Origin of the sequence: Nocardia sp. CC227C (genome assembly GCF_030767025.1) — a bacterium.
In the GTDB taxonomy this organism is placed as follows: domain Bacteria; phylum Actinomycetota; class Actinomycetes; order Mycobacteriales; family Mycobacteriaceae; genus Nocardia.
Map to the genome: position 1 here is coordinate 1 of NZ_JASITE010000025.1, position 92,450 is coordinate 92,450.

The window sequence follows — 92,450 nt, forward strand, 5'->3', positions numbered from 1 at the left end:
TGTACGTCCTCGCCGCCGACCAGCGGCCGCTCGGCCTCGGCGCGCGCGGCCTCGGAGATCTTGGCGAGCTTGGCCTCGTCCGGCTTGCCCTCGGCGTCGACCAAGCCGATCTCGTCGCCGCCCATATCTTTGCGGCCGCCCGCGAGCAGGTACGGCGCCTTGGCGTAGCCGTGGTCGCGCAGCGACATGATCAGCAGCTTGGGGGAGAGAGGCTTGCCGGTGTTCCAGGCCGGGCACTGTGACTGGCAGCGACCGCATTCGGTACAGGTGGTGACGTCGAGGATGCCCTTCCAGCTGAGGTCCTCGAACTTGCCGACGCCGAAGGTGTCGTTGTCGGGATCGGCGGTCTCCATATCGATGGCCAAGCCGGCGGACATCATGGGCTTGGCCGCGCCCAGGGCGACGTCGCCGTCGTCCTCACGCTTGAAGTAGATGTTCGGGAAGGCGGCGAACCGGTGCCAGGCCACGCCCCACGTCAGGTTGCGGCCGACCAGCAGCAGGAAGAGGCTGCCGGACATCAGCTTCACGAACGCGAACATGGAGATCATGACCGGGCTGGCGGGCAGCAGTTCGGCGACCCGCATGGTGAAGAAGTCGGTGGCCGGGTTCGCGTGTCCGTAGGTCGCGATCTTGCCCGCCTTGACGAAGACCATGCCCAGACCCTCGAGCAGGACGATGGCCTCGATGGTGTACGCCGGGCCGAACTTCGAACCGCTGAAGCGCGACAGCCGCTCCGGCATGCGCGGGTGGTTCAGCTGGCGAATGACGATCAGCGTGATGATGCCGACGACGGTGCCGATGCCGAGGATCTCGTCCCACAGGTGGTAGATCGCCCAGTTGCCGAAGATCGGCCAGTGGAATTCGGGGTTGAACGTTTGTCCGTACGCCTCGAAGAAGAGGATGAAACCGCCGAGGAAGCCGATCATCACCAGCCAGTGCGCCCAGCCGACGGTGCGGAATTTGTTCATCCGCGTGTGGGCCAGGAACTCGATGAGCATCTGTTTGAAGCGCGGGAAGAACGGCCGCCAGCGATCGGGTGCGGGCTGGCCGACCATGACGGTGCGTGCGATTCTCGCCACACCGCCGACGAACGACGCCCAACACAAAAGACTGAGCGTCGCTCCGATCGCGCCCAGCGTCACTGTCAGGGCATTCATGTCGCGACCTTTCTTCGGGCTACGAGCCTGCGCGGGGTTGGCCTGCTCCAACTCCGGTGTGCACGTATCTTAACGAACAGTAAGTTACCCGCCGGTAACTTATCCGTCCAGAGCTTTCCCGCACTGTAAATCGCGACAAATCCGGAGCCCAACCAAGGGTCGGCTAACTTGCACAGCTCACAAGCGCCGCCGGGAAACGAATGTCGCATATCACCACCTGTTGGACTAAGCTCACGCTGTCCGTTGTGCTGTGCGCATCTTCACACTGCTCGGGGAGGTTCTCGCTGACATTCGCGCCCCACGCGCGAACGTGTCACGAGGGAAGCGTGAGCTCTCGCGGTGACGATGCGGCAGCGGAGACCTGATGATCGATTGGATAACCGAATGAAGTTTCGCGGCACCATTGCGGCGGCTGCCCTGGCGATCGGCGCACTGACCGCCGGTTCCACCGTCGCGCATGCCGAAGAGGCGCCCGCGCCCCAGGATGTGAGCTACTCCGTCAAGCTCGTCGACAAGACCATTGTCGCCACGCTGAAGAACGGCACGTTCGAGCTCACCGAGGTCGCGGTCGAGGGTGGGGAACCCGAAGACAAGCAAACGGTGGTGAACGTCAAGGACACCCAGGGCGCCACCCTGATCGCCTTCCCGCTCGCCTTCGATGTCGCCGGGTCCGAGGTCGAGGTGAAGTCGAAGCTCGAGAACGAGGACTCGGTGCTCGAGGTCGTTCCGGAGGCCCCGGCCGACTTCCAGCCCGGCACCCAGCCGCTCGCCGTGCAGCCCATCGCGTCGCCGATGGAGGATCAGCGCGCGATGAACAGCTTCTCGAGCCAGTTCGGCATGGCCACCGCCATCGGCGGCTTCGTCGGCACTGCCATCGGGGCCATCATCGGCTGCATCGTGACCATCCCGGCCATGTGCGTTCCCGGCCTGGTCGCGGGCGCGGGCATCGGCGGCATTCTCGGCACCATCGCGGTGGGCGGGCCGACCCTGATCGCTGCGGGCCTGGAGCTCATCCAGACCCTGCAGGCGCCCCCGGGCACCACCAAGTGGGCCAACTGACCTACGACACACCGTGATGCGTACGGCCCCGCCTCCACAAGGAGGCGGGGCCGTACGCGTATCACACCTGCCGTGCGGTCGAACGCCCAGAACAGACGAAACCCCTCATGATCTGCGGAGGTCGCAAACCATGAGGGGTACTCCCCGTGGTCGGGTTGAGGCTACGCGCCCCAGTTGCAGGAACCCGCGGCGTTGCCCGCCGAAATGGTGCACATGGACTGAATGAGCTTGAGCAGCATTCCGGCGACACCGGTATCGCCTGCGATGAAGAGCATGAGGTACCTCGAAAGTTCGTGTGTGCAAATGGCTCTGACGCGTGCAGCGCCAGCAATTCGGTACCTTACCTAGAATTCGTGTTTTCGCCTAGTTCGCATCGAGACCGATGCGGCCGCTGTAACTCCGTGTGCCCCGTTCGCGGCCGAAGCGGCCGAAGCTGCGTTCGACCATGTCGAAGCCACCGTCCTCGCGCACCAGCAGCACCGTGCTGCTCCGGGTGCCGTGCAGGGTGTGGGCGATGAAACGGGCGGAGGCGGTGCGTTCCATGCGGCGGCTCAGACCGGTGTCGGGGAGTTCGGTGTCGAGGGCGCGGGTGCGGTCGGCCAGCACCCGGAGATACCCCTCGATATCTCCGGGTGCGGACTCGACCACCGCGCGCAGTGCCCGCACACCGTCGCGGACCTTGGGCCAGGCGGGTTGGTCGGTGCCGGTGCGGATGTGGTGGGAATCGGGTCCGGTCGAACCCACCACCGCGCCATTGGAGATGCCGTGGAAGCCGGGGGCGAGTTCCCGGGGCGCGGACGCGCTGCGGTTGCTGTGCCACCACAGTGTCTCCAGATCCGAAACCACCAGGTTGTAGCCGTTGTAGTCGTCCGGCTCGGCGGCCAGCGTGCGCACCGTCTTCTCCGGATCGGTCGCGCCGCGCAGGAAATCGAGCAGCAGCGCGCCGCGGGAACGGGCATCGGCGCGATTCTCACCGGGCCGCCGCACATTCGTCACCGTCGCGAACCGCCGTGTCCCCGGGGCCACGCCGAGCCAGGTGCCGGGGATCGCACCCCCGGCGCCGAGGTCGCGGCCCGCCAGCAGTTCCGGGTCCTCCGGCCACCACCGCAGCGCTTCGGTTGCCCGCGTGTAGAACTCGTCCCGATTCGCGGCCACGATCAACCGGTACTCCGGATGCGCCCGCCACCCGACCAATACCAAACACATAACCCCAGCATGCCGCACGACGACTGGCCGGGCATACCGCCCGACCGGGCAGATGCGCCCCGGGGCACCGCCTCTGCGCTGCCACCGGTCGGCAGCGGCATCGCCCTCGCCAGGTACGCGAAAGGCCGGTAGCGCAAGAGCTACCGGCCTTTTCGAGGGTGTGGAGATCAGGTGCGGACGCGCAGCCCCGGGTTGTCGGAGAGGACGACACTCACCGGCTGGGCGAACAGCTGCGGGGTGTTGCCGGTCAGCAGGCCGATCAGGTTGGGGATCTCGCAGATCGGGTAGTCGGCGACCGAGGAGGCCGAGGAGATGCCAAGGGCCAGGGTGCCGGTGACGATCGGACCGCCGGAATCACCCGGGAGGGCGCAGATATTGGCGGAGAAGCTCTGCGTGAGCTGTCGGTCGCCGACCTGCACCACCTGGTCGATCGCGTTCACCACGCCGCAGCTGAAGCCGGTGCGCGATCCGGACTTGCAGACCGGGGCGCCGACGACCGGAATCGCCACGCCCGTGACGGCGATCGGGTTGTTGCCCGGAACCCGCACCAGGTTGTTGTCGAAACGATCCCGCACCCGATCGTCGACGGACAGGATCGAGTAGTCCTGGTTGCCCAGCACCGACTTCTGGAAGGTGCCCAGCTTCGCGCCCGGGTTGTCGCCCGGCAGCAGCTCGTACGCGCCGGGCGAGTTCGCGCCGCCGGTGGCCGGGATGTTCGGGTTGCAGTGGCCCGCGGTGATGTTCACGGTCCGGCCCGCGCTGTCGGTGCCGTTGAAGCCCAGCGAGCAGCGCAGCGACATGCGGCCCGCCACCGAGGCGTAGCCGTCACCGGCGGCCAGCGGTCCGCCCGTGGCGTCGGCGATCTCCCCGGCCGTGCGCACATCGGCCTCTTCACCCGACACCGGCGGCGCGGGCATCACGATGACGCGCGCCGGATCCACGAAGCTCGGCAGCGGCAGGTCGGAGGTGTCCGCCCGCACCGCGATGCTGTTGTTCACGGTGTCGATGGCCACGCCGCGCACCAGCTTCGACACCGCCTCCGGCTGCTCGTCCAGCCAGCGCTGGAAGGCGTTCTTCTCGCCGCGCAGCACGGATTCGCTCTTGGCCACGTCGCGCACCTCGAAGCCCGCGTCGGTGGCGGCCTGGCGGGCGGCGTCGAAGTTCTCGCCCTGCGCCAGCGCGACGACGCCCTGCCCGACCTCGTTGAGCCAGGCGCCGCCGAACACCTGCGGGAACTGCCGCTGCGCGGTGGTGGCGAACGCCGCCACCTGCTGGGCCAGTTCGGCGCGATCCAGGTACTCCTGCGGAGAGATCCTCAGGTCACGCTGGACGGCGTTGATCAGTTCCTGCGGCAGGTTCGCCGCCGGTTCCGCATGGGCACTCGCCGCCAGGGGCCCGGCTGTCAGCAGCGCGGTGGCCGCGATCGCTGCAGTACGGACGAGGGCGCGCGGTCGGCCCGCGGCAGGCGAAAAACGCATACGTGGCAGGAGCATGAGCCGACTATATGGTGTCGAGCCCGTTATGCCTACTTATCTCGGGGTGACGTTTCGGTATTCCGCAGGCTAACGAGCGGCGTGTCGGCTTCAAGATCACAGCGTGTCGCATTCACCCGACGTGCGAGCGGGTGCGCACCTGGATGCCACTGCCCAGTCCGCCGCCGGAATTGGCGTCGATATCGGCCAGAATGGAGCGGATCGGAATGCCCAGGGTGGCTGTTCCACCGTACTGCGCCAGCGCCGTGTTGGCCTCGTTGCAGTTCGGCGCGTCGGCGGCATTCGAACCACTGGTGATACCCAGGGCCAGCGTGCCGGAGACGATGGCGCCACCGGAGTCACCGCCCAGCGTGCACGCGCTGCTGGCGAAGCCACGAATGATCTTGGAGTCGCCCTCGGCGGTGTAGAGCTGCGTCTCCACCCGGTCGGCCACCACGAAACCGCAAGTGAACGTGGAGGATTGGCCCGACTTGCAGACCGGCGCGCCGACGATCGGATCCGCCACTCCGGTGATGGTGAGCGTGGTGCCGTTCGAGCCGCGCACCGACGGCTGGTCCATGCCGTTGCGCACGGCCGCGTCGTTCAGCTTGATGACCGAGTAGTCGAGCGAGCTGCGCCCGCCCAGCTGCGAACTCACGAAGGTGCCGACCTGCGGGCTGGCCGCCAGATCCCGCACGTTCGGCAGGTACACATCGGCCTGCTGATCGGCCTTGCCGAAATTCGGATTGCAGTGTCCGGCAGTGATGTTGAGGGCATTGCCGCCCGCGTCGGTGGCGTTGAAGCCGAAGGAGCACACGTCCACGCTCTGCAGCGAGGTGTCGCCCAGCGAGGTCGGGGCGCTGATATAGGTGTCGCCGCCCATGGGACGACGCTCCACCGGACCGCCGCTGCCCGGGGAGAGAATCACTTTGATATTCGCGATGAGCGTCGGCAGATTCAGCAGGTGGCCGACCGGGGTATTGGCGACCGACAGCACCAGCTGGCTGTTGAGGAAGTCGATGGCCACCGAATTGATGGCCGAGGACAGATCCATGGGCAGTTCGGCGATCCACGAATTCAGCTGGCCCATGGCGAATTCCAGATTGTCCGCGCTGACCGGGGCCAACCGGGTCTGATACCCGGCATCGGCCGCGGTCTTGGCGGCGTCGACCGAGGTGACCGCCACGACGGGTTTGCCGTCCTGGCCGAGCCACGCGCCCGCGTATTCCTTCGGCCGCTCGGTCCGGAAATCCCGTGCGTAGTCCCGCAATTCCTGGGCGCGCGCCGAGCGATCCAGATACTCGGCCGGTGTCATACCGAGGTCACGCTGAATGGCCTGCGCCAGTTCCGGGGGCAACTGGTCGGCCGTGATCCGCGGCGATACCGCCTCATCGGCGAGCGCGGGTGCCGCAGCGAACAGGGGGCCGACTAGAACGGTCGAGGTGAAAGCGATGGTGGCTGCTCGAACCGCGGCGCGACGCGCCAAGAACTTGCGCATGGAGTCCCTTCATAGTGCACCAGCAGACCGCGAAGCCCCATGGTGAGGGTTACACCGGTCAGCGCATCACTTTATGCCATAGCGCACAGAAGGTCGCCACTTGTATCAGTTCTCGTCCCGCAGCCAGGGATCGTTGAAAATGGGCGGCGGCGGGATCTCCAGTGTGGGCAGCTCCGGCGGTCGGTAGATATACGGCGGCACCCGGGTGGTGGTCGACGGGCGTGTCGTGGTGGAACTCGGCGGCGGCTCGGTGGTGGTGGGCGGCGGTTCCGGCGTCGGGGGCGGAGGCGGCTCGGGTTCCGTTGTCGGCGTGGGCGCTTCGACGGCGGGCGGTGGGGCGGGGAGCGGGGACTCCTCGGCCGGTGTCGGTTCCGGCGGCACCGCGCCGGCGGTGGCGAAGGGTTCCGACCGCACCTCGCCGCGCGGTGGGCCCGGCTTCTCCTCGTCCGGACGCAACATCGCGGCGACACCCAGGCCACCCAGGAGCAAACCGACCAGGGCAGCCGCCACGGCGATCAGCAGCGGTCCGCGATTGCGGGCGGGCGGCTCCGGGGCCTGCTCCTCGGACTCCGCGTCCACGGCCGGCTCGGTGGTGGTGGACGCGGGAATGGCGACCGAGTACGCCTGCGCGGGCGGGTCCGGCACCGGAATGGTGGGCAGCACCTCGGTGACGTCGGAGTAGTTCTCGGTGACCGTGGGATCGGGCGGGGTGACACCCGCCGGGGTGGAGAGGACGGCGGCGAGGGCGGCTCGCGCGGCCTGGTAGGCGAAGGATTTACCGGTGTCGGAGTCGGGCGTGGGTAGGTCGCGCTCGCTGACCAACACCACCGATTTCAAGCCCAGATAGTCCAGCGCTTCGCGGACGGCGCGGACGTTCTCCTCCGGCCAGGCGGTCGGGTGGGTGGCGTAGAACTCCGCGGGACCCTCGAGATATTCGGCGGTCAGGTTGATCAGGCAGAACGCGGCGGTGGCCCACAGATCCTCGGCGCGATACGCCTCACCGTCGTCGACCGGGATGCCCGCCGGGTCGCCGACGGCCGCGGCGAATCCGCCGATGGAGTGCGTATGGCCTTCCGGCTGCTCTCCGCCCAGTTCGGCGTCACCGTCGTCGGACATGTGCAAGCGCGACTCGCGGACGATGTAGTGCACCGGGAGGGTGGCATCGTCCCCGGTCACGATCGCGGCGACGCATTCGTCGTCCGCGATCCGCAGGCCCACCCCAGTGGCCATCCTCGTTACCTCACTCGGTGCGTGCGGGTCTGGCGTCCGCGCCCCGAGGCTCACACGAGTAGGGATCCGTGGCCCATGGCGCGGAGCATTGACAATAACTCCGATCGCGACCCGGCACCGATTCGACGTCGTATCCGCGCCACATGGTGCTCCACCGTCTTGGCCGAGATGTAGAGGCGAGCACCGATCTCGCGGTAGGTGAGACCGAGCAGGACCAGTTCGGCCACCTCGCGTTCCCGCTCGCTGAGCACGGCGTTCGGCACCGGGTCGGGGCGCGGGGCCGGAGCGGCGGGCACCGGGCGGAAGGGCTGTTCCGGCGGCCGGGACTGCACCCGGACGGTCCGGGCCAATTTCAGCAGGGCCGTCGCGGTGGCGGAGTCGTCGGCCGTCAGCGCCGCCTCACTGGCGAGCCGGGCGGCGTCCCAACTGAGACCCAGGCCCGCGAGCCGCCGCACCGCGGCCTCCACGGGGACGCGCTCCACCTGGCCGCGCAACACCAGCACCCAGGTGCGGCCCGCGTCGGCCAGGGCTGCGGCCTGGGGGTCGCCCGCCTCCGCGGCCGCCTTCAGCCGGTGCGCGTGCGGCAGCAGCCGGTCGGGGCGCTCATGCGCGATGGCGGCCTGGATGGCGTACCAGTGAAAGGAGTTCGCCCAGGCGGGCGGGTCGCCGAGGCGGCGCAGCAGCCGCCGGGCGTCGTCGACCAGCGCGGCCACCCGGCTCTCGTCCCGCAACCGGATTCCGGCCAGCCACAGTTCGCCGATCGGCAGCAGGGTCAACAGGTCCGCGCCCACCTCGTCGAACAGCGGTGCGGCGGACTGCCAGGCCAGGGTGAGCGCGCTGTGGTCGCCGCCGCGCCGCGCCAGGCCCACGATCACCGCGTGGGCCAGCAGCCGGTCCCGGGGGTCGAGCGCGGCGATATCGAGCTGGTCGACCGCCTCGGCCGCCGCCCGCTCGTCCCCGCCCAGCATTGCCACCCACGCCGCCAGCACCCGCCGCTGTGGATCGGTCGTGCCGCCGCGCAGCGCATCGGCCGCCCGCCGGGGCTCCCCGATGCTCAGGCACAGCAGGGTGGCGATGGACACCGCCGAACAGGGCAGGAACCGATCCCCGCCCGCCTCGGAGGGCGCGAGACCGGAGTGCGCCGCGTGGATGAGCGCCGACGCCGCGGCCATCGCCGCCGCACGCCGTGCGTCGGCGTGCACCTGCGGGAAACCCAGGGCCGCGGTCTCCGATCCGGCGAGGTCCGCGGGTTCGGTGCGGGCATACCCGGATGCCCCGGGCGGCCGAACCGGTGCCGCGGGCGCGCCGCCTGCCGAGGAGCCCCGCGGTGACCCGCCGCCGGTGGCATCCGGCCACCCGGCAACCGTGGGCGGTGTGCTGGGCTGTGCGGTCGTGAACGGTCCGACGGTCCGTGTGGTCTCGGCGGCTGCGGCAGCCCGCCCGGGTGCCGCGGTGGTTCCGGCGTCGAGGAACGATCGTGTCACGGTGCTGCCCGGCGGTGCCTCGGCGGGCCCGGCCCGCTCCGGCGTCGCGGGGGCGCGGTCGTTGGTTGCGGACACGGAGCCCGTGCTCGATACCGGGCGTGCGGTCATCGCGTCGCCGCCGCTCGTGGAGTGTGTGCGCACGGACCCCGCGCCGGACACGGTGCCAGCGGAGGTGGCGCCAGCGGACAGTGACCCGCCATCGGAGTGCCGTCGTGTCGAATCGTCGTGGAGATGCGCTGCTGCCCGGTCGGATTCGGTGGCAGGCGAGCGCCGGGCTGCGTGGCGGTCCGCCGCCGTCGCATCCCCGGGCGACACCGAACTCTCGGGGAGGGCCGCCGCCGGGGATGCTCCGGCCTCTGGATCGCCGTGGGAATCGCGTGCCGGTCGCGTCGCGACCCGCGAGGCGGGCGGGCCGGGTTCGACCGATTTCGCCAGGGCCGTGGCGATGGTCGCGGCGCGGGCGGTGGCCGCGGTGGGGGGCCAGCGGTCGGCGGAGGCGGAGAGGGCGCGGGCCACGGCCGGGTCGCCCGCGAGGTAGAGCACCGTCGCGCCGACGGCCCAGTCCGCGCCGATGCGGTGCGGGCCGAGCCAGGTGTAGAGCTGGGCGGCGCGGGAGATGAGGCCGCGGCGGCTCCAGACCCCCGCGCAGATGCGCACGGCGGCGGCCAGTTCCGCGGGCGCGATACCGTCACGGGCCAGCGCGGGTTCGGCCAGCCGCAGGGCGGTGTCGTGGTCGCCGGCGCGGGCGGCGGCATCGGCCCAGCGCACGGCGATGGTGTCCGGATCGGCTCCGGCCGCCGCGACGGCCGCGTAGTAGCGCGTCGCCTCGTCGCCCGCCTTATCGGCCGCGGCGCAGAGGAATTCGGCGAGCCGCGGATCGCGCACCCCGGATTCGGCCAGCAGCAGCGCGGTGTGGTCGCGCAGCAGCCCGGCGTCCAGGCGGGCCCGGAGCAGGCCGCGCTGCACCCCCAGGAAGCGGCGGTCGCCGACCAGCGTGCGCAGCGGGGTCACGGCGGGAGCCAGCAGCAGATCCGCGTCGGTGATGAGGGCGCTGGCGCGGGCGCGGTCCACGAGATCCTGTGCGGTCCCGAGCTTCACCTCCAGCACCTCGGCGAGTTCGCTGGCGTCCAGGCCCGCGCCGATGGCCGCCACCACCAGGGTGTCGAGCAGTTCCGGATCGGTGTCGTCGAGCCGGGCGCGCGCCCACGCCGTGACGGCGCCGTCCACCGCGCCCATGCCGGCGTCCAGGCGGGTCGCGCAGGCGGCGGTCAGGGCCGCCACCACGCCGCCGTGGATGCCACCGGTCTGGCGGTGGATGTGCTGGGCGATGCCGCGCGGCACCATCATGCCGAGTTCCCTTGCGAAAGGCGCGATCTCGGCCACCGTGAGGGCGCGCAGGTCGACGACGCGGCCGCGCCGCGACACCAGATCGGTGAGTGCGCGCAGGCGGGCGTCGTGCGGACGTGGGCGGGTGGCGATGACCACCGTGCGATGCCCCGATTCCGCTGCGGCGCACAGGGATTCGAAAGCCGAATCGGACAGCGTGTGCGCATCGTCCACGACGAGGGCGGTGCGGACGGTCCGGACCGATCCGGGATGGGTTGCGGCGGCGGGCGACCCGCCGCCCCGGCCGTCGTTCGGATTGTCCGACGGGATGGTGCCCCGCGTCCGCAGCCGATTGCGGATCGCCGCCAGCAGCATGGACTTCCCGGTGCCCGAGCGGCCCCGGATCAGGTACAGCAGGGGAATGGATTCCTCGGAATCCAGTTCCCGGAACAGATCTCGCGTGCAGGGCAGCGAGTCGAGCGCTATGGGTACGTTTCCGGCCACGACAATCAACCCCTAGCCGCCCGTGTTGGGGAGGATTTGCTTCGGCGCGTCCAGCACCGAGCCGACGGTGTCGTCCACCCCATCGATGACCTCCGGCAGGATGGGGACGGAGGGCGCCTGCGGCGGCTGTGGCGCGGGCTGCGGCTGTGTGGTCGGCTGTGGCGCGGGTTGCGGTGCGGGCTCGGGCTGCGGCTGCGGCGCGGGCGCGCCGGGCTCCGGCGCGGGGGACTGCGCGGGCGCGGTGCCGGGCGCGGGCGACGGGGCACCGGCCGCGGGCGACGGGGTTCCCGCCGTGGCGACCTGCTGCGCGGTGGCGGGCGCACCGGGCGTATGCGGTTGCCCCGGTACTCCGGGCGCGTTCGTGAGGGCGGGCGCTTCCGGGCTGCCCGGAGCACCCTCGAGCCGGCCCGCCTCGGATACGGCGGGGTCCGCCGCCACACTCGTCGACGGCTGTCCGGGTGTGGAGGTGGAGGACGGGCCGGACTGCATACCGGTGCCGATCGCGAGCGTGCCGGTGGCGAGTGCGGCGACCGCCAGGGTGGCGACGCCGATCACCGCCAAGCGCTTCCGATTGCGTGGAGCCGGGTCCGGTTCGGTCTCCGGCAGCGTGGGCGTCGCCGCCGCGGCACCGACGGACGCACCGCCGCGGCCCCGCGCGGACGGGTGCTCGTCGTCGAGCGGCGGCTCGGTGTGCGCCATATCCGCGTCGACCGGCGGCTGCGCGCCGTGCGGGTGGTGCTCGTCGTACGCATCGCGCCCCGGATCCGCTCCGGTCGCCGGGGTCGTGCCACCCGCACCGCGCGCACCGGGTGGCGGCGCGTCGCCCGCGCGCACCGGATTCGAGTCGAAGGCGATGGCGGTGGTATCGCCGTCGCCGCCCGGTCGGATGGCGCGGTGCACCGGCGCGGTGGGCGCGGTGAGGACCGGGTGGGGTTCGGTCGCGGTGGTGTCGGCGAGCAGGTCGGCGGCCAGCAGGGCCGCCCCGTGGGCGCTGATGTGCGCCGGGTCGGCCGCCGCGGCCACCGGGATGCCGAATTCGGTGGAGATCAGTTCGGTGACGAGCGGAATGGCCGCACCACCGCCGGTGAGCAGGACGCCGTCCAGTTCGGTGACCCGCACTCCGGCGCGCCGCACCGCCTCGCGCAGCAGGTCCATCGATCCGAGCAGGGGGCCGCGCAGCAGTTCTTCCAGCTCGTCGCGCACCAGCCGCACGTCCATGCCGAACGCGGGCAGCCGGACCGGCACCACCGCCGCCGTCTTTTTGGAAAGCTCTTCCTTCGCAATTCTGCAGCGGCCGCGCAGCGCCGCCAATTCTTGTTCGACGATCGGGTCGAACGGATCGAAATCGTTTTCCCCCACCGCATTAGCCAGAACGTAACGCATGGCCAGCAGATCGAATTCCGTACCCGCCACCATGGTCGAGTGCACCGGTTCTCCGAGTAGACCCGACAGCGGACCGGTACGCACCACCGAAATGGTCAAACCGGTTGCGCCGAGATCATATACGGCCATCGCGCCGTCGTGCTCGGTTCCGTGCACCTCGCGCAGCCACCGCATGGCCGCCGTCGGCTCCGGCACCAATGCCACGCCGTCCAGTCCGGTGGCGTCGAGCGCGGACCGCTGCACCTCCACGGTGTGCTGCGTCCACCAGGCCGGATAGCAGGCGACCGTGGCCGCCGTGGAGCCGGTGTCGGCCACCGCGCGCTGCACCGCGCCAGCGACGAGATCAGCCGCGCGAACAGCGGTTCCGTCCCCGATGCGGATGGCCACGGGATCCCCGACTCGGGCCAGAATGCTCTCCGTGACCTCCGCCGCCGAGCCGAGCAGACTTGGACGGGCGTGTAGTTCGCGTTGTCCCCCCGAAGTCGTCACGGCGACTGTGTGCAGCGACCCGACCGTAATGCCGAGCGCCTGACCCTGACTCATTCGAGAACCCCTGTTCTACAAACACACCCTGCCCGGTGTGCCGTTTCGAAAGTCGATCAGTCCGATATGTACTAAGGCTTGGGTTGTGGCCCGGGGGCCACATGTGAGCTGTCGGTTGCTGGGGGTTCGTCGTTACCGCTTGCGGGGTGGGTACGGGGAAATTCCCCTAATCCCCACCCCGCCCCCAATGGTTCGGGGTCCGGCAACAGGGGAGTTCACCCCGTTCCGGAGTAACGCGTGAGCTTCCTAGCGTGAAAGGCAATTCGACAACCGCGGGCCGCAGGGGTCCGCCGAAGGAGGCGATTTGCCATGAGTCCCAATGCGATTCTCGAGTTCATCCTCAGCCTGCTGCGGGACAGCGAGGCTGCCGCCGCCTACTGCGCCAATCCCGGACAGGCGCTGGTGGACGCCGGGTTGGCGGCGGTGACGCCGGAGGATATCGCCGCGGTCGCCCCCATGGTCGCGGAATCGGCGCTGGTGGCGGGTGGTTCGGCACTGTCGGCCATTGTCGCCGCGGGCGGATTGGAGACCGCGGCGGCCGGTGCGGTCAACGGAGTGGTGAACGGCGGGGCGTCGATCGGCGCGGCGGCGGCGGGGACGACCGGAGTCGCGGCCGCCGCCACCGCCGCCACCGCGGCCGAGGTGAATCTCGGCGGCCAGGCCGAAACCGGCATCGACCTGGGCCTGGATGCCGGTCTGGGTGCGGCGGCCGATCTCGCCGCCGATCTCTCCACCGCCGTGGGCGGCGGTGCGGACCTGAGTGCCGGACTCCAGGGCGCGGTCGACGCCGCCACCCAGGTGGGCGCGGCGGTCGACGCCGGACTCGGCGGACTCGTGAACGCGGGCGGCCAGCTGGGCGCGGGCCTCGACGGCGCCCTCGGCGCGGCCACCGATCTCGGCGGCCAGCTCGGCGCGGGCCTGGAGACCGGACTGAACGGCGCGATCGACGCGGCCGCCGGACTGGGTACGCAGGTGAGCACCGATCTCGGCGCGGGTCTCTCCGCCGGTCTGGGTGGCGCCGTGGCCGCCGGCGCCGAGGTCGGAGCCGATCTGGGCGCGGGCCTCGACGCGGCGCTCGACGGCGTCGTGGATGCCGGTACCCAGGTCGGCGGTGGTCTGGAGACCGGGCTCGCCACGGGTGTCGACGGCGTTCTCGATGCCGGTGCCGAGGTGGGCGGTGGTCTGGAAGCCGGGCTGGCCACCGGTGTCGGCGGTGTCGTGGACGCCGGGACGCAACTGGGCGGCGGCCTCGAGTCCGGGCTGTCGGGTGCGGTGGATACCGGCGCCCAAGTGGGCGCGGATCTCGGTGGCGCGTTGGACGGCGCGGTGACCGCCGGATCTGGCCTCGCCGCCGGTGTGGGCGGTGCCGTCGACGGCGCGCTGGACGCCGGAGCTGAACTGGGTGGTGGGCTGGAGACCGGTTTGTCGACCGGCATCGGCGGTGCCGTCGATGCGGGCACGCAGCTGGGCGCGGGCGTCGAAGGCGCGGTGGACGGCGCGGTGGGTGCCGGTGCGGAACTCGGTAGCGGGTTGGAGACCGGGCTGTCGACCGGTGTCGGCGGTGCGGTGGATGCGGGTGCGCAGCTGGGTGGCGGCCTCGAGTCCGGGTTGTCGGGTGCGGTGGATGCCGGGACGCAGGCGGGTGCGGATCTCGGTGGCGCGGTGGGCGGTGCCGTCGACGCCGGAGCCGGTCTCGGCGCCGGTGCGGGCGCTGCCGTCGACGGCGCGGTGGGCGCCGGTGCGGAGCTCGGCAGCGGATTGGAGGCCGGGCTGTCGACCGGTGTCGGCGGTGCCGTGGATGCGGGTGCGGAGCTCGGCAGTGGGCTGGAGGCCGGGCTGTCGACCGGTGTCGGCGGTGCGGTGGATGCCGGTGCGCAGGCGGGTGCGGAACTCGGTGGGACGGTCGGCGGGGCCGTGGACACCGGGGCGCAGGTCGGTGGTGGTGTCGACGCCGCGCTGGGGGCGGAGTCGGGACTGGATGCCGGTGTGAGCTCGAATCCCTGGGCGGGACTGGATGTTTCACAGGCGTTCGGAGCCGGGGTGCAAGGCGGCGGTGCGGGCGACCTCACCGGCGGCACCGAGACCTCGCTGTTCGGGGACGCGGGCCTCGGCGGTGGGGCCGAGGTGGGCGGCGTCGCCGGTGGCGGCATCGTCGACGACATCATGCACTCGTGATTCGGAGGTAAGGCTGTGACGGGAACCGTGGTGGCTCGGCCGCTGCTGTCGATACTGGGTGACACCATCGCGGTCGCGCGTGCGGCCGAACGGGGCGACCTGGTAGGGCGATTGGAGACTGTCGCCCAGCGGATCCGCGATCCGCGACGGCGCATCGTGGTGGCCGGGTTGGGCAATCAGGGCAAGAGCCAGTTCGTGAACGCGCTGCTCAACCTGAATGTCTGTGCGGTGGGCGACGATACGACCACCACCGCCACGGTAACCCTGGCCCACGGCCGGGAGTCCCGCGCCGCCGCCGTGCTGGCCGGGCCCGGTGGTGGGGAAGCCGAATCCACCCGTGTCCCCGTGCCTTTCGAGAATCTGGGCGCGATCGAACCTGCCGTGCGGGCGCGACCGGTGCTGCGGGTGGAGGTGGAAGCCGCCAATCCGCTGCTCGCCGACGGCATCGTGGTCGTGGACACCCCCGGCCTCGGTGCGCACGGAAATCCCGGCGCGGCAGGCGTTTACGCCACCATCCCGGGCGCCGACGCGGTGTTGCTGCTCAGCGACGCCTCCACCGAGCTCACCGTGCCGGAGGTGGAATTCCTGCGGCAGGTGCGGGAACTGAGCCCCGCCGTGGCGGTACTGCTCACCAAGATCGACCTGTATCCGCACTGGAGGCAGGTCCACGACGCGAATCAGCGGCACCTCGAGACTGCGGGACTCGAGGTGCCGCTGATTCCCGTCTCCGCCGTCCTGCGCACCCACGCCATGCGGCTGCGCGACGAACAGCTGGGCCGCGAATCCGGTTTCGGGCAGGTGTTCCAGTTCCTGCGCGACCAGGTCGTGGCCCGGGATCAGGCCGCCACCCGCCAGGCGGTCGGCGTCGACATCGGTTCGGCGGCCGAACATCTGGCGCTGACGCTGAGCAGCGAACTGGTGGCGCTGCGCGATCCCGAACGCGGAGCCGCCGCCATCGTGGAACTGCGTTCGGCCAAGGCGGCCGCCGAGCGGCTGCGCCGAAACACCGCCGCGTGGCAGCAGACCCTCGCCGACGGCATCACCGATCTGGCCGGGGACATCGACCACGATCTGCGCAACCGGCTGCGCGACATCGCGCGCGAGGGCGAGGAGTGGATCGACGCCAATGATCCCGGGCGGCACTGGGACACCATCGAAGAGTGGCTGACCGGCACCGTGGGCACGGCGGTCGGTGACAATCTGCTGTGGACGCGCACCCGCGCCATCCGGCTGGCCGAACGGATCGCCGGACACTTCGCCGAACTCGGCGCGGTGGACCTGCCGGAGCTGGCGAACAGCCTGGACCCCGACGGTTCCCGCGTCGGCTCCTGCACCCTCGCCGATCTGGAACCCGATCTCGGCCTCACGCACAAACTGCTGGTGGGGGTGCGCGGCTCCTACGGCGGCGTGGTGATGGTCGGGCTGGCGGGCACCCTGGCCGGGATGGCGATCATCAACCCGCTCTCCATCGGTGCGGGAGTCATCCTGGGCGGCAAGGCGTTCCGGGACGACAAACAGGCCCGGCTGGCCAAGCGCCGGGTCGAGGCCAAGGCCGCCGTGCGCCGTTACGTCGACGATGTGGCGTTCCACTCCGGCAAGGAGACCAAGGACCGGCTGCACCGCATCCACCGCCTGCTGCGCGACCACTTCACCGGCGTCGCCGACCGCTCGCTGCGCTCCCTGGACGAATCCCTGCGCGCCGCCGAGGAAGCCGCCTCGCTGGAAACGTCCCGTCGCACCGAACGCGCCGTCGAACTCGAGCGCCAACTCCGCGTCGTGGCCGAATTGCGCCGCCACGCCGACGCGCTGCTCTCGCTCGAGGCACGCCCGGCCGCCTCGGCGCTTCCTCCTTCCGCCCCCGGCGGCCCGCCCGCCCTGCCGACGTCGTAACCGCGACGACCCGACTCGGCATATGCGTGACCGCGGCGGCTCGACTCTGCGTGTGCGGTGCCGCCGAACCGGCGGAGTTCCACGACGGCTCGGTCCGCCGCGGTCGGGCGTCACCCTCCCGAACGGGTCGGGTCGGCGGCTTCGCGCGGCCGGGCGTCCCTGCCGTGTGTTCGGCGGGGCATGGGTAGTCGCGAGCGGACCGGCGGGTCCCGCTACCGTGTGTGAATGGTTTTCGATGCCCCGGGTGCAGTGGCCGGGATCGTGCCCGAGGCGCGGCGGTTGATCGATGTGGCGCGGCAGGCGTATGCGGGGCAGGCGCGGGTGAGCGCGCTGCTCGCCGACTGCGCGCGCCGCCTGGACGAACCGCTGCGGGTGGCGTTGGCGGGTCAGCTCAAGGCCGGTAAGTCGACACTGTTGAACGCGTTGGTCGGGCAGGACATCGCGCCCACAGACGCGACCGAGTGCACCCGGCTGGTCACCTGGTATCGGCACGGTCCGACGCCGCGGGTGACCGCCTTCGCACGCGACGGGGCGCACGCCGACGTGGGCGTGCGCCGCGATCGCGGGGCCGACGGGTTGGCCACGCCGCACGGGTTGCACTTCGACCTGTCGGCGCTGCGGTGGAACGCGTCCGGTCCGCGCGAGGTGGACCACCTCGACGTGCAGTGGCCCTCGGAGGAGTTGGCGCGCACCACGATCATCGACTCGCCCGGCATCTCCTCCATGTCGCGGGAGGTGTCGGCGCGCACGGCGCGTCTGCTCACCCCGGCCGCCGATTCGGCCGGTGTGGTGCTGCCCGGCGCGGATGCCGTGGTCTACCTGCTGCGCCGCCTGGACGCCGCGGATGTGAGCTTCCTCGAGAGCATCGGCGCGGGCACCGGATCCGGCCGGGCCGCCGATCGGGGCGGACGTGGGCCCGGCTACGCCGACACCGGCGGAGGGCCGTCCGGTATCGGTGCATCCGGGCCTGGAGCCGTGGCCGCGGGTTCCGCCGACACCGCTCCGCTCGGCGCGATCGGCGTGGTGTCGCGTGCGGACGAGATCGGCGCGGGCCGCATCGACGCTCTGCACTCCGCCCGCGAGGTGGCGTCCCGGTTCGCCGCGGAACTCGAACGCACCGGACTGTGCCAGTCCGTGGTTCCGGTGGCGGGGCTGCTGGCCTTCGCCGCCGCCACCCTGCGCCAGCGCGAGTACGCGGCGTTCGAGGCGCTGGCGACGGTGCCGACCGAGGAACTCACCGCGGCCCTGCTGTCGGCGGACCGCTTCGCCCGTCCCGACCTGCCGCTCCCGGTGCCGCCGGAGCTGCGCGCACACCTGGTGGCCCGTTTCGGACTGTTCGGAATCCGCCTGTCCGTCACCCTGATTCGGCTGGGCGTGCGCGACTCCGCGAGCCTGGCGGCCGAACTCACCGACCGCAGTGGGCTCGACGAACTGCGTTCCGTGCTGGATGTGCAATTCGCCCAGCGCGCCGAGGAATTGAAGGCACACTCCGCGCTCACCGCGCTGGCCCGCATTCTGGCCGCCTACCCGGGCACCTCCGCCGACGCGCTGCTCCCGCGCGTCCGCACGTTGCTCGCCGATGTGCACGGTTTCGCGGAGCTGCGCCTGCTCGGCCGTCTCCGCTCCGACGAGCTGCCGCTGCCGGAAACCGATATCGCCGAATTGCAGCGCCTCATCGGCGGTTCCGGTGTGGCCCCCCATCTGCGTCTCGGCCTGCCCGCCGATACCGATCTCACCACCCAGCGCGAACACGCCCTGGCGGCCGTGCGCAAATGGCGATCGCGCGCCGGTCATCCGCTGGCCGATCAGGCCACGGCGACGGCCTGCCTCACCGCCGCCCGCAGCGCCGAGGGCCTGCTCGACGTCCTCAACGATCCACCGACAACCCCGCTCGCCCGCATTCCCCGCCACCGCGCGTAACCCGGGGCGATCGCATTCCGGCAGGCTCGGCGCACCAGTGTGGAAAGCCGCTGACGGGGTGCTGGCGTTCCCGACTGACCGACCGGAAGATCTCCCACCTGTGGAGATACTCCGTGCCCGAAGCGCGGAACTCACCGAGGAGAATGCCGATGGCACCCATGGTGCGATTGCAGTCAGCCGACACGGATTGTATTCAACGATCATGAACGATGCCTCGGAAATGAACCGCTGATCCGTTGCCTCAGATAACTCGGGAGGAATTCAACACCCGTTTGAGGCGCGCTCGGCGAGTAGTTGCTGAACTACAGTGGGCCGGACTCCCGTCTCATCTGGTCGTTTACGGGCGTCAGCCAGAAGCTGATGACGACAGTGGACTGGAGTTGATATCCGGTGTGGAGGTCATCGTCGACGATTTCGAGGATGGCGGCATCAGTGCCGTTTGGGTTACAGATCCCGGCCTCCACTACGCGTCCATGTTGCTCCCTTCCGAGCAGGTGCCGCCGGACACGGAGGCGCTACACCATGCCGCCCGGAATCTTGCCCGGCTGACTTTGCCCCTCCCACCGAGCATCGTCCATCACCGTGAAGTCACGCGGCATATGCAGCTCGCGATCCTCGGAGTTCTCGCCTCCGCAGGTTTGCCGGTCAGTATCGATACTTCCAGCGAAACCAGCTGTGTCCGTGTCGAAACGGTGTGATCAAGGATCACCATCCTGTTATCCCGGGCAACATCGGAGGTGGCCTGTGGCGACTCTGCTTCGGCCTGCGCAGAGCAGTTCTGGTCGGCGGCGAGGTGCCCAGCAGGGCGCGTAGCGGCTGGAACTGCGGCAGGCTGAATCGACAGGGTGGCTGACAGCTGTTCTGGCGTCCCATACCGCCACGGATTGCGGGGACACTGCCGTCAGGTGTGGATGTCGACGCGGCGGGTACGCGCAGGGTGTCGGAGAGGCAGGTGCGTCATGAAGCGACAGGACATTGTGCGGGCACTGTTGGATCGGGCGGGGACGAGTTATGCGGCCGAGGCCGGGATCCGGCTGGCCGACACCCCCGCGCCGCTGTTCCAGCTACTGATGCTGGCGCAGCTGCTCAGTACCCGGATCTCGGCCGATATCGCCGTCGCCGCCGCCCGCGAACTGGTCGGCAGCGGATACCGCACCCCGCAGCGGGTGGCCGATGCCGACTGGCAGGAACTCGTCGACGCGCTCGGCCGCGGCCACTATCGCCGCTACGACGAATCCACCGCCACCCGCCTCGGCGCGAACGCGGCGCTGCTCCTCGACCGCTACCACGGTGACCTGCGCCGACTCGCCGCGGAAGCCGGGCACGATCCGGGACGGCTGGCGAGCCTGCTGCAGCAGTTCCAGGGCATCGGCCCGGTCGGCGCGGAGATCTTCCTCCGCGAGGTCCAGGACACTTGGACCTGGGTCCGCCCCTACTTCGACGAGCGTGCCCGCCGGGGCGCGAGCCGCCTCGGCCTCCCGACCGACTCCACCGCCCTCGACCGCCTCAGCCCGCCCGGCCACGACGCCGACCTGGCGGCGGCCCTGGTCCGCGTCACCCTCGACCGCGATCTCGCCCGCGAGGTCCTGAGCACTGCCCGGTAACGCTCGACGGCGCCGAGTATTCCGCCCTCACCCCTCAGCGCGTGCTGCGTAAACCCAACGCACACCGTCACGCGGGGAAAGCATCGGTTGTTGCCGCACCTCGTAGACGATCCGAATGTTGACGTCATCGCCCACGAGCGTTGCCAGCTCGCCAGCGATTTCGGCCAGATCCTCCTGGTCGGCCGCCGTCACGGAGCTCAGTTGACAATGGACGGTTACGTCGTAGTTTTCGACCTGGACCCCCAGTGCAACCGCTCGTTCAGGAAGAAGGCCGAGCGCAGCGTGCGTCAACTGCGCCACGAGGTAGTTCTCCCAGACCGGTGCACTGTGCGGATCTTCAGGAGTAGGCAGCGTCATGGCTTCCCATTCGGGCTGGCGGGCACCAGGCTGACTGGCTCGCACGTCCTCGATGAGGACGTCCCTGATTTGTAGTACCTAGCACCTTAACAGGATCCATCGCGCGGTCGAAGCGCTGGTCCGTCATCGACCAGAACACTATTCGGCACCTATCGACGGTGGTAGGCCGCCGTCGGTGGACCTCGGCGTCATCGAACCGAAGGTTGTCCCCACCCCGAATCTGCTGACGGTGGAAGGCATCACGCACTTCCGTGACACCTACCGCGCCAAGTTCGGCGACAGCCGGGTCGACGAGCTCACCGCGCTGGGCCGGGCGCTGACCGAGGCTCCCGCTCGCCTGAACGAAGAGCGCGGCGTCATCAGCAACATATTCGTCGAGATGGACAACGCGATCTGAAGCTGACCCTCGCGGGTGAGGTGCTCGCGGTCCATCCGGCCGAGGACTGATCGAAAAAATTCTGCGTGCCCGGGGGAATAGATGACCTGGGATCCAGGTTGGTCCTGTTCGACAAGGTTGAGTGAGTTAGGCTCAAGTTAAATTTGCGCCCCGAGCGATACGGGGGCAGGATTGAGTCGACCACGCTCAGTGTTGCTGGGAGCCCATGCTCCCGCGCCAGGCAGGTACGTCAACTAGGAGGATTCACCATGGCTCGTGCGGTCGGTATCGACCTCGGGACCACGAACTCGGTCATCGCTGTTCTCGAAGGCGGTGAGCCGGTCGTCGTCGCCAATTCGGAAGGCTCGCGCACCACTCCGTCGATCGTCGCGTTCGCGAAGAACGGCGAGGTGCTCGTCGGTCAGCCCGCCAAGAACCAGGCGGTCACCAATGTCGATCGCACCATCCGGTCGGTCAAGCGCCACATGGGCGAGGACTGGACCGTCGAGATCGACGCCAAGAAGTACACCCCGCAGGAAATCTCCGCGCGCACGCTGATGAAGCTGAAGCGCGACGCCGAGTCCTACCTCGGTGAGGAGATCACCGACGCGGTCATCACCGTCCCCGCCTACTTCGAGGACGCGCAGCGCCAGGCCACCAAGGAGGCCGGTCAGATCGCGGGCCTGAACGTGCTCCGCATCGTCAACGAGCCGACGGCCGCCGCGCTGGCGTACGGCCTGGACAAGGGCGACAAGGAACAGACCATCCTGGTCTTCGACCTCGGTGGCGGCACCTTCGACGTCTCGCTGCTGGAAATCGGCGAGGGCGTCGTCGAGGTCCGCGCGACCTCCGGTGACAACCACCTCGGTGGTGACGACTGGGACGAGCGTATCGTGGGATGGCTGGTCGACAAGTTCAAGGGCACCTCGGGCATCGACCTGACCAAGGACAAGATGGCGATGCAGCGGCTGCGTGAGGCCGCCGAGAAGGCCAAGATCGAACTGTCGTCCTCGCAGTCGACCTCGATCAACCTGCCCTACATCACCGTGGACGCGGACAAGAACCCGCTGTTCCTCGACGAGCAGCTGACCCGTTCGGAGTTCCAGAAGATCACCTCGGATCTGCTGGACCGCACCCGCAAGCCGTTCCAGTCCGTGATCAAGGACGCCGGCATCTCCGTCGGCGACATCGACCACGTGGTGCTGGTCGGCGGTTCCACCCGCATGCCCGCCGTCTCCGAGCTGGTCAAGGAGCTGACCGGCGGCAAGGAGCCGAACAAGGGCGTGAACCCGGACGAGGTCGTCGCCATCGGCGCCGCCCTGCAGGCCGGTGTGCTCAAGGGTGAGGTCAAGGACGTCCTGCTGCTCGATGTGACCCCGCTGTCGCTGGGTATCGAGACCAAGGGCGGCGTGATGACCAAGCTCATCGAGCGCAACACCACCATTCCGACCAAGCGCTCGGAGACCTTCACCACGGCCGACGACAACCAGCCGTCGGTGCAGATCCAGGTGTTCCAGGGTGAGCGCGAGATCGCCTCGCACAACAAGCTGCTCGGCTCGTTCGAGCTGACCGGTATCCCGCCGGCCCCGCGCGGCGTGCCGCAGATCGAGGTCACCTTCGACATCGACGCCAACGGCATCGTCCACGTGACGGCCAAGGACAAGGGCACCGGCAAGGAGAACACGATCAAGATCCAGGACGGCTCCGGCCTGTCCAAGGAGGAGATCGACCGGATGGTCAAGGACGCCGAGGCGCACGCCGCCGAGGACAAGGCGCGGCGCGAGGAGGCGGAGACCCGCAACCAGGCCGAGTCGCTCGTCCACCAGACCGAGAAGTTCATCAAGGAGAACGAGGACAAGGTCCCCGCGGACGTCAAGTCCAAGGTCGAGGAGGCCATCTCCGAGGCCAAGGAGGCGCTGAAGGGCACCGACATCGCGGCCGTCAAGACCGCGGTGGAGAAGCTGGCGACCGAGTCGCAGGCGCTGGGCCAGGCCATCTACGAGGCCTCGGCCGCGGATGCCGCCCAGTCCGGAAACGGCCAGGGTGCGCCGGATTCCGATGACACCGTCGTTGACGCCGAGGTTGTCGAGGAGCCTGAGAAGAAGTGACGGACCACCCGGAGAAAGAGCCGATCGTCGACGATCCGGCCGCGGGTGAGGTGCTCGAGGCCGCGGCGGAGGAATCCGCCGCGGCCGCTGGGCCCGACGGCGCGACCGCGGCCAGCGCCGACGCGCTCGCCGACACCATCACCGCCGAGCTGGCCGAGCGCACCGCCGATCTACAGCGGCTGACCGCCGAGTACGCCAATTACCGGCGTCGCGTCGAACGCGACCGCAAGGCCACCATCGACTCCGCCAAGGCGGCGGTGGTCGCCGAACTGCTCGGCGTGCTCGACGATCTCGATCGAGCCCGCGCCCACGGTGACCTGGAGGCCGGACCGCTCAAGAGCGTCGCCGACAAGCTGGCCGACGCCCTGCAGAAGCAGGGCCTCGAGGAATTCGGTGCGGAGGGTGAGCCCTTCGACCCGACCCTGCACGAGGCCGTGCAGCACGAGGGCTCCGGCAGTGAGCCGGTGATCGGCATGGTTATGCGCAAGGGTTACCGGTTCGGCGAGCGGGTGCTGCGGCACGCGCTGGTCGGGGTGACCGACGGTCCGGCGAACGGCGCTGCGGCGCAGGCGGATCCGACGAACGCTGGCGCGGATGCCAGTAACAACGGGTAAGAAGCGGGAAGGAGGAGATGCCCGGTGAACCGGGAGTGGCTGGAGAAGGACTTCTACAAAGAGCTGGGTATTTCCTCCAGCGCCACCCAGGACGAGGTCAAGAAGGCCTATCGCAAGCTGGCACGTGATCTGCATCCGGACAAGAATCCGGGCGATATCAAGGCCGAGGAGCGGTTCAAGGCCGTCAGCGAAGCGCATACGGTGCTGTCGGATCCGGCGAAGCGCAAGGAGTACGACGAGGCGCGGCGGCTGTTCGCCAGCGGCGGTTTCGGCCGTGGCGGTTTCGCGCCGAGCGGCGGCTACGGTGGCACCGGCGGATTCAGCGGCGCCGAGTTCAATCTGGGCGATATCTTCGGCGGCGCGACCGCCGGGACCGGACCCGACGGTGGCCTCGGCGACATCCTGGGTGGGCTGTTCAATCGGGGCGGCGGCGCTCGCGCGTCCTCGCGGCCGCGGCGCGGCAGCGATGTGGAGACCGAGACGACGCTCGGCTTCCGCGAGGCGGCGCAGGGCGTCACGGTTCCCCTACGTATGACCAGCCCCTCGCCGTGCACCACCTGTCACGGCAGCGGTGCCAAACCCGGCACCAGTCCGCGGGTCTGCCCGCACTGCAACGGAACCGGCGTCATCAGCCGCAACCAGGGTGCGTTCGGATTCAGCGAACCGTGTGACGACTGCCGGGGCACCGGGTCGATCATCGACGATCCGTGCGTCGACTGCCGGGGCACCGGCATCCAGAACCGCACCCGCACCATCACCGTGCGCATCCCCCCGGGTGTGCGCGACGGTCAGCGAATTCGCTTGGCGGGCCAGGGTGAAGCGGGTCTGCGGGGCGCACCCCCGGGCGACCTGTACGTCACCGTGCACGTCAGCGGGGACAAGGTCTTCGGCCGCAACGGCGACGACCTCACCCTGGTGCTGCCGGTCAGCTACAGCGAATTGGTGCTCGGAACAACCGTTTCGGTGCCGACGCTGGACGGCCGGGTGGGCGTGAAGGTGCCGCCGGGCACCGCCGACGGGCGTACCCTGCGCGTGCGCGGGCGCGGCGTGCCCAAGCGTGCCGGCGGCGCGGGTGACCTGCTGGTCACGGTGAAGGTCGCGATCCCGCAGAAGCTGGACGACAACGCCACCGAGGCGCTGCGGCGCTATGCGGAGGCGGAGAAGACCAGTGGCTTCGATCCACGTGCAGGATGGGCAGGTGCGTGATGAGTTCCGATCCGAAGAAGGGCTCCGAGACCCAGTACTTCCTGATCTCGGTGGCGGCACAGCTGGCGGGCATGCACGCCCAGACGCTGCGCACCTATGACCGGCTGGGTCTGGTTTCGCCGCAACGCACTTCGGGCGGCGGGCGGCGTTACTCCGACCGGGACGTGCAGCTGCTGCGCGAGGTGCAGCGGCTGTCCCAGGACGAGGGCGTCAATCTCGCCGGCATCAAACGGATCATCGAACTCACCAATCAGGTCGAGGAGTTGCAGCAGCGGGTGTCCGAACTGACGGCGGAGGTGGAGCGGCTGCGGTCCGGATACCGGCCCGATCAGCTAACGCCGCCGCAGCGCAGTACGGCCCTGGTGGTGTGGCAGCCGCGCAATAGACGGCAGCGGTAACCTCGACGTCCGAATCGAGCAGCGTCCCGGATTCCGGGGCGCTGCTTTTTCGTTGCGGGTGGTGTGCTGGCGGATTCTCGTCGGCGGCGGTGGGAACGATCCGGATCGCCTGTGAAAACAATTCAAACCGGCCGGTTGTTTATTGTGGCGATTCGTGAGTTATGTCGGTATGCCGCAGAGTAATTGCGTTGCCAGCGCGGTTGCGGGGCGATCGCTCCATTGCCGAGCCTTGCAAAATGATTCGCGCAAAATCGGTGAGGCCCAGTCTGACACGCCCGGCGTGTCCCAGGTGAGCGGTCTGTTTTGTGCGGCATTTGGGTGGTTATCACTTGTTTTAACGGAAACTTGGGCGTGTTATTGAAACGAGCCATTCCGTTGCTGGCAACCCTCGCCTACACTTGCTAGGCATCGGCTGCTGTCGAGTGGTCCGCAGCACCAGCACTCGGCCGTGCGGCCTGCGTTTCGAGTGCGAAATGGGGTTGTGACACATATGGATTCGCGGACCGTCGCATTGATTAGAACGACGTTCAAGGCGGTTGCTGCGGAAGACGGTGGCCCCGAGAAACTCGCCCGCTCGTTCTACGCCATTCTCTTCACCGAGCATCCGCAAGTTCGTGACTTCTTCCCGGCCGCCCTCGACGCCCAACGCGACCGCCTCGTCAAGGCGATCGCCTACGCCGTCGACCGGCTCGAGGAACCCGACAAGCTGCTGCCCTTCCTCGCCCAGCTCGGGCGCGACCACCGCAAGTACGGCGTGGTCGCCGAACACTATGCGGCCGTGGCCAGTTCGCTGAAGTCCGCCATGCAGGCGTACGCGGGCACCGAGCTGTGGACCGACGAGGTGGAGCGGGCCTGGGACACCGGGCTCGGTGTCATCGCCGAGACCATGATCGGCGCGGCCGAACAGGAGAGCACCCCGCCGGTATGGACCGGCACCGTTGTCGAACACCGTGAGGTACTGCGCAATCTGGCCATCGTGCGGCTGCGGCTGGACCAGCCCATGCGGTACGCGGCCGGACAGTACCTGAGCGTGCAGATCCCGTCGCGTCCGCGCATGTGGCGGTATCTGTCCCCCGCGGTGCCCGCGAATCCCCAGGGCGAGATCGAATTCCACATTCGGGGGGTCACCGGCGGGTGGGTGAGCCCGGCCATGGTCGGGCACACCAAGGTCGGGGAACAGTGGCTCATCGGCTCACCGCTGGGTGGTCTCGGGGTGCCGCGCAACACCCGCCGCAAGATGCTCATGGTCGGCTGCGGAACCGGCATCGCCCCGCTGCGCGCGCAACTCATGGCCATGACGCAGCGAAGATCCAATCCCAAGGTGGATCTGTTCGTGGGCGGGCACTACCCCTGCGACCTCTACGATCTCGAGACGCTCGGCCAGTTGGCCCGGGAGAACAAGTGGCTCAATGTCATTCCGGTCACCGAGAGCGAGGAGAACCCGTGGTGGGTGTTCGGTGACACCGAGAAGGCGGAGCCGGAGCACCCCGGCCTGCAGCCGCGACGCGTCGGTCAGATCGGCAAGATCGTCGCCGGATACGGATCCTGGGCCGATCGCGACGTCCAGATCGTGGGCTCGCCCTCGATGGTGCAGACCACCAAGTTCCGTCTCATGGCGGCGGGCACCCCGACCGCCAATATCCGGCACGATCCGCTGTTCTGACGCGCCGGGCCGTCAGAACCCTTCGTAGCGGATGTGCTCCGGCGGTGTGCCGGTGGCGAGCAGCGCTTCCACCACCTGCTGGACCGGAGCAGCGTTGCCGCACACCAGGATCTGCTGCTGATCCAGTGGCCCGAAGCGGCCCACCACATCGGCCAGGCTGCCCGAGAGCATCTCCTCGAGCTGGAAGCCGATATCCACCCGGCACGCCTCGTGCCATTCGTCGACCCAGTCCGGGTCCTCATCGGTCTGGACCACGGGAAGCACCGTCAGCCACGGCAATTCGCCGGTGAGCAGATACAACATATCCGAGGCGTAGAGATCACGCGGACTGCGCGCGCCGACGAACAGATGGGTGCGCGGCGGCTCGGGCCGCCGGGCGAGATCCAGGATGAGCGACCGCATGGGGGCCAGCCCCGGCCCTTCGGCGACCATCACCACCTCGGTGGCCTCCGGATCCACGGCCAGCCAGCCCTCGGGCGCGCTGATCCGCCACTCGTCACCGGTGCGGGTGTCCGACACGATCGACCCGCTGCACCATCCGCCCGGCACCGTGCGCACGTGGAACTCCAGCTTGCCGTCCAGCGACGGCGGCAGCGCGGGGTAGAGGCGACGGATCATATTGGGGTGCTGCGGAACCCGCACGGCGACCGACTGTCCGGGCGCGAAGGGCACGAACTCGCCGATGAGCCGGATCACGGTCCAGTCCGCGCGCAGCCGGTGCGCGCCCACCACGGTCGCCGCCCGCTCCTCGGTATCGAGCGCCAGCGCGCCGGTGTCGTCGGGGCCCAGGGTCACCGCACACTCCTCACTACGGAAAACAACGAATCACAACCGGGAATCGCGCGCTCACACCGGATCCGACGCGATGACCCACTCGGGGGTGCCGACCGCGAGCAGGGCGCGCCTGGTGTCGGCGATCATGCGGGCCGAACCCGCGATCTGGATCTGGCGGTCGGACCACGCGCCGAAGCTCGCCACCACCGCGCCCAGATTGCCGATGAGCCGCCGGTGCATGCCGTACGGGGTCTCGGCGGGCGGATACGGATGCCACCACGGGTTGGATTCGTTCTCGCACACCGGAACCACCGTGAGCCACGGATTGGATTGCGAGAGTTGCCACATGTTCTCCACATCGTAGAGATCGCACGGGTAGCGCCCGCCCATGAACAGGTGTACGCGGGGATTGATACCGCGCCTGCCCATTTCGATCAGCTGTGCGCGCAGCGGCGCGATACCGGTGCCGGAGCCGATCATGAGCACGTCCTTGCCGCTCTGCAGGTCGACGTGCAGCCCGCCGAGCGGGGCCGCGATCATCCAGCGGTCACCGATCTGGGTCTCGTTCACGATGGCCGGGCTCACCCAGCCGGTGCGCACCTTGCGCACGTGGAATTCGATCTCGCCGTAGGGGTTGGTCGGGATGGCCGGGGATAGGTAGCGCCACATCTTGGGCCGCTGCGGGATGGCGACCGGCACGTACTGGCCGGCCAGATACGGGATCGGCGTATCCGATTGCAGCCGCACGATCGCCAGATCGTCCACCACGCGGCGGTGTCCGACCACCGTCGCCTCCCAGTACGGCTGCGATTTGTCGGAGTTCGCGCCGATGGCCATGGACGCCGAGATCAGGATGGTGATATCGCGCCAGCCCTCCTCGAGCCCGCGATTCCAGTGCACGCCGTTGTAGGTGCGGAAGGCCGCGTGCAGCGCCCGTCCGGCGATGTCGTAGTGCGCCGCCTCCACCCCGTACTTGCGATGGTCGCGGGCCAGTTGTTCCAGGAAGCGCTGGGCGCGATCCCAGTTCTCCAGATGGTCCAGGACGAACTGGATGGCGGTGACCAGCCGCTTGGGTTGCATATCCATGGCGGGGGGAAACAGCTCACGCAGAGCCGGAATCTCCGCGAAGAGGTGGCCGTAGAACGCGCTGATCAGCCGTTCCGGCCCACTCGGGGCCTCGACGACTGTCCGAAAGTTTGCGCGGACCAGCGCTGCAGTACGCGCATCCACGACGGCGAACTTTCCTTTCCTGAGCTGTTACCCCGGACACACCGGGTTTTCCAGCGGTCCTCCGCGTCAAGTATCCCTGAAAAACACAAGGTCGCACGGATATGGCCGAGGCTGCCCGGACACAGCCGCGGTGAATCCCGCCTCACATCAGATGACCAGCACTGTTTTACCCCGTGCGCCGGAGGCTCCGATGACGTTCGCCGCCTCCGCCAGCGGCACCGCGTGACCGACCGGAACGACGAGGTCACCCGCCGCGGCCGCGGCCAGCAGCCGGGCCAAGCCCGCGGCGCTGCCCTGGGAGTTGATATTGCCGCCCTCGATGCCGCGGGTTTGCAGATCCGCCGTATCCACCGATCCGATGGTGCTGAACACCGCGCCGCCCGGTCGCACCAGCGTGGCGAGTTCGCGCAGCGCCGCGGGCGGGCTGACCAGATCGAGCAGCGCGTCGATGCCGTCCGGGTGGGCCATGCGAACCGATTCGGCGATGGTGGGCTGGTGGAGCGCGGGTTCGGGGGAGTCGGAGAGGGGCACCGTGCGGCTGTAGTCGATCACTTCGGTCGCGCCCAACCGGGTCATGCGGTCGGCGTCGTCGGGCCGGGCGGTGGCGATGACCCGCGCGCCCGCCGCGGCGGCCAGCTGCACCAGGAAGGAGCCGACGCCCCCGGCCGCGCCCGTGATCAGGACCGTCCGGCCCGCACCGACCGCCGCGCCGTCGAGGAGGTCGAGGGCGGTGAGCCCGGCGGTGGGCAGTGCGGCCGCCGCGAGCGCGGTGACCTCGTCGGGGAGCCGCGCGATGACGCCGTCGCGGGGCACGACGATGTATTCGGCGAAGGTGCCGTGTCCGACCGGCGGCACCAGCCATTTTCCCACCACGCGGTCGCCGACGGCGAAATCCGGCACATCGTCCCCGAGATCCGATACGGTGCCCGCGCCGTCCATGCCCGGGATCAGCGGGAAGTCGTGCGGCAGTCGGCCGTCCAGAGCGCCGTCGATGATCTTGCGGTCGAACGGATTCACCCCGGCGGCATCCAGTCGAATCCGGATCTCTCCCGGGCCGGGCTCCGGAACGGGCATATCCGCGGGCTCCGGAGCGCCGCCGAACCCTCGTACCACGATCGCGCGCATGGGGTCTCCATTCGGTCCGATGGACGAGCTGGTGATGCGTCAACGAACGACCTCGGTCATCGTAGGCGCGGACACGAACCGCCCGGGGGGATTCAGAGCAGTCGGTTTCCAGGGTCGCGCGTAGCGTGATATGTGACCTACGCCTCTGGTGGCGGTGCCCGAAAATTCGTCAGACTTGAGCGGAACAGACTCAACTCCGGTCGCGTTGGATTAGGCAGCGACCAGTAGGAAAGGGGACTCGTGGACTCGTTCAATCCCACCACCAAGACCCAGGCGGCCCTGACCGCCGCACTGCAGGCGGCATCCGCCGCGGGCAATCCGGAGATCCGTCCGGCGCACTTGCTGGTGGCGTTGCTGGATCAGACCGACGGCATCGCCGCCCCGCTGCTCAAAGCCGTCGCCGTCGATTCCGCGACGATTCGACGCGAGGCCCAGGACATCGTCGACCGGCTGCCGCGCGCCACCGGCGCGACCACCCAGCCGCAGCTCGGCCGCGAGGCACTCGCCGCCATCACCGCCGCCCAGCGCCTGGCCACCGAGATGGGAGACGAGTACGTCTCCACCGAACACCTCATGGTCGGACTGGCCGCCGGTGACTCCGATGTCTCGCAACTGCTGCTGAAGTACGGCGCCACCGCCGACGGGCTGCGCGAGGCGTTCACCCAGGTGCGCGGCAACACCCGCGTCACCAATCCCGATCCGGAGGGCAGCTACCAGGCGTTGGAGAAGTACTCCACCGACCTCACCGCCGCCGCCCGCGACGGCAAGCTCGACCCGGTCATCGGGCGCGACACCGAGATCCGGCGCGTGGTGCAGGTGCTCAGCCGCCGCACCAAGAACAACCCGGTGCTCATCGGCGAGCCCGGCGTCGGCAAGACCGCCATCGTGGAGGGCCTGGCCCAGCGCATCATCGCCGGGGACGTGCCGGAATCGCTGCGCGGCAAGCGGCTCATCTCGCTCGACCTGGGCGCGATGGTCGCGGGCGCGAAGTACCGCGGTGAATTCGAGGAGCGGCTCAAGGCCGTGCTCGAGGAGATCAAATCCAGTGCGGGACAGATCATCACCTTCATCGACGAGCTGCACACCATCGTGGGCGCGGGCGCGACCGGTGAATCGGCCATGGACGCCGGGAACATGATCAAGCCCATGCTGGCGCGCGGTGAGCTGCGGCTGGTCGGCGCGACCACGCTCGATGAATACCGCCAGCACATCGAGAAGGACGCGGCCCTGGAACGCCGCTTCCAGCAGGTGCTGGTCGGCGAGCCCTCGGTGGAGGACACCGTCGGCATCCTGCGCGGCCTCAAAGAGCGCTACGAGGTGCACCACGGCGTGCGCATCACCGACTCCGCGCTGGTGGCCGCCGCCACCCTGTCGGACCGCTACATCACCATGCGCTTCCTGCCGGACAAGGCCATCGACCTGGTGGACGAGTCGGCGTCGCGGCTGCGCATGGAGATCGACTCCCGCCCCGTCGAGATCGACGAGGTGGAACGGCAGGTGCGCCGCCTGGAGATCGAGGAGGTCGCGCTCGCCAAGGAGACCGACGAGGCGTCCAAGCAGCGGCTGGAGAAGCTGCGCTCGGAACTGGCGGACCTGCGCGAGAAGCTCAACCAGCTGATGACCCGCTGGCAGAACGAGAAGCAGGCCATCGACTCGGTGCGCCTCGTCAAGGAGGAACTGGAGTCGCTGCGCGGCGAATCCGAACGCGCCGAACGCGACAGCGACTACGCGCGTGCCGCCGAACTGCGCTACGGCCGCATTCCACAGTTGGAGAAGCAGCTCGCAGAGGCCGAGCAGAAGGCCAAGGGCGCGGCCGACGGTGAGGTCATGCTCAAGGAGGAGGTCGGGCCGGACGATATCGCCGAGGTGGTGTCGTCGTGGACCGGGATTCCGGTGGGCAAGATGCTCGAGGGCGAGACCCAGAAGCTGCTCCGCATGGAGGAGGAGCTGGGCCGCCGCGTGGTCGGGCAGACCGAGGCCGTGCGGGCGGTGTCCGACGCGGTGCGCCGCGCCCGGGCCGGGGTGGCCGACCCCAACCGACCCACGGGTTCGTTCATGTTCGTCGGACCGACCGGTGTCGGCAAGACCGAGCTGGCGAAGGCCCTCGCGGACTTCCTGTTCGACGACGAGCGCGCCATGGTGCGCATCGACATGAGCGAGTACAGCGAGAAGCACTCGGTGGCTCGGCTCGTCGGCGCGCCCCCCGGCTATGTCGGCTACGACCAGGGCGGTCAGCTCACCGAAGCGGTGCGGCGGCGGCCGTACACCGTGGTGCTCTTCGACGAGATCGAGAAGGCGCACCCGGACGTGTTCGACATCCTGCTGCAGGTGCTCGACGAGGGTCGCCTCACCGACAGCCAGGGCCGCACGGTCGACTTCCGCAACACCATCCTGATTCTCACCTCGAATCTGGGTGCGGGCGGCGAGCGCGACTTCGTCATGGCGGCGGTGCGCTCGGCCTTCAAGCCGGAGTTCCTCAACCGCCTCGACGACGTGGTCATGTTCCACCCGCTCGACGAGGAACAGCTCGAGCACATCGTCGACATCCAGCTCGACCAGTTGCAGCGCCGCCTCGCGCAGCGCCGCCTGAAGCTGGACGTCAGCGATTCGGCCCGCTTCTGGCTGGCCGTGCGCGGCTACGACCCGGCCTACGGCGCCCGCCCCCTGCGCCGCCTCATCCAGCAGGCCATCGGCGACACCCTCGCCAAGGAACTGCTGGCCGGAGAGGTGCAGGACGGCGACACGGTGAAGGTCAACGTCAGCCCCGACAGCGACGCCCTGATCGTCGGCCGCTGACCCACCCCCGGCCCCGGAGGCACAGCCTCCGGGGCCATCCCGTGCCCGCCCCACCCGGCAGGTCAACTGGTCGTTCGCGGCCCGCCCCGGTCCGGACCGACCGGAGCGGGGGAGCGAAGCGGAGGCAATTCAACACAGCGAACCGCCGGAGTGGAGCGCAGGCAAATCAAACACAGCCCGCCTAGGCTGGAGGTTATGACGAATCCGAGCGATCCGTGGTCGCGGCGACCCGAGTCGGGATCGGTGGACGGGCCGACCGAGCAGGTGTCGCCCGCCGCCGGGCCGACCGGGCACACCTCGGATTCCGACCCCACCACCGCGTACGACTATTTCGCGCAGCAGCCGGGGCCCGAGGCCACGCGGGTGCTGCCGCCGCACGACGATCAGTGGGGTGGTTACGAGAGCGGCGCGCCCAGCGCGTATCCGCCGACGGCGACCTACACCGCTTCCGGATACCAGGCTCCGGGTTATCCGAGCGGCGGCTACCAGGGCGGGGGCTACCCGGGCTCCGGCCCCGCGCCGTATCCGCCCGTGCCGGGTGGCCCCGGGGGGCCGGTGCCGCCGGGCGGCTACCAGCCGGGTTATCCGGGCGGCGGTCCGCAGCCGCCGCAACGCAGGACCGGACTGTGGATCGGGCTCGGCCTGGCCGTGCTGGCGCTGGTCGCGCTGGCCGGGGTCGTGGTGGGAACGCTGATGGCGGATCGGGATACGGCGAATACCGCGTCCACCACGTCGCGCACCCAGCAGGTGCTGATCCCGACCTTCCCGAGCGAGACGGCGCAGTCGCCGCCCAGCGGGGTGCCGCAGATCCCGGGTCTGGGGGAGATCGACGAGCTCGGCGCGACCATGGGCACCATCGCCAGCAACGACGGCTCCACCCTCACCATCGCGACCATGTCCGGTCCGACGGTCACCGTGCACACCGACGATCGGACCCAGGTGATCTCGCTCGGCAGTATGACGGTGGAGGACCTTCCGGTCGGTGAGATGGTGATGGTGCAGGGCGACAAGGCGGCCGACGGCTCGGTCACCGCGACGATCATCATCAGTACGGCACTGCCCGGCGGAACCCGATGAACGGCAACGTGTCAGGCATGCTGGGTGGGTTCGAACCCAGCTGGATATGGTAGGCGGCGATGACGGCGATATGGTTCGGGTTGGCGGCGATCGCGCTGGTGGGCGCGATCGTGCTGCTGTTCTTCGATCGGCAGCAGCGACAGCGCACCGGTCACATCCGGCAGGTCTGGGCGAAATCCCAGGGCTACACCTATGTTTCGGTGGAACCGGCGCTCGCCAATACCTGGCGGCGCGGTGCCATGGCCAAACTCGGGTACCTGTCGGCGGTCGACGTGGTGTCGGGCAACCGCAAGGGTGAGAAGTTCGTGCTCTTCGATCTGGAGGACGCCGCCACCCTGGTCGCGGTGCGCCGCCAGATCGGGTCCGACATCGATATCGACCTGCGGCTGAAGACGGCCGCGCCGCCGAAGGATCACGATCTCGAACTGCTCGGGGCGATCGGTGGCCGCGTGGTCTTCGCCACCAATCCCGATATCGCGCGCCACGCCGTCGACCAGCGCATGGTGGCCTTCATCGAATCGCTGCCCGACACCGTGCAGATGCTGTGGAGCGAGGGCAACTGGACCCTCGGCATGCTGCCCGTCGGGGCGGGCTCCCGTGACTGGGAGATGGCCATCGACGCGGTGCTGCGCCTGTCCGGTCTGCTGCACGTGCTGCCGCCGGTGGTGAACGCCGCCGAGCATCGCGGCGGCCGCGCGCCCGCGCCCGAGGCCCGCGAGGGCGGGCGCTCGCAGCGCGGCGGGACGGCCGTGGTCGACGACGAGGACGACGACTACGACGGGCACGACGAGTACGGCGATTTCGGCGATCCCGAACCGCGTGAACCGGCCACCCGCCACCTGCCCCCGCGCGCGGGCGACCCGCTGCCCTTCCCCGAGGACGAGGCCGCCGACGACTACGCGCCGCTGGTGAAAGACATTGCCGGAGAAAGCGAACCGGAACCCGGAGCCGAGGGCTGGCGACCCGCCCTGAAGGTGGTTCCGGACCCGCGCGGCCGTGTCCGCCGCAACTGGCCCCCCGCTCCCGAGGAACCGGAGTGGAACGACGAGGATCCGGCCCCCCGCCGCGATCCGGACGCCGACGACGAGTGGGACGAGGACTGGCGCGACGACGATCGCGACGCCCGCGACCCGCGCGCGGACGATCCGGATCAGGACGGCGAGTGGCGCGCGGACGACCTCGCCCGGGCCCGCGAGTGGCGCGACGACGACCGCGACCCCGAATGGCGCGAGGACGACGCGCGCGCACAGTACGCCGACGAGGAACCGCGCGAGGACTACCGCGACGACCGGAACGAGCCGCCGGGCGGCCCGTTCCACCCGGGCTTCCGCCCGTACCAGGGTCCCGCGCCCCGGTGACACGGCCGCCCCGCGAGCAATCCTCGCGGGGCCGAATCCACGTCGCCGCCGGGGCTGGGTGCGCGTCGCCGCCGGGGCTGGGTGCGCGTCGCCGCCGGGGCTGGGTGCGCGTCGCCGCCGGGGCTGGGTGCGCGTCGCCTCCCGGGGCTGGGTCCGCGTCACCTCCCGGGCTGGGTCCGCTTCGCTGTCGCGCTGGCTTCCGGGGCCGTCGCACCGGTTCGGTGTCGGCATCGAATGGGTTGTCCCGGCTGCCGATTCGCGCCTACCGCCGATGACCCCGGTGTTGGGACGTCCGGCCACCGCCCGTTCCCCGCGCGGCGTACGCTGTCTCCGTCGCCGCGCCTTTCGCGGAATCGGGCGCGGTCGGCCGTCCTCCCGCGCGGTCGCGGCGGAGTGGTCGCCCCGGAGGGGGACCGCCCTCGTCGGGCGGTGTCGGCGGTGGGGACGTTGTGCTCTTTTCACCCGTGGCGCTGGTTTCTACCCTGGTGCCCGTCGTCTTCATCCGACCGAGTGTTAGGTAGTCGATGACCGAGACTTCACCCGCCGCGCGCCTGCCCGGCGCTGTGCGTCCCGTGGCCTTGATCACGGGGCCGACCTCCGGGATCGGGCGGGGGTATGCCGTGCGGCTGGCCTCGCTCGGGTACGACCTGGTGCTGGTGGCGCGCGATGAGGCGCGACTCACCGCGCTGGCCGGGGAGCTGGAATCGCGGTTCGGGGCTCGGGCGCGGGCGCTGCCCGCCGATCTGGCGACCGAGGAGGGCCGGTCGCGGGTGGAAGCGCGGCTCGCGGACGGCGTCGAATTCCTGGTCAACAATGCCGGTTTCGGGCTCTCGCGGGAGTTCTGGCAGGTCGATCCGGAGGTACTGCAACAGCAGCTGGATGTGAATGTCACCGCGGTGATGCGGTCGACCCGGGCCGCACTGCCCCCGATGCTGGCCGCGGCCAAGGGCTGTGTGGTGAATGTGGCCAGTGTGGCGGGACTCGTGCCGGGGAGGGGTTCGACCTACTCGGCCTCCAAGGCGTACGTCGTATCCTTTTCCGAAGGGCTGGCCGGTGGGCTGGCCGGGACCGGCGTTCGGGTGCAGGCACTGTGCCCCGGCCTCGTCCGCACCGAATTCCACGAGCGAGCCGGTATCGATCTGGGTCGACTGCCGCGGCCACTGTGGCTCAGCGTGGACGAGGTGGTGGCCGGTTCGCTGAGTGATCTGGAGAAGGACCGGGTGATCAGCGTGCCCGGTTTGCAGTACAAAGCCGTCACCGCGGTGGCCGGACTCTTGCCGCGATCCCTCGCGGCCCGGCTGAATCGGGGCCTGTTCAACGCACGCGGAAGGACATGAACACAGACATGCAGGTAACGACGACCGACCGGGACAGACTCGCGGATCTGGTGCGCCAACTCGCCGTGGTGCACGGCCGGGTCACGCTGTCCTCGGGCAAGGAAGCGGACTACTACGTGGATCTGCGCCGCGCCACCCTGCACCACGAGGCCGCGCCGCTGATCGGCAAACTGCTGCGCGAACTGGTCGCGGACTGGGAGTTCGATTCCGTCGGCGGCCTGACCATGGGCGCGGATCCGGTGGCCGCGGCCGTCATGCACGCGCCGGGCCGTCCGATCGACGCCTTCGTGGTGCGCAAGGCCGCCAAGACCCACGGTATGCAGCGGCAGATCGAGGGCCCGGATGTGGTGGGCAAACGCGTGCTGGTGGTGGAGGACACCACCACCACCGGCAATTCGCCGCTGACCGCCGTGCGCGCGCTGCGCGAGGCGGGCGCGATCGTGGTGGGCGTCGCGACCGTGGTGGACCGGGAGACCGGTGCGGACGAGATCATCGCCGCCGAGGGACTGGAGTACCGATCGATTCTCGGTCTCAAAGATCTGGCACTGGGCTAGACCATTGCTCTGGGATAGCCTGAACGCTGTTCATGTCTTTCGATGGTGAAGGGTCGTGTGAGTCACCTGTGGCGAACATCGCACTGAATAAGGGCCACCGGAACGTTGCCATGCTCGGCATCGGTGCCTACCGGCCACAGCGACTGGTGAGCAATGCCGAGGTGTGCGAGGTCCTGGACTCCACGCCGGAGTGGATCTTCGAGCGCACCGGCATCAAGAACCGCCGGTGGATCAGCGGTGACGAGACGCTGCGCACCTTGGCCGCCGCCGCAGGTGAGCGCGCCATCGTCAACAGCGGCGTCGACCGGTCCAAGATCGGCACGCTGGTGCTGGCCACCTCCAGCTGGCTCACACTGACCCCGCACGGCGCTCCCCAGGTCGCCTACGACCTGGGGCTGAACGGCATCGCTGCCTTCGACCTGACCTCCGGCTGCGGCGGCTTCGGCTACGCGCTCGGCGTGGCCGCGGATCTGATCCGCGCGGGCTCCGCCGAGTACGTGCTGGTGATCGGCGCGGAGACGATGACGGTCGGCCTGGACCCGACCGATCGCGGCACCGCCATGATCTTCGGTGACGGCGCGGGCGCGGTGGTGGTCGGCCCGAGCGAGGAGAACGGCATCTCGCCCACGGTGTGGGGCAGCGACGGCGAGAACGCCTCGGCCATCATGCAGGACGTCGACTTCCTGGAGTACATGCACAAGGCGCAGGCCATGCAGGGCACCGATCCGGCGGTCGAGCCCGTCGGCCGCATGTCGCTGCGCATGGAGGGTCCCAAGGTCTTCCGCTGGGCGGCGGTCACGCTGCCGCGGGCGCTGGCCGACGCCATCGCGGTGTCGGGGGTGGACAAGGAGGACATCGAGGTCTTCGTGCCGCACCAGGCCAATGCCCGCATCAACGAGCTCATGAAGAAGAATCTCGGTCTGGCCGACGACATCCCGATGGCCAACGACATCGAGAACACCGGCAACACCTCCGCGGCGTCGATTCCGCTGGCCATGGAGGAGATGCTGGTGACCGGCAAGGCCAAGGGCGGCCAGCTGGCGCTGCTGCTCGGCTTCGGCGCGGGGCTGTCCTACGCGGGCCAGGTCGTCACGCTGCCCCCGGCCCCGGCCGAGCCCAGCTTCTCCGTCGGCGAATCCGATTGATGGGGAGCATATTCCGCACCGGATTTCTGGCAGCCGCGGCGGTGACGGTGTTCGGTGCCGTCACCGGTCGGGACCGATTGCAGTGGGCGGCCAAGCCGCTGATGATGCCGCTGCTGGCGGCGGAGGTGGCGCGCGATCCGAAACTCGCCGACACCGACCGGACGCTGCTGCTGGGTTCGCTGGCGGCGGCCACGGTCGGTGACGTACTGCTCATCGACCCCGACGACGATCGCCGATTGATCGCGGGCGCATCGTCTTTCGCGGTCATGCAGACCGGGTACGCGACACTGTGGCGGCGGCACGGGGCCCGGCCGCGGGCCGCGGTGGCCGCGCCTCGGGTTGGCGCCTGGCTGGGGGCCGCCGCGCTCATGCGGGCCAAGGCTCCCACTGTGGCGCTGCCGCTCACCGCCTACGGGGCGACCCTCGGCGCCGCCGCCGTGCTGGCCTCGGACCCGGGGCTCGCGCCGGGCGCGAAGAACATCGCGGGGCTCAATGTCCCGAACACGGATCCGCGCAGTCGGCTGGGGGTGGGTGCGCTGCTGTTCACGCTGTCGGACGGGCTGATCGTGTTGCGCCGCATCTTCGCTCGCGGCAGCCGGTCACGCCGGGTGACCGAGGGCGTCATCCTGGCGACCTACGCGGGAGCGCAGTACCTGCTGGCCGATCCGCGGGCACATCGGTAGTCATCGCGAGCGCAGCATGTCCAGCAGCGCCTGCCCGTCGGCGGACTCCTCCCACCAGCGGGTGTGGCCGAGAAAGTAGTCGTGGTAGGCGATCTCGGCATTGGCCTGATTGCCGCCCGGGACGACGCCCATGAAGTAGTCGATCTCCGAGAGTTCGTATTCGCAGTGCACCAGGGGTAGTAGCTCGGGTAGTGCCCGGCGCTCCACATCATCGAGCGGGCGCAGCGATTCGTAGCCGTCGAGCAGGGCGCGCACCTGGCCGAGGCGCACGTCCACCGGATCGCCGTCGCGCAGCGCCAGCCAGTCCACCGCGCTGCGTTCGATGGCGATCGCCAGGTCGTGGACGCTGGTGGTGCGGTCGGCCAGTCCGAAGTCGATGACCGAGGACACCTCGCCGTCGTGCCACAGCAGATTGCTGCCGTGCCAATCATTGTGTGTCCACAGCGGTTCCAGGTCGGCGAGGGTGCGGAACAGGCGTGCGTGGACGGGCATGTGCACGCGTTCCACATCGGTGCGCCAGGGCTGGTCGGACAGGAAGATGCCCAGTGCGGGCCGGACGGCGGCCTGGCGTTCCAGCGCGCCGATGGGATCGGCGGAGGCGAAGATGGTGAAGCTGGCCTGGAGCGGATGCGGTGGCCGGTGCGGTGCGTCGTAATCCGCGGCGGCGGTGTGCAAGCGGGCCAGCGCGCGTCCGGCCGCGGCGGCATCGGCGGAGGACAGATACGGCGACCAGGAGAAGACGCCCTGGTATCGGTCCACGCCCACGCCGCATTCCTGTACTTCGTAGGTGAATTCGCCGATCCGGCGGGTGTCGAGCACGGCTGGAACCGGGATCCCTCGTGCCCGTAGGTGATCCATGAACCGGTGTTCCTCGTCGAGGGCGGCGGGGGAGCGCAGCGCCAGCGGCAGCCGCTTCACGATGACCGCCCGCCCGTCCGCGGTGCGCGCCCGCGCGGTGGCCGAGAGCGGTCGCGGACTGTGCCAGTCGACGACCGCCTCGGTGCCGAGCACTTCCGCGATCTCCGCGGAAGTCGGTGGCGGCCAATCGGGTTCGACCAGTCGATCGACTCCCATGCCGTAGACGCGCTCATCGGTCATCCGCTCATGCCCTCCGACGCTGGACGAGTACCACGGCCGCGGTCACCACCGCGGCCGCCAGGAATGAGAACAGCGAGGCCGAGGACCACCAGCCGGGGTGGATTCCGGTGGCGTCCTGCACGGTTCGCCAGAAGTCTGCCCACCAGCCGATGGAACCCGGATTGAACAGCTGGTAGGTCACGAAGCCGATCGCCCACGGCAGCAGCATGAGTGGGCGGGCCGGTGCGTTCTGCGCCAGATTCCAGGAGCGGCGGCCCCGGCCGAGGAAGAAGTCCACCATCAGCACCGCGCTCAACGGGACGAAGACCGAGCCGATGAGGTACAGGAAATTGGCGTAGCTGCTGAAGTCGCGCACCGGCAGGGCCAGCAGCGTCACCACCGCGCCGACGGCGGCGGCGAGCAGGCGCCGGTCCACCCGGGGCAGCAGATTCTGCAGGGACATGGCTGTGGAGTAGACGTTCGCGAAGGATTGATCCGCCTCGCGCAGCACCAATACCGCGAAGAAGGCCCAGCCGGCGGTGACGCCGAGGAAGGTGTCGAACACCTTGGTGGCGTCGCCGCCGGCCTGCAGGATGGCGATGGTGCCGAGGACGTAGCACCAGATCTGGGCGGCGGAGTAGCCGAGAATCGTGGCCCCGGCCGAGTCGCGCACGGTGCGCGAGTGCCGGGCGTAGTCGGCCGCCAGCGGCACGAACGACACCGAGACCGCGAGGGTGGTGTCCACGGCCGGGAAGAATCCGCTCCAACTGGTCTCGGTGGGGGCCGGGACCTCGCTGCGCAGCAGCGCGACGGTGAAATACACCATGGCGATTCCGACGGCGACGGTCACGTACTTGCGCAGCAGGTGCACCACGCGCAGCGGCCAGATGGCCATGACCGTGGACAGCACCCCGGCCGCCACGATGACCAGCGCGTGCGGCACCCGGTCCTGGGTCATGGCGGCCACGCCCAGCGCGATGACGGTCAGTTCGTAGACGCCCCAGCCGACGCACTGGACCACATTGGCGACGGTCGGCACGAAGGACAGCCGGGTGCCGAACAGTCCGCGCAGCACCACCATGGCGGGTGCGCCGGTACGGGTGCCCACCGCTCCCGTCCCGGCCACCATGGCGGTGCCGACCAGGGTGCCGAGCAGGGTGGCGAGCAGCGCGCCGAGCAGCGGCAGCGGCGGATGTCCGGTCGGGTACAGCACATACGCGGCCCCGCTGAATCCGATGAGGCTGACGCCGATATTGCCCCAGAACGCCGCCTGGTCGGTGAAGCCGAGCGTGCGGGGCGGCTCGGTGTCCAGCAGCAGCGGTGCTTCCCGCGCATCGGGCGAAATTCCGGCAATTGTCACCCGCAAAGCCTAGAACGCGACTCGTCGGTATCCGAGGGACGCGCCTGGTGGCCGCCGCGCCGATGCACGGTCACTACAGGCAGATGATGATGCGGTCGCGGTTCTCCGGGTCGACGCGAATCGAAATCGTCTCGCCCACCGCGAGTTTCGGCTGGTCGACCGGCTGCATGTCGTAGACGACGGTGCCGTGGTAGGGCGGCGAGCCGGGGACGACGAGCTCCAGGTCGAGTTCGGTGAGTTCGGTGTGGTGCGCGGTGCGCCGGAGCGGATGGACGCCTTCGATGGTGGCCCAGCCCTCGTATCCGCTGCGGAGCAGGCGGCGGTCGGCCCGCGATGGGCGCTGAGCGAGGAGCATGCCGACCCCGAGGAAGCTTCCGAACAGGCCGACCAGCATGAAAATCTGCATCGGCGCCGTTCCCGGCGGCGCGAGACGCGCGATCCAGGCCAGCCAGATGACGAGGGTCAGCAGGTACAGGGCCACGACGCCCAGAATCGTATGCAGCACCCGCGCGTGGTTCATAACGACCTCCACCAGCGCTTCGGACTTCCAGGATAGGCGCGGCGGGGTCGCCGTGTGGCCGAGTCGGCGCGGATTCGGCCGGGTCAGGACAGTGAGCGCAGGGCGGTGAGCGCGTCGAGATCGAGCGCGAGGCGATGGCCCGCGAGTTCCAGGGTGACCTGCCCGGAGTACTCACCGACCGGTTCGTACCGTCCGGCTCGCGAGGCGAAGGCGTGCAGCCGCACCGGCCCCTCCACGTCGAGCAGCCAGTAGTGCTCGATACCGACCGACTCGTATTCGGCGTACTTGAGTACCCGATCCACCCGCCGCGACCCCGGCGCGGCGATCTCCACGGCCGCCAGCACATCCGACGGCAGCACCCGCGTGGCGTGCGCGGCACCGGCCGCGCCACCCACCACCAGCACATCCGGAATCCGCACCGTGGCCGGAAACCGCTCCTCCACCACCAACTCGATCCGCGCCAGGGCCGCCAGCGGAGCGGGCAGCGCCGGTTCCAGCTGGGCCGCCAAGCGCCACACCGCCAACTGGTGCCGCGGCGGCTGCGGCGCGACCACGGGCACCCCCTCGACCAGTTCGCAGAACAGGTCACCCGTGCGCAGCGAAGCCCACTCGTCGATCGTCAATAGGTGATCCGGCCACGCCTCAACCATTTTCACCGCTTCCGCGGATCTCGACCGCCGCATGGTTCCAGTCTTCCACGCCCGGCAACCACCCGGCATCGTTTCCCGCGGCGGCCGCGCCGCCGGTCATCCGCGCAGGCGCAGCACCGCCATGACCCGGCGGTGATGGGTGTCCGAGGGCGGCAGATCCAGTTTCAGGAAGATATTGCCGATGTGCTTCTCCACCGCCCGCTCGGTGACGGTGAGCGCGGCGGCGATGGCGGCATTGGTCAATCCCTGGGCCATGAGCTCCAGCACCTCGCGCTCGCGCGGGGTGAGGCGGGACAGCGCGTCCTGCTGGCGCGTGGCACCCATCAATTGGCTCACCACTTCCGGGTCGAGGGCGGTGCCGCCGGCGGCGACCCGCGTCAGGGCGTCGGTGAACTCGCGCACGTCGGCGACGCGATCCTTGAGCAGGTAGCCGACGCCACCCGCGCCGGAGGCGAGAAGTTCTGTAGCATAACGTGTTTCGATCCACTGCGAGAACACCAGCACCCCGGTTCCGGGATGGCCGCGGCGCAGGGCGAGCGCCGCGATCAGCCCCTCGTCGGTGAAGGTCGGCGGCATCCGCACGTCCACCACCGCGACGTCGGGGCGGTGGTGCGCCACCACGTCGCTCAGCGTGGTGGCGTCGCCGACGGCGGCCACCACCTCGTGGCCGCGCTCGGTGAGCAGGCCGGTCAGCCCGTCCCGCAGGATGGCGTTGTCCTCGGCGATGACAATGCGCAGCGGCGCGCTCATCGCGGCACCGTGAGCGGAAGCAGCATGGTGACCACGGTAGGGCCGCCGAGCGGGCTGTCCACGGCGAGCTCGCCGTCCACGGTGCGCGCCCGCGCCGCCAGACCCGCGAGCCCGCCGCCGACACCGGACTCGCCATTGCCCGCGGCGGGTTGGAGCACCCCACCGACGCCGTTGTCGCGCACCGAGATCGCGAACCGGTCCGCGCCCTGCGGCAGCGCCGACACCCAGATCTGTGTCGCCCCGGCGTGCTTGACCACATTGGTGAGGAGCTCGGCCACCGAGAAGTACGCGATGGCCTCGATGGCGGGATCGGGCCGCACCGGCAGCAGCACCCGCAGCTCCACCGGCAGCGCGCAGCGCGCGACCAGCGTCTCCAGCGCCGGTTCCAGGCCGAGTTCCAGTGCGGGCGGATGGATTCCGCGCACCAGCTCGCGCAGTTCGGTCAGCGCCTCCTTGGAACCGGACCGGGCCTGGGCGATCAGCTCGGCGGGGTCGCCCCCGGCGGCCATCCGCTCCTCGGCGCGGGCCAGCGTCATGGCGATGCTCACCAGCCGCGCCTGGGTGCCGTCGTGCAGGTCGCGTTCCAGCCGCCGCAGCGTCGCCGCGGAATCCTCCACCGCCACCCGGCGGCTGGCCTGTAACTCGGCCAGCTGGCGATCCCGCGCGGTCGGAGTCAGCAGCAGCACGGCCAGTAACCGGTGCAGCCAGCAGACACCGCGCATCACCCACGGCATGAGCAGGCAGGCGATCACCCCGAGCAGAGCGAAACCGATGACCCGAGGCCAGGTTTCGACATAGAAGTCACCGAACTGCGCCAGCGAATGGTGCTCCACGCCGTTCTCGTCGACATTGATCGGATGGTCGATCACCCAGAAGATCGGTGAGAGCACCACGAAGACCGACATGACGCCGACCATCAGCACCACGTAGCCCACCGCCACCCCCAGCACCGTCTGCGCGAGCAGGAACAGCAGCGCCCGCCAGGAGGTGCGGTCGGTGAAGGCCCCACGCAGCCAGCCCAGGAAACCGGGGCGGGGCGCGAACGGCGGCGGTTCGGGCAGCCGGGTATCGAGCAGCGTGCCGATGACCGCGCGGTACACCCGCCCCCACAGCCGCCCGCCGAGCAGCACGGCCGCCAGGATCGGAATGCCGAACAGGAATATGGACAGGTACAGCCCGCCGCCGATGGCGATGAACAGATACAGCGTCGCGATGCCGCCGAGCAGCAGCGCGACGAGCAGGTAGGCGAACTCCTTCCAGGTGCGCGCGGTGAACGGGGCGCGCAGGAAGACCAGCCACGGGGCCGGGCCGGTGCGGGCGGGCTCGGGCCCGGACGGTTCGGGGTCGGGTGTCGGCAGGACGAGGGTGGGTTCGGCGGGCATCTCCGTCATGGTTTCATCGTGGTCGGCTCGGGTTCGGAACTCGATGGCGCTGACCCGAGGTTCCGTGGTGGTGTCAGCACTACCCCCTACCATCATGCCTATGAGCTATCAGCAGCCTCCGCCGCCCGGCCAGTACCCGCAGCGCGATCATCCGCAGGCCGTGGTGATTCTGGTGCTCGGCATTCTGAGCCTCATTCTCTGTCAGCTGCTCGGGCCGGTCGCCTGGGTGATGGGCCGCAGCGCGTTGCGGGAGATCGACTCCTCCGGCGGCGCGGTCGGCGGGCGCGGCATGGTGCTGGCTGGTTACGTCTGCGGCATCATCGCATCGGTCCTGATCATCCTCGCCATCGTCGCCTTCGTCCTGTTGCTCGGCCTGGGCACGTTCGCTTCCACCAGCTGACGCGCGCGGGAGTGCCGCCGGCGAAATACGATGGCCCGGTGAGCTACCCCTCCTACGGTTACCCGGCCTACGGCTACGGTCCGACGCCCGACCATCCGCAGGCGACCACCATTCTGGTGCTCGGCATCCTGGGGCTGGTGCTCTGCCAACTGCTCGGGCCGGTGGCCTGGATCATGGGCAGCAAGGCCCGCCGCGAGATCGACGCCTCCGGCGGCACCTTGGGCGGGCGCAGCAGCGTGACCGCGGGCTATGTCTGCGGCATCGTCGCCACCGGTCTGATGCTGCTGGTCGTGGTGGGCTACATCCTGCTCTTCGCGATCGGCGTGGTGGTCGCCGGTACGAGCAGCAGCTACTGAGCTCACGGCTACCGCGCTCACGGCTACCGCGCTCACGGCAGCGTGGCCTCATTACGATATTCGGAGTGAATCACGCCCCGACCGACGAATCGCTGCCCGGCCCCACCGAATGGGGCGAGCATCCGCACGGCGTCGGACCGTGGCGCGCGGAGTTCGGGACCGAGCCGCCCGCGGATCCACGCCTGGATCCGGAGCTGCTCGCACACGGTGACCGCCGCAATGTGGTGGACGCGTACCGGTACTGGACCCGCGAGGCCATCGTGGCCGATATCGACCGGCGGCGGCACCCGTTCCATGTCGCCATCGAGAACTTCGGGCACGACGCCAATATCGGCACGGTGGTGCGCACCGCCAATGCGTTCGCGGCGGCGGCCGTGCACATCGTGGGGCGCAAGCGGTGGAATCGGCGCGGGGCCATGGTCACCGACCGCTATCAGCACATCGAGCATCACGCCGATACGGCGGCGCTGCTGGAGTACGCGGCGGCAGCGGGGCTGACGGTGGTGGCCGTCGACAATGTGCCCGGCGCGGTGCCCCTGGAGACGGTGCGACTGCCGCGCGAATGCCTGCTGCTGTTCGGGCAGGAGGGGCCGGGGGTCACCGCCGACGCCAAGGCGGGGGCGCGGCTCACCGTCTCCATCGCGCAGTTCGGTTCGACGCGCAGTATCAACGCCGGGGTCGCGGCGGGGATCGCCATGCACGCGTGGGTGCGGCAGCACGCGGATCTGTCGGCCGCCTGGTGAATCCCGGTCGACGGCCGGAGGCGGTCCTGCCAAGATCAGTTCAGACACGGTTGCATAACGAAATCAGCCACATGATCAGGTGCCCGACTGGCACCATATGTCCTATGACTTCGCGGACCGGGCGACCTGTCGAGCCCAGTGCTGCGCTCTGGTCCGAGCGCGCCGATATGGCCGAATCCGCCATCGTGTCACGGCATCTGCGCGCGCTGTGGGGAATTCCCGGGACCACCCTCGGCGTGGTCGGCTGGCCCGCGACCCGGCGCGACCGCCTCTTCGTATCCTGGCACTACTGGTGGCAGGCCCATCTCATCGACTGCGCCATCGACGCCGCCAACCGGGAGCCCACGCCCGCGCGGCTGCGGCGCATCCGCACCGTGGCGCGCGGGCTGCGGCTGCGCAATATCACCGGCTGGACCAACAACTACTACGACGACATGGCCTGGTTGGCCATATCCCTGGAACGCGCCGACCGCACCCTGGGCATCGACGATATGCGGTACGCGCTGCGGACGCTGGAACGCGAGCTGGTGACCGCGTGGTCGCCTGAGGTGGGCGGCGGCATTCCGTGGCGCAAGGGCTCGGATTTCTACAACGCGCCAGCCAACGGTCCGGCCGGTATCGCCATGGCCAGGCTCGGCCGCTACGACCGCGCCCGGGAGATCGCCGACTGGCTCGACGCCACCCTGCGCGACAAGGAAACCGGGCTGATCCTCGACGGCATTCACCTGCCCTCCGGTGTGATCGAGCGTCCGGTCTACAGCTACTGCCAGGGTGTGGTGCTCGGCCTGGAAACCGACCTGGCGGTGCACACCGGCGAACCCCGGCACGCGGAACGGGTGCTGGCCCTGCTGGCGGCCGTCGAGGAGCATATGACCAGCGGCGGCGTGGTCGACGGCGGCGGTGGCGGCGACGGCGGCCTGTTCAACGGCATCCTCATCCGCTACCTGGCGCTGGTCGCCGTCATGCTGCCCGGCGCGGACGCCGCGCACACCAAGGCCCGCCGCACCGCCGCCGATATCGTCCGCAATTCCGCCGTCGCGGCCTGGGAGAATCGGCTCGAGGTGGAGGGCGAGCCGCTCTTCGGGCCCGACTGGCGCGAACCGGCCCGATTACCCGGAATCGCGGGTGCGGGCTACCTCACCGCCAATGGCTCGGTGACCGCCTCCCGCACCCCGGAACGTGATCTGTCGGTTCAGCTTTCGGGGTGGAAGCTGATGGAGGCCGCGCACACCGTCACCGCGGCGGGACTCTGAGCGGCGGGACCCGACCCGCTCAGATGCCGGGCCGGTCGGCGACGGCCGGGGTGTCCGTCGCGTCGTCCACATCGAAGTCCTCGGCGGGCCGCGCCATCTCCAGCCGGTACTGCCGGATGCCCAGCAGTGTGCCCAGGATCAGCCCCACCACCAGCGTGCAGATGACCGCGGGCATCAGCCAGGACATGTCCTCCAGGAAGCTGCCCGCGTAGTACCCGATGAGCAGCAGCACCGGCGCCCAGATGATCGCGCCGATGGTGGAGGCGATGGTGTACTTGCGGTGGTCCATTCCGCCCGCGCCCGCCACCAGCGGGCACAGCGTGCGCACCCACGGGATCCACCGCGCCACCAGCACCGCGAAGAAGCCGTGCCGGTGCAGCAGGGCCGACACCCGCGCGAGGTTGTGGGTGTTGATGTACTTGCCGTTCTTCCGGGCCACCAGATGGTGTCCGGTGCGTTGGCCGACGACGTAGCCGACCTGGTTACCGGCGATGGCCGCGATCATGGCCCCCACCGACAGCGCCCAGACCTGCGCCTCTCCGGTGGCGTGCGCGGCCAGCACCACACCGGCGGTGATGAGCATGGAATCGCCGGGCAGGAACAGTCCGATGATGAGCGCGCACTCCAGGAAGACGAAGGTCAGCACCACCGTCCAGACGAGCAGCGGCCCGGCTGTCTCGAGGGGATCGAAACCGCCCATCGCAAGGTTCAGCGGGGTGGTGGACAAGGGTTCAGTGGGTGGGCTCGTTGGTACGGGCGGGTTCGACGTCGGCGACGACCTCGGCCTCGGTCGAGCGACGGCCCAGCAAAGCCCGCGCCACCGACCCCACCATCGGCAGCACCGAGACGAACACGATGATCAGGAAGATGGCCTCGATGTTGTCCCGGATGAAGGCCACGTTGCCCAGGAAGTAGCCGAGCACCGTGACGCCGCCGCCCCAAAGGATCGCGCCGACGATGTCGAAGGGCACGTACTTGCGGTAGCTCATGGCCGAGACACCCGCCAGCACCGGCACGAAGGTGCGGGCGATCGGGACGAATCGGGCCAGGATGATGGCCGCCGGACCCCACTTCTCGAAGAAGTCGTGCGCCTCGGTGATGTACTTCTTCTTGAGGAAACGCCCGTCGGGACGGTGATACAGCGCCGGACCGAAGCCCTTGCGGCCGATCCAATAGGCGCACTGGTCGCCCAGGAACGCGGTCACCGCGATGGCGGGAGCCAGAATCCAGATCGACACCGGCGGGTTCGGCTGCGCCGCGAGCAAGCCGCCGGTGAACAACAGCGAGTCGCCCGGCAGTAGCGGGAACAACAGCCCGGTCTCGATGAAGACGATCGCCAGAATGGCCGGCAGCACCGCGTTCTTCAACCACGACTCCGTGAGGAGGTACATGGGATCCAAGAACTGGGGCATCGCCAGGGTCGTCACGGTGTCAGCAGCGGCCAGCAAGGTCACGGCCACCACAGTACCGGTGATTCGCACATCACACCGAATGTCGAAGCGACATCACAGACTTATCTCCGGTTGTGAGGCCAGCCGGTGCTGCGAAAGCCGCCTGTCCTATGGTGTGGCCTGACAGAATTTGTTGTACGCAGCACACACAACGGAGGTCACTGTGCCCATCGCGACTCCGGAGATCTACGCCGAGATGATTGCTCGGGCCAAAGAGAACTCCTTCGCGTTTCCTGCTATCAACTGCACGTCGTCGGAGACCATCAACGCGGCCATCAAGGGCTTCGCCGACGCGGGTAGCGACGGCATCATCCAGTTCTCCACCGGCGGTGCCGAATTCGGCTCCGGCCTGGGTGTGAAGGACATGGTCACCGGCGCGGTCGCGCTCGCCGAGTTCGCCACCGTGATCGCCGCGAAGTACGACGTCACCATCGCGCTGCACACCGACCACTGCCCGAAGGACAAGCTCGACACCTTCGTGCGCCCGCTGCTGGCCATCTCGGCCGAGCGCGTCAAGAGTGGCCAGAACCCGCTGTTCCAGTCGCATATGTGGGACGGTTCCGCGATCCCGATCGACGAGAACCTCGAGATCGCCAAGGAACTGCTCGAGCAGGCCCACGCCGCCAACATCATCCTCGAGGTGGAGATCGGCGTCGTCGGCGGTGAAGAGGACGGCGTCGAGAACGCCATCAACGACAAGCTCTACACCTCGCCCGAGGACTTCGAGAAGACCATCGACGCGCTCGGCGCGGGCGAGAACGGCAAGTACCTGCTGGCCGCCACCTTCGGCAATGTGCACGGCGTCTACAAGCCGGGCAATGTGAAGCTCAAGCCCGAGGTGCTGGCGCAGGGCCAGCGGGTGGCCGCCGCCAAGCTGGGCCTGGGCGCGGACGCGCAGCCGTTCGACTTCGTCTTCCACGGCGGTTCGGGCTCGCTGAAGTCGGAGATCGAGGATTCCCTGCGCTACGGCGTGGTCAAGATGAATGTCGACACCGACACCCAGTACGCCTTCACCCGGCCGGTGGCCGCCCACATGTTCAGCAACTACGACGGTGTGCTGAAGGTGGACGGCGAGGTCGGCAACAAGAAGGTCTACGACCCGCGCTCCTACCTGAAGAAGGCCGAGGCCAATATGACCGCCCGCGTCGTGGAGGCGTGCAACGACCTGAAGTCGGCCGGTCGCTCCATCAGCGCCAAGTAAGGTAATCCGCGAGCGGAAATCCGAACGAGGTGAGCGACGCGCGTGCCGCGGCGGTGTCCGCACCGCCGCGGCCGTTTTCGTTGCTCTGATATAAGTTGCTCTGACGTAATCCGAGGTGCACGGCATGACTCTCGAGGTGCGGGTCCTCGGACCTGTGCAACTGCTGGTCGGCGGCCGGATGCTGCCGGTCGGCGGGCCGAAACCGCGCGCACTGCTCGCCGCGCTGATCGTGAACCGGCGGCGCGCGGTGTCCTCGCAGGCGCTGGCCGACATCGTGTGGAACGACGAGCCGCCGGACTCCTACCAGGCCAGCCTGCAGGTGTTCGTGTCGAATATCCGCAAGACGCTGCGCCAGGCCGGGCTGGACGCGGCCGCCGTGCTGCGCACCGAATCCTCCGGCTACCGCCTGGAGATCCCCGACGACCAATGCGACCTGGGCCGGTTCGAAACCATTCGCCGCAGCGCCGCCGAGGCCGCGGCGGCGGGTGACCCCGAATCCGCGGCCCGGCTGTACGCGGCCGCGCTGGAGCAGTGGAGCGGGCGCGCCCTCGACGATCTGAGCGGACTGTCCTTCGCCGACAGCTTCGCCACCGCCATGGACGAGGAGCGGCTGCTGGCCGCCTCCGCCCGCATCGACGCCGAAATCGCCTGCAAGCGAGCGTCTTCGGTGGTGGGCGAGTTGGTCGCCATGACCCAGGCGCATCCGCTGCGGGAACCGCTGTGGGCGCAGCTCATCACCGCCCTGTACCTGTCCGGCCGCCAGGCCGACGCCCTGGACGCCTGCCGCCGGGTGCGCACCGTGCTGGCCGACGAACTCGGCATCGACCCCGGCCCCGCCCTGGTCGCCCTGGAACAGCGGGTGCTGCGCCAGGAACCCCTGGACACCATGGAGATCGTCGATGTCGAGCGCATGGCCAAGGCCATGACCGAAACGGTCACCGAAACCCCCCGCGCCGTCCGCAGCGGCCACCTCCGCCTCGCCGACGGCCGCACCGTCCCCGTCGCCGCCTCCGGCCTCAAGATCGGCCGCATGACCGACAACGACCTGATCCTCGACGACCCCAAGGCCAGCCGCTACCACGCCCACATCACCCCCAGCCGCGCCGGCCTCCTCATCAAGGACCTGCACTCGGCCAACGGCGTCTACATCAACGACGAGGTCATCGACAGCGCCACGGTGCTGTCCGACGGTGACGCCATCCGCATCGGGTCTACGGTGTTGGTGTTCCAGGCAGCGCGGTAGGGGAGCTCGGCTCAGCTGTCCAGCAATTGATGCTGCTGCCCCAGACGGATTTCCGCTGATTTCCACGCGAGGCGGCGTCAGCGCCACTAACGTTCACAGGTATGCTGGCATACCATGAAGCGGACAACCGTGAAGCTACCCGACGAGCTTGACGAGCGCCTGCGCCATGAGGCGGCGCGGCGCGGTATCACGGTCGCCGAACTGACGCGCGAGGCGATCACCCAGTATCTATGCGCACCCACCGGTGCGCGGCGACGGTTCGGCGCGGCAGCGGCGGGGCGCAGCGGGCGCTCGGACGTGTCGGCCCGGATCGATGAAATCCTCAGCCGAGAGTGGGACCGATAAGCGCCCTGATCGTCGACGCCGGACCGTTGTACGCCTACGTCGACGCCGACGACGCACACCACGAAGCCTGCCTCGAACTGCTCCAAACACACCGCGGCCCCCTCGTCGTCCCGACCCTCGTCATCACCGAAGCCGCATACCTCATCGCCAGCCGACTCGGAACCGAGGCCGAGGTGCGCTTCCTCGGAGACTTGGCCGAGGGTCTGTTCGTGATCGAGCCCGTCCACGCGGCGGATTGGCTCCGCATCGCCGAACTCGTCGCGAAATACCGAGACCTGCCACTGGGAACTGCTGACGCCTCGGTAATCGCCGCAGCCGAACGCCGGAACCTGACATACATCGCCACCACGGATCGACGCCATTTCTCCGTGGTCCGACCACGTCACATCGACGCCTTCACCCTCTTGCCCTCCCGCTGAGCCACATCGCGATTCGAGCCGTCTTTCCGATCGCACGCCGTGCTGCATGTGAGAAGCCCTCGATCCGCTACTGGATTCGGGGTTTTCGTTGTAAGGGCATGTGCGGCGATCACCGAACCAAGGAGCCGCCATGGATTTCGTATCCGCCGCTGTCACAACATGACCGAATCGGGCGGCCACCTGAAATCCGGTTATGCGGAAGTCAGTGGCCGCATTTTACAGCGGCCTCAGCTGTCCAACAGGCTGATTCCGCTGACCCAGAACGAAGGGTTCGACATCTCCACGCCGAGGACACTCGTGTAGGTGGCCCGTCGACCCGTTGACGTGACCTCGACGCGTACCTCATCGCCCTCGACGACATCCCGCAGCTGGTCCTCCGTGGTACCGATCATGATCTCGGTCTCCCACGTGGCTTGGTCCGGCGTTGCGCCGCAGACGAGCCGAGCGAGTTCCGCTCCCAGGTCGGGGTCTCTCAGCGTCTCGGCCACCCGCCCGTAGACGACGATCGCGCGGTCCTTGTGGTCGGCTGGGGTCTTCGCGATGAGTTTCAGTTCGCGGTCTGTGATCGTTTCGAAAGTGGTCGGGGCGGTCGGCTCGGTCATCGGCGTGGCCGGTTCGGTTGTCTTTGATGCTGAGATCGATGCTGAGATCGTTGTCGTCGGTTCGTTGGCTGTTGCCGCTTTTTGGCCGGAGTCGGTCCCACAGGCGGCGACACCGGTGGTGGCGGCGATGGCTAGCGCCACTGTGAGACGGCGGACTGCGGTCATGGATGTTCTCCTCCTCGCGTGCACATGCGGAACCGATGAAGCCGGTTCCGGCCTAGCGGGTCACCGGGAACCGGAGGCCCCCGCGACCCTATCGCGGGGCGGCCGAAAGTGCCTGTTGGCACCGGGATTTCGGCACAAGTACGCAGCGGACATGCCTATGGCCTCCCGTCTTGCGTTGCAGTCGGCCGCAGTTCGAATAACTCTCGGCCCGAGAAGTTTCGTTTCCAGCAGATCCGCCGTACCGGAGGTTCTGTGAATATCGGATCGTTGTCCAGTCTGCAGGTACTCGATGAGAAAAGGAGGCAGTCAATGGTTGAGATCGTAGCGTTCCGAGTTTCGAATCGTTTACCGTGAAGTATCTTTCGCCACGGCTGGCCTATGGCGGTGACAGACGGCCGGGCGTGCACTGGTGTCGTGATTCGTCACCGACCAACGAGGCGAACGATACTGTCGGGGCGCTGTCCGATGGGGGATGCTATCCGCATCGGGTTAGGAGCTGTCCGGTTCAGCTTTCCAGCAAGCTGATGCCGCGCACGATGAACGCCGGATTCGTGAACTCGATTCCGACAATGCTCGTATAGGTTAGGGTTTCGCCGGTCGTTGTCACCTCCGCACGGAACTCGTCGTCTTCCACGATATTCCTCAGCTCGTCGCCTCTGGTACCCAACATGAGGTCGACATCCCACGTCGTGGGGTCTGGAGTGGCCCCGCCAACAACTCGAATGATGTCGTCCTCGGCCTCGTCCTTCATGGACTGCTCAACTCGTCCATAGACGACGATCGCGCGATCTTTGTGGTCGGCGGGGTTCTTCGCGATCAGTTTCAGGTCGCGTTCGGTGATCGTTTCGAAAGCGATCGGTGCGGTGTCGGCTCCACTCGGCGCTGTTTCAGTGTCTGCGGGTACCTCCACGGCGGTGGTCGATGTCGTGGCTGTCGTCGTGTCCGTGGTGGTTTCGGAGCCGCATGCGGTGAGTCCGGCGGTGGCGGCGGCGATGGTGACTGCGGCGGTGAGGCGGCGGGCGGCGGGCATGGGCATTGTCCTCCTTGCATGAGCATTCGGAACCGGGCGAACCGGTTCCGGTCTCCGGGTGGTGGCCCCGGCCCTGTGACCGTATCGCGGAGGTACTCGGAACGCTTGTCGGCGTGGCTGTTTCGGTGGGTGCGGTGCCGAGCGGCGTCGTTAGGCCAAGGGTGCGGTGGCGGTGGGCTGCGCGGGCGGGTGAGTCGATGGACCGGTGTCTACCTGCGGTTTTGGTGTTTCTCGACGTTGGGTGTTGACAATATCCGCGGCTTAGGTGAGACTATGTGCAGCGCCAGAGCTGCGCCCTCATCCCGAAAATGTCGGGAAATCATCTCTTAAGCAAGCGATTACGATCGCACGCCGTACCGCATGTGAGAAGCCCTCGATCCGCTACTGGATTCGGGGGTTTCGTTGTAAGAGGATGTGCGGCGATCACCGAACCAAGGAGTCAGCATGGATTTCGTATCCGACGTTGTCACGACGTGACTGAACCGGGCGGCCGACCGAATTCGGTTGTATGTAATTCGGTGGCCGCATGCGACATCGGTCTCAGCTGTCCAGCAGGCTGATTCCGCTGACCCAGAACGAAGGGTTCGATATCTCGCCGATAGCGCTCGTATAACTGGAGGTTCGACCGGTCGACCTCAGCTCCGCACGCACTCGATCGTCTTCCACGATGTTCTTCAGCACATCGCTCTCAGTACCGATCATTACCTGTGTATCCCAAGTAGCCGAATCCGGTGACGTGCCACAAAGCAGCTGAGCGATATCAGCACCATTTATCTCGTCCTTCATCGTCTGTGTGACCCTCCCGTACACGATAATCGCGCGGTCCTTATGATCCGCAGGGTTCTTCGCGATGAGTTTCAGTTCCCGTTCGGTGACGAGAACTTCGGAGGCATTGTGGCCTCAACTGTCGAGAAGGCTGATGTCGAACACCCAGAACGCAGGGTTTGATATCTTCCCCAAGGCACTCGTGTAACTGGAAGTCTGACCAGTCGACCTAATTTGCGCGCGCACGACATCGCCCTCCACGATATTCTTCAGTCGGTCGCTGTTAGTGCCGATCATTATCCGAGTATCCCACGTATTTGGATCCGGAGAAGCGCCGCAGAGTAGCTGGGAAATGTCGACATCGCCGGTGCTGGGTGTCAGTGTTTGGAGGACCCTGCCGTACACGATGATTGCCCGGTCCGTGTGGTCGCCGGGGTTCTTCGCGATGAGTTTCAGTTCGCGCTCGGTGATTGTTTCGAAGGTCGCTGGGGCGGCTGGATCGGTGTTCTCCGTGGCCGTTTCGGTTGTTGATGCTGACGGCGTCGCGCTTGTTGACTCGGTAGCTGTCGCTGTTTCTTGGCCGGAGTCGGTTCCGCATGCGGCGATAGCGGTGGCCGCGGTGACAACTAGCGCTGTCGTGAGACGACGGGCAGTGGTCATGGGTGTTCTCCTCCTCGTGTGCACATGAGGAACCGATGGAGCCGGTTCCGGCCTACTCGGTCACCAGGAACCGGAGGCTCCTGCGAGCCTATCGCAGTGCGACCGAAAGCACCTGTCGGCCAATGGCGTTCGGGATCAACCACGCGGCAGGCCTGTCTCGACTTCCAAGTCTTTCGACGCCGCAAGCCGTAATTCGAATGACTCTCGGCTCTTGGGATGCTGTTTTCGTCCGGTTCGCGATACCGGAGGTTCTGTGAATTTCAGATCGTTCTCGGGACCGGAGTTACTCAATGAGAAAGGAGGTAGTCAGTGGTCGAGATCGTAGTCTTTCCCGATATCGAATCGCTTGTCGAGACGTATCTTTCGGCGCAGCTGGCCGATCGCGGTGACAACACCCCCATTGCGCGAACAGCACCCGCGGACCCGCCCGCCCGACTGATCAGGCTCACCAGCTTCTGGGGTGAGGACACCGGGCGGGCGCTGGCGTCGCGATTCGTCACCGTCCAATGCACGGACGCGACCAGTGCCGATGCGGCGGACTTGGCCGAGTTGTGTTTCGCGATCCTGCGCGGTGCGCGGCACGATCCATCGATGCCGAGCGTCCGTGACGTGGTGGCGGTCGACCGGCCTTCGGATCGGTTGCCCGAGCCCGATCCCTATCGCCCGAACTACCAGTTCACCCTCTCCTTCCTGGTGCGCGGGCAAGCCCGATAGGGCTCCGCGCCATTTCCACACAGTTCTCAGGCCCGGTCCACAATGCCTGAAAGGGGCACAACTATGGCAAGCACTGTCAACAACGTCTACGCGGCCATGCCGAAGGCGACCGGAGCGGTGCTGCGCGCACCGCTCGCCACCGCGGGTCCGACCAGCGCCACCGATGCGCTGGACGCCGCGTTCGTCGACTGCGGTTACATCGGCGAAGAGGGCTTCACCGAGTCGAATACCCGAGAGACCGAGAAGAAGAAGGCTTTCGGCGGCTCCACGGTGAAGGTCCTGCAGACCGACTACACCGCGACCCTGAAGTTCGCCTTCCTCGAGTCGACCAATGCCGATGTGCTCAAGGCGGTGTTCGGCGATGACAATGTCACCGTCGACGGCACCACCGGCGCCATCACCGTCGAGAAGAACAAGAAGGCGCTGCCGCACAATTCGTGGGTCATCGACACCGTCGACGACGCGGTCGGCTCCATCCGGACCTACATTCCGGACGGCCAGATCACCGCCGTCGAGGACATCGTGAAGGTGCACACCGACGCGATCATGTACACGGTCACCATGGAGTGCTTCGAGGACGCCAGCGGCAACAACATCTACGAGTTCATCAACAAGACCGCCGCCTGACGGTCGCGCCCACGCGCGACTCGTAGCACCCGTACCGCCCGGTGAGGTCACATCGACCCATGGACCGGGCCTGCCCTCACCGGGCGGGCCTCGAAAAGCCCGGTCCCCCAATCTTTTCAATCACAACGATGCATCGAAAGGTCCGGTCCCATGATGGAGAAGTTCACCTACACCGCCCGCAACGGCAAGAAGATCACCCTGCCGCGCTTCGACAACATTCCGTTCGGCGTGATCCGCAAGCTCCGCAAGGAGGGTGAGACCGAGCAGTTCTTCGGGCTCATCGAAGGAGTGTGCAGCGCGAAGGATCTGACGGTGATCGACGCGATGAGCCAAGCCGAGGTGCGTGAGGTGATGACCGCCTGGCAGCGCGAGTCGGCGGTCGAACTGGGGGAATCCTCAGCCTCCTAGAGCTGTACGAACAGCACGGGGAGGCTGTCGAAGCCGATCTCATCCGAGCCGGTGTCCGCTTGCGCGACGTCGGCTCGAACCGTTTCACCTGGCGCGATTTCGCCGTCCTGATTCGCGAATCCTCCTCCGACAGCGCCCTGTTCCGGGCCATGCATCCCGATCGGTACCGGTGGGGGCAGGTCGAGCATCTGCTGGCCGATCTGGTGGATGTGGCGAACCTGCTCCTGTGGAGCAAGACCAAGGACGGCAGTCGCAACCGCAACCGTCCCTCGCCGTACCCGCGCCCGGGGGTGGAGGACAAGACCAAACGACGGGTACGCGGCACGGCGATCCCCATGGACCAGGTACGGGCCAGGCTGGCCGCCGTCCGGGCCCGCGAACCGGCGTCACCGGAGCAGGCGACGTCGGCGTAATCACTCGAATCCGAGCAGTATTCGGTCTGCTCGGCCCGTCACCCCGTGAATCTCGGGGCGGACCCACGAACTGAACAGAGGTGTCATGGCCATCGAAGCAGTACGTGACTTCGGCATCGACGTCGCGGTCACCTTGGAACGAGCGCTGACAATGGCGTTCGATGAGGCGTCAGGTGCGGTGGACAGGGGCATGGACCAGCTGTTCGCTTCGGCTCCGGGGGCGCTGAACGCCGCTCTGCGACAGAGCTTCAACGGTGCGTCCGGTGTCGTGCACTCGGCATTGGACGACGCGTTCGACGGCACGTCGGACGCGGTGAACACCGCCTTCGAGAATGCTTTCAATACGGCGTCTCCCACGGTGAACAACGCCATCCACCAGGTATTCGCTGGTGCCAGCGGCGCGGTGAACGACGGGTGGGAACGGGCTTTCGGTTCGTCTCCCGAAGCGGTGAACTCGCTGTTGCTCAATACGTTCGCCTCCGCCGAAGGCGCGGTGAACACTGCCCTGGAGGGTGCGTTCTCGAGGGCCTCGGGGGCGGTCGACGACGCGCTGCTGAGCGTGTTCGAGTCCGCCCCGGCCGTGCTCGACACCGCGCTGAACGCCGCCTTTGCCAGGGCTTCGGATTCATTGAACGGTGCCCTCGTGGGTTTGATGACGGATGGGCCGCAGAGCGCGCTGGCCGGTGCCGTGGACGGACTGCTCGGCGCATCGCCGCAGCAGGTGGCCGATGCCGTGCGCGATGTCTTCCAGTCGGCGCCGGCTGCGGTGCGGACGGCGGTCGCCGACGCCTTCCACGCGGCTCCCGGGGCGGTGAACAGCGCGCTGGACGCCGCGTTCGTGACGGCGCCACAGCGGCTGAGCGCCGCAGTCGACGCCGCCTTCGAACCGACCGCCGGTGCCCTGAACACGGCGCTGGACGCGGTGTTCGCCGACGCCTCCACAGCCGTGGACACGGCGCTGGACGCCGCGTTCGGTGGTGTTTCGGAGACGGCGAACAACACTCTGAACGATGCGTTCGACCAAACACACGACACGGTGAACAGCGCCCTGGAGGGGGTGTTCGGCACTGCTTCCGACACCGTGAACGGTGCGTGGGCGAGCGTTTTCGGCTCCTCACCCGAGGCCTTGAACACCGCGATGGACGCGGTGTTCGGTTCTACGCAGGAGGCGGTGAATGGTGTCCTGCTTGACGCGTTCGCCTCGGCGCAGGGCACGGTGAACACCGCACTGGAGAGCGTGTTCGCCGAGGCCACCGGCACCATCAAGGGCGTCGTCGACAATGCCTTCGGCAGTGTTCGGGGAACGCTGAACAATGCGCTGAAGGGTGCTTTCGACCAGGGAGCGAATCTTGCGGGCAGTCTGGGCAAGCTCGATCCCAGGCTGCTCGCCGTGAAGACCCGGGCCATGGCCGCCGCAGCCGGAACCAAAGCCATGACCCTGGCGACCACGGCTTCGGCCAAGGCCACGACGGTATGGGCGACCGCGAAGAAGGGCGCTGCGGTCGCGGCACGGGCATTCAACACCGCCTTGCGGGCGAATCCACTGGGCCTGATCCTCACCGCCATCACAGCGGTGGTCGGGGCGCTGACCTGGTTCTTCACCCAGACCGAGAGCGGAAAGCAGATCTGGGCGACGGTGTGGTCCGGCATTCAGTCGGCCATGGCCACCGCGTGGGAGTTCATCCAACCGATCTGGAACGGATTCCTGGGCGCGCTGGGCAGGGTCGGGGAGATGCTGAACTGGCTGTGGACCGAGGTCGTGCAGCCGGTGTTCGCGCTCATTGGCGCGGCGTTCCAACTGTGGTGGAACGGTTACGTGCAGCCGATTTGGAGTGCTTTCACCGCCGCGCTCGAGGTGGTGGGCGGGGTGCTGAATTGGCTGTGGGAATCGGTGGTGCAGCCGGTGATCGGCCTCATCGCCGAGGCGATCTCGCTGTGGTGGAACTACTACGTGCAGCCGATCTGGAATGCCTTTACCGCCGCGCTCGAGATGGTGGGCGCGGTGCTGAACTGGCTGTGGGAGACGGTCGTGCAGCCCGTGATCGGGCTCATCGGCGAACGCATCTCCTCCGTGTGGAATGGGATCAAGCCGGTCTGGGATGGGTTTCAGGCGGCCCTGCACACCGTCGGCGCTGCCTTCCGGTCGATGTGGGAGGAATACATCAAGCCTGCATGGGACACCTTCCAGACCGCGTTCCAAACCGGTTGGGACACGATCAAGAACGCGATCGAGACCGGAAAAGGGTGGTTCGAAGGTCTTCGCACGACGATCGAGGAGATCATCAACAAGATCTCGGACTTGTGGAACTCCATCGAGATCCCAGGACCGCTTGCGAGCGCGCTCGAGGGCGCTGCGAATGCGCTCGACGCGACAAATGCGCTGCCTTGGGTGGGGGGCAAAGCCTCCGGCGGCTATATTTCCGGCCCCGGCACCGGCACCAGTGACTCCATCCTGGCCCGCCTCTCCAACGGCGAATTCGTCATCAACGCCGCCTCCACCCGACGCAACCGCCCACTGCTGGAAGCGATCAACAACGGTGCCGTCCCCGGCTACGCCACCGGCGGCTTCGTCACCAAGAGCGGCCTGATCGAACTCGCCAAGCAGGTGGACGGCAAGCCCTACGAATGGGGCGGAACCAACTGGGGCGACTGTTCCGGTGCGGTGTCGGCCCTCGCGAACTACGTTGCCGGACGGCCTCCGTTCGATACCCGATTCTGGACGGGCAATCAGGCCGAAGCGCTCGCCCAGCGCGGATTCGAGTCCGGGCTCGGCCCCTCCGGCAGCCTGCGGATCGGCTGGTTCACCGGCGGCCCGTACGGCGGCCACACCTCGGCGACCTTGCCGAACGGCGTGAACTTCGAGATGGGCGGCAAGTCCGGCAATGGACAGTACGGCGGTACCGCGGTCGGTGCGAACGCCCCGGCGTACACCAACCACGCCCATTTCGTCTTCGACACCGTCAGCGAGCAGAGTCCCGCGTCGCAGCCGCCGACGACCGGAGGCGAATCACCCAACCAGAACGTCGATTCCGGTGATAGCGACCTCTCCCCGGCACAGCAGCGCGAGGCCGCTCTGTTCGACGATATCGTCTCGAACTTCCAGAACGCCGGAGACTCGTTCGTCGATGGGCAGCTGAGCGATATCCGGAACGTCTTCGGAGCGCCGAGCCTCGACGAAACCCCGTTGTTCAAGGCCGCCGCCGCATGGAATCAGTCGGTCACCGATTTCAACGACTATCGGACCGAGCAGGCGGAGTGGGAAGCGGAGAACGGCCGCACTCCGGCGGGACTGGACGCTCCGATCATCTACGACCCGAATCGTGGTCCGGAGCAGTTCCTCGACCTTCCCGGCAGGCTCGCGAATTCGTTCCTGAAGTACCTGGTTCCGAGCCGCTACGACAATGGCGGCTGGTTGCAGCCGGGCCTGTCCCTGGTGGAGAACAAGACCGGTAAACCGGAGCCGGTGTTCAACCCGCAGCAGTGGTCGCAGCTGTCGGAACTCGCGCAGCCCGGCGGCACGACCGACAACTCGCTCACCATCGAGAACCTGCACACCGGGATGACGGCCGCGGAGTTGCGACGGGAGCTGAACCTCATTCAGAAGGAACGTTCGCTGGGGTTCGTGCGCCGATGACGACGTTCCTTTCGATTCGAAGGATGAACCATGAATGAAGCATTGATCGAGGTGGAGGGCCACAACGGCGAGTGGTTCACGGTGGCCGGTACCGGTGCGGGCGACCGCGGCGTGCACCTGGCCTCGGAGAACGACGGCACCGAGTTCGCGGGACTGTACGACGCGCCGGTGACGACGATCTGGAACTCGACCGCCTTCCAACTCGGCGCCACCTACGGTGGTATTCGCGAGGACAAGTACGACTTCACCCTCGCCTTCCACGTGACCGAAACCGCCGCGAACCCCTGGCGCTACAACGATTCCGCCCTGCGCAAAGCCTTCTCCTACGAGAAACGTTCCAAGCTGTGGGTGCAGGTGGACGATTCCCGGCGCTGGCTGGACGTGCAGCTGGTGTCGAATCCGCGGCTCAAGGTCGGTTTCGATCCGAACGGCCAGCAGTACGGTCTGGTGTTGCTGCCGCTGGCGGCGGCCTATCCGCGCTGGCTGGAGGTCGAGGCCACCGATGAGTTCGTGGCCGCCACCGACACCACCGACGGGTCCACCGAGATGGGTTCGGTGGTGGTGTCGAATCCGACCGACACCGAGATCTGGCTGAAGTGGATGATCCAGGGCAGCAGCGGAATTCGCTGGACCCTGCCCGACTTCTCGTTCGGCGACGACCGTTTCGACCGGGCGGACGCCGACGCCGACCGCATGATCGCCATGCCCGAGCTGCTCGACGGTGAACACGTGCGCGTGGACACCGACGAGATGGGGCTGGAGGGTCAGGTCAACTCGTCGCTGGACACCGCCGTCTACCAGCGGATGAACGGCAAGATGTTCCTCTACCCGATTCCGCCCTACACCCCGGACACCGAACTGCCCGTGGTGGTGAGCGGCGCTCCGGCGGGCGCCGGGGTGCAGGTGCGCTGTCCGCGGCCGTGGACGCGGCCGTGGGGGCTGGAATGAGGTGTCGGCGATGAATGCGGTGGCGACCATCGACTTCGACCGCGAGTACGCGGCCATCGTGGCGCGGCTGGAGGCCAACCGGCTGGCGCGGACCCGGCCGCCGCTGGTGCGGCTCTGGGACGGCGACTGGATACTGCGCGGCCAGGTCGCGCACACCTATTCGGCGTCCTTCCAAGAGGTGGACGCCGAGACCGGCATCGGCAAACTCGAGCTGCCCGAGGACTACTACCTGTCGCGCTGGATCATCGATCACGACAGTCGGCCGAACAAGAACATCCACGTCACGGTCGACAAGGACGGGGTGCGCTGGTCGGGGCGGATGGAGTCCTACGAGATCGAGAAGAATCCCGAGGGCTTGACGCTGGTGCGGGTGCTCTTCAAGCACGACTACGAGGAGTTCAAGCATATTGTCTGCTGGAGCAATCCCTTCCTGCCCGCCGAGGTACAGTTCCCGCGCCTGTGGTTGATGTTCGGTCCGGCCAAGTGGGCGTTGAAACTCACGCTGCTGGTGAACATCATGCGGTTGGAGTCGTCGGCGTGGATGCTGCCCGACGATCCCATGGACCCCACGCAGTGGTTCAACTTCGACCAGTCCACCTGGTCGATGGTGGTCAAACCACTGAAGATCGAGGACGACAATTCGCCCTTCGCGGTGGTGTACTCGCGATTCAGGGATTTTCACACCGTCGCCAAGAACATTCTGGCCGACGGGCAGCTGACCCCGACGTTCCGGCGCTATCTCGACGGTGACGAACCGCCGTGGCCCGGTGCGAATCTGCGGCACGGCTGCTTGGTCATCGACATCGAGGACAAGTCCGGGTGGACGAGTGAAACCTCCTTCGGGGGAAACCTTTTCACCGGACTGGTGCGGGCGGTGACCAATATCGCCTCCGACGGCTACACCGAGAACGTCGATGTCATCGACGATCCCGCGTTCCCCGACGAGTACTACCAGCCGGGATGGAAGGGCACCATGCCGTCCGCGCCCGGCATCGTGTACCGGGAGACCAAACGCAACGGCATCGTCTCCTCCGGCTTCGTCAGCCGTCCCGCCACCGACGTCCAGGTGGTGACCGGCGGGCACAGCATGCCCGGTGTGAACGAGTTGATCAGCGCCTCGATCCAGATGGCGGGCGACCTGATTGCCGCCATGATCGGGATTCCCCCGGTCGGCGGCGCGGCGGACGCGCTACTGCAACCGCTGTACGAGGACACCATCCTGGCGTGGATGGCGTGGAAATCGCCCGCGCGAGCGCAGCAGCTCGGGTGGTCGCATTACCACGAGGGTCTGGGCAGCGCCTCCGATCAGGCGTACACGCTGTCGTCGATCATCACCCTGCGTGCCAAGCTGTGGGCCACCCGTGAGCAGATCGCGCACCGGCTCGACATCGCCGACGGCGCACCGTGGTTGGTCGGGCAGCGCGGCAAGGGGCACTTCTACGTCGGCGACCGGATCGGGTCCACGGTCAAAGGCGCGCCCAAGGGCAAGATCTACGTCGACCGCGTCTCCGAGGCGACCCTGTCGTGGAGTCGCGATACCGCGCCGACGTGGGCGATCACCATCGGGCAGCGTGAACCGGAGGACCCGGTCGCCAAGGCGCTGGAGCAGATTCAGGAATTGTTCGGCATCGCCCAAAATCTAGGAGTCATGTAGTCGTGCGCTTTCCTACCCAAAACCAATGCGATATGGGCGATCCCGCGCAGCATCTGCTCTGGGCGCTCGCGCAGGTGCCGATGTCGCGCACTCAGCCCATGCTGTTGCAGGAATCGATCGCCCGGGTGATGTCGAAACACTTGTACGAGTGTGGTTTCCGGCATCACCCGGAATTGCAGGAGAAGAAGCTGCAACTCCCGCATCGCGGGCAGCAGCACATGCTCAACGGATCGGCTCGCTGGGTCTCGATAGACGAGGTCGAGCCCGATCCGGTTGTGCTGCCGGATATGTCGGCCATGACCGTGCACGAGCAGGAGCACGTCATCAACCAGCTCAAACAGCTCGGCCGCATCGAGGAACCCGCGACGCCACGCAGCGTCGCGGAGACGACGAATCTGCGGTCCGTGGTCGGACAGGCCGAGGCGTCCACGGAGGGCGAACCATGACCACTCCGGGGCAGGGAGCCCCCGACGGCGCTTTCGTCGTCGGCGGCCGATACGGCCAGAACCTCACCGAGGAATCCGCGAAGGCGATCATGAAGGGCGGCGTGGTGTCGTCCTTCGAGAGTGCACAGGGCGTGGCGCACGGCGCGTACAACAACCGCATCGACGATCACGCCAACTCCATTACCGAACTGCGAAACGCGTTCGAGCAGTTGGTGTTGCAGGGTCGAGCGATCGTATTCACCCGCAACTCGAGTTACACGCCCTCGCCCGACATCCTGTCGGTGGAGGTGATCATCATCGGGGCGGGCGGCGGCGGCAGTTCCGGCAGCTACGACGCCCTCGTGGAGGGCGTACGGTCCGGCGGCGGTGGCGGGGGTGGGGGCGAGACGCACACCTCCATCCCGGCGAGTCTGCTGGCGACGAACGACGACGGCACCTTCAAGCCGATTCGCATCGAGATCGGATCCGGCGGCGCGGGTGCGAGTCAGGACCGGAACTATGGAGCGAGCGGCGCGGATTCGCTGTTCGGTCCGGAGGTCGGCAGCGACGATCGGGAGTGGTTGCTCGGCGGCGGTGGTCAAGGGGGCCAGTGGGGGTCGCCGGGACCGGTCGCGCAGGGCGGCGTCGGGATGATTCCCGGCGGCAACGGTGGTCGCGGCGGGGTGGGCAACTCGCGGGGTACCGCGCCGACGCCGTCGGTGTCGGCCTACGCACTGTACGGCGGCGGCGGGGGCGGCGGCTCGGGTGGGTCGCCCGTGTGGGCCGGTACGGCGGGCGCGGCCGGTGGCATCTCACCCGGCGGCGCGGCCGCCAATCCCGGCCGGGCGGGCCGCTCACCGTCGCAGATCGTCGCCACCGGCGGTGGTGGCGGCGGTGGCGGACATAGCGGCAACTACGGCGGCGGCTCGGGCGGATTTCCCGGCGGCGGTGGCGGCGGCAGCGCCTGTGCGACCAACGGCGCCACGACCGGCGGAGCGGGTGCGACCGGCATCTGCTACGTCATCGAACGGACCACCTGATGGCCACCACGACACGGTTGCTCGTGTTCACGACCAATGACGTCTGGACCAAACCACCGGGATTGAAAGCCGTCGAACTCGTTGTTCGCGGCGGTGGCGGCGGTGGCGGTGACGACCACGGCGGTGGTGGCGGCGCGGCCGTGACGAATACGCACCGGCGGATTTCGGCACTGGAGCTACCGGACAGCGCGGCCGTCGTGGTTGGCGGCGGCGGAGCTGCCGGAGCCGACGGCGGCGAGTCGTCGTTCGGCGGCTCCCTCATGGTGGCCGCGGGCGGAATGTCCGGCGCGAATGGAGGTTCCGGCGGGCTGTCGTTCATGCGCGGCGGGCAGGGCGGGGCCGCCGGCAAGCCGGGCGAGACGGTGACCTCGGGCGTGGTGCGCCTGCTCGCGGGCGGTGGCGGCGGTGGCGGATCCGGCTCGGTCGGCGGTGCTTCCGGCATGGTCGCGGCCGACGGAGCCCGGCCGCCCCTGTGGCAGGCCCGCCAGTCCGGCGGCGGTGGATCAGCCGGTCTCCCCGGCGGATTCCCGGCCGGCGGGGGCGGCGCCGCCGCACCCGGAGCTGCCGGGGCAGTGACGATCATCGAGTTCTTTCAGGAGGATTGACTATGGCAACGGCGACACTGCATATCGCCGATCTCGGCGGGTACGCCGGTCCGGCACGCTGCTATCGGCTGGACCCGGTCCCGGTTATCAATGGCGCTCCGGCACCGTTCGTGACGATCTGGGTGCAACGCGGTTACGCGCATCAGATGCCCGAGGTGAACGTGGTGCCCGCAACCTCGTCCGGCGCGTGCGCAACGCGCTCGGTCATGGCCGCACCCGGATCGTTCACCCTGCACTTCGATCCGGTCACCGACGAGCAGATCGACGGCGCGCACTGGTTGGCGCTGCAGGCACTGGGCGGCTACACCGTCTCCGGCCAGCGGCCGACCGAACCGGGAGGCCCGCGATGACCATCGGGAACGTCCCCATCCACGACCGGCTGATCCTGGTCGCTGGACAGGATCTCCTGCACGAGATCCGGCTGCCCGCCGATTCCCGGTTGGAGGTGGGCACCGCCGTCAAGCTCGTCATCTACGACCGGACCGAGGCGACCCAGCTCGCGACCTGGCCGGCGAGTGTCGACACCGACCGCGTCCGGTGGACGGTGACCTCCGAGCAGACCGACCAGATCACCTCGCCGGGTGCGCGATTCCGCATCTATGTCGACTACCCGGACGACACCACACAGTGCTGGTACGCCGGTCCGGTGTACCGATACCACTGAACCAGAAAGGCAATCACATGGCGATTTCCGTCGACACCACGCGCCAGGCGCTCGCCGACGCCTACGCGGCGCTCGGTCCGACCGGTACCGAGGTGTACATCTCACTGCACACCGACGACCCCTTGTCCACGGGCGAGGGCGAAGTATCGGGCGGCGAGTACGCGCGCCGTACCGGAACCTGGGTGTCCGGTTCCGGCGGGGTGCTGTCCATGGCCGCTACGGAGTTCGATGTTCCAGCGGGCACATTCACTCACGTCGGCCTGTGGACGGCCGCGAGCGGCGGCCAGTTCCTGGACGGCGCACCGCTCACTCCGGAGGTCACTCTGAGCGGACCGGGCGTCATCGCGGTGACGCCGCGGTTCACCGTCACCTGAGAATCGAGGGGTGTTCACTGTGGCCGACCGATACCAGCGACAAACCTTGCCCGGCCGCACCGTCACGATGGGGCGGCCACCGGGCCGTTCGTCCGGCACGGTGGCACCACCCGGCGCAACCGTCGCACGACTGCCGCCGGGGCTGGTGCACGAGACGGTGCCGGGCGGCCGAGTACGCCTGTCCGCCGAGGGAGCGCTGACCGTGACCACCGAGCGGCTCGTCGCTGTCGCCGACTTCTCCGCTCCGAGCACGCTGTTCGCGGCTCCCCGGCCGTCGTCGCTCGCCGACTTGGACTCCGTGGCCCGGCTGCGCGTGTCCGGAGTGCGTGCGGATGCCGATCTGACCGTCGCCGGCACGCTCGCCGCCGACAGCGCACTGATCCGGACGAGCCACCGGGACGACTTCGATCGCGCCGACGGCTCGCTCGGACCGAACTGGGCGACCAAGGGGTACGGCACCGCCGACACCTCGGTCGTGCCGGTCATCGCCGGCGGCCGGTTCCGATCCGGAGACAGCGCTGCCGGGCAGAGCAACCAGTGCGCCGCGCTGTACGTCGCGGGGCATGCCCACGGTGATGACCATTCCGTGCGCGCGGTCGCCGCGACGGCACCGAACTCCTTGCGCTCCGGCATCATCGTGCGGGCGGCGCAGGACTTCCAGCACATGGTGATCGCCATTGTGTCGACAGCGTTCGGCAGCACCGGTATCTGGACCGTGATCGACGGTGCCTTCAAGCGCCGCGTCACGGCGCAGACGAATTCCATTCAGGCTGGCGAAACGGTTGAATTCGTCGCGCAGGACAACACTTATCGCCTGATCCGGGATCCGGACAATACCGCCGTTGTCGTCGCGTCCTGGACCGACTCGGCGGCCGAGTACCCGCCCGGCGTCGGTCGCCGTCACGGTGGCATGTTCGCGGAATCGAAGGCGGACTTCTTCGGCGATCACACCTACGGCACCGAATGGGACGACTTCGTCCTCGAGGACGTGGAATAGACCTTCCGGCGTGAATCCAGCGGCCGGGTGCTCGCGAATACTCGCGAGCACCCGGCCGCTTTCGGCGTTTCCGCCGTGATCCGTTTCCGCCGTGATCAGGCCGGAGTGACGTCCACGATCAGCGACCCCCCGAGCATCTTGGAGAACGTCACCTTCGCCGGGACGAACTCGCCCTCCGCCGCGATCACACCCTGCACGGACTCGCCGGGCTGCAGCTCGGTGACGGCAAGCTGATCAGCTGCCGAGCCGAGATCGACGGTGTGCTTCATACCCTCGGCATCGGTGATCGAGAAGTTCAGCGGGTTCACGTCGAGCGCCTTGTCCGGGCTCGTGTTGGTGACCATCACCGTCACGGCGGTGGCGGGCGAGCCGTCGTGCAGCACACTGGGCACGAACGGCGCCGGGTGCGCCGTCATCTGTACGTCGTCGCGCTCTTGCGCGGCTGCCTTGGTAACGGCGAGATCATCGGTTCCGCAGGCTGATGCCCCCAGAATCGTAGCTGCGGCGAACATGATGCCGACAGCGAGCCTACGCATAATTTCTCCTTTGCGAACCGACCTGGCGGTAGTAGACCAGGTACGGCACCGCACTGTACCTGTGGAACGCGCATTCTTCATAGTGGCAATTGGTGCTGGGTGAATTGCTATTCGCTTGCCGCGCAGCGGAATTTGTTGAAAAGCCCGCGTTGTTCGTGCTGCAAAGGGCCTGGTGGCAGCATTGGGCCGGGATAGTTTCGGGTTTGACTACAGCGCCGTAGCCATACCGCCCGCTGCGGGACCCATTTCCTGGGTGCGCTCGCCTCTCGGAGCCGTGACGATGGCGCTCAAAGCGCGGCGGTCCTCCGGGGTGCGGCGGGGGACGGGTTGCTCCCGGACGTGACCGTGATCGTGTCGCCGGCGTGGATGTCCAGCTCCGCCCAGGCTCAGGGCAGCCCCGAGAGTGCACGCTCCGGCCGTGGCAGCTGATGGTCACACGTGCGGTACAGCCGCTCACGCTGTCGGCCACCGTCTCGGCGAGTCCCGCCGTCAGGGATCACGTGGCGGTGATGTCTCCGCGTACACAGCCGCCGACTGTATTACTCTGCTCCGCAGTTGTTCGTGCCCGAAATGACCTGAATGTCGAGAGGGTGGTGCATGGCCAAGCGGATGCTGGCGGCCGTGGGGGCGATGGTGTGCGGGGCCGGGGTGCTGGTGTGGGCCGATCGGCCCGCGGCGGAGGCGTTGCCACCGGGGCCGGTGGTCGGCACCGGGCCGTGTGTGACCGATCCGAAGGCGACACACGAAGGGCTGCTGGGGAAGACGGTCGAGGTGCCGATTCCGTATCCGGTGGTCACCGTGGACCCCGGGCCGCCGGAGGAGAACCGGACCCGGGTGCGGATGGAGTTGCCCGCCGATCCGTGCGTCAATCCGTGCCCGGATCTCACCGACGGACCGGTCGATCCGCCGAATCTGCTGGAGCAGTTGGGTATTCCGGAGCTGCGGCTGCGGCCGCAGCCCTTCCACTTCGCCTTCCCGAACCCGGATACTCCGCCGCCGCCACCCGGCCCCGAGCCGGTGACCCCGGTGATCGAGGCCGCCCCGCCGGCCCCGCCCCGCCCCGCGCCCGCCGTGGCGGAGGTCCGCGAGGTCGCCAAGCTGACCGGGGCGTCCTCCATCAACCGCACCGACAAGCGCTGGCAGGTGCAGGGCACCGACCTGGGCATCATGTGGGAGAGCGCGCCGGGGGAGATCGCCATCGCGTTCGGCGACACCGTCGGACGCGACTTCCATCCGCCGGGCGGCTTCGGTGAGGACTGGCGCAGCAATGTGCTCGCCTTCAGCACCGACACCGACCTGTCCGACGGACTCACCTTCGACCGCATGGTCATGGACTCGCGCTGCCACGCCGCCGAACTGCTGAGCAGCAAGAAACTCGACAATATCGAGATGACGACCATTCCCACCTCGGGTTTCGCCCTGGGGGAGCGGCAGTACATGAGCTACATGTCCATCCGCACCTGGAATGCCGTGCCCGGCACCTTCCACACCAACCACGGCGGTATCGCCTACTCCGACGACCACGGCGAAACCTGGACCAAGGATCCGCACGCCCGCTGGGACAACATCTTCGGAGTGTCGAATTTCCAAGTGACGGCGATGGTTCCGCAGGGTGACCATGTCTACATGTTCGGCACCCCCAATACCCGCCTCGGCGCGGTCGGGCTGGCGCGGGTGCCCAAGGATCAGGTGCTCAACACCACCGCCTACCAGTACTGGCGGGACGGCTCCTGGACCCCGGTGGGCGGATTCGCTTCCGCCACACCGATTGTCGATGCTCCCGCCGGTGAGCTGTCGGTGCGCTACGACGCGGCGCGCGCGGTGTGGCAGATGAGCTACCTCGACACCGCCAAGGCGGCCATCGTGGTGCGCGAGGCGGATTCACCGCAGGGGGTCTGGTCGCCGAGCACTCCGATGGCGACGGTGCTCCAATATCCGGAGCTGTACGGCGGATTCATCCACCCCTGGTCCACCGGCGAGGACCTGTACTTCACCCTGACCACCTGGAACGACTACAACGTCTACCTCATGCACGCGCGCATGCGGTGAACGCCCCGGGCGGCGACTCAGCGCAGCCGCACCTCGGCGATGGCGCGACCGAACAGCTTCTTGCCCTCGCAGGTCGCGCCGAGCATCAGGGTGGCGGTGCGGTTGTCGGCGTCGACCGACTTCACCTTGCCGCTGAACTCGACAATGGCCGGGGAGGTCGGCTCGACCGGGACGAAGCCCGACAGCCGCACGCTGAACCTGGCGAGCGCCGCCGGATCGCCCAGCCACGACTCCAGTTGTCCGGCAAGCAGACCCATGGTGAGCATGCCGTGCGCGATGACCGTCGGCAGCCCGGCCATGGTGGCGGCGGCATCGCTGAAGTGGATCGGGTTCGGGTCGCCGGAGACACCCGCGTAGTTGACCAGGTCGCCGCGGGTCACCGGCACCTTGGCGGCGGGCAGCTCGGTACCGGGGGTGAGCGTGGCGGCGGTCGGAACGGTGTGCACCGGCAGCGGTTCGGCCGGGGCCGGGAACGCCTCGAACTCGTCGGGGTCCAGCAGCACCAGACCGCCGGGGTCGGTCGTGCCCGAGTCCGGATCCTCGACATGGCCGTGCATGACCAGACCCGCCACGGCGTCGGCGATAGCCGGGTCGATATCCGCGCCCCGACGCGCCACGATGGTGGTGTTGGAGATCAGCACCGGCAGGCCGAGGGCGTCGCTGAGCGTCACCTTGACGACGATGAAGTCGTTGTCGCCGAACTGGCGGATGGAATCGATGACCACGTCCACCGACAGCCGGTCACCGGCCAGGATCGGGCGGAGGTACTCGAAGACCTGATCGGTCTGCAGGACCTGCGACAGGTCGTACTCGGTGAGCACCGTGCCGATCAGCGAGCGGGTGGTGGCCGCCCCGATGACCGAGGAGAAGGTGGCGGGGGCCAGCAGGCCCTCGTAGCCCAGTTCGCGGGCGTCGACCTCGTGGTGGTGCGCCGGATGGTCGTTGCGCACGGCCCGCGCGAATTCGCGGACCTTCTCCCGGCCGACCTCGTAGTGGTCGCGTACCCGGAAGTGCCGGCCGACCAGTGCGGTGGCGGTGGCCGCCTCTGCCGTTTCCGGCATGAAAAACCAACTCCCTGTACATCTGAAATCCTGGCGGGCCGGACGATGTCGCCGTCGAAGCTGGCCCCAGACAATCCGGGCCATGCTACCGGTGGGTTGGTCCGGCGACCAGGTGTTTGTGACGTTCATCGCGGCCGTGAACCCGATTGCGATATGCCCGGTGCGGGCCGCTGCGCGCTGGCAGTGGGAGGGAACAGCCGCAGGGTGAACGGCTGTGGGTGAACGGCCGCGGAGCGAACAGCCGCGGAGCGAACAGCCGCGGAGCGAACAGCCGCGGAGCGAACAGCCGCGGAGCGAACAGCCGCGGAGCGAACAGCCGCGGAGCGAACAGCCGCGGAGCGAACAGCCGCGGAGCGAACAGCGCAGCGCCGCCGGAGCCACTCCGGCGGCGCTGCGCTGTTCGAGGTGTCGAGGTCGGTCGAGTTGTCGGCGGGTCAGTTCGGGGAGCTCGGCGGATCGCAGACCTTCCAGCCGCCGTCGGTGTTCTGCAGATCGAAGGTGCGCTCGGTGCGCTCGCTCGGATCGGCGTCGGTGTAGACGGTGGCCTGCGCCAAGGCGGTGTCGTCGGTGATGCGGACGGCGTCGATCGAGTCGATCACCGGAATCGCCTGCTGCTCCTTGGAGGTCTGGTACACGCCGGCGAACTGCTCGGGGGAGATGTTCTGGTAGAAGTCGTGCTGGGAACCGCAGGTGATGGCGCGCAACTGCTCCAGATCACCGTCCGCCAGCGCATCGGTGTAGGTCCCGATGGCCCGCTTCACCTGCGCCTCGGGCGAATTGTCGGTGCCACCGCCCACCAGTGCGATCACCACCGCGAGCAGGGCTACCACCAGCACTGCCGCCGCACCCGCCAGCAGCCACCAGCGCTTGCCCCGCGCGGGCGCGCCCGACGTGCCCGGCGCGGTCGCGGCTGGCACCCGCTGCGGAGCCGCCACCGGGTTCGCGCCCGTCTCGGTCTTCCCGCCGGCCGTGCCCGGGGGTGGGGTACCGGCTTCGACCGGTCCGCCCGTCGCCGCGCGCTGCGGTGGCGTGCCGGCATCGGGCGTGCCGTCCGGGGCGGGCACGCGCTGCGGCGGAGCCGCCTGTTTCGTGGTGTCCACCCGCTCACCGGCCGCGGGGATGCGCTGCGGCGGAGCCACCGGACGCGGCGGCCGCGGACCGCCGGGAGCGGTCGCCCGGGGCGCGTTCATCGGTCGCCCCGGCATGGTCGGCTGGAAGTCCGCGGGTGACGGCGCGCTCGCCTTCCGCGGCGGGACGGGCGGCTGCCGATGCGGCGGCGTCGGCCGCGTGTCCTCCACGTGCTCGGTGCCCGGCACCGGTCCGGCGGCGCCGCGCGGTCCCGCATTCCGCGGCCCCGCATTCCCCCGCGGCGTACTCGGCTTGCTCAGCGGACCCGGCCGCCCCGTCTGGATCTTCTCGGTGACCGCCTGGTCTCGGGGCACCGTCGGCATCGCCGTGGTCTTGTCCTCGGCCGCTTCCGGAACCTGCTGGATGGCAATGGTTTCCGCATCGGCCCCCGGCTGGGGACCGTCCTGCGCGAACCGCACCGTCGGGCTCTCGCTCTCCGGCGCGTCGTGCTGGGTCCCATACGGCCCGGCATCGGTCCGGTCGGACTCGCTCGGCATCGTCACCCGCTCCGTCGGGCTCTCGGATCCGGAATCATATCGGGCGGCAGCGTCGTGCGCCCCGTCCGCGGCGGTGTCACGCCGTGGCGGATCGTTCGGTGCGGCGTCGCCCCGCGCGGATGCTGCCGGGGCACCGGGACCGCCCTGCCCCGCGCCGTCACCTCGGATCGGTTCGCGCTGTGTGGGAGCGTCTTCCGCATCGACGCTCGGCCGGGAAGCGCCGTGCGCCGAGCCGACGGGCGCGTCCGCGCGCCGTCCGGGGCCGCCGGGTACGGGCGCGCCCCGCATCGAATCACGTTGCGCGGGACCGCCTACCTGGCCACGCGGTGCCGCGCCGCCCCGGGCGGTACCGCCTCGCTCCGGATCGTGTGGTGCCGGAGCGCCCTGCGCGATGCCGTGCCCTTCGGGGTGCGGCGGTGTCGTGTCGTGTGGACCGGCGTTGGACGCCGGGCCGCCGGATGTGGAACCGATCGTGCCGGGGCCGTCGTGCGGGGAGCCCGGCTGTGCCGAACCTGGCTGCGCACCGGCCTCACCTGCCGAATCGTCCTGTGCGGGAACACCGCGCGCGGAATCACGCTCCGGGGCATCACCGGGTGCGGAGCCCCGCACCGATCCGCGTGGTGACCCGGCCGGTGCCGGGTCGGCGTGAGAGGTGGCGCTTCCGGCGGGATCCGGCCGGTTCGCGTCGGGGCGTCGTGGATCGGCCCGATCGCCGGGGTCGGCGGGTTCGGACGCACCGTGCGGCTGTGGATCCGACGCGGAGACCAGCGGTTGGGCGATTCCGGCGAGCGGAGAACCGGCCGGGCCGCCGGGGCGAACCGGTGCGGCGTCCCGCCTACCGGGTCGGTCGCCCGGCCCACCGGGGCGACCTCCCGGCGGCTCCTGTTGCCCGCCACGCGGATTCTGCTGTCCGGCACGTGGTTCGGGTTGGCCGCTACGTGGGTCCGGTTGGCCGCTACGTGGGTCCGGTTGGCCGCCGCGTGAGTCCGGTTGGTAGCCACGTGAGTCCGATTGGCCGCTGCGTGAGTCCGATCGGCCGCGTGGGTCCGGCTGTCCGCTACGTGGGTCCGGTTGGCTGCCGCGTGGTTCGGGTTGGCCGCTACGTGGGTCCGGCTGTCCGCCGCGCGGGTGTGGTTGTGCGCCGCGCGGATATTCCCCGTCGCGCGGATGCGGTTGTCCGCCAGCCGGATTCGGATTCCCGCCGCGTGGACCGGGCTGTCCGCCGGGCGCGGGTGGCCGGTTCGGGGTCCCCGGGCCGCCGGTGTGGCTCCGGCCCTGGTGGGGTGGGTTGGGTGGCATGGCGCGGTACTGCATGGTGGCGTCGGCCGCGGGGGCCGGACCGCCGGTGCCGACCGGCGCGTTTCCGGGACCGCCCGGCCGCGCCTGGCCGCCGGGGGCGCTCCCCGGCATTCCCTGCTGTGGCGGTCGGCCGCCGGGGCGGCCGGGCCGCGGCGGGGGACCGTCGGGCCGGGAGGGCTCGTCGTAGTGGATGGTGGCGAAGGACGGTCGCGGCCCGGGTCGGCCGGGCGGCATGCCGGGGCGATCGGTCGGCGCACCAAGGGGGCGGCCCGGGGGCGGACCGGCGGGCCGGTTGTCGCCCGGGTTCGCGGCGGAACCGCCGACGGCGGCGGGGGTTTCACCGCGCCGCATGGCCTCGGTCCGGACGTCGGAGGATTCGGAGCCATCCGGCCGGGCCTCGCTCCCACCGTCGCCGCCCCGCCCGCCCGGGTCGGCGTCGGTCCGGCCGCCCCGGCCCGAGTCACCCGCGCCGCCACGGTCGGCGCTGCCCCCGCCGCGCGGTCCGGCCGCGTCCCGAACGCGCTGCTCGGCGAGGTCCGGCGCGCCCTGACCGGCATTCGGCCGGTCACGCCGATCCGCATTCCCGGGGGTGCGCTGTTCGCCGCCGTCCTGCGGGCGCTGGCCCGGGTGCCCCTGGCCGCGTTGATCGGTGTCGTGCTGGCTGCGGCCGTCCTGGCCGCGCTGATCGGTGTCGTGTCGGCCACCGTCAGCCTGGCCGCGCTGCTCCGTGTCGCCTCGTCCGCGCTCGCCCGCATCGGTCCGGGCGGTCTGGTCCGCGCTGCCCGGGTTCGCCGTCGCCCCACCCCGCGCGCCCGCGCCGCGCTGCGCAGATGTGCCCGCGCCGCTACCGGTGCTCTCCGGGCGGGAGTCGGATCCCTGGCCCTGTGGTTGCTTGTCGGCGTTCGAGTCGGACACGCGCTACCCCTCGCTTTGGCGGAACGGTGATTCGAGGTCAGCCTACTGAGCAATCCGACCGGCGGTGCACAATGATCGGCATGACCTCCTTCGGTGATCTGCTCGGGCCCCAGCCGGTGTTACTCCCGGATAACTCCGATGTGGAGGAGGCGCTGCTCGACGGCCAGGACCCGGTCCGGGTCGCGGCGGCGCATCCGACCGTCTCCCTCGCGTGGGCACAGCTCGCCGAGGACGCCCTGCAACGCGGCGAATCGGTGACCGATCCCGACGGTGACACGGTCAACGCCGATGTCATCGCCGCCTACGCCTTCGCCCGCACCGGCTACCACCGCGGTCTGGACCTGCTGCGCCGCAATGGCTGGAAGGGCTTCGGCCCGGTGCCGTGGAACCACGAACCGAATCAGGGCTTCCTGCGCGCGGTCGGCGCTCTCGCCCGCGCCGCCCGCGCCATCGGCGAATCCGACGAGTACGCCCGCTGCCTGGACCTGCTGGAAGACTGCGACCCGCGGGCCGCGGCGGAACTCGGCCTGGACTGACGTCGATTTGAGCAGTGCACTGGGCGGCAAGCTCACCACCGCGCGCGAGTCGAGCGCCACGCAACTGCGCAACGCCACCAAGCGGGTGCGCAGTTCGTGGCTGCCGATCGTGCAGTGCGCGGTGGCCGCCGGACTGGCCTGGTTCATCTCCCACAATGTGATCGGCCATACGCAGCCCTTCTTCGCGCCGATGGCCGCGATCATCTCCACCGGCGTCTCCTTCGGTGCGCGCATGCGGCGGGCGATGGAGCTCATGGTGGGCGTCGCGGTCGGCATCGGCATCGGTGACCTGTTCATCTCCTGGGTGGGCACCGGCGTCTGGCAGATCGCCCTGGTGGTCGCTGTCGCCATGACGGCGGCGGTCTTCCTCGACAGCGGCAGCATCATCACCGCGCAGGCGGCCAGTTCCGCGGTCCTGGTGGCGACCCTGCTGCCCCCGCACACCGGCGGCAGTTCGCTGCGCATGATCGACGCCCTGGTCGGCGGTCTGGTGGGAATCGTTGTGGTGGCGGCGATTCCGCTGCATCCGGTGCGCCGGGCCAGACAGCAGGCCGCCGACATCCTCGAGGTGATGCACACCAGCCTGATGGACTGCGGCGCCGGCCTGCTCGAGCACGATGCCGCCAAGGTGAAGGAGGCGTTACAGGCGGTGCGCGGCACCCAGCCGCAGATCGACAGCCTGCGCGACACCCTGAAGGGCAGTGAGGAGGTCATCCGGCTGTCGCCGCTGTACTGGAACGCCAAACCGCGCCTCGAGCAGTTGCGCACCGCCGCCGACCCGCTCGACAATGCCGTCCGCAATACCCGTGTGCTGCTGCGCCGCGCCCTGAGTTCGGTGCGCGACGACGAGATCCTGGACCCGCGGCTGGTCACCGAGGTGGAGAAGCTCGGCGAGGCGGTGGACGTGGTGCGCCGCATGGTGCTCGCCGATCCGGGCGAACAACCCGATCCGGCCGAGGCCACCCGGGTGCTGCGCTCCGTGGCCAAGGGTGCGACCAAGGATCTGGTGGCCGACGCCGGCATCTCCGCGCATGTGGTGTTCGCGCAGATCCGTTCGATCGTGGTGGATCTCATGGAGGTCTGCGGCATGAAGCGGCTGTCGGCCATCGCCCTGCTGCCGCCCACCGTGACGAATCCCTATGTGACGCCGGTCGATTGACATCACCCGCTCGCGCGTGGCCTACGCACCCGGCCGCGGGCCGCCGCCGATGATCTTCGAGTAGTCGGCTACTCGTGTGGATGTCGCCGCCCGTTCCTAGGGTTCGCAGTGGGCCGTACCTCGAGGGGTGGTGCGGCCCACCCTACGTCCAGAAGCGGGTCAGCGAGAACCCGTTGCCCGCCCAGTAGGCGGGAATGCCGGAGAGTTCGAACAGCGTCCGCACCGTGCCGAAGAACACCGCGCCGATCTGCGGCACGAACAGCATGGCCACCAGCAGCAGAATGCCGTACGGCTTGATCTGGTCGAGCGAGCGGCGCGTCTGGTAGCTCAGCGAGGGTTCCAGAATCCCGTAGCCGTCGGTGCCCGGCACCGGCAGCAGATTGAGCACCGTCGCGAAGATCTGCAGGAAGGCCAGGAAACTCAGCCCGTACCAGAACGCCTCGTGCGAATCGGTGCTGCCGAACAGGCGGATCACCAGCAGCAGCACCACCGCGCACACCAGGTTCACCGCCGGACCGGCGCCGCTGAGAATCCGCTGCGTGCGCGGACTGAAGTTGTGCGAGTGCACGTACACCGCACCGCCGGGCAGCGCGAATCCGCCGATGGCGATGAAGATCAGCGGCAGCACGATGGACAGCAGCGGGTGGCTGTACTTCAACGGGTTCAGGGTGAGGTAGCCGCGCAGCTCGACCTCCCGGTCGCCCGCCCGCCACGCGGTGTACGCGTGGCCGAACTCGTGCAGGCACACCGACACGATCCAGCCCGCCACCACCAGGACGAACACGCCGAGCCGAGCTTGCACCGACGAGGCGTCCCCGTTCCACGCCAGCACCCCGCCCAGCACGGTCACGCCCACGAACAGCAGGAACACCGGGCTCGGTCGTACCGACCCCGACATCCGTCCCACCGACTGCGGATAGTTCATCGCACTCCTAGCGCACCAGCAGCCACGGCTCGTGGTGCCGGTAGAAGGTGGACCGCCGCACGGTCTTGTCGCTGCTCACGCCGTCCCGGACGACCAGCGCGCCGCGGGTGCCCAACTGCATGGCGCGGCCGGTCACCCACCGGCGCTTGCGCAGCCCCCGCTGCACGGTGGCATGCAGTCCGGGCATCTCCAGCATGGGCGAAACGTGCAGCGCCGCAACCTTGCCGGTGAACAGGCGGGTGTCGTCCACGTACGCTTCGCCCTCCAGCTTCTCACCGCTGGGGCCCACGATGCTGGCGCGGCCGATGAGCACCCTGCCGGTGTCGTCGCGAATGAGCGGGGTCTCGCGCGCGGAGCCCTCGAGCGCCTTCTTGGCGGCGGTGTTGCCGGTGCCGGTCTGGTAGGCGCGCGAGCCGTAGGTGCGGTCCACCGGCACGTAGCCGATCTCCACATGCAGCCGTTCGGTGCGCATGAGATGGGTGAGCACGGCGGCCAGTCCGGCGTCCTCGCCGAGCACGATCAGGCGGGGCAGGCTGTCGGCGGCCAGCACCGGCAGCATCTCGTCCAGGGCGGTGGGATCGGGAATGGCGGCGGTCTGCACCATGGGCAGCGACGCCAATGCGATCGGTACCGGTGCACCGTTGCAGCGGAGAACATGGGTACTCAACTGCCGTACACCCTCCTCGGACCTGACAATTCGCCTCGCCTCGCCGCGTCTCGGACCGAGCGCCTGCCGGTCCGCACCGATGCCACCATAGTCCTGTTCAGTTGCCTCCGCTTCGCTCCTCGTCACGGCGGGCGGGGCGGGAACCTGGGGGTATGCCCGTATCCACTAGACTGTGCGTCCGGCCACCGCCTTGTGACGGCGGGTAGCTGCAGTGTCACCGACGCTGCGTGTCGATCCCGTAGGAGACTCCTGATGCCGGCAATCGTGCTGATCGGCGCCCAGTGGGGCGACGAGGGCAAAGGCAAAGCAACCGATCTGCTCGGCGGCAGGGTGCAGTGGGTTGTGCGCTACCAGGGCGGCAATAATGCCGGTCACACCGTGGTACTGCCCAACGGCGACAATTTCGCGCTGCATCTGATCCCGTCCGGCATCCTCACCCCGGGTGTGACCAACGTCATCGGCAACGGCGTGGTTGTCGACCCGGGTGTGCTGCTGGCGGAGCTGGCCGGTCTGGAAGAGCGCGGCGTGGACACCTCCCGCCTGCTGCTCTCGGCCGACGCGCACCTGATCATGCCCTACCACGTGGCCATCGATAAGGTCACCGAGCGCTTCCTCGGCAACAAGAAGATCGGCACCACCGGCCGCGGCATCGGCCCCTGCTACCAGGACAAGGTGGCGCGGGTGGGCGTGCGCGTCGCCGATGTGCTGGACGAGAAGATCCTCACCCAGAAGGTCGAGGCCGCACTGGAATTCAAGAACCAGGTGCTGGTGAAGATCTACAACCGCCGCGCGCTGGACCCGCAGCAGGTGGTGGACGAGGTGCTGGAGCAGGCCGACGGCTTCAAACACCGCATCGCCGACACCCGCCTGCTGCTCAACCAGGCGCTGGAGAACGACGAGACCGTGCTACTGGAGGGTTCACAGGGCACCCTGCTCGACGTCGATCACGGCACCTACCCGTATGTCACCTCCTCCAACCCGACCTCCGGCGGCGCGGCGGTGGGTTCCGGCATCGGCCCGAACAAGATCGGCGCGGTGCTGGGCATCCTCAAGGCGTACACCACCCGCGTCGGCTCCGGCCCGTTCCCGACCGAGCTGTTCGACGAGTCCGGCGCGTACCTGGCCAAGACCGGCGGTGAGGTCGGCGTGACCACCGGCCGCGCCCGCCGCACCGGCTGGTTCGACGCGGTGATCGGCCGCTACGCCACCCGCGTCAACGGCATCACCGACTACTTCCTCACCAAGCTCGACGTGCTCTCCAGCCTGGACACCATCCCGATCTGCGTGGCGTACGAGATCGACGGCGAACGGGTCGAGCAGATGCCCACCACGCAGACCGAATTCCACCACGCCAAGCCCATCTACGAGGAGATGCCCGGCTGGTGGGAGGACATCTCGGGGGCCCGCACCTTCGAGGAGCTACCGGCCAACGCCCAGGCGTACGTGCTGCGCCTGGAGGAGCTTTCGGGAGCGCGCGTCTCCTGCATCGGCGTCGGCCCCGGCCGCGAGCAGACCATCGTCCGCCACGACGTGCTGGGCTGACCGAGCCGCGTCGAATTTCCGAACAGCGCCCGCCGCCGTCCGCGGCGGGCGCTGTTCCGGTTCGACCGCTGTGCCCCGCGACCCGGTGGTGCGCGGAAGGAAACGGCCGAGTTCCGCCTGCGTTCAGTACAGCGGGGTCAGCGGTGCGAGCGGGTCGGCGGCGTGCGGCGTCAGCGCCGAGTAGGCCGCGGCGATCGATTTCACGGCCATACGCAGGTCCGTTTCCTCCTGGGTGTATGGCAGCCGGAGGAAGCGCTCGAAAGCGCCCTGGACGCCGAAACGCGGTCCGGCGGCGAGCAGTACGCCGTGGGTGGGGGCGGTCGCGGCGAGGGCGGTGGAGACCGGGGTCGGCAGTTGCACCCACAGCGACATGCCGCCCGCGCCCTCGGTGGTGGGCCGCCAGTCGGGCAGTTCCTCGGTGAGCGCTTCCAGCAGGGTCGCGCGGCGGGCGCGCAGCTGCTCACGGCGTTGCGTGAGAATGGCATCCGCGTTCTGGAGCAGGTGCACGGTGGCCAGCTGATCCATCACGGGGGTGCCCAGGTCGACGGTGGAGCGGGTGCCCAGCAGTTTGGTGACGAGCGACTGGTTGGCGCGCACCCAGCCGACGCGCAGGCCGCCCCAGAAGGATTTGGACGCCGAGCCGATGGTGACGATTTCCGCGCCGCGGGCGAAGGCGGCCGCGGGCGGCATCGGCTCGCCGCCGGTGAGGTCCAGGTCGACCATGGATTCGTCGACGATCACGGTCATCCGGGTGTCGCGGGCGATGGCGGCCAGTTCGGTGCGGCCCGCCTCGTCCAGCCGCAGCCCGGTCGGATTGTTGAAGTCGGGCACCAGATACGCCACGCTGGCGGCGGTCTGCCTTGCCGCACTGCGGATTCCATCCAGATCCCAGCCGTCGGGCAGCAGCGGCACCGGCACCGGGCGCGCCCCGACATCACGAATGGCCTCGATGGCGTTGGGATAGGTGGGGTGTTCGATGAGCACCCGCTCCGCCGGGGTGGTCAGCACGTTCAGCAGTAGTCGCAGTCCGTGCTGCGCGCCGAGGGTGACCAGGATCTGCTCGGGGTCGGTGGGCAGCCCGCGTTCGGTGTAGCGGCGCGCCAGGGCCTCGCGCAGCATGAGCATGCCGACCGGATCCATGCCGTGGGTGCCCAGGTAGGTGGGCAGCCCTTGCAAGGCAAAGGAATACGCGTCCTTCATCTCCTGCGGCGCGGACATGGCCGCGTAGGTCATGTCGATGGTGGGCAGTTCCGGCTGCGCCATCATGGCCAGCAGGCTGCGCGCCGGTTTGGTGCCGTCATGCACCACGGTCGGCGGCAGTGCCACGGTGCTGCGCGACCCCTGGCGGCTGATGAGGTAGCCGTGCTCGCGCAGCAGGGCGTAGGCGGAGGTGACGGTGGTGCGGCTGACACCGAGCGTGGTCGCCAGATCGCGTTCACTGGGCAGCGCGATGCCGAGCGGCGCGCGGCCGTCGTGGATGAGCAGCCGAATCCCTTCGGCCAGTGCCAGATACGCGGGCCGGGGCGAACGGCGGACGGTGTCGGCCTCGCCGCCGGGCCGGGGCTCGGCCGGGCCGTCGCCCTCCGCGCCCCGTGCTCCGGGTTCGTCCTGCCGCCACCGTCCCAGGTCTCGCGCCAGGCTGGCCGCGCCGATCACTCGTGTCGCCATACAGGCCAGTATCCGGGTAGTGGATATTTGATTCAAGTGCAACTGGCTTCATTCTTGGGCCATGACCTCGTTGCTGTTCTCGATCGCGGTGGTCGGCCTGTTCTGCTGGCTCGCCTACCACTTCGCCCCCGCCCCCGGTGAACGCTGGGATCGCCTGCTCACGCGGTATCGGCCGCATGCCCCGATGGCGGACTGGTCGGCCGGTGACTATGACGATCAGCGGCAGTTCGTCGATCTGGATACCGCGCGGACGCGCCATGAGTCGGCAGTCCAGTCTTAAAAAACTGGCATGCTCGCAACTCTGATGGTCGACATGGATATGTCGGTCACCCTGTGCACACTGGCACTATGCCCTACCCGGAACGTCCGCTCGCCGCGGCGCTCTTCGATACCGCGATAGGCCCCTGCGCCATCGCCTGGAGCGCCGTCGGCGTGCTGCGCTTCCAACTGCCCGAGGACGGCGCGGAGGCCACGCTGGCCCGCATCACCCGGCCCTATCGCGGCGAACCGGTCGCGCCCGCCGAGCCGACCTTCGACATCGGCAAGGCCATCGCCCGCATTCAGGCCCATCTCGCCGGTGACCTCGACGACCTGCGCTGGATTCCCTTGGACACCACCACGATTCCGGAGTTCCACCGCGCCGTCTACACCGTCACCCGCGCCATCGCCCCCGGCCGCACCCTCAGCTACGGCGAGGTGGCCGCCCGCGTCGGCATGCCCAACGCCTCCCAGGCGGTCGGACAGGCCATGGGCCGCAACCCGATTCCGCTCATCATTCCCTGCCACCGGGTGCTCGCCGCCGACCACGCGCTGCACGGCTTCTCCGCCCACGGCGGACTCACCACCAAACAGCGACTGCTGGAGATCGAGCGCACCCCGGGCTTCGGAGAACCGACCCTGTTCTGACGGCGGTGTCAGATCCCCCGGTCGATCATGTCGAGCAGTTGCTCGGAGAGGTGGTCGAGCTGCTCCGGTTCCAGGAAGCGGAACGGACCGTCCACGGCGAGATAGGCGAGCCCGTGCACGGTCGGCCAGGCCAGGAACTCGGCACCCGGGCGGCGTTCCCGTGGCAATAGCCCGGTCTCGACCAGGCCGTCCAGGGCATCGCCGAGAATCTCGATGGCCGAGCGGCCGGTGGGTCCGGCCGCCGCCGGTTCGGCTACCGCGCTCACGTCGCGCTGAGTGGTGAAGGCGGTCAGGAACAGTCCCGGCTGTTCCCGGGCGAACCGCAGGTATCCCGCACCGACCGCGTGGAACCGGGCCCGCGCCGCCGCCGCGGGGTCGTCCATGGGCGCAACGGCGTCCTGGGCGGCGGTCATGGCGGCCGCCAGTTCGGCGAGCGCGACCCGGGCCACCGCCTGTACCAGGGCGTCCTTGTTGGCGAAGTGCGTGTACGCGGCGTTCGGCGCGACGCCCGCTCGGCGGGCCGCCTCCCGCAGCACGATCGCCTGCGGACCGCCACCCTCGCGCGCCATGGCCACGCCCGCCGCCAGTAGCGCCTCCTCCAGTGCGCCGTGCCGGTAGGTCGTGCGCTTCGCGCCCGTCTCGCCCATGTGCTCTCCTTCGGTTCGCCCCACCATATCTGGACGTCGTCCAGAATTCTCCCGCATATATCTGGACAGCGTCCAGAAAGCTGTGTACGGTCCATCTGGACAGTGTCCAGAATGTCATCCGATGAGTTGTCGCTCCCCGGACCGTCTGGACCCCCGACGGCACCACCGCCGACCGAACTACCGAGGAAAGACCTGATGAAGACCGAAAAGCTGCTCACCGCAGGCGTTCTCGCCACCCCCGTGTTCTTCGCGATCGCCCTGGCGCAGGCGTTCACCCGTGATGGCTTCGATCTGAGTCGGCACATGATCAGCCAGCTCGCCCTCGGTGACCTCGGCTGGTTGCAGATCGTCAACTTCGTCGGCACCGGTGTGCTCTTCGTGCTCGGGGCGCTCGGCCTGCGCCGGGCCCTTACCGACGGCATCGGGCATATCTGGATTCCCCGCCTCGTCGCCGTCTTCGGTGCGGGCCTGATCGCCGCCGGTGTCTTCGTCTGCGATCCGGTCAAGGGGTACCCCGTGGGCGAGCCCGACGCGCTCACCTGGCACGGCATGGCGCACGGGGCCGCCGCTACCCTCTCCGGGTTCGCCCTGGTGGCCGCGAACATCATCCTCACCCGGCGCTATCTCCGCGCTGACCGGAAGGCCATGGCCGCCATCACGGTTGCCATCACGGCGGCCTTCATGGTCCTGCCCGCCGCCCTGCCCGCTCAGGTGAGCATGGTCTTCGCCGCCGTCTCCTTCTTGGCCTGGGGCTGGATCTCCCTGCTGGCCGCCAGCCTCCTGCCCACCCGGCGGGCGGTGCGAATCACCCGGGAGCCGCAGTTCGCCTGAGCTGAGCGAACGGAAAAGGCGTCCGCACCGAGGTCAATGGTGCGGACGCCTTTTCGTGGGAGCGGACAGATCAGCTGACCGCCATCGGGATCACCAGCCGGCCTTGACGATCGGTCCGTGATGGAAGATCGGTAGGCCGGTGCCGTTGCACTGGACCCAAACATCGGCTCCCGGTGCGAATCGCAGGTAGATCGGCTCGGGGCCGAGCGAGTACTGCATGATGCCCGGGGCCTGATAGAAGAACGGTGGTTGCAGGCTCCAACCGGTGCACTGCCACCACTCGCCCGGGGCGGTATCCATCCGGATGACGCCACCCGGCTCCGGGGTCGGCACGGGAGGGGTGGCGGCGGCCGTCTGCATGTTCAGAAGGCCAGCCGCGGCGATCGTTGCCGCGACCGCGACCGAGCGAAGTGTTGCTCTCATTCGTGTTCCTCTGTGGTTCTTGTCCGTTGGTGCGAGGGGACGACGGGGGGAATCAGACGACCGCGCCGTAGGCGCTGCCGATGCCGAAACCGAGGGCACCGCCGGCGACGCCGCCGACGACCGCGGCCGGAATGCCCAAGGCCGCCGCGCCCACGGCGGCACCGGCCGCCGCGCCGACACCGGCACCGATCAGCGCGCCCGCACCGGCACCCGCTGGTGAGGCCGCGCCGCTGGTGGGAAGGCCAGCCGCGATCCCGCCGATGACCGCGCCGGTGGCCGCGCCCACGCCGGTGCCGATGACCGCGCCGGGTACCGCGCCGATGGCGGCGGCCGGGAGGCCCGCCGCGAGTGCGCCCGCCCCGGCTCCGACGACGGTGCCCGCCATGGTTCCGGCGGCGATCTTGTCGGAGCGGCTGGCGTGGATGCCGACCGAGTTCAGGCCGGTGGCGATGCCCGCTTCGACGGCGGCCGCGCCGCCGTTGACCGGGTTCAGGACCGCATCGGGGATGTCGTCGGGGACGGGGGTGGTGAACGCGCCGACGCGCAGGGTGCGCGGGGGCGGGGCGATGGGGGCGACCGGTTCCACCGGGACCGGGGCGTGCAGGGTGCCCAGATCGATGGCGGGGGCCGCCTCGGGAGCTGGGATGGGGCGGTAGTTCGGGGGCACGAGGTAGTTCGGCGCGGGGGCGGGCGTCGGCGGGGTGGTGACACCCGGCTGGATCGGCCCCGGGGTGTGGCCGACCGGACGGTCGGTCGCGGGGGCGGTGACGCCGGGCTGAACCGGGCTGGTGGCGGCGCGCGGGGTGTCGCCACCGGCGAGGCCGGGTTGGGGTGCGGCGTCGCCGGGGGACCGGTCGGAGTCGGCGTTCGGCGGGTTCGCGGCGGGCGTCCGCGCCGTCTGCGGTCCCCCGGCGGTTCCGTCCCGGGGGGCCGTTCGCGGGGAGTCCTGCGAGCCTGCGGCGGCCGGTGCGTTCGGGGCCGCGGCGTTCTGATCGGTGGTGGCGCAGCCGACGGCCAGGGCCAGCGGGATCGCGCCCACCACGAGTGCGCGACGGCGCGCGCCGGTCTTCAGTTGTCCATGCCGACGAGCCACGTCGAACACACCACCTTCATCAGGGTCTTGATTCTGTTGCGATCAGGAAGCGGTGGCGGTGTCGCGCGGCGAGCGCCGTCGTTTCCTGTTGATCGTGCATTCGGAGCGGAGAACTCCGGGGGCACGGACAATGTGGTTCCCGCACCCCTTTCGGGAGCGGATATCGGGCGGGAACCTGGCTGGTCACCTGCGCTGGGATGTTAGCTGAATAAAAGCTATGAATAGCAACTCGTTGTGAGATGCCGCACAGAGTCGCAACTGTGCAGGTAGATCACCGAAAAATGACTGCTTGAAGTCTGAATCGCCTTGTCGCGCCGGTCAGCTCTCGGATTTGCCGGAAGATGACCCGAGCATCAACTCCGCCAATGCCTCGCGATCGGTGACATCGAGTTTGATGCAGGCGCGGTACAGATGCCCCTCCACCGTCCGCACCGAAACCGTCAGCCGGTCCGCGATCTGCCGGTTCGACAAACCTGCCGCCACCAGATTGGCGATCTCCCGCTCCCGCGCGGTCAGCGGCAGCGGTTGCGCCGACTGCCGCAGCGCGGGCGTGCTGGCCCCGCCGCAGGCAGCCGCGAGCCGGTTGGCGGTGGCGGCGGATTCCAGCAGCCGCCTGCGGTCTCCGGCCCGCTCGTGCGCCGAGGCCGCCTGCGCGGCGGCGTCGGCGGCGGACAGCAGCACCCCCAGGGATTCGAATTCCGCGGCGGCGGCGTCCAATCCGTCGCCGTCGTGGGCGGCGACCGCCACCGCGTGCCGGGCCTGGGTCTGCACCAGACGCCCGTCCACGCGGGCGGCGAGATCCGCGAGCCGCCCCGCCACCGCATGGTCGCCGAACCGGGCGGCGGTGTGCAGCGCCATGGCCTCGATGGCGTGCTGATGCGAGCGCGCGGCGGCGTCGGCGGCCGCGAGCGCGTGCCGGACGGCGGGGCTGGCGGTGCCCTCGGCGGCGGCCTGCCAGGCGCGGGCCAGCGCCAGCTGCGGTTCGTAGACGGCGCTGTGCCGCCCGCCCCTGGCCACGGCGGCCTCGATGCTCTCGGCGGCCTCGGCCGCCCGGCCCAGGGCCGAATAGGCTTCGGCCAGACGCAATCTCGCGGGGAACATCCACGCCGCCGCGCCCTCCATGGCCAGTGCGGCGAGCGCCTGCTCGAGATTGTCGACGGCAGCCGGGAAATGCCCCTGTGCCACGTCCACGGTGCCCTGCAAGATCTTCGACATGCCCCAGGCCAGGTACTGGCCGGGGGAGGAGTAGCCGAAATACCCCCCGGCGCAGCGGCGTGCGGCCTCGAGATCACCGGTGAAGGTGAGGGCGAGCACCTCCGCGTGGGTGGACATGAAACGGTTCAGCCCGTCGATATGCCGTTCGACTTCGTGTCCACGCGCGGCGTATTCGCGCGCCGCCTCGCCGCGACCCATGAGCGCCAGGGCGAGTCCGCCGCCGAAGGCCGCCCACCACACCGCCCAGGGCGGCGCGTCGGCATTGGTCATCACGGGTTCGGCGAGCGCGAACGCCTCGTCGAGCTTGTTCTCGTTGACCGCGCAGGCCGACGCCAGCCCGTCCAGGGTGGCGACGATCTTGGGATGCCGCACCCGGCCGCGCACCAGGCGCAGCACCCCGTCGGCGCGGTCGGCATCGCCCATGGCCCACAGCAGATTCGACACCCGGGTGCTGCCCCAGCGGGCCAGTTGCACCTCGTTCAACTGGTCCGGATCGAAGCTGGCGAGGGTGCGTTCGGCCTCGATGCGATGGCCCTGCCACAGCAGCGCCCGGGCCAGCAGGTCCGCGGCCTCCACACCGCCGCGCCGCTCCACCGCCGCTCGCGCGAACCGTTCCCCCAGCGGGATGTTCGCCAACCCGATGGCGTCGGCGGCAGCCGCCTCGAACAGCTCCAGATCCGCCGATTTGTCGCTGTCCAAAGCCAATTCGGCCAGGCGAATGCGATCCGACGCGGAATTGACCGGCCGCTCCTTCAGCGACGAGTACAGCCGTCCCCGCAGCCGCCGCGCCGACGCGATGCCCAGCCGCCGCCGGATCACCTCGCCGAACAGCGGATGGTTGTAGCGCACCAGCAGCTGGTGGGTGTTCTCGACAATCCTGATGACGCCGCGTGATTCGGCGGCCTCCACCGCCTCCTCGCCCGCGAGTTCGGCCAGCACGTCCAGGTCGATGGGTTCGCAGAAGGTGAGCAGTTCCAGCACCTTCAGCACGTCCTCGGGTAGCTGCTCCACCCGATCCTCCAGCAGCGCGGCCAGTTCCGAGGTGACCGCCGCGCGCCCGCGCAACTGCCACACCCCGTTGACCTGTCGCAGCGTGCCCGCCTCCAGTGCGCCCTCCACCAGGTGGCGCAGGAAAAGCGCGTTGCCGCCGGAGGATTCCCACATGAGGTTGGCGGTGAACCCCTCCAACTGCCCGCCCAGCATGGACTCCACCAGCGCCACGCTCTGTCGCTGGGTGAACGGCCGCAGATCCACGCGCTGTAGATGCCCGTCCTTCCACAGCGAGGTCACCGCGTCGGGCACCGGCACCCCGCTGCGCACGGTGGCCACGATGTGGGCGGCCTTGTCGATGGCCAGTTGCAGCAGCAGGGTGGCGGAGAGCTGGTCCAGCAGATGCGCGTCGTCGACGCCGATTATGGTGTGCCCGTCCGCGAGCAGCGCTTCCCGCGCGGCCGCCATGAACGTCACCGGGTCGTGCGCGGTGTACACGCCGACCATGTGGGCGAAGACGCCCAGCGGAATACTGCGGGCGGATTCGGTGCCCGCCACCCACCGGACATTGCCGCCGACTGCGGCGGCGGCCTGCCGCGCCAGCGTGGTCTTGCCTACCCCCGCGTCCCCCGTCAGAACGGCTCCGACGAACTCGTCGCCCGTCAGTGCCGCCCGGATGGTTTCGAGTTCGCCGACGCGCTCGACCATCGGCCAATTCCGAGCCATGTGACAACTGTAGTGCGCCCGCCGTTCGTGAGCAGCGCAAACGAACTGGGTGGCGACACGGATGAATCCGAGGATTATCGGCGTGTGCGCCGAGTGGTCCGGATATCGCTCGATCGCTTCCGCCCCCGAACGACGGACGGCTGACCCGGCCGTCCGCCGTCAGGGAGAGGAGGTGAATGGGAGATGGTTGGCAAGCACCGCCGGAAAGGTGAGCCGGCGAACCGCGCAGCCTGGATTGCAGCCGGAGCTGCTGCGGCCGCCGCACTCATCTACATCGTGACCCGAGTCAACAGGGCACGATAACCCATTCGGCCAGGGTGTCGATAGGAGCGATGCCCTGGCCTCCATCACTTTCGTGACACCAAGAGTGTACGTCGCGGACGTCATCGTTTGTGTAGTTCGCACGCAACAGTGTTGCCTGTACGCACGTACATCGCCCAAGTACCGGCCGGATTCAGTCCGCCCAGACCTGTTCGATCGGGGTGCCCTCGGTGGGCGGGGGTGTCGGGATGGCCCCCGGGGTGCGGGAGAAGCGCGGGGCGGGTGCGTGCTGCACCACGCCGTCGATCTCCACGAGACCGCTGCGGGCCTGGATGTGTGGGTTCTGGGTGGCCTCGGTGAGGGTGAGGACCGGGGTAGTGCAGGCGTCGGTATGCTCGAAGATCGCCCACCACTCGTCGCGGGTCTTGGTCTTGAACTTCTCGGCGAACAGTTTGCGCAGCTCGTCCTGCGCGGTGGGGTCGAGCTGCTGCGGCAGCCCTGCCGGGTCGATCTCCAGCCCCTTCAGGAATTCCGCGTAGAACTGCGGCTCGATGCAGCCGACCGCCATGTACTTGCCGTCGGCGGTCTCGTAGGTGTCGTAGAACGCCATGCCGGTGTCGAGCAGGTTGGTGCCGCGCTCATCGGACCACAGGCCCACCCCGCGCATACCCCAGATCATGTGTGAAAGAGCAAGCGCGCCATCGATCATGGCGGAGTCGATGACCTGCCCCCGGCCGGAGCGCTGGCGTTCCACCAGTGCGGCGAGCACGCCGAAGACCAGGAACATGGAGCCGCCGCCGAAGTCGCCGACCATGTTAAGCGGCGGCACGGGGCGCTCGCCCTTGCGGCCGATGGCATTGAGCACGCCGGTCAGCGAGATGTAGTTGATGTCGTGGCCGGCGCGGTCCGCCAGCGGGCCGTCCTGCCCCCAGCCGGTCATGCGGCCGTAGACCAGGCGCGGATTGCGCTCCAGCGCGACATCGGGGCCCAGGCCCATGCGCTCGGTGACGCCCGGCCGGAACCCCTCGAGCAGCACGTCGGCCTTCTCGACGAGACCGAGCACCTTCTCGATATCGGCCGGATCCTTCAGGTTGGCCTCGACAATGGTGCGCCCGCGCCACTGCGGTCGCTCCATGAAGCCCGGCAGCTGGCCCGGCCGCTGGACGCGAACCACATCCGCGCCGAGGTCCGCGAGCAGCAGTGCCGCGTGCGGACCGGGGCCGATACCGGCCAGCTCAACAACCCGAATGCCCGCGAGCGGGCCCTGTGCGGCGGTGGATGGAGTGCTCACGCCTTACCTCGGTTCATCGTCGAATCCTGCGTACCGGCGCGCCGTGCCGGTGTTGACAGTATGACAATAACGGTGTTCCGGCTCTGCTCCCGGGTGACGATGTGCGCGATGTCGGTGTTCTCAGGCATGCTCTCCGGTGCCCGACCGTTCAGCACGTCCCGCCGGAGCGCACCATGCCGTCTCGCCGATCCGCCAAGAACTCATTGTCCGACAGCGATATTCGGCAGTTAACCGCCGCCGTGGACGCGGGCCGCTCACCCACCGTGTGGTTCACCGCCGACGCCGTCGGCATCGAGGAGGGCCGATCCGGCAAGGTGGTCGCCGTCGCCGACCCCGCGGAACCGGACTTCCTGCACGTCCGGCCCGCGGGTTCCAGCGACACCCTGGCCTTCTCACCCACCGAACTCACCCTCACCCGCCCCACCCGCCGCCGCGGTTCGCGGTGAACACCCATGGGCGCTGCGGTCGGGGCAGAATGCTGGCAGCGACGAGGCGGGAGGAACTGGCGTGGGTGTAGCGGGTGAGGTCCTGGTCGGCCTCGCGATCGTGGTGGGGCTGGTCGGCATAGTCGTACCGATCCTGCCGGGGGTACTGCTGATCTTCGCGGCGATCGCGGTGTGGGCCTTCATGACCGGGGGAACCGCGGCCTGGGTCGTATTCGCCGTCTGCACGGCGTTTCTCGTGATCAGCGGGGTGATCAAGTACACCTGGCCCGGCCGCAAGCTCAAATACGCCGGCGTGCCGAACCGGACGCTGTTCATCGGAGCGGTGCTCGGCATCATCGGCTTCTTCGTGGTGCCGGTGATCGGGCTGTTCCTGGGATTCGTACTGGGGGTTTATCTTTCGGAGTTGCAGCGGCTGCGAGCACAGCGCACGGCATGGGTGTCGACACAGCACGCCCTGAAGGGGGTCGGGCTGTCGATTCTCGTCGAGCTGTTCGGCGCGCTGCTGGCGACCGGGGTGTGGGTGGTCGCCGCCGTCGTCGTCTAGCCGCCCCGCTACTCGATGATCGGCAGCGGAATCGTATCTCCGGGTGCGGGTTTCGGAAGTTCCGAGCGCTTCAGGCGCAGGGTCGGCGATTCCGGGCCGAACAGCGGCAGCGTCGGCGCGGGGTCCGCGACATCGCGCTCCTTGGCTGGCAGGCGATAGAAGGCGCGGGCATTGTCCTCCAGCACCCGGTGCAGGTCGGTGCCGACCGCTTCGGTGATGAGCGCGATATCGGAGTCGAGGAAGGGTCGCCCCGCGCGAGTGCCGGGCAGATCGGAGCCGAACATGAGCGCCTCCGGATTCACCGCGTGGATCCGGCGCAGCGCCCGGCCGACATCCATGGCCACCCGGCCGAAACCGGACGCCTTCACCTTGGCCCCGCGGTCCACCAGGTTCAGCAGGTAGGGCAGGCAGTCGTCGGACATGCCCATGTGGTCGATGGACAGCAGCGGCAGCTTGTTGATCACCGGTTCCAGCGATCCCAGCATGGACCCGTCGATGTACAGCTCCACATGCCAGCCGACCAGCTCGTAGGCGCGCAGCGCCAGCATGGTCAGCCCGACGATATCCCCGCCCGCGCGCTTGAGATTGAACCGCAGCGCCCGCACCCCGGCCCGGTCGAGTGAGACGATCTCCTCGTCCGTGGCGTCCACGTGCAGGTTGATGACGCCGACCCAGCCGTCGCCCAGCTCGGCCAGCGCCGCCCGCAGATACGTCTCGTCGGTGCCCTGGAAGGACCCGCTGACCACGGCACCACCGTCGATGTCGAAGCGGGACATCCGCCGCTTGTAATCGGCGATGGTGTACGGGTCGGGCAGGTAGCCCTCGTTCTCGATCAGCGGGAACCGCGGATCGATGATGTGGACATGGGCATCGAACACGTGATCAGCATGCCTCACATTGGTGACAAGTGCGGAAAACCTTGTCCGCCTGGTGGATCAGCCCAGGTCAGTTGGCGATTTTATCCGGCT

85 protein-coding genes and 2 pseudogenes are annotated in these 92,450 nt (G+C 68.9%); 51 read left to right on the top strand and 36 right to left on the bottom strand.

What is annotated here, in order from left to right; translation table 11 throughout:
- Positions 1-1,157 (bottom strand): annotated as a pseudogene (locus QMO76_RS32505) (Fe-S oxidoreductase); the annotation flags it as partial.
- 384 nt (positions 1,158-1,541) lie between these two features.
- Between QMO76_RS32505 and QMO76_RS32510 the strand changes: the two are divergent.
- Entirely contained in the window at positions 1,542-2,216 is a 675-nt protein-coding gene (locus QMO76_RS32510; RefSeq protein WP_306365195.1) for a hypothetical protein, read from the top strand.
- Between the two features lie 363 nt (positions 2,217-2,579).
- Here QMO76_RS32510 and QMO76_RS32515 read toward each other — a convergent pair whose 3' ends face one another.
- From QMO76_RS32515 to QMO76_RS32540, 6 genes are all read right to left on the bottom strand, one after another.
- Positions 2,580-3,422 carry an NRDE family protein gene (locus tag QMO76_RS32515; RefSeq protein ID WP_306365196.1) on the bottom strand — a complete coding sequence of 281 codons (843 nt, stop codon included), beginning with the start codon at positions 3,420-3,422 and terminating at the stop codon, positions 2,580-2,582.
- A gap of 167 nt (positions 3,423-3,589) precedes the next feature.
- Positions 3,590-4,915: a S1 family peptidase gene (locus QMO76_RS32520; RefSeq protein ID WP_306365197.1), complete on the bottom strand. Its 1,326-nt coding sequence runs from the start codon at positions 4,913-4,915 to the stop codon at positions 3,590-3,592.
- A 112-nt stretch (positions 4,916-5,027) separates the two neighbouring features.
- The gene (locus QMO76_RS32525; protein WP_306365198.1) at positions 5,028-6,392 is read right to left on the bottom strand and encodes a S1 family peptidase; all 1,365 of its coding nucleotides are present in this window, start codon (positions 6,390-6,392) and stop codon (positions 5,028-5,030) included.
- Between the two features lie 105 nt (positions 6,393-6,497).
- Positions 6,498-7,622 carry a hypothetical protein gene (locus tag QMO76_RS32530; RefSeq protein ID WP_306365199.1) on the bottom strand — a complete coding sequence of 375 codons (1,125 nt, stop codon included), beginning with the start codon at positions 7,620-7,622 and terminating at the stop codon, positions 6,498-6,500.
- 50 nt (positions 7,623-7,672) lie between these two features.
- Positions 7,673-10,936, bottom strand: a complete 3,264-nt coding sequence (locus QMO76_RS32535) for a LuxR C-terminal-related transcriptional regulator (RefSeq protein ID WP_306365200.1) — start codon at positions 10,934-10,936, stop codon at positions 7,673-7,675.
- 12 nt (positions 10,937-10,948) lie between these two features.
- On the bottom strand, positions 10,949-12,808 hold the full coding sequence (locus QMO76_RS32540; RefSeq protein ID WP_306365201.1) for an Hsp70 family protein: 1,860 nt from the start codon (positions 12,806-12,808) through the stop codon (positions 10,949-10,951).
- Positions 12,809-13,171: 363 nt separating this feature from the next.
- Between QMO76_RS32540 and QMO76_RS32545 the strand changes: the two genes are divergently transcribed.
- The 5 genes from QMO76_RS32545 to QMO76_RS32565 all read left to right on the top strand — a co-directional run bounded on the left by QMO76_RS32545 (position 13,172) and on the right by QMO76_RS32565 (position 20,451).
- Complete coding sequence (locus QMO76_RS32545; RefSeq protein WP_306365202.1) at positions 13,172-15,037, top strand: IniB N-terminal domain-containing protein; 1,866 nt, start codon at positions 13,172-13,174, stop codon at positions 15,035-15,037.
- Between the two features lie 15 nt (positions 15,038-15,052).
- On the top strand, positions 15,053-16,927 hold the full coding sequence (locus QMO76_RS32550) for a dynamin family protein (protein WP_306365203.1): 1,875 nt from the start codon (positions 15,053-15,055) through the stop codon (positions 16,925-16,927).
- A gap of 225 nt (positions 16,928-17,152) precedes the next feature.
- Positions 17,153-18,847 (top strand): dynamin family protein, encoded by a 1,695-nt coding sequence (locus QMO76_RS32555; RefSeq protein ID WP_306365204.1) that lies wholly within the window; start codon positions 17,153-17,155, stop codon positions 18,845-18,847.
- A gap of 392 nt (positions 18,848-19,239) precedes the next feature.
- Entirely contained in the window at positions 19,240-19,545 is a 306-nt protein-coding gene (locus QMO76_RS32560) for a hypothetical protein (protein WP_306365205.1), read from the top strand.
- 261 nt (positions 19,546-19,806) lie between these two features.
- Positions 19,807-20,451: an endonuclease gene (locus tag QMO76_RS32565; RefSeq protein WP_306365206.1), complete on the top strand. Its 645-nt coding sequence runs from the start codon at positions 19,807-19,809 to the stop codon at positions 20,449-20,451.
- A 27-nt stretch (positions 20,452-20,478) separates the two neighbouring features.
- Here the strand turns inward: QMO76_RS32565 and QMO76_RS32570 are convergent, their stop codons facing one another.
- Entirely contained in the window at positions 20,479-20,808 is a 330-nt protein-coding gene (locus QMO76_RS32570; protein WP_306365207.1) for a hypothetical protein, read from the bottom strand.
- Between the two features lie 175 nt (positions 20,809-20,983).
- Between QMO76_RS32570 and QMO76_RS32575 the strand changes: the two genes are divergently transcribed.
- From QMO76_RS32575 to QMO76_RS32600, 6 genes are all read left to right on the top strand, one after another.
- A complete protein-coding gene (locus QMO76_RS32575; protein ID WP_306365208.1) occupies positions 20,984-21,205 on the top strand; it encodes a hypothetical protein in 222 nt (73 codons plus the stop codon).
- Between the two features lie 248 nt (positions 21,206-21,453).
- On the top strand, positions 21,454-23,292 hold the full coding sequence (gene dnaK / locus QMO76_RS32580; protein ID WP_306365209.1) for a molecular chaperone DnaK: 1,839 nt from the start codon (positions 21,454-21,456) through the stop codon (positions 23,290-23,292).
- Entirely contained in the window at positions 23,289-23,906 is a 618-nt protein-coding gene (gene grpE, locus QMO76_RS32585) for a nucleotide exchange factor GrpE (protein WP_306365210.1), read from the top strand. The genes dnaK and grpE overlap by 4 nt, the downstream gene beginning before the upstream one ends.
- 24 nt (positions 23,907-23,930) lie before the next feature.
- The gene (dnaJ, locus tag QMO76_RS32590) at positions 23,931-25,112 is read left to right on the top strand and encodes a molecular chaperone DnaJ (RefSeq protein ID WP_306365211.1); all 1,182 of its coding nucleotides are present in this window, start codon (positions 23,931-23,933) and stop codon (positions 25,110-25,112) included.
- Complete coding sequence (locus QMO76_RS32595) at positions 25,112-25,510, top strand: heat shock protein transcriptional repressor HspR (RefSeq protein ID WP_306365212.1); 399 nt, start codon at positions 25,112-25,114, stop codon at positions 25,508-25,510. The genes dnaJ and QMO76_RS32595 overlap by 1 nt, the downstream gene beginning before the upstream one ends.
- Positions 25,511-26,000: 490 nt before the next feature.
- Positions 26,001-27,173, top strand: coding sequence for a globin domain-containing protein (locus tag QMO76_RS32600; protein WP_306365213.1), 1,173 nt, complete (start codon positions 26,001-26,003; stop codon positions 27,171-27,173).
- A gap of 12 nt (positions 27,174-27,185) precedes the next feature.
- Here the strand turns inward: QMO76_RS32600 and QMO76_RS32605 are convergent, their stop codons facing one another.
- The 3 genes from QMO76_RS32605 to QMO76_RS32615 all read right to left on the bottom strand — a co-directional run bounded on the left by QMO76_RS32605 (position 27,186) and on the right by QMO76_RS32615 (position 30,302).
- Complete coding sequence (locus QMO76_RS32605; RefSeq protein WP_306365214.1) at positions 27,186-27,968, bottom strand: FAD-binding oxidoreductase; 783 nt, start codon at positions 27,966-27,968, stop codon at positions 27,186-27,188.
- A 51-nt stretch (positions 27,969-28,019) separates the two neighbouring features.
- Positions 28,020-29,177: an FAD-binding oxidoreductase gene (locus QMO76_RS32610; RefSeq protein ID WP_306365215.1), complete on the bottom strand. Its 1,158-nt coding sequence runs from the start codon at positions 29,175-29,177 to the stop codon at positions 28,020-28,022.
- Between the two features lie 147 nt (positions 29,178-29,324).
- A complete protein-coding gene (locus QMO76_RS32615) occupies positions 29,325-30,302 on the bottom strand; it encodes an NADP-dependent oxidoreductase (RefSeq protein WP_306365216.1) in 978 nt (325 codons plus the stop codon).
- A gap of 240 nt (positions 30,303-30,542) precedes the next feature.
- Between QMO76_RS32615 and clpB the strand changes: the two genes are divergently transcribed.
- The 7 genes from clpB (at position 30,543) to QMO76_RS32650 (ending at position 39,252) form a co-directional block, all read left to right on the top strand.
- Entirely contained in the window at positions 30,543-33,098 is a 2,556-nt protein-coding gene (gene clpB / locus QMO76_RS32620) for an ATP-dependent chaperone ClpB (RefSeq protein WP_306365217.1), read from the top strand.
- 195 nt (positions 33,099-33,293) lie between these two features.
- A complete protein-coding gene (locus tag QMO76_RS32625) occupies positions 33,294-34,175 on the top strand; it encodes a DUF5666 domain-containing protein (RefSeq protein ID WP_306365218.1) in 882 nt (293 codons plus the stop codon).
- A gap of 59 nt (positions 34,176-34,234) precedes the next feature.
- Positions 34,235-35,533 (top strand): hypothetical protein, encoded by a 1,299-nt coding sequence (locus QMO76_RS32630; RefSeq protein WP_306365219.1) that lies wholly within the window; start codon positions 34,235-34,237, stop codon positions 35,531-35,533.
- A 524-nt stretch (positions 35,534-36,057) separates the two neighbouring features.
- Positions 36,058-36,870, top strand: a complete 813-nt coding sequence (locus QMO76_RS32635; protein ID WP_306365220.1) for an SDR family oxidoreductase — start codon at positions 36,058-36,060, stop codon at positions 36,868-36,870.
- Positions 36,871-36,878: 8 nt separating this feature from the next.
- On the top strand, positions 36,879-37,424 hold the full coding sequence (gene pyrE, locus QMO76_RS32640) for an orotate phosphoribosyltransferase (RefSeq protein ID WP_306365221.1): 546 nt from the start codon (positions 36,879-36,881) through the stop codon (positions 37,422-37,424).
- Positions 37,425-37,492: 68 nt separating this feature from the next.
- Positions 37,493-38,569: a beta-ketoacyl-ACP synthase III gene (locus QMO76_RS32645; protein ID WP_306365222.1), complete on the top strand. Its 1,077-nt coding sequence runs from the start codon at positions 37,493-37,495 to the stop codon at positions 38,567-38,569.
- Entirely contained in the window at positions 38,569-39,252 is a 684-nt protein-coding gene (locus QMO76_RS32650; RefSeq protein ID WP_306365223.1) for a lysoplasmalogenase, read from the top strand. Before QMO76_RS32645 ends, QMO76_RS32650 begins: the two co-directional genes overlap by 1 nt.
- On the opposite strand, the gene QMO76_RS32655 is transcribed toward QMO76_RS32650, so the two are convergent.
- The 6 genes from QMO76_RS32655 to QMO76_RS32680 form a co-directional block, all read right to left on the bottom strand.
- Positions 39,253-40,350, bottom strand: a complete 1,098-nt coding sequence (locus tag QMO76_RS32655) for a phosphotransferase enzyme family protein (RefSeq protein WP_306365224.1) — start codon at positions 40,348-40,350, stop codon at positions 39,253-39,255.
- Between the two features lie 4 nt (positions 40,351-40,354).
- A complete protein-coding gene (locus tag QMO76_RS32660; protein WP_306365225.1) occupies positions 40,355-41,689 on the bottom strand; it encodes a cytosine permease in 1,335 nt (444 codons plus the stop codon).
- 73 nt (positions 41,690-41,762) lie between these two features.
- The gene (locus tag QMO76_RS32665; RefSeq protein WP_306365226.1) at positions 41,763-42,209 is read right to left on the bottom strand and encodes a hypothetical protein; all 447 of its coding nucleotides are present in this window, start codon (positions 42,207-42,209) and stop codon (positions 41,763-41,765) included.
- An 83-nt stretch (positions 42,210-42,292) separates the two neighbouring features.
- Complete coding sequence (locus QMO76_RS32670; protein ID WP_306365227.1) at positions 42,293-42,832, bottom strand: Uma2 family endonuclease; 540 nt, start codon at positions 42,830-42,832, stop codon at positions 42,293-42,295.
- A 123-nt stretch (positions 42,833-42,955) separates the two neighbouring features.
- A complete protein-coding gene (locus QMO76_RS32675) occupies positions 42,956-43,609 on the bottom strand; it encodes a response regulator transcription factor (protein WP_306365228.1) in 654 nt (217 codons plus the stop codon).
- Complete coding sequence (locus QMO76_RS32680; RefSeq protein ID WP_306365229.1) at positions 43,606-45,000, bottom strand: sensor domain-containing protein; 1,395 nt, start codon at positions 44,998-45,000, stop codon at positions 43,606-43,608. The genes QMO76_RS32675 and QMO76_RS32680 overlap by 4 nt, the downstream gene beginning before the upstream one ends.
- A gap of 91 nt (positions 45,001-45,091) precedes the next feature.
- Here QMO76_RS32680 and QMO76_RS32685 point away from each other — a divergent pair, with 91 nt between their 5' ends.
- From QMO76_RS32685 to QMO76_RS32700, 4 genes are all read left to right on the top strand, one after another.
- Positions 45,092-45,391 (top strand): DUF4190 domain-containing protein, encoded by a 300-nt coding sequence (locus tag QMO76_RS32685; protein ID WP_306365230.1) that lies wholly within the window; start codon positions 45,092-45,094, stop codon positions 45,389-45,391.
- 38 nt (positions 45,392-45,429) lie between these two features.
- Complete coding sequence (locus QMO76_RS32690; RefSeq protein WP_306365231.1) at positions 45,430-45,747, top strand: DUF4190 domain-containing protein; 318 nt, start codon at positions 45,430-45,432, stop codon at positions 45,745-45,747.
- A gap of 65 nt (positions 45,748-45,812) precedes the next feature.
- Entirely contained in the window at positions 45,813-46,490 is a 678-nt protein-coding gene (locus QMO76_RS32695; RefSeq protein WP_306365232.1) for a TrmH family RNA methyltransferase, read from the top strand.
- Between the two features lie 167 nt (positions 46,491-46,657).
- Positions 46,658-47,743: a glycoside hydrolase family 76 protein gene (locus QMO76_RS32700; RefSeq protein ID WP_306365274.1), complete on the top strand. Its 1,086-nt coding sequence runs from the start codon at positions 46,658-46,660 to the stop codon at positions 47,741-47,743.
- Between the two features lie 19 nt (positions 47,744-47,762).
- Here the strand turns inward: QMO76_RS32700 and QMO76_RS32705 are convergent, their stop codons facing one another.
- A complete protein-coding gene (locus QMO76_RS32705; RefSeq protein WP_306365275.1) occupies positions 47,763-48,443 on the bottom strand; it encodes a DedA family protein in 681 nt (226 codons plus the stop codon).
- A gap of 31 nt (positions 48,444-48,474) precedes the next feature.
- Positions 48,475-49,155: a DedA family protein gene (locus tag QMO76_RS32710; RefSeq protein ID WP_306365276.1), complete on the bottom strand. Its 681-nt coding sequence runs from the start codon at positions 49,153-49,155 to the stop codon at positions 48,475-48,477.
- Positions 49,156-49,357: 202 nt separating this feature from the next.
- On the opposite strand from QMO76_RS32710, the gene fbaA reads away from it, so the two are divergent.
- The 4 genes from fbaA (at position 49,358) to QMO76_RS32730 (ending at position 52,402) form a co-directional block, all read left to right on the top strand.
- Positions 49,358-50,395: a class II fructose-bisphosphate aldolase gene (gene fbaA, locus QMO76_RS32715; protein ID WP_306365233.1), complete on the top strand. Its 1,038-nt coding sequence runs from the start codon at positions 49,358-49,360 to the stop codon at positions 50,393-50,395.
- 124 nt (positions 50,396-50,519) lie between these two features.
- Positions 50,520-51,638 (top strand): BTAD domain-containing putative transcriptional regulator, encoded by a 1,119-nt coding sequence (locus QMO76_RS32720; RefSeq protein WP_306365234.1) that lies wholly within the window; start codon positions 50,520-50,522, stop codon positions 51,636-51,638.
- A gap of 114 nt (positions 51,639-51,752) precedes the next feature.
- Positions 51,753-51,983, top strand: a complete 231-nt coding sequence (locus tag QMO76_RS32725; RefSeq protein ID WP_143979397.1) for a CopG family transcriptional regulator — start codon at positions 51,753-51,755, stop codon at positions 51,981-51,983.
- A complete protein-coding gene (locus tag QMO76_RS32730) occupies positions 51,971-52,402 on the top strand; it encodes a type II toxin-antitoxin system VapC family toxin (RefSeq protein WP_282778304.1) in 432 nt (143 codons plus the stop codon). Before QMO76_RS32725 ends, QMO76_RS32730 begins: the two co-directional genes overlap by 13 nt.
- A 227-nt stretch (positions 52,403-52,629) precedes the next feature.
- Here the strand turns inward: QMO76_RS32730 and QMO76_RS32735 are convergent, their stop codons facing one another.
- The 4 genes from QMO76_RS32735 to QMO76_RS32750 form a co-directional block, all read right to left on the bottom strand.
- Positions 52,630-53,169, bottom strand: coding sequence for a hypothetical protein (locus QMO76_RS32735; protein WP_306365235.1), 540 nt, complete (start codon positions 53,167-53,169; stop codon positions 52,630-52,632).
- Between the two features lie 505 nt (positions 53,170-53,674).
- Positions 53,675-54,205, bottom strand: coding sequence for a hypothetical protein (locus QMO76_RS32740; protein WP_306365236.1), 531 nt, complete (start codon positions 54,203-54,205; stop codon positions 53,675-53,677).
- Positions 54,206-54,739: 534 nt separating this feature from the next.
- Positions 54,740-54,985: a hypothetical protein gene (locus QMO76_RS32745; RefSeq protein WP_306365237.1), complete on the bottom strand. Its 246-nt coding sequence runs from the start codon at positions 54,983-54,985 to the stop codon at positions 54,740-54,742.
- A 114-nt stretch (positions 54,986-55,099) separates the two neighbouring features.
- Complete coding sequence (locus QMO76_RS32750; protein WP_306365238.1) at positions 55,100-55,624, bottom strand: hypothetical protein; 525 nt, start codon at positions 55,622-55,624, stop codon at positions 55,100-55,102.
- Between the two features lie 309 nt (positions 55,625-55,933).
- Between QMO76_RS32750 and QMO76_RS32755 the strand changes: the two genes are divergently transcribed.
- The 14 genes from QMO76_RS32755 to QMO76_RS32820 all read left to right on the top strand — a co-directional run bounded on the left by QMO76_RS32755 (position 55,934) and on the right by QMO76_RS32820 (position 68,127).
- Entirely contained in the window at positions 55,934-56,338 is a 405-nt protein-coding gene (locus QMO76_RS32755) for a hypothetical protein (protein ID WP_306365239.1), read from the top strand.
- A 63-nt stretch (positions 56,339-56,401) separates the two neighbouring features.
- Positions 56,402-56,965, top strand: coding sequence for a hypothetical protein (locus QMO76_RS32760; protein WP_306365240.1), 564 nt, complete (start codon positions 56,402-56,404; stop codon positions 56,963-56,965).
- Between the two features lie 150 nt (positions 56,966-57,115).
- Positions 57,116-57,373 carry a hypothetical protein gene (locus QMO76_RS32765; protein WP_282778314.1) on the top strand — a complete coding sequence of 86 codons (258 nt, stop codon included), beginning with the start codon at positions 57,116-57,118 and terminating at the stop codon, positions 57,371-57,373.
- 59 nt (positions 57,374-57,432) lie between these two features.
- Positions 57,433-57,786: a DUF5361 domain-containing protein gene (locus tag QMO76_RS32770; RefSeq protein ID WP_306365241.1), complete on the top strand. Its 354-nt coding sequence runs from the start codon at positions 57,433-57,435 to the stop codon at positions 57,784-57,786.
- Positions 57,787-57,871: 85 nt separating this feature from the next.
- Positions 57,872-61,420, top strand: coding sequence for a hypothetical protein (locus QMO76_RS32775; RefSeq protein ID WP_306365242.1), 3,549 nt, complete (start codon positions 57,872-57,874; stop codon positions 61,418-61,420).
- 30 nt (positions 61,421-61,450) lie between these two features.
- Positions 61,451-62,368 carry a phage tail protein gene (locus tag QMO76_RS32780; RefSeq protein WP_306365243.1) on the top strand — a complete coding sequence of 306 codons (918 nt, stop codon included), beginning with the start codon at positions 61,451-61,453 and terminating at the stop codon, positions 62,366-62,368.
- Between the two features lie 10 nt (positions 62,369-62,378).
- A complete protein-coding gene (locus QMO76_RS32785; RefSeq protein ID WP_306365244.1) occupies positions 62,379-64,022 on the top strand; it encodes a phage tail protein in 1,644 nt (547 codons plus the stop codon).
- Between the two features lie 2 nt (positions 64,023-64,024).
- A complete protein-coding gene (locus tag QMO76_RS32790) occupies positions 64,025-64,468 on the top strand; it encodes a DUF2744 domain-containing protein (RefSeq protein ID WP_306365245.1) in 444 nt (147 codons plus the stop codon).
- Complete coding sequence (locus QMO76_RS32795; protein ID WP_306365246.1) at positions 64,465-65,487, top strand: hypothetical protein; 1,023 nt, start codon at positions 64,465-64,467, stop codon at positions 65,485-65,487. The genes QMO76_RS32790 and QMO76_RS32795 overlap by 4 nt, the downstream gene beginning before the upstream one ends.
- Complete coding sequence (locus tag QMO76_RS32800; RefSeq protein ID WP_306365247.1) at positions 65,487-66,092, top strand: hypothetical protein; 606 nt, start codon at positions 65,487-65,489, stop codon at positions 66,090-66,092. Before QMO76_RS32795 ends, QMO76_RS32800 begins: the two co-directional genes overlap by 1 nt.
- A 2-nt stretch (positions 66,093-66,094) precedes the next feature.
- Positions 66,095-66,442 (top strand): hypothetical protein, encoded by a 348-nt coding sequence (locus QMO76_RS32805; protein WP_306365248.1) that lies wholly within the window; start codon positions 66,095-66,097, stop codon positions 66,440-66,442.
- A complete protein-coding gene (locus tag QMO76_RS32810) occupies positions 66,439-66,756 on the top strand; it encodes a hypothetical protein (RefSeq protein WP_306365249.1) in 318 nt (105 codons plus the stop codon). Before QMO76_RS32805 ends, QMO76_RS32810 begins: the two co-directional genes overlap by 4 nt.
- Before the next feature lie 17 nt (positions 66,757-66,773).
- Positions 66,774-67,130, top strand: coding sequence for a hypothetical protein (locus QMO76_RS32815; RefSeq protein WP_306365250.1), 357 nt, complete (start codon positions 66,774-66,776; stop codon positions 67,128-67,130).
- Positions 67,131-67,140: 10 nt separating this feature from the next.
- Entirely contained in the window at positions 67,141-68,127 is a 987-nt protein-coding gene (locus tag QMO76_RS32820) for a hypothetical protein (protein ID WP_306365251.1), read from the top strand.
- Positions 68,128-68,222: 95 nt separating this feature from the next.
- Here QMO76_RS32820 and QMO76_RS32825 read toward each other — a convergent pair whose 3' ends face one another.
- Positions 68,223-68,639 (bottom strand): DUF4352 domain-containing protein, encoded by a 417-nt coding sequence (locus tag QMO76_RS32825; protein WP_306365252.1) that lies wholly within the window; start codon positions 68,637-68,639, stop codon positions 68,223-68,225.
- A 621-nt stretch (positions 68,640-69,260) separates the two neighbouring features.
- Between QMO76_RS32825 and QMO76_RS32830 the strand changes: the two genes are divergently transcribed.
- Positions 69,261-70,712, top strand: coding sequence for a DUF4185 domain-containing protein (locus QMO76_RS32830; protein ID WP_306365253.1), 1,452 nt, complete (start codon positions 69,261-69,263; stop codon positions 70,710-70,712).
- Positions 70,713-70,729: 17 nt separating this feature from the next.
- Here QMO76_RS32830 and QMO76_RS32835 read toward each other — a convergent pair whose 3' ends face one another.
- The 3 genes and pseudogenes from QMO76_RS32835 to QMO76_RS32840 all read right to left on the bottom strand — a co-directional run bounded on the left by QMO76_RS32835 (position 70,730) and on the right by QMO76_RS32840 (position 73,398).
- The gene (locus tag QMO76_RS32835; protein WP_306365254.1) at positions 70,730-71,773 is read right to left on the bottom strand and encodes a fused (3R)-hydroxyacyl-ACP dehydratase subunits HadA/HadB; all 1,044 of its coding nucleotides are present in this window, start codon (positions 71,771-71,773) and stop codon (positions 70,730-70,732) included.
- 252 nt (positions 71,774-72,025) lie between these two features.
- Positions 72,026-72,154, bottom strand: a pseudogene (locus tag QMO76_RS35480) (pentapeptide repeat-containing protein); the annotation flags it as partial.
- Positions 72,155-72,207: 53 nt separating this feature from the next.
- Positions 72,208-73,398 (bottom strand): hypothetical protein, encoded by a 1,191-nt coding sequence (locus QMO76_RS32840; protein ID WP_306365255.1) that lies wholly within the window; start codon positions 73,396-73,398, stop codon positions 72,208-72,210.
- 1,485 nt (positions 73,399-74,883) lie between these two features.
- Between QMO76_RS32840 and QMO76_RS32845 the strand changes: the two genes are divergently transcribed.
- The 3 genes from QMO76_RS32845 (at position 74,884) to QMO76_RS32855 (ending at position 77,307) form a co-directional block, all read left to right on the top strand.
- Entirely contained in the window at positions 74,884-75,642 is a 759-nt protein-coding gene (locus QMO76_RS32845; RefSeq protein WP_306365256.1) for a hypothetical protein, read from the top strand.
- 50 nt (positions 75,643-75,692) lie between these two features.
- Positions 75,693-76,148, top strand: coding sequence for a DUF3151 domain-containing protein (locus QMO76_RS32850; protein ID WP_306365257.1), 456 nt, complete (start codon positions 75,693-75,695; stop codon positions 76,146-76,148).
- A gap of 64 nt (positions 76,149-76,212) precedes the next feature.
- Entirely contained in the window at positions 76,213-77,307 is a 1,095-nt protein-coding gene (locus QMO76_RS32855; RefSeq protein WP_372342135.1) for an aromatic acid exporter family protein, read from the top strand.
- A gap of 142 nt (positions 77,308-77,449) precedes the next feature.
- On the opposite strand, the gene QMO76_RS32860 is transcribed toward QMO76_RS32855, so the two are convergent.
- Both QMO76_RS32860 and QMO76_RS32865 read right to left on the bottom strand, forming a co-directional pair.
- Positions 77,450-78,232: a site-2 protease family protein gene (locus tag QMO76_RS32860; RefSeq protein WP_306365259.1), complete on the bottom strand. Its 783-nt coding sequence runs from the start codon at positions 78,230-78,232 to the stop codon at positions 77,450-77,452.
- Positions 78,233-78,239: 7 nt separating this feature from the next.
- Positions 78,240-78,899, bottom strand: a complete 660-nt coding sequence (locus QMO76_RS32865; RefSeq protein WP_306365260.1) for a hypothetical protein — start codon at positions 78,897-78,899, stop codon at positions 78,240-78,242.
- Between the two features lie 252 nt (positions 78,900-79,151).
- Here QMO76_RS32865 and QMO76_RS32870 point away from each other — a divergent pair, with 252 nt between their 5' ends.
- Entirely contained in the window at positions 79,152-80,441 is a 1,290-nt protein-coding gene (locus QMO76_RS32870; RefSeq protein WP_306365261.1) for an adenylosuccinate synthase, read from the top strand.
- A gap of 123 nt (positions 80,442-80,564) precedes the next feature.
- On the opposite strand, the gene QMO76_RS32875 is transcribed toward QMO76_RS32870, so the two are convergent.
- Positions 80,565-82,109: a PLP-dependent aminotransferase family protein gene (locus QMO76_RS32875; RefSeq protein WP_306365262.1), complete on the bottom strand. Its 1,545-nt coding sequence runs from the start codon at positions 82,107-82,109 to the stop codon at positions 80,565-80,567.
- Positions 82,110-82,170: 61 nt separating this feature from the next.
- Between QMO76_RS32875 and QMO76_RS32880 the strand changes: the two genes are divergently transcribed.
- Together QMO76_RS32880 and QMO76_RS32885 are read left to right on the top strand one after the other, a co-directional pair.
- Positions 82,171-82,389 carry a hypothetical protein gene (locus QMO76_RS32880; RefSeq protein WP_306365263.1) on the top strand — a complete coding sequence of 73 codons (219 nt, stop codon included), beginning with the start codon at positions 82,171-82,173 and terminating at the stop codon, positions 82,387-82,389.
- A gap of 68 nt (positions 82,390-82,457) precedes the next feature.
- Entirely contained in the window at positions 82,458-83,015 is a 558-nt protein-coding gene (locus QMO76_RS32885; protein ID WP_306365264.1) for a methylated-DNA--[protein]-cysteine S-methyltransferase, read from the top strand.
- A gap of 8 nt (positions 83,016-83,023) precedes the next feature.
- Here the strand turns inward: QMO76_RS32885 and QMO76_RS32890 are convergent, their stop codons facing one another.
- Entirely contained in the window at positions 83,024-83,662 is a 639-nt protein-coding gene (locus QMO76_RS32890; RefSeq protein ID WP_306365265.1) for a TetR/AcrR family transcriptional regulator, read from the bottom strand.
- 195 nt (positions 83,663-83,857) lie between these two features.
- Here QMO76_RS32890 and QMO76_RS32895 point away from each other — a divergent pair, with 195 nt between their 5' ends.
- Positions 83,858-84,493 (top strand): DUF998 domain-containing protein, encoded by a 636-nt coding sequence (locus tag QMO76_RS32895; protein ID WP_306365266.1) that lies wholly within the window; start codon positions 83,858-83,860, stop codon positions 84,491-84,493.
- Between the two features lie 90 nt (positions 84,494-84,583).
- On the opposite strand, the gene QMO76_RS32900 is transcribed toward QMO76_RS32895, so the two are convergent.
- The 4 genes from QMO76_RS32900 to QMO76_RS32915 all read right to left on the bottom strand — a co-directional run bounded on the left by QMO76_RS32900 (position 84,584) and on the right by QMO76_RS32915 (position 90,492).
- The gene (locus tag QMO76_RS32900; RefSeq protein WP_306365267.1) at positions 84,584-84,916 is read right to left on the bottom strand and encodes a hypothetical protein; all 333 of its coding nucleotides are present in this window, start codon (positions 84,914-84,916) and stop codon (positions 84,584-84,586) included.
- Between the two features lie 52 nt (positions 84,917-84,968).
- Positions 84,969-86,009, bottom strand: coding sequence for a hypothetical protein (locus QMO76_RS32905; protein ID WP_306365268.1), 1,041 nt, complete (start codon positions 86,007-86,009; stop codon positions 84,969-84,971).
- Positions 86,010-86,327: 318 nt separating this feature from the next.
- The gene (locus tag QMO76_RS32910) at positions 86,328-88,940 is read right to left on the bottom strand and encodes a LuxR family transcriptional regulator (protein ID WP_306365269.1); all 2,613 of its coding nucleotides are present in this window, start codon (positions 88,938-88,940) and stop codon (positions 86,328-86,330) included.
- A 454-nt stretch (positions 88,941-89,394) separates the two neighbouring features.
- Positions 89,395-90,492 carry a CaiB/BaiF CoA-transferase family protein gene (locus tag QMO76_RS32915; protein ID WP_306365270.1) on the bottom strand — a complete coding sequence of 366 codons (1,098 nt, stop codon included), beginning with the start codon at positions 90,490-90,492 and terminating at the stop codon, positions 89,395-89,397.
- Between the two features lie 173 nt (positions 90,493-90,665).
- Between QMO76_RS32915 and QMO76_RS32920 the strand changes: the two genes are divergently transcribed.
- Together QMO76_RS32920 and QMO76_RS32925 are read left to right on the top strand one after the other, a co-directional pair.
- Positions 90,666-90,938 carry a hypothetical protein gene (locus QMO76_RS32920; protein WP_306365271.1) on the top strand — a complete coding sequence of 91 codons (273 nt, stop codon included), beginning with the start codon at positions 90,666-90,668 and terminating at the stop codon, positions 90,936-90,938.
- 61 nt (positions 90,939-90,999) lie between these two features.
- A complete protein-coding gene (locus QMO76_RS32925; protein WP_306365272.1) occupies positions 91,000-91,482 on the top strand; it encodes a DUF456 domain-containing protein in 483 nt (160 codons plus the stop codon).
- 8 nt (positions 91,483-91,490) lie between these two features.
- Here the strand turns inward: QMO76_RS32925 and QMO76_RS32930 are convergent, their stop codons facing one another.
- A complete protein-coding gene (locus QMO76_RS32930) occupies positions 91,491-92,360 on the bottom strand; it encodes an amidohydrolase (protein ID WP_306365273.1) in 870 nt (289 codons plus the stop codon).
- Positions 92,361-92,450 lie beyond the last annotated feature (90 nt).

What these genes read in the sequence shown, in the direction of transcription:
- QMO76_RS32710 (WP_306365276.1), bottom strand. Translation starts at nt 49,155, where the DNA reads ATGCCCCAGTTCTTGGATCCCATGTACCTCCTCACGGAGTCGTGGTTG.
- QMO76_RS32765 (WP_282778314.1), top strand. Translation starts at nt 57,116, where the DNA reads ATGATGGAGAAGTTCACCTACACCGCCCGCAACGGCAAGAAGATCACC.
- QMO76_RS32510 (WP_306365195.1), top strand. Translation starts at nt 1,542, where the DNA reads ATGAAGTTTCGCGGCACCATTGCGGCGGCTGCCCTGGCGATCGGCGCA.
- QMO76_RS32625 (WP_306365218.1), top strand. Translation starts at nt 33,294, where the DNA reads ATGACGAATCCGAGCGATCCGTGGTCGCGGCGACCCGAGTCGGGATCG.
- QMO76_RS32720 (WP_306365234.1), top strand. Translation starts at nt 50,520, where the DNA reads ATGACTCTCGAGGTGCGGGTCCTCGGACCTGTGCAACTGCTGGTCGGC.
- QMO76_RS32875 (WP_306365262.1), bottom strand. Translation starts at nt 82,109, where the DNA reads ATGGCGACACGAGTGATCGGCGCGGCCAGCCTGGCGCGAGACCTGGGA.
- QMO76_RS32650 (WP_306365223.1), top strand. Translation starts at nt 38,569, where the DNA reads ATGGGGAGCATATTCCGCACCGGATTTCTGGCAGCCGCGGCGGTGACG.
- QMO76_RS32825 (WP_306365252.1), bottom strand. Translation starts at nt 68,639, where the DNA reads ATGTTCGCCGCAGCTACGATTCTGGGGGCATCAGCCTGCGGAACCGAT.
- QMO76_RS32895 (WP_306365266.1), top strand. Translation starts at nt 83,858, where the DNA reads ATGAAGACCGAAAAGCTGCTCACCGCAGGCGTTCTCGCCACCCCCGTG.
- QMO76_RS32565 (WP_306365206.1), top strand. Translation starts at nt 19,807, where the DNA reads ATGAAGCGACAGGACATTGTGCGGGCACTGTTGGATCGGGCGGGGACG.
- QMO76_RS32760 (WP_306365240.1), top strand. Translation starts at nt 56,402, where the DNA reads ATGGCAAGCACTGTCAACAACGTCTACGCGGCCATGCCGAAGGCGACC.
- QMO76_RS32600 (WP_306365213.1), top strand. Translation starts at nt 26,001, where the DNA reads ATGGATTCGCGGACCGTCGCATTGATTAGAACGACGTTCAAGGCGGTT.
- dnaK (WP_306365209.1), top strand. Translation starts at nt 21,454, where the DNA reads ATGGCTCGTGCGGTCGGTATCGACCTCGGGACCACGAACTCGGTCATC.
- QMO76_RS32920 (WP_306365271.1), top strand. Translation starts at nt 90,666, where the DNA reads ATGCCGTCTCGCCGATCCGCCAAGAACTCATTGTCCGACAGCGATATT.
- QMO76_RS32515 (WP_306365196.1), bottom strand. Translation starts at nt 3,422, where the DNA reads ATGTGTTTGGTATTGGTCGGGTGGCGGGCGCATCCGGAGTACCGGTTG.
- QMO76_RS32890 (WP_306365265.1), bottom strand. Translation starts at nt 83,662, where the DNA reads ATGGGCGAGACGGGCGCGAAGCGCACGACCTACCGGCACGGCGCACTG.
- QMO76_RS32785 (WP_306365244.1), top strand. Translation starts at nt 62,379, where the DNA reads ATGAATGCGGTGGCGACCATCGACTTCGACCGCGAGTACGCGGCCATC.
- QMO76_RS32705 (WP_306365275.1), bottom strand. Translation starts at nt 48,443, where the DNA reads ATGGGCGGTTTCGATCCCCTCGAGACAGCCGGGCCGCTGCTCGTCTGG.
- QMO76_RS32530 (WP_306365199.1), bottom strand. Translation starts at nt 7,622, where the DNA reads ATGGCCACTGGGGTGGGCCTGCGGATCGCGGACGACGAATGCGTCGCC.
- QMO76_RS32885 (WP_306365264.1), top strand. Translation starts at nt 82,458, where the DNA reads ATGCCCTACCCGGAACGTCCGCTCGCCGCGGCGCTCTTCGATACCGCG.
- QMO76_RS32850 (WP_306365257.1), top strand. Translation starts at nt 75,693, where the DNA reads ATGACCTCCTTCGGTGATCTGCTCGGGCCCCAGCCGGTGTTACTCCCG.
- QMO76_RS32665 (WP_306365226.1), bottom strand. Translation starts at nt 42,209, where the DNA reads ATGAACCACGCGCGGGTGCTGCATACGATTCTGGGCGTCGTGGCCCTG.
- QMO76_RS32870 (WP_306365261.1), top strand. Translation starts at nt 79,152, where the DNA reads ATGCCGGCAATCGTGCTGATCGGCGCCCAGTGGGGCGACGAGGGCAAA.
- QMO76_RS32815 (WP_306365250.1), top strand. Translation starts at nt 66,774, where the DNA reads ATGGCGATTTCCGTCGACACCACGCGCCAGGCGCTCGCCGACGCCTAC.
- QMO76_RS32740 (WP_306365236.1), bottom strand. Translation starts at nt 54,205, where the DNA reads ATGCCCATGCCCGCCGCCCGCCGCCTCACCGCCGCAGTCACCATCGCC.
- QMO76_RS32900 (WP_306365267.1), bottom strand. Translation starts at nt 84,916, where the DNA reads ATGAGAGCAACACTTCGCTCGGTCGCGGTCGCGGCAACGATCGCCGCG.
- QMO76_RS32910 (WP_306365269.1), bottom strand. Translation starts at nt 88,940, where the DNA reads ATGGCTCGGAATTGGCCGATGGTCGAGCGCGTCGGCGAACTCGAAACC.
- QMO76_RS32520 (WP_306365197.1), bottom strand. Translation starts at nt 4,915, where the DNA reads ATGCTCCTGCCACGTATGCGTTTTTCGCCTGCCGCGGGCCGACCGCGC.
- QMO76_RS32685 (WP_306365230.1), top strand. Translation starts at nt 45,092, where the DNA reads ATGAGCTATCAGCAGCCTCCGCCGCCCGGCCAGTACCCGCAGCGCGAT.
- QMO76_RS32635 (WP_306365220.1), top strand. Translation starts at nt 36,058, where the DNA reads ATGACCGAGACTTCACCCGCCGCGCGCCTGCCCGGCGCTGTGCGTCCC.
- QMO76_RS32795 (WP_306365246.1), top strand. Translation starts at nt 64,465, where the DNA reads ATGACCACTCCGGGGCAGGGAGCCCCCGACGGCGCTTTCGTCGTCGGC.
- QMO76_RS32545 (WP_306365202.1), top strand. Translation starts at nt 13,172, where the DNA reads ATGAGTCCCAATGCGATTCTCGAGTTCATCCTCAGCCTGCTGCGGGAC.
- QMO76_RS32745 (WP_306365237.1), bottom strand. Translation starts at nt 54,985, where the DNA reads ATGAAGGACGAGATAAATGGTGCTGATATCGCTCAGCTGCTTTGTGGC.
- QMO76_RS32800 (WP_306365247.1), top strand. Translation starts at nt 65,487, where the DNA reads ATGGCCACCACGACACGGTTGCTCGTGTTCACGACCAATGACGTCTGG.
- QMO76_RS32735 (WP_306365235.1), bottom strand. Translation starts at nt 53,169, where the DNA reads ATGACCGCAGTCCGCCGTCTCACAGTGGCGCTAGCCATCGCCGCCACC.
- QMO76_RS32835 (WP_306365254.1), bottom strand. Translation starts at nt 71,773, where the DNA reads ATGCCGGAAACGGCAGAGGCGGCCACCGCCACCGCACTGGTCGGCCGG.
- QMO76_RS32595 (WP_306365212.1), top strand. Translation starts at nt 25,112, where the DNA reads ATGAGTTCCGATCCGAAGAAGGGCTCCGAGACCCAGTACTTCCTGATC.
- QMO76_RS32805 (WP_306365248.1), top strand. Translation starts at nt 66,095, where the DNA reads ATGGCAACGGCGACACTGCATATCGCCGATCTCGGCGGGTACGCCGGT.
- QMO76_RS32615 (WP_306365216.1), bottom strand. Translation starts at nt 30,302, where the DNA reads ATGCGCGCGATCGTGGTACGAGGGTTCGGCGGCGCTCCGGAGCCCGCG.
- QMO76_RS32675 (WP_306365228.1), bottom strand. Translation starts at nt 43,609, where the DNA reads ATGAGCGCGCCGCTGCGCATTGTCATCGCCGAGGACAACGCCATCCTG.
- QMO76_RS32555 (WP_306365204.1), top strand. Translation starts at nt 17,153, where the DNA reads ATGGTTTTCGATGCCCCGGGTGCAGTGGCCGGGATCGTGCCCGAGGCG.
- pyrE (WP_306365221.1), top strand. Translation starts at nt 36,879, where the DNA reads ATGCAGGTAACGACGACCGACCGGGACAGACTCGCGGATCTGGTGCGC.
- QMO76_RS32725 (WP_143979397.1), top strand. Translation starts at nt 51,753, where the DNA reads ATGAAGCGGACAACCGTGAAGCTACCCGACGAGCTTGACGAGCGCCTG.
- QMO76_RS32880 (WP_306365263.1), top strand. Translation starts at nt 82,171, where the DNA reads ATGACCTCGTTGCTGTTCTCGATCGCGGTGGTCGGCCTGTTCTGCTGG.
- QMO76_RS32750 (WP_306365238.1), bottom strand. Translation starts at nt 55,624, where the DNA reads ATGACCACTGCCCGTCGTCTCACGACAGCGCTAGTTGTCACCGCGGCC.
- QMO76_RS32630 (WP_306365219.1), top strand. Translation starts at nt 34,235, where the DNA reads ATGACGGCGATATGGTTCGGGTTGGCGGCGATCGCGCTGGTGGGCGCG.
- QMO76_RS32570 (WP_306365207.1), bottom strand. Translation starts at nt 20,808, where the DNA reads ATGACGCTGCCTACTCCTGAAGATCCGCACAGTGCACCGGTCTGGGAG.
- QMO76_RS32860 (WP_306365259.1), bottom strand. Translation starts at nt 78,232, where the DNA reads ATGAACTATCCGCAGTCGGTGGGACGGATGTCGGGGTCGGTACGACCG.
- QMO76_RS32780 (WP_306365243.1), top strand. Translation starts at nt 61,451, where the DNA reads ATGAATGAAGCATTGATCGAGGTGGAGGGCCACAACGGCGAGTGGTTC.
- QMO76_RS32830 (WP_306365253.1), top strand. Translation starts at nt 69,261, where the DNA reads ATGGCCAAGCGGATGCTGGCGGCCGTGGGGGCGATGGTGTGCGGGGCC.
- QMO76_RS32700 (WP_306365274.1), top strand. Translation starts at nt 46,658, where the DNA reads ATGGCCGAATCCGCCATCGTGTCACGGCATCTGCGCGCGCTGTGGGGA.
- QMO76_RS32680 (WP_306365229.1), bottom strand. Translation starts at nt 45,000, where the DNA reads ATGACGGAGATGCCCGCCGAACCCACCCTCGTCCTGCCGACACCCGAC.
- QMO76_RS32840 (WP_306365255.1), bottom strand. Translation starts at nt 73,398, where the DNA reads ATGCCGAGCGAGTCCGACCGGACCGATGCCGGGCCGTATGGGACCCAG.
- QMO76_RS32655 (WP_306365224.1), bottom strand. Translation starts at nt 40,350, where the DNA reads ATGACCGATGAGCGCGTCTACGGCATGGGAGTCGATCGACTGGTCGAA.
- QMO76_RS32525 (WP_306365198.1), bottom strand. Translation starts at nt 6,392, where the DNA reads ATGCGCAAGTTCTTGGCGCGTCGCGCCGCGGTTCGAGCAGCCACCATC.
- QMO76_RS32810 (WP_306365249.1), top strand. Translation starts at nt 66,439, where the DNA reads ATGACCATCGGGAACGTCCCCATCCACGACCGGCTGATCCTGGTCGCT.
- QMO76_RS32775 (WP_306365242.1), top strand. Translation starts at nt 57,872, where the DNA reads ATGGCCATCGAAGCAGTACGTGACTTCGGCATCGACGTCGCGGTCACC.